The 115,343-nt window shown below is 67.9% G+C and carries 92 protein-coding genes, 1 tRNA gene and 1 pseudogene (2 of these 94 cut by a window edge); 53 read left to right on the top strand and 41 right to left on the bottom strand.

Annotation, left to right across the window (positions count from 1 at the left end; translation table 11 throughout):
- The 5 genes in view from A6A40_RS13780 to A6A40_RS13760 are tightly spaced (at most 43 nt apart) and all read right to left on the bottom strand, a layout consistent with a single transcriptional unit that may run on beyond the window.
- A protein-coding gene (locus A6A40_RS13780; RefSeq protein ID WP_063635879.1) for a LutC/YkgG family protein crosses the window boundary here: on the bottom strand, nt 1-365 show its 5' portion. The gene continues 301 nt to the left of window position 1, outside the view; the window shows 365 of its 666 coding nt (coding positions 1-365); it begins with the start codon at nt 363-365; its stop codon lies off the left edge, out of view.
- On the bottom strand, nt 358-1,782 hold the full coding sequence (locus A6A40_RS13775) for a LutB/LldF family L-lactate oxidation iron-sulfur protein (protein ID WP_063635878.1): 1,425 nt from the start codon (nt 1,780-1,782) through the stop codon (nt 358-360). Before A6A40_RS13775 ends, A6A40_RS13780 begins: the two co-directional genes overlap by 8 nt.
- Nucleotides 1,772-2,521 carry a (Fe-S)-binding protein gene (locus A6A40_RS13770; protein WP_063635877.1) on the bottom strand — a complete coding sequence of 250 codons (750 nt, stop codon included), beginning with the start codon at nt 2,519-2,521 and terminating at the stop codon, nt 1,772-1,774. The genes A6A40_RS13775 and A6A40_RS13770 overlap by 11 nt, the downstream gene beginning before the upstream one ends.
- Nucleotides 2,522-2,564: 43 nt before the next feature.
- On the bottom strand, nt 2,565-5,420 hold the full coding sequence (locus A6A40_RS13765) for an FAD-binding and (Fe-S)-binding domain-containing protein (protein ID WP_063635876.1): 2,856 nt from the start codon (nt 5,418-5,420) through the stop codon (nt 2,565-2,567).
- A gap of 35 nt (nt 5,421-5,455) precedes the next feature.
- Nucleotides 5,456-7,132, bottom strand: a complete 1,677-nt coding sequence (locus tag A6A40_RS13760; RefSeq protein WP_063635875.1) for an L-lactate permease — start codon at nt 7,130-7,132, stop codon at nt 5,456-5,458.
- A 477-nt stretch (nt 7,133-7,609) separates the two neighbouring features.
- On the opposite strand from A6A40_RS13760, the gene A6A40_RS13755 reads away from it, so the two are divergent.
- The 6 genes from A6A40_RS13755 to A6A40_RS13725 all read left to right on the top strand — a co-directional run bounded on the left by A6A40_RS13755 (nt 7,610) and on the right by A6A40_RS13725 (nt 17,412).
- Entirely contained in the window at nt 7,610-8,380 is a 771-nt protein-coding gene (locus A6A40_RS13755; RefSeq protein ID WP_082860829.1) for an FCD domain-containing protein, read from the top strand.
- Nucleotides 8,381-8,525: 145 nt separating this feature from the next.
- Nucleotides 8,526-9,947: a sigma-54-dependent transcriptional regulator gene (locus A6A40_RS13750; RefSeq protein ID WP_063635874.1), complete on the top strand. Its 1,422-nt coding sequence runs from the start codon at nt 8,526-8,528 to the stop codon at nt 9,945-9,947.
- Nucleotides 9,944-13,744: a response regulator gene (locus A6A40_RS13745; protein ID WP_063635873.1), complete on the top strand. Its 3,801-nt coding sequence runs from the start codon at nt 9,944-9,946 to the stop codon at nt 13,742-13,744. The genes A6A40_RS13750 and A6A40_RS13745 overlap by 4 nt, the downstream gene beginning before the upstream one ends.
- Before the next feature lie 496 nt (nt 13,745-14,240).
- On the top strand, nt 14,241-15,572 hold the full coding sequence (gltA, locus tag A6A40_RS13735; protein WP_063635872.1) for a citrate synthase: 1,332 nt from the start codon (nt 14,241-14,243) through the stop codon (nt 15,570-15,572).
- Nucleotides 15,573-15,621: 49 nt separating this feature from the next.
- Entirely contained in the window at nt 15,622-16,635 is a 1,014-nt protein-coding gene (locus A6A40_RS13730; protein WP_063635871.1) for an NUDIX hydrolase, read from the top strand.
- Between the two features lie 126 nt (nt 16,636-16,761).
- Nucleotides 16,762-17,412: a response regulator gene (locus A6A40_RS13725; protein WP_014250052.1), complete on the top strand. Its 651-nt coding sequence runs from the start codon at nt 16,762-16,764 to the stop codon at nt 17,410-17,412.
- 22 nt (nt 17,413-17,434) lie between these two features.
- Here A6A40_RS13725 and A6A40_RS13720 read toward each other — a convergent pair whose 3' ends face one another.
- The 3 genes from A6A40_RS13720 to A6A40_RS13710 all read right to left on the bottom strand — a co-directional run bounded on the left by A6A40_RS13720 (nt 17,435) and on the right by A6A40_RS13710 (nt 24,106).
- Entirely contained in the window at nt 17,435-20,929 is a 3,495-nt protein-coding gene (locus A6A40_RS13720; protein ID WP_063635870.1) for a hybrid sensor histidine kinase/response regulator, read from the bottom strand.
- Nucleotides 20,930-21,065: 136 nt separating this feature from the next.
- Complete coding sequence (locus A6A40_RS13715) at nt 21,066-22,781, bottom strand: MFS transporter (protein ID WP_063635869.1); 1,716 nt, start codon at nt 22,779-22,781, stop codon at nt 21,066-21,068.
- Nucleotides 22,782-23,041: 260 nt separating this feature from the next.
- On the bottom strand, nt 23,042-24,106 hold the full coding sequence (locus A6A40_RS13710; protein WP_063635868.1) for an amino acid ABC transporter substrate-binding protein: 1,065 nt from the start codon (nt 24,104-24,106) through the stop codon (nt 23,042-23,044).
- A 113-nt stretch (nt 24,107-24,219) separates the two neighbouring features.
- Between A6A40_RS13710 and A6A40_RS13705 the strand changes: the two genes are divergently transcribed.
- Entirely contained in the window at nt 24,220-27,738 is a 3,519-nt protein-coding gene (locus A6A40_RS13705; protein WP_063635867.1) for an ATP-binding protein, read from the top strand.
- Nucleotides 27,739-27,858: 120 nt separating this feature from the next.
- Here the strand turns inward: A6A40_RS13705 and A6A40_RS13700 are convergent, their stop codons facing one another.
- A complete protein-coding gene (locus tag A6A40_RS13700; protein WP_063635866.1) occupies nt 27,859-29,280 on the bottom strand; it encodes an aminotransferase-like domain-containing protein in 1,422 nt (473 codons plus the stop codon).
- Between the two features lie 206 nt (nt 29,281-29,486).
- Here A6A40_RS13700 and A6A40_RS13695 point away from each other — a divergent pair, with 206 nt between their 5' ends.
- Nucleotides 29,487-30,182, top strand: a complete 696-nt coding sequence (locus A6A40_RS13695; protein WP_063635865.1) for a response regulator — start codon at nt 29,487-29,489, stop codon at nt 30,180-30,182.
- Nucleotides 30,183-30,203: 21 nt separating this feature from the next.
- Here the strand turns inward: A6A40_RS13695 and A6A40_RS13690 are convergent, their stop codons facing one another.
- The 3 genes from A6A40_RS13690 to msrB form a co-directional block, all read right to left on the bottom strand.
- Nucleotides 30,204-30,836 (bottom strand): hypothetical protein, encoded by a 633-nt coding sequence (locus tag A6A40_RS13690; protein ID WP_063635864.1) that lies wholly within the window; start codon nt 30,834-30,836, stop codon nt 30,204-30,206.
- 28 nt (nt 30,837-30,864) lie between these two features.
- Nucleotides 30,865-31,428, bottom strand: a complete 564-nt coding sequence (locus A6A40_RS13685) for a hypothetical protein (protein WP_063635863.1) — start codon at nt 31,426-31,428, stop codon at nt 30,865-30,867.
- Nucleotides 31,429-31,668: 240 nt separating this feature from the next.
- Nucleotides 31,669-32,085: a peptide-methionine (R)-S-oxide reductase MsrB gene (gene msrB / locus A6A40_RS13680; protein ID WP_063635862.1), complete on the bottom strand. Its 417-nt coding sequence runs from the start codon at nt 32,083-32,085 to the stop codon at nt 31,669-31,671.
- Nucleotides 32,086-32,387: 302 nt separating this feature from the next.
- Between msrB and A6A40_RS13675 the strand changes: the two genes are divergently transcribed.
- Nucleotides 32,388-33,581 carry a pentapeptide repeat-containing protein gene (locus A6A40_RS13675; RefSeq protein WP_063635861.1) on the top strand — a complete coding sequence of 398 codons (1,194 nt, stop codon included), beginning with the start codon at nt 32,388-32,390 and terminating at the stop codon, nt 33,579-33,581.
- Nucleotides 33,582-33,611: 30 nt separating this feature from the next.
- On the opposite strand, the gene A6A40_RS13670 is transcribed toward A6A40_RS13675, so the two are convergent.
- Complete coding sequence (locus A6A40_RS13670) at nt 33,612-34,607, bottom strand: BMP family lipoprotein (protein WP_063635860.1); 996 nt, start codon at nt 34,605-34,607, stop codon at nt 33,612-33,614.
- A 249-nt stretch (nt 34,608-34,856) separates the two neighbouring features.
- Here A6A40_RS13670 and A6A40_RS13665 point away from each other — a divergent pair, with 249 nt between their 5' ends.
- The 3 genes from A6A40_RS13665 (at nt 34,857) to A6A40_RS13655 (ending at nt 37,587) form a co-directional block, all read left to right on the top strand.
- Nucleotides 34,857-36,089, top strand: a complete 1,233-nt coding sequence (locus A6A40_RS13665; protein ID WP_063635859.1) for a Bcr/CflA family multidrug efflux MFS transporter — start codon at nt 34,857-34,859, stop codon at nt 36,087-36,089.
- A gap of 101 nt (nt 36,090-36,190) precedes the next feature.
- A complete protein-coding gene (locus A6A40_RS13660) occupies nt 36,191-37,267 on the top strand; it encodes an ABC transporter substrate-binding protein (RefSeq protein ID WP_063635858.1) in 1,077 nt (358 codons plus the stop codon).
- 5 nt (nt 37,268-37,272) lie between these two features.
- Entirely contained in the window at nt 37,273-37,587 is a 315-nt protein-coding gene (locus A6A40_RS13655; RefSeq protein ID WP_063636302.1) for a DsrE family protein, read from the top strand.
- 16 nt (nt 37,588-37,603) lie between these two features.
- On the opposite strand, the gene A6A40_RS13650 is transcribed toward A6A40_RS13655, so the two are convergent.
- The gene (locus A6A40_RS13650) at nt 37,604-38,644 is read right to left on the bottom strand and encodes a 4-(cytidine 5'-diphospho)-2-C-methyl-D-erythritol kinase (protein WP_063635857.1); all 1,041 of its coding nucleotides are present in this window, start codon (nt 38,642-38,644) and stop codon (nt 37,604-37,606) included.
- A gap of 77 nt (nt 38,645-38,721) precedes the next feature.
- Nucleotides 38,722-39,270 (bottom strand): RBBP9/YdeN family alpha/beta hydrolase, encoded by a 549-nt coding sequence (locus tag A6A40_RS13645; RefSeq protein ID WP_063635856.1) that lies wholly within the window; start codon nt 39,268-39,270, stop codon nt 38,722-38,724.
- A 128-nt stretch (nt 39,271-39,398) separates the two neighbouring features.
- Here A6A40_RS13645 and A6A40_RS13640 point away from each other — a divergent pair, with 128 nt between their 5' ends.
- Entirely contained in the window at nt 39,399-40,625 is a 1,227-nt protein-coding gene (locus tag A6A40_RS13640; RefSeq protein WP_063635855.1) for a methyl-accepting chemotaxis protein, read from the top strand.
- On the opposite strand, the gene A6A40_RS13635 is transcribed toward A6A40_RS13640, so the two are convergent.
- Nucleotides 40,610-41,422: a methyltransferase domain-containing protein gene (locus A6A40_RS13635; RefSeq protein ID WP_063635854.1), complete on the bottom strand. Its 813-nt coding sequence runs from the start codon at nt 41,420-41,422 to the stop codon at nt 40,610-40,612. The two genes, A6A40_RS13640 and A6A40_RS13635, sit on opposite strands and share 16 nt — an antisense overlap.
- 54 nt (nt 41,423-41,476) lie before the next feature.
- Here A6A40_RS13635 and gloB point away from each other — a divergent pair, with 54 nt between their 5' ends.
- Nucleotides 41,477-42,244 (top strand): hydroxyacylglutathione hydrolase, encoded by a 768-nt coding sequence (gloB, locus tag A6A40_RS13630; protein WP_063635853.1) that lies wholly within the window; start codon nt 41,477-41,479, stop codon nt 42,242-42,244.
- Between the two features lie 27 nt (nt 42,245-42,271).
- Here the strand turns inward: gloB and A6A40_RS13625 are convergent, their stop codons facing one another.
- From A6A40_RS13625 to A6A40_RS13610, 4 genes are all read right to left on the bottom strand, one after another.
- Nucleotides 42,272-44,974, bottom strand: coding sequence for a TIGR02302 family protein (locus tag A6A40_RS13625; RefSeq protein WP_063635852.1), 2,703 nt, complete (start codon nt 44,972-44,974; stop codon nt 42,272-42,274).
- A gap of 166 nt (nt 44,975-45,140) precedes the next feature.
- Entirely contained in the window at nt 45,141-46,079 is a 939-nt protein-coding gene (locus tag A6A40_RS13620; protein WP_167562464.1) for a DMT family transporter, read from the bottom strand.
- Nucleotides 46,080-46,203: 124 nt separating this feature from the next.
- Nucleotides 46,204-46,749, bottom strand: a complete 546-nt coding sequence (locus A6A40_RS13615; RefSeq protein ID WP_063635850.1) for a DUF2934 domain-containing protein — start codon at nt 46,747-46,749, stop codon at nt 46,204-46,206.
- A gap of 135 nt (nt 46,750-46,884) precedes the next feature.
- Complete coding sequence (locus tag A6A40_RS13610; RefSeq protein ID WP_063635849.1) at nt 46,885-47,535, bottom strand: hypothetical protein; 651 nt, start codon at nt 47,533-47,535, stop codon at nt 46,885-46,887.
- 175 nt (nt 47,536-47,710) lie between these two features.
- Between A6A40_RS13610 and A6A40_RS13605 the strand changes: the two genes are divergently transcribed.
- The 5 genes from A6A40_RS13605 to A6A40_RS13585 all read left to right on the top strand — a co-directional run bounded on the left by A6A40_RS13605 (nt 47,711) and on the right by A6A40_RS13585 (nt 52,709).
- On the top strand, nt 47,711-49,276 hold the full coding sequence (locus A6A40_RS13605; RefSeq protein ID WP_063635848.1) for a bifunctional aminoglycoside phosphotransferase/ATP-binding protein: 1,566 nt from the start codon (nt 47,711-47,713) through the stop codon (nt 49,274-49,276).
- Between the two features lie 187 nt (nt 49,277-49,463).
- Nucleotides 49,464-50,330, top strand: a complete 867-nt coding sequence (locus A6A40_RS13600) for a universal stress protein (RefSeq protein WP_063636301.1) — start codon at nt 49,464-49,466, stop codon at nt 50,328-50,330.
- A gap of 149 nt (nt 50,331-50,479) precedes the next feature.
- Nucleotides 50,480-50,740 carry a hypothetical protein gene (locus tag A6A40_RS13595; protein WP_063635847.1) on the top strand — a complete coding sequence of 87 codons (261 nt, stop codon included), beginning with the start codon at nt 50,480-50,482 and terminating at the stop codon, nt 50,738-50,740.
- A gap of 112 nt (nt 50,741-50,852) precedes the next feature.
- A complete protein-coding gene (locus tag A6A40_RS13590) occupies nt 50,853-51,323 on the top strand; it encodes a hemerythrin domain-containing protein (RefSeq protein WP_063635846.1) in 471 nt (156 codons plus the stop codon).
- An 84-nt stretch (nt 51,324-51,407) separates the two neighbouring features.
- Nucleotides 51,408-52,709: a hypothetical protein gene (locus tag A6A40_RS13585; protein ID WP_063636300.1), complete on the top strand. Its 1,302-nt coding sequence runs from the start codon at nt 51,408-51,410 to the stop codon at nt 52,707-52,709.
- Between the two features lie 24 nt (nt 52,710-52,733).
- Here A6A40_RS13585 and A6A40_RS13580 read toward each other — a convergent pair whose 3' ends face one another.
- From A6A40_RS13580 to A6A40_RS13570, 3 genes are all read right to left on the bottom strand, one after another.
- Nucleotides 52,734-54,425 carry a methyl-accepting chemotaxis protein gene (locus A6A40_RS13580; RefSeq protein WP_063635845.1) on the bottom strand — a complete coding sequence of 564 codons (1,692 nt, stop codon included), beginning with the start codon at nt 54,423-54,425 and terminating at the stop codon, nt 52,734-52,736.
- 254 nt (nt 54,426-54,679) lie between these two features.
- Entirely contained in the window at nt 54,680-56,569 is a 1,890-nt protein-coding gene (gene uvrC, locus A6A40_RS13575; protein WP_063635844.1) for an excinuclease ABC subunit UvrC, read from the bottom strand.
- A gap of 125 nt (nt 56,570-56,694) precedes the next feature.
- Nucleotides 56,695-57,750, bottom strand: coding sequence for a GMP reductase (locus tag A6A40_RS13570; RefSeq protein ID WP_063635843.1), 1,056 nt, complete (start codon nt 57,748-57,750; stop codon nt 56,695-56,697).
- A gap of 190 nt (nt 57,751-57,940) precedes the next feature.
- On the opposite strand from A6A40_RS13570, the pseudogene A6A40_RS13565 reads away from it, so the two are divergent.
- The 4 genes and pseudogenes from A6A40_RS13565 to A6A40_RS13550 form a co-directional block, all read left to right on the top strand.
- A pseudogene (locus A6A40_RS13565) lies at nt 57,941-58,078 on the top strand (ISAs1 family transposase); the annotation flags it as partial.
- Nucleotides 58,079-58,383: 305 nt separating this feature from the next.
- Nucleotides 58,384-59,853: a betaine-aldehyde dehydrogenase gene (betB, locus tag A6A40_RS13560; protein WP_063635842.1), complete on the top strand. Its 1,470-nt coding sequence runs from the start codon at nt 58,384-58,386 to the stop codon at nt 59,851-59,853.
- Nucleotides 59,854-59,897: 44 nt separating this feature from the next.
- Nucleotides 59,898-61,673, top strand: a complete 1,776-nt coding sequence (gene betA / locus A6A40_RS13555; protein WP_472240325.1) for a choline dehydrogenase — start codon at nt 59,898-59,900, stop codon at nt 61,671-61,673.
- 45 nt (nt 61,674-61,718) lie between these two features.
- The gene (locus A6A40_RS13550) at nt 61,719-62,696 is read left to right on the top strand and encodes a choline ABC transporter substrate-binding protein (RefSeq protein ID WP_063635841.1); all 978 of its coding nucleotides are present in this window, start codon (nt 61,719-61,721) and stop codon (nt 62,694-62,696) included.
- A gap of 395 nt (nt 62,697-63,091) precedes the next feature.
- Here the strand turns inward: A6A40_RS13550 and A6A40_RS13545 are convergent, their stop codons facing one another.
- Nucleotides 63,092-63,907: a DeoR family transcriptional regulator gene (locus tag A6A40_RS13545; protein ID WP_063635840.1), complete on the bottom strand. Its 816-nt coding sequence runs from the start codon at nt 63,905-63,907 to the stop codon at nt 63,092-63,094.
- A 411-nt stretch (nt 63,908-64,318) separates the two neighbouring features.
- Here A6A40_RS13545 and A6A40_RS13540 point away from each other — a divergent pair, with 411 nt between their 5' ends.
- The 9 genes from A6A40_RS13540 (at nt 64,319) to glpK (ending at nt 76,025) form a co-directional block, all read left to right on the top strand.
- Entirely contained in the window at nt 64,319-66,445 is a 2,127-nt protein-coding gene (locus tag A6A40_RS13540) for a methyl-accepting chemotaxis protein (protein WP_236783673.1), read from the top strand.
- A 186-nt stretch (nt 66,446-66,631) separates the two neighbouring features.
- Nucleotides 66,632-68,242 (top strand): glycerol-3-phosphate dehydrogenase, encoded by a 1,611-nt coding sequence (gene glpD, locus A6A40_RS13535; RefSeq protein ID WP_063635838.1) that lies wholly within the window; start codon nt 66,632-66,634, stop codon nt 68,240-68,242.
- Complete coding sequence (locus tag A6A40_RS13530) at nt 68,239-69,342, top strand: ABC transporter ATP-binding protein (RefSeq protein WP_063635837.1); 1,104 nt, start codon at nt 68,239-68,241, stop codon at nt 69,340-69,342. Before glpD ends, A6A40_RS13530 begins: the two co-directional genes overlap by 4 nt.
- 13 nt (nt 69,343-69,355) lie before the next feature.
- Complete coding sequence (locus A6A40_RS13525; RefSeq protein ID WP_063635836.1) at nt 69,356-70,432, top strand: ABC transporter ATP-binding protein; 1,077 nt, start codon at nt 69,356-69,358, stop codon at nt 70,430-70,432.
- Nucleotides 70,433-70,447: 15 nt separating this feature from the next.
- Nucleotides 70,448-71,323 carry a carbohydrate ABC transporter permease gene (locus A6A40_RS13520; protein ID WP_063635835.1) on the top strand — a complete coding sequence of 292 codons (876 nt, stop codon included), beginning with the start codon at nt 70,448-70,450 and terminating at the stop codon, nt 71,321-71,323.
- The gene (locus A6A40_RS13515; protein WP_199275877.1) at nt 71,320-72,189 is read left to right on the top strand and encodes a carbohydrate ABC transporter permease; all 870 of its coding nucleotides are present in this window, start codon (nt 71,320-71,322) and stop codon (nt 72,187-72,189) included. Before A6A40_RS13520 ends, A6A40_RS13515 begins: the two co-directional genes overlap by 4 nt.
- Nucleotides 72,190-72,216: 27 nt before the next feature.
- Entirely contained in the window at nt 72,217-72,495 is a 279-nt protein-coding gene (locus tag A6A40_RS13510; protein WP_236783672.1) for a DUF2160 domain-containing protein, read from the top strand.
- Nucleotides 72,496-72,602: 107 nt separating this feature from the next.
- Nucleotides 72,603-74,366: an ABC transporter substrate-binding protein gene (locus A6A40_RS13505; protein ID WP_063635834.1), complete on the top strand. Its 1,764-nt coding sequence runs from the start codon at nt 72,603-72,605 to the stop codon at nt 74,364-74,366.
- Nucleotides 74,367-74,531: 165 nt separating this feature from the next.
- Complete coding sequence (gene glpK / locus A6A40_RS13500; RefSeq protein ID WP_063635833.1) at nt 74,532-76,025, top strand: glycerol kinase GlpK; 1,494 nt, start codon at nt 74,532-74,534, stop codon at nt 76,023-76,025.
- A gap of 174 nt (nt 76,026-76,199) precedes the next feature.
- Here glpK and A6A40_RS13495 read toward each other — a convergent pair whose 3' ends face one another.
- The 3 genes from A6A40_RS13495 to A6A40_RS13485 all read right to left on the bottom strand — a co-directional run bounded on the left by A6A40_RS13495 (nt 76,200) and on the right by A6A40_RS13485 (nt 80,050).
- Entirely contained in the window at nt 76,200-77,825 is a 1,626-nt protein-coding gene (locus A6A40_RS13495; protein WP_082860824.1) for a 3-(methylthio)propionyl-CoA ligase, read from the bottom strand.
- Nucleotides 77,810-78,271, bottom strand: a complete 462-nt coding sequence (locus tag A6A40_RS13490) for a MerR family transcriptional regulator (RefSeq protein ID WP_063635832.1) — start codon at nt 78,269-78,271, stop codon at nt 77,810-77,812. Before A6A40_RS13490 ends, A6A40_RS13495 begins: the two co-directional genes overlap by 16 nt.
- Nucleotides 78,272-78,361: 90 nt before the next feature.
- Complete coding sequence (locus A6A40_RS13485; protein WP_063635831.1) at nt 78,362-80,050, bottom strand: methyl-accepting chemotaxis protein; 1,689 nt, start codon at nt 80,048-80,050, stop codon at nt 78,362-78,364.
- A 352-nt stretch (nt 80,051-80,402) separates the two neighbouring features.
- On the opposite strand from A6A40_RS13485, the gene A6A40_RS13480 reads away from it, so the two are divergent.
- The 4 genes from A6A40_RS13480 (at nt 80,403) to A6A40_RS13460 (ending at nt 85,490) form a co-directional block, all read left to right on the top strand.
- Entirely contained in the window at nt 80,403-82,100 is a 1,698-nt protein-coding gene (locus A6A40_RS13480) for a glycosyltransferase family 39 protein (protein WP_146191561.1), read from the top strand.
- 477 nt (nt 82,101-82,577) lie between these two features.
- Nucleotides 82,578-83,198 carry a class I SAM-dependent methyltransferase gene (locus A6A40_RS13470; protein ID WP_063635828.1) on the top strand — a complete coding sequence of 207 codons (621 nt, stop codon included), beginning with the start codon at nt 82,578-82,580 and terminating at the stop codon, nt 83,196-83,198.
- Nucleotides 83,199-83,309: 111 nt separating this feature from the next.
- Nucleotides 83,310-84,146, top strand: a complete 837-nt coding sequence (locus A6A40_RS13465) for a uroporphyrinogen-III synthase (protein ID WP_063635827.1) — start codon at nt 83,310-83,312, stop codon at nt 84,144-84,146.
- 177 nt (nt 84,147-84,323) lie between these two features.
- Nucleotides 84,324-85,490, top strand: coding sequence for a cytochrome-c peroxidase (locus A6A40_RS13460; protein WP_063635826.1), 1,167 nt, complete (start codon nt 84,324-84,326; stop codon nt 85,488-85,490).
- A 43-nt stretch (nt 85,491-85,533) separates the two neighbouring features.
- On the opposite strand, the gene A6A40_RS30985 is transcribed toward A6A40_RS13460, so the two are convergent.
- The 4 genes from A6A40_RS30985 to A6A40_RS13445 form a co-directional block, all read right to left on the bottom strand.
- A complete protein-coding gene (locus A6A40_RS30985) occupies nt 85,534-85,704 on the bottom strand; it encodes a hypothetical protein (RefSeq protein ID WP_167562463.1) in 171 nt (56 codons plus the stop codon).
- A gap of 192 nt (nt 85,705-85,896) precedes the next feature.
- Nucleotides 85,897-86,454, bottom strand: coding sequence for a hypothetical protein (locus A6A40_RS13455; protein ID WP_063635825.1), 558 nt, complete (start codon nt 86,452-86,454; stop codon nt 85,897-85,899).
- 203 nt (nt 86,455-86,657) lie between these two features.
- Entirely contained in the window at nt 86,658-88,136 is a 1,479-nt protein-coding gene (gene ccoG / locus A6A40_RS13450) for a cytochrome c oxidase accessory protein CcoG (RefSeq protein WP_236783671.1), read from the bottom strand.
- A gap of 242 nt (nt 88,137-88,378) precedes the next feature.
- Nucleotides 88,379-88,804, bottom strand: coding sequence for a YqaA family protein (locus A6A40_RS13445; RefSeq protein ID WP_063635823.1), 426 nt, complete (start codon nt 88,802-88,804; stop codon nt 88,379-88,381).
- A gap of 265 nt (nt 88,805-89,069) precedes the next feature.
- Here A6A40_RS13445 and A6A40_RS13440 point away from each other — a divergent pair, with 265 nt between their 5' ends.
- Nucleotides 89,070-90,971 carry a PAS-domain containing protein gene (locus A6A40_RS13440; RefSeq protein ID WP_063635822.1) on the top strand — a complete coding sequence of 634 codons (1,902 nt, stop codon included), beginning with the start codon at nt 89,070-89,072 and terminating at the stop codon, nt 90,969-90,971.
- A 163-nt stretch (nt 90,972-91,134) separates the two neighbouring features.
- Here the strand turns inward: A6A40_RS13440 and A6A40_RS13435 are convergent.
- Both A6A40_RS13435 and A6A40_RS13430 read right to left on the bottom strand, forming a co-directional pair.
- Nucleotides 91,135-91,220 (bottom strand) — tRNA-Tyr (locus A6A40_RS13435).
- A gap of 166 nt (nt 91,221-91,386) precedes the next feature.
- Entirely contained in the window at nt 91,387-92,244 is an 858-nt protein-coding gene (locus tag A6A40_RS13430) for a hypothetical protein (RefSeq protein ID WP_063635821.1), read from the bottom strand.
- Between the two features lie 465 nt (nt 92,245-92,709).
- On the opposite strand from A6A40_RS13430, the gene A6A40_RS13425 reads away from it, so the two are divergent.
- From A6A40_RS13425 to A6A40_RS13405, 5 genes are all read left to right on the top strand, one after another.
- Nucleotides 92,710-94,332, top strand: coding sequence for a DegQ family serine endoprotease (locus tag A6A40_RS13425; RefSeq protein ID WP_063635820.1), 1,623 nt, complete (start codon nt 92,710-92,712; stop codon nt 94,330-94,332).
- Between the two features lie 114 nt (nt 94,333-94,446).
- Nucleotides 94,447-95,208: a glycosyltransferase family 2 protein gene (locus A6A40_RS13420; RefSeq protein ID WP_063635819.1), complete on the top strand. Its 762-nt coding sequence runs from the start codon at nt 94,447-94,449 to the stop codon at nt 95,206-95,208.
- A 47-nt stretch (nt 95,209-95,255) separates the two neighbouring features.
- Entirely contained in the window at nt 95,256-95,594 is a 339-nt protein-coding gene (locus A6A40_RS13415; protein WP_418208601.1) for a lipid-A-disaccharide synthase N-terminal domain-containing protein, read from the top strand.
- Entirely contained in the window at nt 95,591-97,282 is a 1,692-nt protein-coding gene (locus A6A40_RS13410) for an ArnT family glycosyltransferase (RefSeq protein WP_082860823.1), read from the top strand. The genes A6A40_RS13415 and A6A40_RS13410 overlap by 4 nt, the downstream gene beginning before the upstream one ends.
- Before the next feature lie 130 nt (nt 97,283-97,412).
- Complete coding sequence (locus tag A6A40_RS13405) at nt 97,413-97,808, top strand: hypothetical protein (RefSeq protein WP_063635818.1); 396 nt, start codon at nt 97,413-97,415, stop codon at nt 97,806-97,808.
- On the opposite strand, the gene A6A40_RS13400 is transcribed toward A6A40_RS13405, so the two are convergent.
- Nucleotides 97,802-98,773 (bottom strand): ROK family protein, encoded by a 972-nt coding sequence (locus A6A40_RS13400; protein ID WP_063635817.1) that lies wholly within the window; start codon nt 98,771-98,773, stop codon nt 97,802-97,804. The genes A6A40_RS13405 and A6A40_RS13400 overlap by 7 nt on opposite strands.
- A gap of 268 nt (nt 98,774-99,041) precedes the next feature.
- Between A6A40_RS13400 and A6A40_RS13395 the strand changes: the two genes are divergently transcribed.
- The 7 genes from A6A40_RS13395 (at nt 99,042) to A6A40_RS13365 (ending at nt 105,866) form a co-directional block, all read left to right on the top strand.
- Entirely contained in the window at nt 99,042-99,821 is a 780-nt protein-coding gene (locus tag A6A40_RS13395) for a hypothetical protein (RefSeq protein WP_236783670.1), read from the top strand.
- Nucleotides 99,822-100,220: 399 nt separating this feature from the next.
- Nucleotides 100,221-101,126 carry an ABC transporter permease subunit gene (locus A6A40_RS13390; RefSeq protein ID WP_063635815.1) on the top strand — a complete coding sequence of 302 codons (906 nt, stop codon included), beginning with the start codon at nt 100,221-100,223 and terminating at the stop codon, nt 101,124-101,126.
- A gap of 5 nt (nt 101,127-101,131) precedes the next feature.
- Nucleotides 101,132-102,622, top strand: a complete 1,491-nt coding sequence (gene livM / locus A6A40_RS13385; RefSeq protein ID WP_063635814.1) for a high-affinity branched-chain amino acid ABC transporter permease LivM — start codon at nt 101,132-101,134, stop codon at nt 102,620-102,622.
- 11 nt (nt 102,623-102,633) lie between these two features.
- Nucleotides 102,634-103,521, top strand: coding sequence for an ABC transporter ATP-binding protein (locus A6A40_RS13380; protein WP_108546672.1), 888 nt, complete (start codon nt 102,634-102,636; stop codon nt 103,519-103,521).
- A 3-nt stretch (nt 103,522-103,524) separates the two neighbouring features.
- On the top strand, nt 103,525-104,235 hold the full coding sequence (locus tag A6A40_RS13375; RefSeq protein ID WP_063635812.1) for an ABC transporter ATP-binding protein: 711 nt from the start codon (nt 103,525-103,527) through the stop codon (nt 104,233-104,235).
- Between the two features lies 1 nt (nt 104,236).
- Nucleotides 104,237-104,596 (top strand): DUF6867 family protein, encoded by a 360-nt coding sequence (locus tag A6A40_RS13370; protein WP_063635811.1) that lies wholly within the window; start codon nt 104,237-104,239, stop codon nt 104,594-104,596.
- 169 nt (nt 104,597-104,765) lie between these two features.
- Nucleotides 104,766-105,866 carry a branched-chain amino acid ABC transporter substrate-binding protein gene (locus A6A40_RS13365; RefSeq protein ID WP_063635810.1) on the top strand — a complete coding sequence of 367 codons (1,101 nt, stop codon included), beginning with the start codon at nt 104,766-104,768 and terminating at the stop codon, nt 105,864-105,866.
- Nucleotides 105,867-105,948: 82 nt separating this feature from the next.
- On the opposite strand, the gene A6A40_RS13360 is transcribed toward A6A40_RS13365, so the two are convergent.
- Nucleotides 105,949-106,227, bottom strand: a complete 279-nt coding sequence (locus A6A40_RS13360) for a hypothetical protein (protein WP_063635809.1) — start codon at nt 106,225-106,227, stop codon at nt 105,949-105,951.
- A gap of 228 nt (nt 106,228-106,455) precedes the next feature.
- Between A6A40_RS13360 and A6A40_RS13355 the strand changes: the two genes are divergently transcribed.
- Nucleotides 106,456-106,662 (top strand): hypothetical protein, encoded by a 207-nt coding sequence (locus tag A6A40_RS13355; protein WP_014249984.1) that lies wholly within the window; start codon nt 106,456-106,458, stop codon nt 106,660-106,662.
- A 35-nt stretch (nt 106,663-106,697) separates the two neighbouring features.
- On the opposite strand, the gene A6A40_RS13350 is transcribed toward A6A40_RS13355, so the two are convergent.
- Nucleotides 106,698-107,789: an MBL fold metallo-hydrolase gene (locus tag A6A40_RS13350; RefSeq protein WP_063635808.1), complete on the bottom strand. Its 1,092-nt coding sequence runs from the start codon at nt 107,787-107,789 to the stop codon at nt 106,698-106,700.
- 213 nt (nt 107,790-108,002) lie between these two features.
- On the opposite strand from A6A40_RS13350, the gene A6A40_RS13345 reads away from it, so the two are divergent.
- Together A6A40_RS13345 and A6A40_RS13340 are read left to right on the top strand one after the other, a co-directional pair.
- Nucleotides 108,003-109,031: an OmpA family protein gene (locus tag A6A40_RS13345; protein WP_063636293.1), complete on the top strand. Its 1,029-nt coding sequence runs from the start codon at nt 108,003-108,005 to the stop codon at nt 109,029-109,031.
- A 181-nt stretch (nt 109,032-109,212) separates the two neighbouring features.
- On the top strand, nt 109,213-109,881 hold the full coding sequence (locus A6A40_RS13340; protein WP_063635807.1) for a response regulator transcription factor: 669 nt from the start codon (nt 109,213-109,215) through the stop codon (nt 109,879-109,881).
- Nucleotides 109,882-109,896: 15 nt separating this feature from the next.
- Here A6A40_RS13340 and A6A40_RS13335 read toward each other — a convergent pair whose 3' ends face one another.
- From A6A40_RS13335 to A6A40_RS13320, 4 genes are all read right to left on the bottom strand, one after another.
- Nucleotides 109,897-110,616 carry a hypothetical protein gene (locus tag A6A40_RS13335; protein ID WP_063635806.1) on the bottom strand — a complete coding sequence of 240 codons (720 nt, stop codon included), beginning with the start codon at nt 110,614-110,616 and terminating at the stop codon, nt 109,897-109,899.
- A 175-nt stretch (nt 110,617-110,791) separates the two neighbouring features.
- Entirely contained in the window at nt 110,792-112,111 is a 1,320-nt protein-coding gene (locus tag A6A40_RS13330) for a TolC family outer membrane protein (RefSeq protein ID WP_063635805.1), read from the bottom strand.
- 157 nt (nt 112,112-112,268) lie between these two features.
- On the bottom strand, nt 112,269-112,922 hold the full coding sequence (locus tag A6A40_RS13325; protein ID WP_063635804.1) for a bifunctional 4-hydroxy-2-oxoglutarate aldolase/2-dehydro-3-deoxy-phosphogluconate aldolase: 654 nt from the start codon (nt 112,920-112,922) through the stop codon (nt 112,269-112,271).
- The gene (locus A6A40_RS13320; RefSeq protein ID WP_063635803.1) at nt 112,922-113,848 is read right to left on the bottom strand and encodes a MurR/RpiR family transcriptional regulator; all 927 of its coding nucleotides are present in this window, start codon (nt 113,846-113,848) and stop codon (nt 112,922-112,924) included. The genes A6A40_RS13325 and A6A40_RS13320 overlap by 1 nt, the downstream gene beginning before the upstream one ends.
- 192 nt (nt 113,849-114,040) lie before the next feature.
- Between A6A40_RS13320 and A6A40_RS13315 the strand changes: the two genes are divergently transcribed.
- On the top strand, nt 114,041-114,883 hold the full coding sequence (locus tag A6A40_RS13315) for a fumarylacetoacetate hydrolase family protein (protein WP_063635802.1): 843 nt from the start codon (nt 114,041-114,043) through the stop codon (nt 114,881-114,883).
- A gap of 46 nt (nt 114,884-114,929) precedes the next feature.
- Here the strand turns inward: A6A40_RS13315 and A6A40_RS13310 are convergent, their stop codons facing one another.
- Nucleotides 114,930-115,343, bottom strand: the 3' end of a protein-coding gene (locus A6A40_RS13310; RefSeq protein ID WP_236783669.1) for a methyl-accepting chemotaxis protein. It continues 1,719 nt past the right edge of the window; the window shows 414 of its 2,133 coding nt (coding positions 1,720-2,133); its start codon lies beyond the right edge, outside the window; its stop codon occupies nt 114,930-114,932.

The following is a 115,343-nucleotide window of genomic DNA, read 5'->3' as shown; positions in this document are numbered from 1 at the left end:
ATGGACTCGAACAGCTGGGGCTTGAGGTCTTCGAGCGGGCGGTCGTAGGGGATGAGGGTGGGGTTCGCTGCCGACTCCCATCCCTCGACCAGCCGCTTCCCCGCCTCAGTCGCCGGCGCGTAGAGCAGCGACTCCACCCCCTCCCGCGCGAGGAACTCCCGAAGCACGACCGGCCAATCGGCCTCGGTTGCGTCGATGAACTCCGTATGCACAGCCTCCATCAGGCGGCGGATGCGGGGCAGGCGCTCCTCCGGCGGCCAGCGCTTCGCCTCGATCGGCGCGAAGTCCGATGCGGGCGGGGGCAGCGGGTGGGCGTCGCGGGTGGCGCGCAGTTTCGTCAGGATGGAGCTGCGGGCGTCAGACATCGGGAACCCCCTTGGCGCGGGCGAGGTCGTGCAGGGTGCGGCCGGCGAAGCGCGGCTTGGTGCGGACGTTCGTCCACTCCTTCAGCAGGGGCAGCGACGAGGGCGCCGCATTGCCGAGTTTGCTCATCGCCAGCGTGGCGACGCGGTAGGCGGTGGGGGAGGCGTTCATCGCCGCCCAGCCGCTCCACACCATTGCTTCCGTCCGGCTGGCCTTGGCGCCGCCGTCCTTCACCGCACCGCCGGGCTTCACTGCCTCGACCCGCAGGCGTCCCATGATCTCGACGATTGGGATCTTCACCGGGCAGATCTCGACGCAGGCGTTGCACATGGTGCAGGCGTGGGGCATGGCGCCGCGCTTGGCCAACCCCTCGATCTGCGGCACCAGGATCTTGCCGATCGGGCCGGGATAGGGCGCCTCATAGGCATGGCCGCCGACCTTGGTGTAGACCGGGCAATGGTTCATGCAGGCGCCGCAGCGGATGCAGCGCAGCGTGTCGCGCAGTTCCGGGTCGGCGTAGATGCTGGAGCGGCCATTGTCGAGGATGACCAGATGCACCTCGCGCGGGCCGTCCTTCTCACCGTCCTTGCGAGGGCCGGAGATCATGTTGACGTAGGTGGTGATCGGCTGGCCGGTGGCGGAGCGCGGCAGCAGGCTGATCACCGGCGGCACGTCCTCCAGCTTTTCCACCACCTTCTCCAGCCCCATGAAGGCGATGTGGACCGGCGGCACCGTGGTGCACATGCGGCCGTTGCCCTCATTCTCGATCAGGCAGAGGGTGCCGGTTTCCGCCACCGCGGCGTTGACGCCGGACATGCCGACATCGGCGGCCTGGAACTTGGCGCGTAGCACCCGGCGGGCGAGGTCGGTCAGATAGGCCGCATCCTCGCGGCTCTCGGCGTCCTTGATCTTGCGCTTGAACAGATGGGCGATCTGTTTGGTGTTCAGGTGGATCGCCGGCATGATGATGTGCGACGGCATGGTGCCGTCCAGCTGCACGATGTATTCGCCGAGGTCGCTTTCCAGCACCTCGATGCCGTCCTTTTCCAGAACGGCGTTCAGGTGCATCTCCTCCGTCACCATCGACTTGCCCTTGACCACCAGCTTGGCATCGACCCGGTGCAGGATGTCGAGCGCGATGGCGTTGGCCTCGTCGGTGGTGGCGGCCCAATGGACGGTGATGCCGTTGCGGGTGCAGGTCTCCTCCAGCTTTTCCAGCAGCTCCGGCAGCTTCGACAGGGCGCGCAGCCGGACCGAGGCGGCGAGCGCCCGCACGCCAGTCCATTCGCCGGCATCGGCGAACTGGGCGGCGCGCTTGCTCATCAAGCCATCCATGGCGCGGCGGAAGTTGCCGCGCAGCTGGGGGTCGGCCAGCGCTGCGCGCGAGGCGGCGGCGAAATCCGGTGCGTTACCGTCCATGGATGCGCTCCTTCAGGAACTGGGCGATGTGCTGGCCCCGCGCGGCCTTGGCTCCGGCCTCCAGCGCGCCGGAGATGTTCAACAGGCAGCCGCAGTCGCCCGACACCACGCGGGCGGCACCGGTGCCCTCGATGTCCGCCACCTTGTCGCCGACCATCGCGGCGGAGATCTCCGGATGGCGCACGGCGAAGGTGCCGCCGAAACCGCAGCATTCCTTCTCCCGCTTCAGCTCCACCAGCTCGACATTGGCAAGCTGGCGCAGCAGCGCCTTCGGCTCCTCGACCACGCCCATCTCGCGCTGGGCATGGCAGGAAGCGTGCCAGGTGACGCGCACCGGCTCCCCCTTGTCGGTCAGTTGGACGTCGAGGACATGGACCAGGAACTGCGTCAGCTCCCAGACGCGGGCCGCGACCTGCACCGCCTTGGCCTCGTCCGGTTCGCCGCGGAACAGGTCGGGCCAGTGCTTCTTCATCATGCCGGCGCAGGAGCCCGACGGCACGACGATGGGGTCGTCGCCGGGGAACAGCTCCAACTGGGCGCGGGCGACTTTCAGGGCGTCGGCCCGATAGCCGGAATTGTAGGCCGGCTGGCCGCAGCAGCTCTGCCCCTGGGGGAAAACGACGGTCAGGCCCTGGGACTGCAGCAGCTCGATCCCCGCCATGCCGGCGTCGGGGAAGAACAGGTCGACGAGGCAGGTGCCGAAGTAATAGACGCGGGTGGGTTTGGGGATTGCGGACATCGGGCGTTTCCTCGCTGGGCGTCTTCTTATGGCGGAGCGTCGTTCAGAAGGCGGGTTCTGCCACCCGCAGCTTCTCCTCCACCTTCGCCGTCGTGCAGGTGTCGACCAGATAGACGATGGAGCGGTAGGGCACGCCCGCCTTGTCGGACAGGCCGATCTCGCAGGTGCGGCTGGTGGAGTAGCCCGATGCGCAGCCGTCCGGCACCGCGGCCGGCAGGTGGCGCAGCGCGTGGGCGTTCAGCTCCGGCGTGGTGAAGCCCTTGTCGCCGGCGAAGCCGCAGCAACCGACGTCGGGCGGCACCACCACCGTCTCGGCACAGGCCTTCGCCACCGCGGTCAAGGCCCCGTCCAGACCCATGCGGCGGGTGGAGCAGGTCAGGTGCAGCATCACCGGCTCCGCCGTCTTCGCGATGTCCAGGCGGGGCAGGGCGAACTCGCTGAGGAATTCCGCAACGTCGAGGATGCGCAAGCCCGCGTCGGTCAGCCGCTTCTTCAGGCGCAGGGCGCAAGGGCTGGTGTCCATCACCACCGGATACCGGCCGCCCCGGCTCGCCTTCGACAGCACGGCCAGCATGGCGTCCGCCTTGGCGTCGGCCGCCTCGGTCAACCCCTTGCTCTCCAGCGGCATACCGCAGCACTGGCCGTCCGCCGCCTCAGGATAGAGGATACGGAAGCCGGCCTTGCGCATCACCGATTCGACGACTTCGGGCAGGGGGCGCTGCTGCGGGTCCGCGGCGGCGGGACCCATGGTCCGGCTGACGCAGCTGGGGGCGTAGACCACCGTCGGCAGGTCGTCGCTGGGGATGTCCGAGTGTGCGGTAAAGGTCGCAGCGGTCGGCATGCTGCGGGGCAAAGCCGGCAGGTTGCCGCCGGTCAGGATGCGGGCCGCTGCCTGGGTGGCACCATGCCCGACCGTGCGGCGGGCGAGGTCGGCCAGCCGCAGGCCGGTGCGGGCGAGGCCCAGCGTGCCTTCCATATGGTCGGCGACCAGCGCCCCCGTCTTGCGGGCCACCGCGCCGCGGCGACCGCCGCGCATGGACTTGATCAGCAGCCCGGTCTCGATCCCGACCGGGCAGGCGGTGGCGCACAGGCCGCAGGCCGCGCAGGTGTCGATGCCCTGGTAATCGTAGGCGGTGGCGATCTCGGCCAGACGGGGGGCGTCGTCGCCGGCAGCCACCAGCCGCGCCATCTCGCGCCGGCCGACGATGCGCTGGCGCGGCGACAGGGTGAGGCGGTGGGAGGGGCAGGTCGGCTCGCAGAAGCCGCATTCGATGCAGGTGTCGACCAGCGGGTCGGCGGGGGGCAGCGGCTTCAGGTTCTTCAGGTGCGCCTCGGGATCCCCGTTCAGGATGACGCCGGGGTTCAGCAGCCCGTCGGGGTCGAAAAGCTGCTTGATCTCCTTCATCAGCCCGTAGGCCTGGGGCCCCCATTCCATCTCGACGAAGGGGGCCATGTTGCGGCCGGTGCCGTGTTCCGCCTTCAGCGAGCCGTCATAGCGGCTGACCACCAGAATAGCGACTTCGTCCATGAAGCGGCGGTAGCGGTCGATCTCCTCCTGCGTATCGAAGGCCTGGGTGAAGACAAAGTGCAGGTTTCCTTCCAGCGCGTGGCCGAAGACGATCGCCTCGTGATAGCCGTGGCGGAGGAACAGCGCCTGCAGCTCGCGCGTCGCTTCGGCCAGCCGGGGCAGGGGAAATGCCACGTCTTCGATGATGACGGTGGTGCCGGTCTGACGGATGGCGCCGACCGCCGGGAACAGGCCCTTGCGGATCTTCCAGAAGCCTTCGCAGGCCTTGGCGTCGGTGGTGAAGCGGGTGTCGCCGATGGTGATGCAGTCGGCCAGCACGGCGGCGATCTCCGCCACATTGGCCTCCAGGGCGGCGGCACTCTCGGCACGGGTCTCCACCAGCACCGCCGCCACCTCGGGGCTGAAGCCGCGGATCTGCGGCGGCATGCCCGGCTTGTCCTGGATGGAGCGGAGCGAGGCGCGGTCCATCAGCTCCGCCGCATCGACCGGGGCGGCCTTCAGCAAGGACACGGCGTGGCAGGCCTCGCCGATGTCGGGGAAGAACAGCAGGGCGCTGGCCTTGTGCGGATGCTCTGGCACGGTGCGCAGCGTGATGGCGGAGATGAAGCCAAGCGTCCCCTCCGACCCGATCATCAGGTGCTGGAGGATGTCGATGGGGTCTTCATAGTCGACCAGCGCGTTCAGGCTGTAGCCGGTGGTGTTCTTGATGCGGAACTTGTCGCGGATGCGGCCCGCCAGTGCCGCGTCGGCGCGGGTGCGGGCACCGAGTTCCGCCAGCCGGTCGAGCAGTGCGCTGTGGCTGTCGCGGAAACGGCTGCGGCTGTCCGGGTTGGCGGTGTCCAGAACCGTGCCGTCGGCCAGCACCAGCCGCATCGACTCCAGCGTGCGGTAGCTGTTCTGGGCGGTGCCGCAGCACATGCCGCTGGCGTTGTTGGCGGCGATGCCGCCGATCCTGGCGGTGGCGATGGAGGCCGGGTCGGGACCGATCTTGCGCCCGAGCGGGGCGAGGCGCCGGTTCGCCTCCGCCCCGATCACGCCGGGCTGCAGGGTGACGGTGGCCGCGGCGGCGCCGATGCTGCAGCCGCGCCAGCCGTCGCCCAGCACCACCAGGACGCTGTCGCTGACCGCCTGCCCCGACAGGCTGGTGCCGGCGGCGCGGAAGGTCACCGGCACCTTGTGGCCTCGGGTGATGCGCAGCAGCCGCACCACCTCCTCCTCCGTCTCCACCAGCGCCACGATCTTGGGGATCAGGCGGTAGAAGCTGGCGTCGGTGCCGTAGGCCAGCGTGCGCAGCGGATCGGTGATCAGCCGCGCATCAGGAATGACGGACTGAAGCTCGGCCAGCACATGGTCGTAAGGAGAAGGCAGCATCGGCGGCGGCTCCTGCTGGTGGGGGGAAGGCCGCGTCAGCGGCCGATGACCATCTCGGTGAAGGGCCACAGATAGGCCTGCGCCATCACCAGCAGGCCGACCAGCGTGGTCAGCGCCAGCGAGTGCCAGATGACGTAGCGCAGGATCTTGCCCTCATGACCGTGCCATTTGGTGGCGACGGCGGCGACGACGATGCTCTGGGCGTCGATCATCTTGCCCATCACGCCGCCCGAGCTGTTGGCGGCGGCCATCAGCGTCGGCGGCAGGCCGAGCTGCTCCGACGACACCTTCTGCAGGCTGCCGAACAGAACGTTGGACGCCGTGTCCGACCCGGTCAAAGCCACGCCCAGCCAGCCCAGGAAGGTGCCGAAGAACGGGTAGAGGAAGCCGGAGTTGGCGAAGGCGAGGCCCAGCGTGGTGTCCAGGCCCGAGAAGCGGGTGGTGTAGCCCAATGCCAGCATGGCGGAGATGGTCAACAGCGAGTTGCGGATGGCGTACAGCGTGTGGCCGTACGTCTTCAGCATCGCGGCCGGCGAGTAGCCCATCACGAAGCCGGAGATGACGGCGGCAATGAAGATGCCGGTGCCGGTGGCCGACAGCCAGTTCAGGGTGTAGACGGCGGCCTCCGGATGGGCCTTGGGCACCACCGGGGGAACGCGCAGGATCATGTTGTGCAGGCCCTCGATCGGGAACTTGAAGATCGAGATGCCGTCGAGGAAGGCCTTGACCTCCGGGATGCCCCACAGGAAGACGACGACGCTGAGGATCGCCCAGGGCGTCCAGGCGCGGCGGACCTCGGCGGCGCTGTAGCCGTGGCTGCGGCGCGCCTCGCCCTGGACCACCGCGGCGCCGACGGCCTGCGTCAGGGCGGATGCCCCGCCGGCGGTGTGCCAGATCGCCTTCGGGTGCCAGACCTTCAGGAACAGCGTGACGCAGACCAGCGAGACGATGGCAGCGGCGACGTCCACCAGCCAGGGGCCGTGGTAGTTGGATACCAGGAACTGCGGAACGGCGAAGGACACGCCGGCGACCAGGATGGCCGGCCAGATCTGGACCATGCCGCGCCAGCCGGCGAAGGCGACGATCAGCCAGAAGGGCACCAGCACCGAGAAGAAGGGAAGCTGCCGGCCGATCATCGCCGACAGGTCGAGCAGGGGCAGGCCGGTGACGGCGGCCAGCGCGATCACCGGCGTGCCGAGCGCGCCGTAGGCGACCGGGGCGGTGTTGGCGATCAGCGACAGGCCCGAGGCCGCCAGCGGGGTGAAGCCCAGGCCGATCAGCATGGCGCCGGTCACAGCCACCGGAGTGCCGAAGCCCGCCGCACCCTCGAAGAAGGCACCGAAGCAGAAGGCGATCAGCAGAAGCTGGAGCCGGCGGTCGTTGGTGATGCCGGTGATGCTTTCCTGCAGGATCTTGAACTGCCCGCGCTGCTCGGTCAGGTGATAGAGGAAGATGATGTTGACGACGATCCAGCCGATCGGCAACAGGCCGTAAGCCGCACCCAGCAACGCGGTCTTTCCCGCCATCGCCACCGGCATGCCGAACACGGCGACGGCCACCAGCAACGCCGCCGCCAGACCCAGCAGGGCGGCGCGGTGCGCCTTCATATGGAAGATGCCGAGACCGCCCAGCATCACCAGGACCGGCAGCGACGCGAAGAACGTCGACAGCCACATGTTGTTCATCGGGTCGTAGACTTGCGACCAGCTCATCGTCAGGGGTCTCCTTCTCGGGGAGTGATGTCGGTCCGAACGGCGTTCCGGGAGAAGGAGGTCCGCCTTTGCATGCATCCGGCCCGCCCGCGCCTGGATGGTGGCGCAGGAGGAAGGCCGGATGTTCGGCAAAACGGAGGCGTTCACCGCCGCCGGGGTCTTGCGGCCCCAAGCTCGCGGTGCGGATGCGCCCTTGCGGGTGCTGGTCCGTCCTGTCCCGGTACGTCTGGATGCACTTTCCGCTCCGCCGGCCATGGGGAAGAACCCTTGCCATCGGAGAAGCGGTGGACATCTCTTATCCATACGGTTGGCGTTGGATAAAATATTTTACCAGACTGTGCAACGGCTGAATCGTTTGCCAATCGACCAACTTTGGTAGGGGGGTGCGACGCTGCCGGTCTGCCACTGCTCTGGACGCCTGTTCCGTCCACCGGTATTGAAGAGCATCGAGACGTGAAGGGAGAGGCCGCCGATCCAATGCAGGGGACGATCAAACCGGCCAAGCTGGCCGACGCCATTGCCGAGCATCTGGAACGGCTGATCCTGGAAGGTGCGCTCCGTCCGGGGGAAAAGCTGCTGGCCGAACGCGAGCTGGCGGTGAAGCTGGACGTGTCGCGCCCGTCGCTGCGCGATGCCATCGCCAAGCTGGAGGAGCGCGGCCTGCTGGTCACCGGGCGCGGCGGCACCCATGTCGCCACCTTCCTGTCGCAGATTGCCGACCCGCTGATGACGCTGATGCGCAACAAGCCGGATGCGTCCTTCGACTATCTGGAGTTCCGCCGCTCCATCGAGGCGGCTGCTGCCGGGCTGGCGGCACAGCGGGCGACCGATCTCGACCGCGACGGCATCCGCGCCATCATCGCCCGCATGCGGGCCGCCCACGGCAAGGACGACAGCTCGGAGGAGGCGGAGGCCGACGCCGACCTGCATCTGGCGGTCTACGAGGCGGCGCACAACGTCGTCATGCTGCACATCATGCGGACCCTGTCCGACCTGCTGCGCAACGACGTGTTCTACAACCGCGCCGACCTCTATTCCCGGCCGGGGGTGCGCGAGCTTCTGCTGCAGCAGCATCTGGCCATCGCCGATGCGGTGCTGGCCGGCGACGCGGATGCGGCGAGTGCGGCGGCCGACGCCCATGTGGAGTTCACGCTGCAGACCCTGCGCGAGATCAGGGACCATAATGCCCGCGTCCAGGTCTCGCTGCGGCGGATCGGGCGCACCGACCTGATCGACAGCGGGGCGTAAGCGGAGACTCCGGAATCGTGGCAGGCGGAGGTTCTCCGTCGAAGGTCATATGCAAGTGGGCTCGCCCCGACTGGCGGCAGGGCTTTCGCCGGGTTACACTGCAGGCGAACAGTCCTTCTTCATCGATTGCCCGAGTGCTGCGCCCGTGTCCTCCGCCAAGAAGCACCGCATCCTGCTGATCGAGGATACGGTCCCGCTCGCCAAGCTGTATATCGAGTTCCTGCGTGCGGACGCCCAGGAGGTCGTGCATTGCACCCGCGGGCGCGAGGCGCTGGACGCGGCGGCGGCATCGCCGCCCGACGCGGTGATCCTGGACCTGAAGCTGCCGGACATGGACGGGCTGGAGGTGCTGAAGGCCCTGCATGCCCGCGACCCGAGCGTGTCGGTGGTCATCATCACCGCCCACGGCTCCATCGATCTGGCGGTGGAGGCGATGAAGCTGGGCGCCTTCGACTTCATCGTGAAACCCTTCAATGCCGACCGGCTGAACCTGACCCTGCGCAACGCGCTGGAGCGGCGGACGCTGGCGCGGATGGTGGAGGGATACCGCAAGGATCTCGACCGCGGGCGCTTCCACGGCTTCATCGGCAGCTCGCCCGAGATGCAGGCGGTCTACCGCACCATCGAAAGCGTGGCGGCCAGCCGGGCCAACGTGTTCATCACCGGAGAGAGCGGGACCGGCAAGGAGGTGGCGGCCCAGGCCATCCACCGTGCCAGCCCGCGCCGCGACCGCGCCTTCATCGCGCTGAACTGTGCCGCCATTCCGAAGGAGCTGCTGGAATCGGAGATTTTCGGCCATGTGAAGGGTGCCTTCACCGGAGCGGCGGGCGACCGGCCGGGGGCGGCGCTGCTGGCCGACGGCGGCACGCTGTTCCTGGACGAGATCTGCGAGATGCCGGTGGAGCTGCAGAGCAAGCTGCTGCGCTTCGTCCAGACCGGCACCGTCAATCCGGTGGGCAGCGGGCGGGAGGAGCGGGTGGATGTGCGCTTCGTCGCCGCCACCAACCGTGATCCGCTGGCCGAGGTGCAGGCCGGCCGGTTCCGCGAGGATCTCTACTACCGGCTGCACGTCATTCCGCTCGCCCTGCCGCCGCTGCGCGACCGCGGCGACGACGTGATCGAGATCGCCCGCTCCTTCCTGATCGATTACGCGCGGGAAGAGGGGAAGTCCCTGGCCGCCTTCGCTCCGGAGGTGGAGGCGCGGCTGCGCGCCCATGACTGGCCGGGCAACGTCCGGCAGCTTCAGAATGTCCTCCGCAACGTGGTCGTGTTGAACGACGGACCGCAGGTGGTGCCGGAGATGCTGCCGCCCCTGACCGGTGCCGCCGGGATCGCTGCCACCTCCTCCGATGCCGGGGCCCCGGCTGGTGGCGTCCGGGAGGAGGACGGCGCGGTCCTTCCGCTGTGGCAGGTGGAGAAGGAGATGATCCTGAAGGCCCTGCGGCTGAGCGGCGACGACGTGCCGCGCGCCGCCCTGATGCTGGAGATCAGCCCCTCCACCATCTACCGCAAGCTGCAGCAGTGGCGCGCCGCCGACGGGGTTGCCGCCCAGGGGAATGCCGCGTGAGCGGGCGTAGGGCTGGCGAGGTTCCGGCGGCGCTGCCGCGCGACGAGGAGCGGCGTCTGGCGGTTCTGGAATCGTACTGCGTCCTCGATACCCCGGCGGAGTCCGGCTTCGACAACATCACCCGGCTTGCCCAGCATTTCTTCGGCACGCGCATCGCGCTGGTCTCGCTGATCGACCGGAACCGGCAGTGGTTCAAGAGCCGCATCGGGCTGGACGTCGAGGAGACGCACCGCGACCTTGCCTTCTGCGCCCATGCCATCCTCGACGACGGTGTCCTGGTGGTGCCGGACGCAACGAAGGACCCGCGCTTCGCCGGCAATCCGCTGGTCACCGGTGATCCCCACATCCGCTTCTATGCCGGCGCGCCGCTGGTGGCGGACGGCTTCAAGCTGGGCACCCTGTGCGTGATCGACGATACTCCCCGCGGCGGGTTCGACGCGCGGGAGGCGGAAACCCTGACCCAGCTCGCCCGGCTGGTGGTGGACGAGCTGGAGCTCCGCCGCGAGGTGACCCGCCGCCAGCTGGCGGAAGCGGAATTGCGCGACCGCTCCCGTCTGTTGAATCTGGCCGAGGAGATCGGCCAGTTCGGGCACTGGTACATCGACTTCGTCACCGACACCCGCCGCTGGTCGGACGAGGTCTACCGCATCATGGGGCTGAGTCCGCAGGACGGTCCGCCGACGGTGGACATGTCGCGCGGCGCCTACCACCCCGACGACCTGCCGACTCTCGCCGCCCTGGTTCAGCGGGCGCGGACGACCGGCGAGGGCTTCTCGACCGAGGCACGGGTCATCCGGCCCGACGGCACGCTGCGCCACGTCTTCATCCGCGGCATGGCCGAATGGGGGGAGGCCGGCCGGCCGATCGGGCTGCTGGGCGTGGTGCAGGACATCACCGACGCCAAGCGGGAAGAGGCTGAACTGCGGTCGAACCGCGAACTGCTGGCCCTCACCGTCCAGGCGACGCGGGACGGCATCTGGGACTGGGCGCTCGACACCGGCGCCATCTGGTTCTCCCCGACCTGGAAGGAGCAGCTGGGCTACCGCGACGACGAGCTGGAGAACAGCCTGGACATGTGGGCGGGCCTGATCTTCGAGGAGGACCGGACCGCGGCCCTGGAGATGGTGCGGGCCTACAATGCCGGCCTGATCCCGAAATTCGAGGCGGTGCAGCGCTTCCGGCACAAGCAGGGACACACCGTCTACATCCTGAGCCGCGCCATCCACATCCGCGATGCCGAGGGGCGGGTGGTGCGCATGGTCGGCGCCCATACCGACATCTCGCGCGACAAGATGACGGAGGAGGAGCTCCGTCTCGCCAAGCAGACCCTGGACGACGCCATCGAGGCGGTACCGGAGGGGCTGGCCTATTTCGACGCCGACGACCGGCTGATCCTGTGCAACCAGCGCTACCGCGACGCGCATCCCCTGACCGCACCACTGCTGACCCCTGGCCGTTCCTTCGAGGAGATCCTGCGCACGGCGATCGCCAACGGCGAATTCGCGGCCAACCCGGACGGTCCGAGCGACGAGGCGTGGATCCGGGCGGAGCTGGCCCAGCACCGCAATCCCGGCCCGCCCTTCGAGCGGGAGCTGCCCGACGGCCGCTGGATCCTGGTGGCGGAGAACCGGACCAGCAGCGGGGCGCTGGTGTGCACCCGCACCGACATCACCGAACGCAAGCGCTTCGAGGCGGAGCTGCAGCGTCAGGCGGCCGACATGTGCGCGCTGGCCGAAGGGCTGGACGCCGCCCGCGAGGAGGCCGATGCCCTGCGCGCCCGGGCGGAGGCGGCGACCCAGGCGAAGTCGGAATTCCTGGCGGCGATGAGCCACGAGATCCGCACGCCGATGAACGGCATCATGGGCATGACCGAGCTGCTGTTCGACACCGCGCTGACGGCGGAGCAGCACCAGTTCGCCCAGGCCATCCGCAGCTCCTCCAACGCGCTGCTGACCATCATCAACGACATCCTCGACATCTCGAAGCTGGAAGCCGGCCGCGTCACCATCGAGACGCTGCCCTTCGATCCGGCCGATCTGGTGGAGGGGGTGGTGGAGCTGCTGACCCCCCGCGCCCACGAAAAAGGGATCGAGATCGGCTTCTACATCGACCCGCTCCTGCGCCGCACCCTGCTGGGCGATCCCACGCGCATCCGGCAGATCCTGGTCAATCTGGTCGGCAACGCGGTGAAGTTCACCGATCGGGGCTCGGTCGCCGTGGAGCTGGAGGCGCTGGACGCCACCGAGGCGCATCTGGTGCTTCGCATCACCGTGACCGACACCGGGATCGGCATCCCGGCAGAGGCGCTGCCCACCCTGTTCAACAAGTTCCAGCAGGTCGACGGGTCGATCACCCGCAAGTTCGGCGGAACCGGGCTGGGGCTGGCGATCTGCCGCCAGCTCTCGGAACTGATGGGAGGAAGCATCGCGGTGGAAAGCCGCCTGGGGGCCGGCAGCCGCTTCCAGGTCGATCTGCCGCTGGCACTGCTCGACGAGGCGCTCCCGCCGGCCGAACAGCCGCTGGCCGGGCGCCGCGCTTTGGTGGTGGACGATCTGGCGGTCAACCGCCGGGTGCTGGCGGCGATGCTCGACAGCCTGGGCGCCCGCCCGACGGCGGTGGACAACGGCCCCGATGCGCTGGAGGAACTGCGCCGTGCGGTGGCCGGTGGCAGGCCCTTCGACGTGGTGCTGGTGGACCACACCATGCCGGGCATGGGCGGCGACGCCCTGCTCGCGGCCATTGCCGGCAATCCGATGCTGGCCGGCACCAGACGCGTGCTGATCGCCGGATTGGGACCGGCGGCGCGGGGCGACTGCGGAACGGTCCCCGGACTGGTCGATGCCATCCTCAACCGTCCGCTGCGCCAGAGTGCATTGGCCTGTTGCCTGACCGGCCTGTTCCAGGCGGCGGCACCGCCGTCTTCGGCGGACAGGCTGGCCGCCGAGGGGCAGCCCGCCGACCGCAGCGAGGAGCCGGCGCGCAGCGGCCGCATCCTGCTGGCGGAGGACAACCGCACCAACCAGCTGTTCGCCACCACCCTGCTGCGCAAGCTGGGTTACACGGTCGAAGTGGCGGAGGATGGGGAGCAGGCGGTGGCGGCGGCCTGCCGCGGCGGCGTCGATCTGGTGCTGATGGACGTGCAGATGCCGGGCATGGACGGGCTGGAGGCCGCGCAGGCGATCCGTGCCCGCGGCGGGCGGTTCGCCGGCCTGCCGATCATCGCCCTGACCGCCGACGCCATGCCGGGCACGCGCGAACTCTGTCTGCGCGCGGGCATGAGCGACTATCTCACCAAGCCGATCAGCCGCGCCGGGCTTCTGGCGGCGTTGGACCGCTGGATGGCGGAGGCCGGGTCCGACAGTTTGCCCGCCGCGGCGGATGCCGATGGTGCCGGCGGCACTGGCGAAGAGGCTGGCGGCGATGACGGCGAGGTGCTGGACGAGGCGGTGCTGGCCGATCTGGTCGCGACGGTGGGTGCCGACAACCTCAGCCTGATCGTCGAGAGCTTCCTCGACGACGTGTCCCGCCGGCTGGAACGGCTGTCGGCGATGGCGCGCACGGCTCCGGCCGGCACCCTCGACATGCGGGCGCTGGCGGGGGAGGCGCACGATCTCTCCAGCCTTGCCGGCAGTTTCGGCGGGATGGCGGTCATGCATCTCGCCTGGCGGATGGAGGTGATCTGCCGCAACGGCGACACCGCGCAGGCCGGCCAGCTTCTGCCGGTGCTGCTGCGCGAGGCCGCGCGTCTGGAGCGTTCCTTGCGCGAGCGCACCGGCGTGCAGCAACCGGCGGCCTGATCCGTCCCCCGCGGTCTTCCGACGGGCCTGGGCGGCGTCAGCCGGTGCCGGGCTGGGTCGAGCCGTCGGTGTCCTCGGCCCGCTCCCGCAGTTCCTTCGACGACAGGCCGGCCGGGGTGGCGTCCTGCAGGGTGCCGTCGCCGGGAGTCTTGGTCATGTCCTCGCGCGGGGAGCGTTCACCCGCCGGCGTCCGGTCGTGGGTGTCGGAACCGGGTTTGCCCGATATGGGTTTGCCCGATACGGGATTGTTTGGACGGGGCATTCCTTCGGAGGGGATGCGCGTTTGGGGCGTGTCGGTCATGATGTCCTCTGCTATCTTCCGGAGGAGTCAACGACAGCGGGCGGGTGCGGGTTCCGATCCTGACCGATCCTTCGAAGACCGGGAGAAGACGGCGCGGCGCCGACAGGGCGCCAAAGCGCGCGAAGAACGGGCCAACCACCAAGGTCCGGCTGCGGAGACCGTGCCCGGCCGGACAGCAAGGAGTGCGATAAGGTCATGGAATCGAGCAAGCATACCCCGCACGGCGATGTGATCCAGGTCGGCACCGTCACGCTGACCGACGACGCCACCGGCAAGACGCTGAAGCTGCCGCTGCTGGGCGGGTCCACCGGCCCCAACGTGATCGACATCCGCAAGCTCTATGCCGAGACCGGCTATTTCACCTACGATCCCGGCTTCACCTCCACCGCCGCCTGCGATTCGGCCATCACCTACATCGACGGCGACGAGGGCGTCCTGCTGCACCGCGGCTATGCCATCGCCGATCTGGCCGAGAACTGCGATTTCCTGGAGGTCTGCCACCTGCTGCTGAACGGCGAACTGCCGAACCCGCAGCAGAAGTCCGATTTCGAGCGCACCATCACCTATCACACGATGGTGCATGAACAGCTGGCCAAGTTCTACAGCGGCTTCCGCCGTGACGCCCACCCGATGGCGATCATGTGCGGCGTCGTCGGCGCCCTGTCGGCCTTCTATCACGACTCGACCGACATCTTCGATCCGGTCCAGCGCAAGATCGCCGCGCACCGCCTGATCGCCAAGATGCCGACGATGGCCGCCATGGCCCACAAATACACGGTCGGCGAACCGTTCATGTATCCGCGCAACGACCTGACCTACGCGGAAAACTTCCTCTACATGACCTTCGGCACGCCGTGCGAGGAATGGACGGTCGATCCGGTCCTGTCGGAGGCGATGGACAAGATCTTCATCCTGCACGCCGACCACGAGCAGAACGCCTCGACCTCTACCGTCCGGCTCGCCGGCTCGTCCCACGCCAATCCGTTCGCCTGCATCGCGTCGGGAATCGCGGCGTTGTGGGGTCCGGCCCATGGCGGCGCCAACGAGGCCGTGCTGAAGATGCTGGAGGAGATCAGCTCGGTCGACCGCATCCCCGAATTCGTCCGCCGCGCCAAGGACAAGAACGACAGCTTCCGCCTGATGGGCTTCGGCCACCGCGTCTACAAGAACTACGACCCGCGCGCCAAGATCATGCGCGAGACCTGTTATCAGGTCCTCGACCGCCTGGGCATCCAGGACGAGCCGCATCTGGCCATCGCCATGGAGCTGGAGAGGATCGCCCTGTCGGACGAGTATTTCATCGAGAAGAAGCTCTATCCGAACGTGGACTTCTACTCGGGCATCATCCTGAAGGCGATGGGCTTCCCGACCAGCATGTTCACCGTGCTGTTCGCGCTTGCCCGTACCGTCGGCTGGATCAGCCAGTGGAAGGAGATGATCGAGGACCCGGCCCAGAAGATCGGCCGCCCCCGCCAGCTCTTCACCGGCAACCCTGCCCGCCCCTTCGTGCCGCTGGACAAGCGTTGACCCCAGATCATCGGACGTCCCCCCTCCAGTGCAAGGAGAGGGGCGTCCCGTGACCCAGCCCCTGCAACTCGGCCTGTCGGTCGCCATCGTGGCGGTGGCCGGCGGGACGCCGCGCGTCGTGACGGTGCGCAGCGGCTTCGCCGTGCCGGAAGACCACCGGCGCGGCGACGAGCCGTTGCCGCATCGCGACGCCCTGCCCGGCGCGCCCTTCGAGCCCGACCGTTTCCGCACCCTGCAGGAGGGCGTCCGCGCGGTGGCGGAAGGGCTGTCGGGACTAGCACTGCGCTATGTCGAGCAGCTCTACACCTTCGGCGACCGCCATCGCGATCCGCATGAGCTGTTCGGCGGCCCGCGTTCGGTCGTGGTCGGCTATCTCGCCCTGGTCCGCGACGGCCCGCTGGGCGGAGATGCCTCGGCCGAGTGGCGCGACCTCTACGACCATTTCCCGTGGGAGGACTGGCGCGACCGGCGCCCGCCGCTGCTGGACGGCGTGATCGCCCCGGCGCTCGGCAGTTGGATCGCGTCGGCACCCGACGGGGAGACCCGCCTGCGCCGGGCCGAACGCGCCCAGATGGCCTTCGGCCTCGACGGCGCGGACTGGGACATGGAACGGGTGCTGGAGCGCTTCGAACTGCTCTACGAAGCCGGGCTGGTGGTGGAGGCCTTCCGCGACCGCGACCTCGCCGCGCGGGTCGATTCGTCGGTCGGTGTCGGCGGGCCGATGCCGCGGGCGCTGGGCCGGCCGATGGCGCGCGACGGCCGGCGCATCCTGGCGACCGCGTTGGAACGGCTGCGCGGCAAGCTGCGCTACCGCCCCATCGTCTTCGAACTGCTGCCGCCGACCTTCACCCTGCACCAGCTGCAGCTGGTGGTGGAGGCGCTGTCTGGCGAGCGGGTGCACAAGCAGAATTTCCGGCGCCTGATGATCTCCGGCGGCTTCGTCGAGCCCACCGGGCAGTATGAAAGCCAGACCGGCGGCCGTCCGGCGGAGTTGTACCGCTTCCGTCGCCAGGCCATCCACGAACGCACCAGCGCTGGCGCCATCCCATCCGCGGACGGATAAGGGAAAATCCATCGGAAACTTCGACGCGCGGCATTGGGCGCAGTTGTCAACGGGCGGCTGCAAGCGGATACTGCCGGGACGGTTTCAAACCCGGAATGTCCATACCCGGAAAGTCCAAGAAGGCCGATGTCGCACCGCATCCTGATCGCCGACGACCATCCGCTGATGCGCACCGCCTTGACCCAGACCATCGGGCAGGCGATCCCCGGCGCCGTGATCCTGGAAGCGTCGCGGTTCGACCAGATCAAGCCCGTGCTGGACACCGGGGAGCCGCCGGACATCATCCTGCTCGACCTGCACATGCCCGGCATGAGCGGCCTGATCGGCCTGATGATGCTGCGCTCCGAACATCCCGCGATTCCGGTGATCGTGGTGTCGGCGTCCGAGGATCCGGTGACGATCCAACGCGCCATCGACTACGGTGCCTCCGGCTTCGTGCCGAAATCCGCCCCCAACACCCAGATCGTCGAGGCGATCCACGCCGTTCTCGACGGTGAGCTGTGGCTGCCCGAGATCAACGGCGGTCCCGAGACCGACGCCCCCGATCCCGCCCAGCGCGCCGCCACCCTGACCCCCCAGCAGCTCCGTGTCCTGGCCGGCATCGCCGAGGGCAAGCTGAACAAGCAGATCGCCTATGAGATGAACGTCGCCGAGACGACGGTGAAGGCCCATGTCACGACGATCCTGCGCAAGCTGGGCGTGCTGACCCGCACCCAGGCCGCGGTGTTGGCGAGCCAGTTGGCGCTGTCGTCCGCCCCGCCGCCGCCGGTGGAGTGAGGGATAGGGAAGGGGCAGACCCTTACCCCGCCAGCCGCTGCCCCTCCGCCAGCAACTGCCCCAGCAGCGCCCTGAGCGCGCCCGGACGCACCGGCTTGTAGAGCAGGCGGCATCCCGCCGCTTCGATGTCCTCGCGCACGGCGGCGTCGCGGTCGGCGGTGACGACGGCGGCGGGAAGGTCGCTGCCCAGCGCCGCGCGCAGGGTCGCCAAGGCCTCCACTCCCGTCAGGCTGCGGTCGAGGTGGTAGTCGGTCAGGATCACGTCGGGCGTGCGACCCTCCAGTTTCGCCAGGGCGAGGTCGGGGGCCGCCGCGGTGACGACGCGGCAGGACCAGCTGGACAGCAGATCCTCGGTGGCGCGGGCGATGGCCGGCTCGTTCTCCAGGCACAGCACCAGGACGCCGCTCAGGTCTCGGCCGCGCGGGCGGACCACCACGGCGCGGGCGGCGACCGGCTCGTCGGTCAGCGGCACCAGGACGGAAAAGGCGCTGCCGCGCCCGACCTTGGAGCGAACCTGAACCGTATGGCCGAGGATGCCGGCCAGACGCTCGACGATGGCGAGGCCGAGCCCCAGACCCTTGCCGCGGTCGTCGGCGTCGTTGTCGAGCTGGCGGAACTCCATGAAGATTTCCGGCACCTTGTGCTCGGGGATGCCGGGGCCGGTGTCCCACACCTCGATGGACAGGAAATTCCCGCGGCGGCGGCAGCCCAGCAGGATGCGGCCGGTCCGGGTATAACGCACGGCGTTGGCGAGGTAGTTCTGCAGGATGCGCCGCAGCAGCGTCGGGTCGCTGTGCACGATGGCCGAACACTCCACCACGCGCAGGGCCAGCCCGTGGCGGCTCGCCAGCACGGTGAACTCCTCGCCCAGCGGCTTCAGCAGCTCCTCGATGCGCATCGGTACGGGGTTCGGCTTCACCACGCCGCTGTCGATCTTGGAGACGTCCAGCAGGTCGCCCAGGATCTGCTCCACCGACCGCAGCGAGGTGTCGATCTGGCGGATGGCGCTGTCGCCGTTGCGCTCGGCCAGAGCGGACAGGAACAGGCGGGCGGCGTGCAGCGGCTGCAGCAGGTCGTGGCTGGCGGCGGCGAGGAAACGGGTCTTGCCGCGGTTGGCGCGCTCGGCCTCCGCCTTGGCTTCGGAGAGGGCGTGGGTGCGCTCGGCGATGCGGCGCTCCAGCGTCTCGTTGGCTTCGCGCAGGGCGGCGGCGGCGCGGTGGCGTTCGGTGACGTCGGTGTAGACGGCGACGAAGCCGCCGCCGCCGGGCTTCGGCCCCGGCATCGGGTTGGTGGCGATCTCCAGCACGGTTCCGTCGGGACGCACCCGTTCGTAGACGTCGGGCTTGTTGCGGCGGCGCGGGTCGGACCGGCGCTCCAGCAGGGTCTCGATCTCGCCGTTGCGGCCATACTCGCCGCGCCGCGCGATCAGCCCGACGATCTCCTGCAGCGAGGTTCCGACCTGGACGAAGCCGTCGGGCAGGTCCAGCAGGACCAGGAACTGGTTGTTCCAGGTGGCGACGCGCCAATCCTCGTCGAACACGGCGATGCCCTGCGGCACATTCTCCACGGTGGCGCGCAGCAGCTCATGCTGCTTCAGGATGGCGCGCGACGCCTCGTCGATGATCGACCGCGCGTCGGTGCGCGACAGCCGGCGGTCGGACAGGAGGCCGGCCACCACCACGCGGGCGGAGGCGGAGCCGACGGCGCCGGCGAGCAGCCGCTCGGTCAGCTGGATCGCCTCGCCGTCGGTGCGGGTCAGCAGCGCGGTCGGCAGGTCGCCGTCCTCCACCCCGGTGAAGCGGCAGAAGGCGGCATCGGCGCGGGCCTGCCCGACATAGCGCACGGCGAGGTCGTGCAGGTCGGCCAGCGTGGCGCCGCGCGGCCCGTGCGGCTCGCCGTCGGCGGAGCGGCGCAGGTTGATGAAGCGTGCGGCCTGCTGGCGCTCCAGCGTCGACGGCCGGGTCAGCAGAGAGACCAGCACGAACAGCAGGATGTTCGGCCCCAGGCTCCACAGCGCGGCGTTGGTCAGCGGGTCGATGCCGGCGATGCCGGCCAGCGCCACCGGGCTGAGGCCGGTCAGGCCGAACGGCCCCTCGCGCAGGGCGCTGGAGGCCAGCCATCCCGCATCGGCGAAGGACGGCAGCAGCATGGTGTAGGCCCAGCCGAGGAAGCCGGCGCAGATGCCGGCGAAGGCGCCGGCACGGCTGGCGCGGCTCCAGATCAGGCCGCCGAGCAGGGCGGGGGCGAACTGCGCCACCGCGGTGAAGCTCATCATGCCGATGGTCGCCAGCGGAAAGGCCGGGCCGATCAGCCGGTAGCAGCCGTAGGACAGCAGGACCAGCACGATCACCGCCGACCGGCGGATCAGCAGCAGGATGCCCGCCGGGTCGTCGCGCAGCCGCCGGTCGTCGGGGCGCAGCGCCATCAGCAGCGGCACGGCGACGTCGTTGCAGATCATGGTGCTGAGCGCCACCATCTCCACCAGGATCATGCTGGTCGCCGCCGACAGGCCGCCGATGAAGGCGGCCAGCGCCAGCCACGGCCAGCCCTGGCTCAAGGGGATGGAGACCATGAAGGTGTCGGCGTTGGTCGTGCCGTCCGGGAACAGCATCAGCCCGGCCAGCGCCACCGGCAGCACGAACAGGTTGATGGCGACCAGATAGGCGGGGAACAGCTTGGCCGACGACCGCACGTCGCCGCCATGGGTGTTCTCCACCACCGCGACGTGGAACTGGCGCGGCAGGCACAGGATCGCCAGCGCCGACAGCAGGCAGGCCACCCACCAGTCCGCGCCGATGCTGTCCAGCCGGATCAGGTCGAGGAAGCCGGGATGATTCGCCGCCGCTTCGAAGAAGGTGGCGGGGTCGCCGAAGACCGAATAGGCGATGGCGCCGCCCACCGCCAGCGCCGCCGCCAGCTTCACCACCGATTCCGCGGCGATGGCCATCATCAGGCCGCGATGGTGTTCGTTGGCCGACACGCTGCGCACGCCGAACAGGATGGCGAAGGCCGCCATCAGCAGGGCCGCCATCAGCGCGGTGCCGCCTGGCATCTGGTTGAGGTCGGTGCCCAGCGACGCCCCGGCCAGAATCTCGAAACTGACGCTGATCGCCTTCAATTGCAGGGCGATGTAGGGCAGCAGCCCGATCACCGCGGCGACGGTGACGAGGGCGGCGAGGCTGCGGCTCTTGCCGTAGCGGGCCGACAGGAAGTCGGAGATGGAGACGACGTTCTCCGACTTCGCGACCCGCACGATGCGGGCCAGAACCGGCCAGCCCAGCCCGATCATCAGGATCGGCCCGATATAGATCGGCAGGAAATAGAAGCCCCCGGTGGCCGCCCGTCCCACCGCGCCGTAGAAGGTCCAGGAGGTGCAGTAGACCCCGAAGCTCAGCGCATAGAGCCAGGGCGTACGCCGTTCGGCGCCCTGGTCGCCGGTCCGGTCGCCGTACCATGCGATGGCGAACAGCGACAGCAGATAGGCCATCGACACGGCCAGGATGAACCAGCTTTCCATGGGGCTTTTCGCATCCCGTTTTGGACTTCTTCTCCCTATGGCGGCAGAGGCTATCACGAAAATGCGCGGACGGGCGGAGGGAAACCCTCCGCCCGTCCGTTCCGCCGCCCGTCAGTCAGCCGGGTTGCGTCCTTGCTCAATCATGCTGGTAGATGTCCACGTCCTTGGTTTCGCGGACGAACAGCAGGCCGATCACCAGGGTCGCGGCGGCGATGATGATCGGATACCAGAGGCCGGAGTAGATGTCGCCGGTCGCCGCCACGATGGCGAAGGAGGTGGTCGGCAGGAAGCCGCCGAACCAGCCGTTGCCGATGTGGTAGGGCAGCGACATCGAGGTGTAGCGGATGCGGGTCGGGAACATCTCCACCAGCATCGCGGCGATCGGGCCGTACACCATCGTCACATAGATGACCAGGATGGTCAGCAGGGCGATGACCATCACCGTGTCGATGCGGGCCGGATCGGCCTTCGGCGGATAGTTGGCGGTCTTCAGCGCGTCGGTCAGGCCCTTGTCGAAGGCGGCGCCGGCGGCCTTGGTATCGGTCGGCGCATGCGAGGCGGTCGGGCCGTGGCTCAGCGACACGGTGGTGCTGGCCTGCGGGGCCGCGGTGTAGCTGGGGATGACCGTGCTGCCGACCTTGATCGAGGCCACGGTGCCGGTCGGAGCCGCTTCGTTGGTGTAGGGGATGCCGCGCCGGACAAGCGCGCTCTTGGCGATGTCGCAGGAGCTGGTGAACTGGCTGGTGCCGACCGGGTTGAACTGGAACGAGCATTCGTTCGGATCGGCGACCACGACCACCGGCGAGGTCGCGATGGCCTCCTCCAGCGCCGGGTTGGCGTAGTGGGTGATGGCCTTGAACAGCGGGAAGTAGGTCAGGCAGGCCAGAAGCAGGCCGGCCATGATGATCGGCTTGCGGCCGATCCTGTCGGCCAGCGTGCCGAAGATCACGAAGAAGGGTGTGCCGATCAGCAAGGCCGCGGCGATCATCAGGTTGGCCGCCTGGGCATCGACCTTCAGCGTCTGGGTCAGGAAGAACAGGGCGTAGAACTGGCCCGTGTACCACACCACCGCCTGGCCGGCGACGAGGCCGAACAGGGCGAGCAGCACGATCTTCAGGTTCTTCCATTCACCGAAGGACTCGGTCAGCGGCGCCTTGGAGTGCTTGCCCTCCTCCTTCATCTTCTTGAAGGCGGGCGATTCGTTCAGCATCAGACGGATCCACACCGAGATGCCGAGCAGCACGATGGAGATCAGGAACGGGATGCGCCAGCCCCAGGCGTTGAAATCCTCGGGCGACATCGACACGCGGCAGCCCAGGATGACCAGCAGCGACAGGAACAGGCCCAGCGTCGCGGTGGTCTGGATCCAGGAGGTGTAGTTGCCGCGGCGGCCATGCGGCGCATGTTCGGCCACATAGGTCGCGGCACCGCCATACTCGCCGCCCAGCGCCAGGCCCTGCAGCAGGCGCAGGATGATCAGGATGATCGGGGCGGCGATGCCGATGGAGGCATAGTTGGGCAGGATGCCGACGATGAAGGTCGACACGCCCATGATCAGGATGGTGACCAGGAAGGTGTATTTGCGGCCGATCATGTCGCCGAGACGGCCGAAGACCAGGGCGCCGAAGGGCCGGACGGCGAAGCCGGCGGCAAAGGCCATCAGCGCGAAGATGAAAGCGGCGGTCGGATTGACACCGGAAAAGAACTGCGCGGCGATGACCGCGCTGAGCGAACCGTACAGATAAAAGTCGTACCACTCGAAAACGGTCCCGAGCGAGGATGCGAAGATGACTTTCTTCTCCTCGCCCGTCATCGGTCGGACGGCATCGTCCGACGAAGCCGCATAGGCCATGGTCTTCACCCTCCCAAGTGAATAGTCATGCATATCGGTTGGTTTTGATCGCCCAGTGCATTCCGGTCATATGAACTGATGACCGAGCCTGAGCCTTGGTTTTCTGACCGATAGTGTGCCTAGCAAATCATCTGCGTCACCCCCGACCATGGTCGGGGGTATCGGCCGTTGCGGGACTGGGTCAGAATAATATTTTTGGACGGGAGCCATGCCTTTGCACGAGCGCAAGCTCGGCCTCGGGCTCCCCTATCGGAACACCATCACTGGAACACCGGCGCGTACAGCAGCCCACCCTGCGTCCAGGGCCGGTTCGGTCCGCGGTCAAGTTTGTACGGCGACCGGCTGCCCAGGTTGCGGTCGAAGATCTCGCCGTAATTCCCGACCTGCATCACGACCTGATAGGCCCAGTCCGGACGCAGCCCCGCCTTTGCCGCGATCTCCGGCAGGCCGGACAGCAGGCGCCGCATCTCGCTGCCGCCGGTGATCCGCTGGAAATTGGCATTGGCGCCTGTAACGCCTGCATCCTCGGCCAGGAACAGCGCATAGACGGTCCAGCGCACCGCCGCCATCCACATGCGGTCGGCGTTCGGCGTCAGCGGCGCCAGTGGCTCTCGTGACGGCAGAGGGGCGTCGGCGATCTCCGGCGCCTCTTTCGGCGACTCCAGCATATGGAGCGCTGTGGTCAGCAGGGCCCGATCGGCGCTGAGCGCCGCGCAATCGCGGCTGAGGAAGGCCTCCAGCGCATCGGGCCAGCCGGGGAAGCTCCGCAGCTTCCAGGGCCGCTTTCCGCCGGCGACGAGTGCCTCCAACTCGGCCTGCGTGGTGGTTCCGGCGGGAACGCAGACCGTCAGTTCGGATCCGTCCAGCGCCGACCGGCCGTCGGTCAGGCGCCACGCGGCTATTCCCTGCACATCGTGGAAGACCGGCGGACCGAAATCGACGGCGTAGGTCGCGTCGCGGCTCAGCGTCCAGGAGGTCTGGGCGAAGGACACGTCGACCTCGCCGGCGGCGACGGCGTCGAATTCCTGCGGCTTGGACAGGCGGCGGATCTCCACGGCGTCGGCCTTGCCCAGGACGGCGGCGGCCAGCGCCCGGCACAGATCGACCATGAAGCCGACAGGCCGTCCGTTGTCGTCGTTGGCGGCGAAGCCGGGATTGAAGGACACGCCGCAGCGGACCACCCCGCGCCGCTCGATCTCCGCCAGGACGGGGCGGTCGCCGTTCGGCACGGGCTGCCTGTCCGGCGGCGCCCCGGCGGTTGCGCCGACTGCCGGAATGAACGCCAGACACAGTCCCAGCGCGGCGGCAACAGGCTTCAGCCCCATCCTTCTCCCCTTATCCTACGGCAAGGCTATGATACGCTGCCCACGGCGCCGCGCAAACGATTGGGGTGTCGGTGTTCGGGTTGGGCGTCTGGATGGGGCGGGCAGGATTGGGAATGACAGGCGGCAGCAAGGCGGGGGCCGGAAGGTCCGAAGCCGCTAAGGCGGGCGTGGTGAGGATCGGCGTCGGCACGCGTCTGTTCGGCGCGCTCGCCTTCAACGGTCTGGTCGCCTTCCTGATCGGGCTTGGCGCCTACAGCGCCTTCGACGGCCTGCATGCCGGAATCACCAGGGTGACGTCGGAGCAGTTTCCCGCCGTCGTCGCCTCCGCCAAGCTGGAGCGCCAGCATCAGCGGATCATGCGGACCCTGGAACAGCTGGCGCTGTCGGACGACAATTTCGGCCGTGAAACGATCAAGCAGGGGTTGGCCGACCAGTTGGACGGCTATGATCGGCTGCTGGCGGAGATGGAATCGTCCGATGCTCCCCAGGCAAGGCGGATCGTCGGGCTGAAGCAGCAGCGCGACGAGATCCTGCGGCTGCGGGACGCCATCGACCGCGGCGTGACTGCCCGTGTCGCCGCCCGCCGCGCCCTGGCCGACCGAACCCGCGACGTGCGGCGGATCGCCGATGCCCTGGCGGAACCGGGGCTGCGCGGGGTCGAGGATGTCGGTGTGCAACGCTGGCTGGCGATGGCCGAACGGCTGCTGTTCCTGATCGCCTCGGTCCATCAGGCCGAGAACAGCTTCGCCCTGGCCCGGCTGGCCGATGGCGGGGCGGCGCAGCTGGAAAGCCTTGTCTCCTCCGTGCCGCAGGGCCTTGCGGATGGGGTATCGGACCGGCTGACCCGCCTTGCCGAGGGCATGCGCGCGGTGGTGGAGGGCGACCGTTCCGTCTTCCGCCAGCGGCAGGCCGAACTGCAGGCGTCGGAGGCCCTGAACGGGCTGGTCGACCGCGCCAATCAGGTGTCTCTGATCAACACCGGCCTGAACACCGGCATCTTCGTCGAGCAGACCAAGGCGGCGGAGGAAAGCCGCCAGCAGGTGATCGAGGTGTCCACCACCTACACCCGCCTGTTCTTCGCCTCCGTCGGGGTGGTGGTGCTGGGGATGGTGCTGTCGGTGCTGTATGTCCGGCGCAAGGTGCTGGCCCGGCTGTGGGCGGTCAGCGAGGCGATCCGCGACCGCACCGGGGGCGGCAGGGCGGAGGTGCCGGCGACCGGTGCCGACGAGATCGGCGAGTTGGCCCGCGCGCTCCGCTTCTACATCCAGGAGACCGAGGACAAGAGCGAGGCGTTGCGCCGCAACGAGCAATGGCTGCGCACGGTGCTGGAGGCGGCACCGGTCCCGCTGGTGATCTCAGGCCGCGCCGACGGCCAGATCCGTTTCGTCAACCGCCGCGCCGCCGACCTGTTCGAGGTGGCCGATGCCGCCGAGCTGCTGGGCCGGCCGGCCGCCTCCGTCTGGTATGCCCCGGCGGTGCGGGAGGAGTTCGTCCGCGACGTCTTCGCCAGCGGTCTGGCGCTCGACGTCGAGACGGAGCTGGTGACCCGCACCGGCCGCCGGCTGTGGGGCCTGTTGTCGGGCATCGCCTTCGAATTCCAGGGGGAGGAGGTGCTGCTGAGTTCGGTGGTCGACATCACCCGCCGCCGCGAGGCGGAGGAGCTGCTGCGCCGGACGCAGGCCTTCCTGGATGCGGTGATCGACAATGTGCCGAGCGTGCTCTACGTGCTGGAGGGCGATACCGGCCGCGTCGTGCTGTGGAACCGGGCGGCGGAGGATTGCTTCGGCACCCGCCGCGCCGACATCGAGGACCGCACCCTGACCGCGGTGCTGGGGCACGAGACCGGGCGGGCGCTGGCCGGCGGCGTTCCCGGCGCCATGCGCTCGCTGGGCGTGGAGGAGCTGGTGCTGGCCCGCAATGGCGAGAGTGCGGTCTTCGCCCTGCAGCGTCATCCTTTCGAATGGTCGGGCGACGGCCGCTGCCGCATCATTTGCGTCGCCAACGACATCACCGCGTCGCGCCGGGCGCGCGAGGAGCTGCGGCAGGCCAAGGAGCGGGCGGAGCGCGCCGACGCCGCCAAGACCGAATTCCTTGCCACCGTCAGCCATGAGATGCGCACCCCGCTGAACGGCATCCTCGGCCTCTGCCGGCTCCTGCTGACCGGGCAGCTGCATGCGGGCGAGCGGCGCTATGCCATGTCGATCATGCGCTGCGGCCATGGGCTGCTCGATCAGGTCAACGACATCCTCGACCTTCGCAAGATCGAGGATGGCAAGCTCGACCTCGACCCCGCTCCCTGCGCCCTGCTGCCGGTGCTGGAAGAGGTCGTTGCGACAGTGGAAGGACTGGCGAACGAGAAGGGGATCGACCTCGACCTCGACATCGCGCCGACCGTGCCGGAACTGGTGGTGGTGGATCGCCAGCGGCTGCGCCAGATCCTGGTGAACCTTGTCGGCAACGCGGTGAAGTTCACCGAGCGCGGTGGCGTGGACCTGCGTGTCGATATCGAACCGGCGCCGGAACGTTCCGGAAGCGGAGAGGCCGGCGAAATGCTGAAACTGGCCGTGCGCGACACCGGCATCGGCGTGCCGGCGGAACGCCGTGCCGCCATCTTCGAGAAGCTGGAACAGGCAGACCCCACCATCGCGCGGCGCTTCGGCGGCAGTGGGCTGGGGCTCGCCATCGTGCGGCACCTGCTGGACGCCATGCAGGGCAGCATCCGGGTCGACAGCGCGGTCGGGCTGGGCAGCGTCTTCACTGTCACCATTCCCCTGCAGCGGGTGGAAGAAACCGCCCTGCCGGCACTGCGGCCCGGCCGGCTTCTGCCGATCAGCCGGGTGCGGTCGCTGGCCCTGCTGCTGGTGGAGGACGACGCGATCAACCGCGAGGTGGCGCTCGGCCTGCTGTCCGACGCCGGGCACCGCATCACCGTCGCCGAAACGGGAGAGAAGGCGCTGGAACTGGCGGTGCGGCGGCGCTACGACGCCGTGCTTCTGGACATCCGCTTGCCCGACATCGACGGTCCCGAAGTGGCGCGCCGCATCCGCGCCTTCCCGGATGCCGACCGGGCGGCGGTGCCGATCGTCGCGGTGACCGCCAACGTCTTCGCCGCCGACCGTGCCCGCTACCTTGCCGCCGGCATCGATGCGGTGATCGAAAAGCCAATCTTCCCGGAACGGCTGATGCACCTCCTGTCCAATGCTGTCGCCGAACGCGGCGATGGTGAGGTTCTGGCGGGCGACGAAGCCGTCGTCGCGGTCCCCGCCCGCCCGCTGATGGTGGAGGAGGAGGATGTGAGCGACGAGATTCTGGAGCGTTACATCCGCTCCCTTGGACCGGCGCGCTTCGCCACCATCCGCGGGCTGCTGCTGGATTCAGCGCAGGAGGGGCTGCCCCGTCTGACCGCCGCCGATACGCCCGACGATGAGATCGAGGACATCGCCCACCGTCTGGCCGGGGCAGCCAGCCATTTCGGCCTGACCCGCTTCGTCGGGCTGATGCGCGCGGTGGAGGATGGCATGCGCGAAGGCCGCCGCGGCGAGGCGCAGGAATTGGCCGCGACCGCGGAATCGGTGTTCAGCCGCGGGCTTGCGGCGATGGACGCGGTACAGGGGATGCTGCAGGGGGCGTAGTACCGGAGGTCTTTGCCAATGACCGCCGGTATCCGCGCCGACCGGCGCGGCGGCGGCCCATGCCGCCGAAGCTCTCGATCCTGACAGGTCACGATCGAGAGGCGCTGGTGTGACGCGTCCCTACACGATCGACAGCATCGCCGCCGCCGGCGCGTCCAGCGCATCGGCCAGCGCGCGCAGGCCGCGGGCGGCCTCGTCGCGGCTGCGGGGCATGCACAGCCCCACGCGCACCGCATGGGGCGCGCTGGCGCGGCCGACGGCGAAGGCGTCGGCGCCGGTGACGATCACGCCGCGGCGCCTCGCCTCGCCGATGAAGTCCTCGCGCCGCCAGGGCTCCGGCAGGACCAGCCACAGATGCTGTGCCGCCGAACTGCCATAGACGGTGCCGGCCGGCAGGATGGAGCGGGCAAGCCGCTGGCGGGCCAGATCCTCTTCCCGCTGGGTGGCGACGATGCGGTCGGCGGTGCCGTCCTGGATCCAGCGCGCCACCACCTCCGCCGGCAGGGCTGGGGCGGAATATTGCAGCGCGCGGATGGCGGTCTCGACACGGGAGCGCAGCTCCGCCGGGGCGACGACGAAGCCCAGCCGCAGCCCGGCGGCGAGGCTCTTGGACACGCTCGACACATAGAGGGTGATGTCGGGGGCGATGGTCTGGATCGGACGGGCGTCCGGCACCATGAAGCCGAACACGTCGTCCTCGATCAGGATCACACCATAGCGGCGGGCGATCTCGGCGATCTCGCGGCGGCGGGTGGCGGGCATCACCACCGCGGTCGGATTCTGCAGGGTCGGCACCAGATAGACCGCCTTCGGTCCCAGCCGGCGGCAGGCGCTGTCGAAGGCGTCGGGCACCAGCCCATGCTCGTCGATGGCGACCCCTTCCAGGTGATAGCCCTGGGTGGCCGCCAGCGCCTTGGTGCCGATGTTGGTCAGCCGTTCCGCCAGGATGACGTCGCCGGGGCGGGCGACGGCGGCCAGCGCCACCGCCAGCGCATTCTGCGCCCCGGTGGTCAGCAGCACCGAGTCGGCCGTCGCCTGCACCCGGTGCTGGCGCTCCAGCCATGCGGCGGCGGCTGTGCGATGGTCGGGCAGACCGGCATGCGGGCCGTATCCGATCAGCGCCGCGGCGCGGCCGGAGGCTCCGATGGCGGCAAGCGTCTGGCCGAAGGCCTGCACCGCGACCGCATGTTCGGGGTGGACCGTCGTCATGTTGACGATGGCGGTTTCCGTGCCCGTCTCCCCGGCGGACATCTCTCCGGCCGGCGGCCAGCCGAGCGGCAGGGGCGTCGCCGGTGGGCGCTGACCCTGGACGAAGGTTCCGCGTCCAACCTCTCCACCGATCAGACCGCGCTTTTCCGCTTCCGTATAGGCGCGAGTCACCGTGCCCACCGTCACGCCGAGGCGGAAGGCGAGGTCGCGGTGGGTGGGCAGGCGGGTTCCGACCGCCAGCGCGCCGTCCGCGATGTCGTCGGCCAGCGCGTCGGCGATGACGCGGTAGAGCGGGCCAGCGCGGCCCTCCAGGTTCGGGGTCCAATTTGTCATGAGTACAAATGTGGCATTGTCCCCGCCTTCTGGCAAGTTCGGTGCGATTGTCATCATTTCCCCTTCTGTGCAGGCCGCACAATCAGCGGATGCCAGCAGTGAGGAGGCGGTGCGCTCCACCTTGTGTCCGGTTGGCGGAACCGATAGCTTTGGTATGAGGGGCCGGCAGACAATCCGCGGGCCATCGGACTCCGTCACGGGGGACAATGAACACCATCGCGGTGGTCGACGACGATCCCATCACCCGCGAGACCCTGAAGGCCTATCTGGAAGGCGAGGGGTATCGGGTGATGCTGGCGCGCGACGGCGATCAGCTCTCGGCGCTGCTGGCGCGCGGGCGGATCGACCTGCTGCTGCTGGACATCCGGCTTCCCGGCAAGGACGGTCTGGCGGTGACGCGCGAATTGCGGGCTACCTCCAACATCGGCATCATTCTGATCACAGGCCGTTCCGACCGGATGGACCGGCTGATCGGGCTGGAGCTGGGTGCCGACGACTACATCACCAAGCCGTTCGAGCCGCGCGAGATCCTGGCCCGCACCCGCAGCCTGCTGCGCCGCATCGCCAAGCCGACCCGGCCGGCCGGCGGACGGGTGAAGCGGTTCGACGGGTGGGAGCTGCATCTGGACAAGCGCCGCCTGCGCGATCCGGGCGGCGAAGATGCGCGGCTGACCTCCGCCGAATTCGAACTGCTGGCGGCCTTCGTCGAGAATCCGGGGCGGGTGCTGAGCCGCGACGATCTGCTGGACCTGACGCTGCGGGGCGATTCCGTGCCCTACGACCGGTCGATCGACCGGCTGGTCCGCCGTCTGCGCAGGGTGGTGGAGCCCGATCCGGCCGAACCGACCCGAATCGTCACCGTGCATGGCATGGGGTATATGTTCCAGGCCGCGGTGGACTGATCGGCCTCGTCTGCACCCGATTCAGGATTGGGCCGGCGAGGTGCGGCGTTGCGGACGGGCCGCCGCGGCCGCAGCCTCCTCCTCCGGCTTGCCGGGCTTGCGGAAGGTGCTGAGTTCGGAAATGCGGTTCACCGTCAGGCCGTTCAGGCGGCAGCCGGCGACCTCAACGATTTCGAAACCCGCCTTGCGGGGGTAACGGGCGGCCACCCGTTCGCGCGCGTCACGCTCGCCGTCGGCGACCAGCAGGACGCGGCGGATGCCGGTCCAGCCGCGATAGCCGCGCTGGTCGGCGAAACTGACCGCCATCGGCTGGAAGCGCACCGCGACCTCCCAGAAGCGACCGGGGCGCGGCTCGTTCCGGTCGAACACGAAGTAGCGCTGCATGGGGGCGCCCTTCTTCTGATCCAGTTCCAGGATGGCGGCCTGCATGTCGATTTCCGCCTTCTGGACGCGCTTTTCCATGTCCGCCTGATGCTGGGCCAGCTGGGCATAGTCGGTGGCGATGTCCGCCACCTCCCTGGTCACGTCGTCCACCCTCTCCTTCAGCTTGGACATGGCAATCCGCGTCAGGGTCAGCTGGCGGCGCCAGTATCGGTTGGACAGGACGGTCAGCACCATCAGGCCAAGCGCGAAATACAGCATCATGCCGGTCATCGGGCCATTCCCATCATGCCGCCGCCCATCATGCTGCGGTCGCCTCCGCCTCGGGATCGGGAGCGAGGGCCAGCGGCACCACCGGCGAACAGATCAGGCCGTTGCGCTGGGAAAAGCTGGCGCGAACCGTTGCATGCGCCTGTTCGGCCGAGGGGGCGGTGATGTGGGCGACGTTGCGGTACTCCCAGATCTGGCGGGAGAAGACGATGTCCTTGCGGTCCAGCTCGTTGAAATTGGGACCGACCGCCAGCTGTGCCCAATAGACGTCGCCGTCCGACTCCAGGTCGCCCAGCTCGTGCACCAGTTCGATCTTGGAGAACTCCAGAGCCCGCAACTCCGTCAGCGCCTTCTGGCGCCGGCCGTTGAATTCGGTCAGGCGGGCCTGCAGGGTGGTCAGGTCGACGCGCTTGCGCTCCGTCTTCTGGCGCCATTCGGCCAGCGCGGCGCGCTTCTTGTCGTACAATCTCTGGTTCATCGCCTCACGCGCCTTTTCGGCGCTGACGCGGCCGACATCGATCACGATCGACAGGCCGAGCGCGGCGGCGCTGGTGATCAGAAGCAGCATCCCCAGGAACTCGGCCGAAATGACCATTCGCCCTCCGCCAGCCGGACCGAATGCCTGCGCCGCTTCGACGACGCATGGTGCCACGGACGGCCGAGAGCCGCGACGCTCTCGCGACAACCCGCCGCACGAAAGGGATCATACCATTGCGCTTTGTTCCAAGGTTGTCATTTTTAGCTCAGTTAGGGGTAAACCCACCTTTTTGGGGAGGGTTTATGACCGGGCGCCGAACAGACGAAGGAACCCGGCACCCGGTCATTGTTCCGTGGGTCAGCCGGACTTTCCCGACGGCACGAACGTCATGGCGATACCGTTCATGCAGTAGCGCTTCCCTGTCGGTTGTGGCCCGTCATCGAAGACATGGCCGAGATGGCCTTTGCAGTTGGCGCAATGAACCTCGGTCCGCGGATAGGCCAGCTTGTGGTCGGTGGAGGTCTCCACCGCCCCAGCTATCGGCTCCCAGAAGCTGGGCCAGCCCGACCCGCTCTCGTATTTGGTGTCGCTGGCATAGAGCGGCTGTCCGCAGCCGGCGCAGCGGTAGACGCCCTGGCGCTTCTCGTCGTTCAGCGGGCTGGTGCCGGGATATTCGGTCGCGTGTTCTCGCAGGACCTTGAACTGGTTGGGGGACAGCTCCCGCTTCCAATCCTGCTCGCTCTTGGCCGTGTTGGTGTTGTCCGAGTCGGGCATTCCGCCGGTCTCCGCTTTCGGTTTTCGGTGTCTCAGACCCACTATATTGGTCGGTCCTGCCGCCGGCCCAAGCGTGGCGTGGTGTCGATCACGCGTCCGTGATGGCGGTCGTCCTATGTCGGGCAGGATCGGCGGAACCGGCTGGAACGGATCTGAGGCTGCGACAGGTGGAATCTTGCCGGTCCGGCACAGGTTCGAGGGGAGATGCCTTCCGGAATCGATTCGGTTTCGGTAACATCCCGGTTGCCAACAGTCCGGGACAGCGTGTCCGGGACGGCAATGCCGGGGCAACGACGCGCCGCATGATGGAAGAACGCTACCTTCGGGCGGTTCGCGACGCGCTGGTGCGGCACCAGCAATGGCTGCTGCGCGACCCGACCGGACGGGGGCGCCGCGCCAATCTCAGCTTTTACGATTTGGCCGGATTGGGCCTCAACCGCGTCAACCTGTCGGGTGCCAAGCTGACGGGCGCCAGCCTGGCGCGGGCGCGGATGATCGGCACCGTGCTGTCGAAGGCCGATCTCTATGGCGCCGACCTGTCCAGGGCCGACCTCACCGGCGCGCAGCTGCAAGGCGCCGATCTGCGCGGGGCCAGGGTCGACGGTGCGAAACTTCAGAACGCCAACCTGCAGGGCGCCGACCTGCGCCGCGGCATGGTGCTGGACGCCGGCGAGCTCCGCGCCGCTGGCAACAGTGACGGCACCACGACCTTCGTCGGCTGCAGCCTGACCCAGGCGGTCCTGACCGATTGCCGGATGGCGCAATGCGATTTCAGCGGCAGCGACCTGTCAGGCGCGGATCTCAGCGGCAGCGACCTCAGCGGCGCCATCCTGATCGGGGCTGACCTGACGGGAGCGACCATGCGCAAGGCGACGCTGGACGGCGTGCTGATGTGCGGCGCCCGGCTGAACGAGGAATTGCGGGTGGCGCTTGAGCGGCACGGCGTCGATGTGGACGGCACCGGGCTGACCACCACCGCGGCGCGGATGTCCGACTTGATCGCCGAGCATCAAATCTGGGTGGAGAAGCTGGGGAAGGGCGGGGAGCGCATCCAGTTCCAGCGCATCGACCTGCGCGGCTACAATTTCGCCAACCAGCTGCTGTGCGGGGCGGTGATGCGCTTCAGCGGGCTGCGCGGGGCGGATTTCTCCGGCGCCAAGCTGATGATGGCCGACCTGTCCTACAGCGACCTGCGCGATGCCGATTTCACCAGCGCCGATCTGTCCGGCTGCAACCTGGAAGGCGCCAATCTGGCCGGCGCCAAACTGTGGCGGGCGAAGTTCCGCAAGGTCGACCTCAGCGGCGACGGCAGCCGCCTGTGGCCGACCAGCTTCGCCAAGGCGCGGCTGACCGGTGCCGACCTGCGCGACGCGAGCCTTGCCGGGGTGGTGCTGCGCGGCACCGACCTGACCGCGATCAAGACCAGTTTCGCCACGCTGAAGGGGGCCGACCTGTCCGCCGCGCTGGGATGGCAGCCTTGCGAGGCGCCGGCCTGAGCCTGTCCTGATCGCAAACCAACCGCCGGTTCAACTGCCGTCCGCCACGGGAATGCGGCCCGCGACGATGGCTCGGCGTGCTGCTTCCGCCGCATCCAGCATGGCGGGGGTCAGAAGCTCCCGGTTGTTTTCATCCACTGCGTAATCGACCGCACCCTCAGCCAGCCCCAGTGCCACCGTGCCGGCGCTCCATCGTCCCTGGAGTGCGGCCTGGAAACTCGAGTCCACCGCCAGATCGACCCGCTTCAGCATCGAGGTGAGGATGGCGCCGGGATAGAGATAGTTCTGGTTGCTGTCGACGCCGATGGCCAGCCGGCGCGCCTCGCTCGCCGCGGCGAAGATGCCGAAGTTCGACACGCCCGCCCCGGCGAAGACCACGTCGGCCCCGCGCTGGAACTGGCTGCGCGCCACCTCCGCCCCGGCGGTGGGGTCGTTGAAGGCGGCGGGCGTGGTGCCGACGAAATTCACCACCACCCGGATATCGCCGCGGGCATGGCGCGCACCCTGTTCGAAGCCGGCGATGAATTTGCGGATCAGCGGGATGTCCAAGGCGCCGACGAAGCCGACGGTCCCGCTTTTCGACGCCAGCGCCGCCAGCACGCCGACCAGGAAGGCGCCCTCCTGCTCCTTGAAGGTGACGCAGCGGATGTTCGGCGCCTCCGCCACCGCATCGACCAGGGTGAAGCGCACCGCCGGATGCGCCGGGGCCAGCCGGGTCAGCGGCGTCGCATAATAGAAGCCGATGGCGACCAGATCGGTCACACCGCGCCGCAACAGCGATGCCACGCCCTGGTCGAATTGCGCCGGATTGGATGGCAGGTATTCGAGCACCGGAATGCCGCTGGCCGCCTTGAACCGCTCCGCCCCGGCGAAGGCGCCTTCGTTGAAGCTCTTGTCGAATTTCTGGCCCGCCGCATAAATCAGCCCCGGCCGCATATCCGCTGCCCGCGTGTGTTGCGGCAGCAGGACCAGGGTGGCCCCAGCGGCGACGCAGGACAGGACCGACCGGCGGTTGGGGTGCGGCATGACGCTGCCTCCGGCTGGGTGGAAAACCCGGTATCCAGACTCAATCTTAGACACGGGCCCGCCGCCGGAACCAGAAATTTGTGCTCCGCAAACCGGTGAAAGCCGGAATTGTCGGGGCTTCGGCCCATCGCGCGGCGGTCAAGGCAGCCATGACAAGACAGGACTTTGCGCAGAGCGGGTGACGGATCAGCTTATAGGCTGTGGACTCTGTCCGGCCGATTCCCCATCCCTTCTCATTCGGATTTGCCGATGCTCGCGCGCCTTGCCGCCGTCCGTTCCCGTTTGCCTGCGGAAAGCCCCTTCTTCATCGCGGCGCTCGGCGTGTTGATGTCGTTCGGTCCGATGGGCACCGACATGTATCTGCCCGGCATGCCGGAGATCGGGCGTGATCTGCATGCGCCGCAGGATCAGGTGCAATGGACGCTGTCGGCCTTCTTCCTGGGCTTCGGCGTCGGACAACTGCTGTGGGGGGCGTTGAGCGACCGGTTCGGCCGGCGGATCCCGGTGGCGACCGGCATCCTGCTCTATGCCGTGGGCTGTGTCGGCTGCTCGCTGACCACCGATGTCGGCCATCTGGCGGCCTGGCGCTTCGTGCAGGCGGTGGGGGCGTGCGCCGGTCCGGTGCTGGTCCGTGCCATGATCCGCGACGTGTTCGAGCGCGACCGCGCCGCCAGCGTGCTGTCGATGATGATACTGGTGATGGGTGCCGCCCCGATCATTGCGCCGCTGATCGGCGGGCAGATCCTGATCTGGGCGAACTGGCGCTGGATCTTCTGGGCCCAGGCGGCTTTCGGCGTCATCGCCATGCTGGCGCTCGCCACCCTGCCGGAAACCCACCCCGAGACGCGGCGCACCAGCCTGCGCCCGATGGTGCTGGCGGAGTCCTACCGCACACTGCTGACCAACCGCCGTTACCTCGGCTATGCGGTGGGATCGTCCTTCATCTATGCGGGGATGTTCGCCTTCATCTCCGGATCGCCCTTCGTCTACATCGAGCTGTTCGGGGTGCAGCCGGAGAATTACGGCTTCCTCTTCGGGCTGAACATTGTCGGCATGATCATCGTCAACACGCTGAACAGCCGCGCCGTCATGCGTTTCGGGTCCGACATGATGCTGCGGATCGGGGTCTGGCTGTCGGCTGCGAGCGGCATCCTGCTGGTCGCCACGGTGGCCGGCGGCTGGGGTGGGTTGTGGGGGCTGGTCGGCTGTCTGTTCCTGTTCATGTCGCTGACCGGCTTCTGCTTCGCCAACTCCATGGCCGGGGCGCTGCAGTCCTTCCCGCAGATGGCGGGAACCGCATCGGCGCTCGCGGGCATGCTGCAGTTCAGCATCGGCGCGGTGTCCGGCTGGGTGGTTGGGCTGATGGCCAACGGCACCGCCATGCCGATGGCGGCGGTGATCGGTGGCACGGCCCTGGTCAGCCTCGCGTTGAACCTGTGGCTGATCGGTCCGGTGCGCCGCCGGCAGCATTGCGAACAGTAAAACACAAATCATTTGTTAAATTCGGGAGCCTGCATCCGGAGTGATGTGAATTGAGTTTCCCGGCTGGGCGGGCTAGCTTTGCCCGGCAAAGGGAGACCGCAATGCCGACGAACAACCGTTCAAACACCGCCTTTCCCATCGCCCGCCGCCGGCTGCTGGCCGACGCCACCATATTGGGCGCCGCCGCATTGGGCGCCGTTGCCGCCGGGGGTGCCGCGTCGCTGCCGGCCTTCGCAGCGACCACCCTGCGCGTCGGCTATATCCCGATCATCCCGATGACCCAGCTCTATGTGCTGACCGGGGAGGGATGGGCGAAGGAAGCCGGGCTGGCCCTGCAGACCACCAGCTTCCAGTCGGGTCCGGCGATGATCCAGGCGCTGGCATCGGGGACGATGGACGTCGCATATGTCGGCATCGGCCCGGCGATGATCGCGCGGTCGAAGGGTGTGAAGCTGAAGGTCGTCGCCGCCAACGTCATCGACCAGGTGGCGCTGATCGGCCGCGGCCCGCTGGCCAAGGCGATGGCCGGCGCCGCCAGCCCGGCGGAGGGGATCAGGGCCTTCCGCGCCGCCAACGGCCGGCTGCCCAAGATCGGCTCGCTCCCGGCCGGTTCGGTGCCCGACACGGTTCTGCGCTATTGGATGGCGGAAGTCGCCCATATCGGCGCGGACGAGGTCGAGATCGTCGGCATGGGCGAACAGCCGCTGCAGCAGGCGCTGTTGACCGGGGCCATCGACGGCGCCTCGATCCTGGAACCGATCCTGACGCTGGTCCGGTCCCGTCTGCCGGATGCCGCCATCATCGCCAAGGCCGGCACCATGTTCCCCAAGCAGCCGGGCGCCGTCCTGGCGGTGACGGAGGATGCCATCGCCAACAACCGCGCCGCCGTCGCCGATCTGGTCAAGCTGCATATCCGCGCCACCGCCTTCGCCAAGTCCAACCCCGACCGCACGGCGGAGCTGGTGACGGACATCATCGGCAAGGGGCTGGTGGAGCGCGATGTGATGCGGGCGGCGCTGACCTCCGACGCGACGACCTTCGTCGACGACCCCAGGGCGATCCTGGACTCCACCAAGCGGATGCAGGCCTTCCAGCAGACGCTGGGCCAGATCACCGAGCCGGTCGACGTGGATGCGCTGTTCGACCTGTCCTTCCACGACGCGGCCATGGGGAAATGACCGCCATGACGTCGCAGCCCGAAGCGCCCCTGCGTCTGGTCATCCACGCCCCGACCCCGGCGGCGCTGGAGCGGGCTCGGAACAACGCCCGCAACCTGTTGAGGGCGCGGCCGGACGCCGAGGTCCGGATCGTGGTGAATGCCGGCGCCGTGGCGGCTGCGCTGGACGGGCCCGATGCGGAGACCGACCGGCTTCTGCGCGTCTGCGGCAACACGCTGGCGAAGACCGGCCGCACCGCCGAGGGGCTGACGGTGGTTCCCGCCGGCGTCCTCGACATCGCCGAGGCGCAGGCGGCGGGTTGGGGCTACATGCGGGCCTGAGCGGCGTCCCCCCTTGTCAGCCGATGCCCCATCCGCCGGTGTCCGGGAAGGGAACGGCCGGGGGTGGGACTGCGGCTGCGGGATCGGCGACGATGCCGCGCGGCAGGGCCGGGGCATCGGGCGGGGTGGGGCGCAGGCGGGTTGGCCTGACCCACCAGCCCGGCTCCGCCGTTGCGATGGCCTTGGCCGCGGCCTCCGCCTCCTGCGTCGTGGCATAGAGGCCGAAGCAGGTGGCGCCGCTGCCGGACAGGCGGGACAGCAGGCAACCGGCGCTGCGCTCCAGCGCCGCCAGCACGTCGGCAATCGCCGGGGCGACCGTCAGGGCCGGGGCAGTGAGGTCGTTGGTCCGTTCCAGCAGCAGCGCGGCCAGATCGCGGGCGTCCGCCGGCTTGCGGGCGAAGCGGGCGGGGGCGGAGAATGGGGCGGCGCTTTCCGCGCGTGCGGCGGCCAGTGCCCTGAACACCGCCGGCGTCGGCACCGGCAGGTTCGGGTTGACCAGAACCGCATGGGTTTCCGGCAGCTCCGGCGCTTCGTCCAGCACGTCACCGATGCCGCCGAAATAGCAGCTGCGCCCGGCGACGCAGACCGGCACATCGGCGCCCAGCCCGGCGGCCACCGCGAACAGAGCCGGATCGTCCGTCGGCATCCCCCACAGGCGGGCCAGTGCCCGCAGGCAGGCGGCGGCGTCGGCCGACCCGCCGCCGATGCCCGATGCGACCGGCAGCGCCTTGGTCAGTGCGATCATCACGTCTGCCTGCCGGCCCAGCCGGGCGGCCAGCGCATGGGCGGCGCGCATCACCAGATTGTCGGCCGGATTTCCACCCATCAGGTCCGGGCCGAAGGGGCCGGCGATGGCAAGACGCGGGCCGGCCGGCGGCAGATCGGCGCCGCGCAGGGCGAGCCTTGCGGCGGCCGGCGTCAGGGCGATGGCATCGCCAAGGTCGGCGAAGGCGACGAGGCTGTCCAACTCGTGATAGCCGTCTGCGCGCCGGCCGGTGACGTGGAGGTACAGGTTCAGCTTGGCCGGGGCGGCCTCGACGATGGGAATGCCGGTCATAAGCTCCAATCCGCTGGCGGGCGCGCGACGACATGCCCTGTGTCGCACCCTTGCCCCCGCAGCGGCAAGGGGTTGCTTCACAGCTGTGCCAGCAGGTCCTTCAGCAGAGTTTCGCCCATCGGCCAGGGACCGTGGCCGCTGTCGCCGTTGATGTGTCCGACCTCGCCCGCATCGATGAAGTCGGCGCCCCACAGGGCGGCGAAGCCGCAGGCGCGTGCGGCTGCGCAGTAGGGATCGTTGCGGCTGCCGACCGTCACGGCGGTGAAAGGCAGCGGATCGGTCGGCACCGGCGCGAAGCGGCGCACCACCGCCGGCACGCGGTCCGGCGACTCGACATCGGGCGGGGCGACGAGCAGCGCCGCCGCCACCTTCTCCGCGGCGTCGGAAACCGCCGCCCAGCGCGCGACCAGGATGCAGGCCAGGCTGTGCGCCACCAGCACCACCGGTCCGGGAGCCGTGCGGACCGCAGCATCGAGCCGCTCGACCCACCGGTCAGGCTCCGGTGCGTCCCAGTCGCCGAACTCGACGCGGGTCAGTGCCGGCAGCCGGCCTTCGAGCCAGCTCTGCCAATGCTCCGGTCCGGAGTTGCCCAGACCGGGAAGAACCAGAACGGTCGGCTGCGTCATTCTTTCAACTCTGCGTTTGTAAATGTTGCGTGTAGTGTCGGAAGATAATCAAAAATCCTGCAAATGCTCTCTGCCCGGTAGGCGGAGCAGGGCCGGGAAACACCAACCGGAGACAGGGGAGAAGCGCCTTGGACATCAGCGCCACCATCGCACAGGATCTCTGTGATGCAATCGGCCGTGAACTGGACACCGTCGTGTCCCTCATCGGCAAGGGCGGCACCGTCGCCGCCTCCACCGCGAGGGAGCGGATCGGCACCGGCCACCCGGTCGCGGCCGACATCGTCGCGCGGCGGCTGGACGAACGCGCCGTCAGCCGGGAGGAGGCGGCCAAGTCGGGCGGTACGATGCGCGAGGGTTACGCCATCGCCATCGATCTGGACGGCGACCGCGTGGGCGCGCTGGCCGTCGCGGGTCCGGCCGAACAGGCCCGCCGCTTTGCCCGCCTCGCCCGCCACTGGGCGGTGGCGACTCTGCGGGCCGAGACGGCGGAGACCCGCCGCGTCGCCCTGATGCGCGACCTGTCCGACCGGGTGGAGCGCGAGGTCGGCGGGCTGGCCGCCGATCTGGCCGATGCCGGCCGCCGGCTGGAGGCGGCGATCGCCTCCGTCCGCACCGCCGGGACCGAGGGGCTGCGCCAGACCGCCGACGCGGCCGGTGCCGCTCGTGCTGTCGACGGATCGGTCGGCGCCATCGCCGGCATGCTCGACCGTCTTGCCTCCACCTCCGACCAGATCTCCGGCGACACCAGCAAGGCGCGGGAGATCAGCCTCGCGGCGGCATCCGACAGCGACCGCGCCACCACCGTGATGAACTCCCTGCGGTCTGCGGCGGAGCAGATCGCCAGCGTGGTGAAGCTGATCAACGCCATCGCCAGCCAGACCAACCTGCTGGCGCTCAACGCCACCATCGAGGCGGCGCGGGCCGGAGAGGCCGGGCGCGGCTTCGCCGTCGTCGCCAACGAGGTGAAGGCCCTGTCGCGCCAGACCGCCGACGCCACCAAGCAGATCGCCGACCAGGTCGCCAACCTGCAGAAGGAGACGGCTGCGGTGGACGAGGCGCTTGGCCGCATCCATTCCACCATCGGCTCGATCCAGTCGATCAACGGCACCGTCGCCGCCGCCATCGACGAACAGGCGACGCTGACCGCCGAGGTGGCACGCTCGCTCGACCGCTCCCGCCAGGATGCGATGGCGGCGGAACAGCGGATCGGCGACGCCGAACAGACGCTGGGCGGGGTGACGCGCACGCTGGACGAGCTGGCGACTCTGAGCCAGACCATCGCGGCGCGGGCGGGAAGCCTGGGCAGCGGGCTGGGCAGCCGGTTGTCCGATGCGCTGCGTCAGGTCCGCGGATAGGGCTGCTGCCCGTCCACGGCATCGCCGCCGGGCCCGGTGATGATGCGGGCGCTGCCGCTTCTTGCGGCGGGGGCCGCACCGCCCGGCAGGGGCACGATCAGCCGGCGCTTGACCGGCTGGTGTGCTGCCCGGCGCGACACGCCGGCGAAGATCTGCTTCGACGCCTCGATCATCGTCACCCCGGCGAAGGCCTTGAACCAGCGCACGCCGACCTCTTCCCAGGCCGGTGCCGTCTTCTGCAGGAAATGCGAGCGCAGCGGCGGGATGAACAGGGCGTGGCGGGTGCGTTCCGGCACGAACATGGTGTCGCGCAGCACCTGCTTCAGCTGCGAGGAGGAATAGGGAAAGCCATGGCCGAACGGCGTCCAGTCGGCGCGCGCCCACAGGCCGCGGCGGTTCGGCACCACCGCCAGCACCCGTCCGCCGCCGGCCAGCACCCGCCAGATCTCGCGCATCATCGGCCGCAGCTGTTCCGTCCCCTCCAGCCCATGGACCAGCAGGACGCGGTCGATGGTGTTGTCGCCGAAGGGCAGATCGGCCTCGTCGCCGAGCGCCACCATGCCCGGTCCTTCCGCCGGCCAGAAGCTGACGCCCTGGCTGGCCGGCATCACGGCGACCACCCGGTCCGCCTCCCCCATGAAGGGACGCAGGTAGGGGGTGGTGTAGCCGATGCCCAGCACGATCTGGTCGCGCACGTCCGGCCAGATGGTGCGGATGCGGCGGCGGATCATCCGCTGGGCGGTCCTGCCCAATCCGGACTCGTAGAACTCCCTCAGATCGACGATATCTGTGTACATGGTATCCCAAGCGTAACACGGGTTTCGTATCGCAACAGCAGGGAGTCCGCTGCCGTGGAGGTCATTCTCGTTCCGGCTTTCGCCGACAATTACATCTATGTGCTGCGTGACGCGGCATCCGGCAAGGTCGGCGTCGTCGATCCCGGCGAGGCCGCCCCGGTGCAGGCCGAGTTGGAGCGGCGCGGCTGGACCCTGACGCACATCTTTCTGACTCACCACCACAACGACCATATCGGCGGCGTGGCCGAGCTGAAGGCCCGCCACCGCGTCACCGTGATCGGCGCCCGTGCCGACGCCCACCGCATCCCCGACCTGGACGTGGCGCTCGGCGACGGCGACCGCACGGTGTTCGGGGAGCAGACCGCCCGCGTCATCGCCGTTCCCGGCCACACCAGCGGCCATATCGCCTTCTGGTTCGAGGCGGCGGAGACGCTGTTCAGCGGCGACACCCTGTTCTCGCTCGGCTGCGGACGCCTGTTCGAGGGCACGCCGGCCCAGATGTGGGAGTCGCTGCAAGCCCTGCGGTCGCTGACCGACTCGACCAGAATCTATTGCGGGCACGAATACACCCAGTCCAACGGCCGCTTCGCCCTGACCGTCGACCCGGACAATTCCGTCCTGCGCCAGCGCATGGAGGAGGTCGGGGCCTTGCGCGAGCGGAACCAGCCGACGATCCCGACCACCGTCGGCCTGGAACGCCGGACCAACCCCTTCCTGCGCGCCGATGAGCCTGCCGTCCAGTCCGCCATCGGCCTGTCCGGCGCCCCGGCGGTGGAGGTCTTTGCCGAACTCCGCCACCGCAAGGACCATTTCCGCGGGTAGAGTCGGTCGCGTCGCCGCTGCTCCCGGTCAGAACTGCTTCAGCAGACGGTCGATGTAGTTGCGTTCCTCCTGCGGGCGGCCGTACTGGCCGGAACGGCGGCGGAGTTCGTCGAGGATTTCGCGGGCGCGCTGCAGTTCCGACTGTTCCGGGATCTTCACGTCGTTGGAATCCTGCATGCCGTAACCCGACGGTCGGCGGCCCAGCGGGTCGCGGCCGCGGCCGTTCTGGCCCGGCATCTGGCCCTGCTGGCCCATCATCGCCGGTCCCTGGCCCATCATCATCTGCTGGGCCATCTGCTCGGCCATGCCCTGCATCCCCTGCTGGAGCTGCTCCATCGCCTCGGTCTGCGACGGCACGGCGGCGCCGGGGGCGCCCCGCTGCAGGGCCTGGGCGGCATCGCGCATGGCGCGTTCGGCGCGGCCCAGCGGCTGGGGAATTTCGCCGCCCTGCTGTTCACCCATGCGGCGCATCAGCTCGCCCAGCTGGCGGCGCAGCGCCTCCTGCTGTTCGGCCTGCTTCTGCAGGGTCGGGCTGCCAGGGTTCTGTTGATTGTTCTGTTGGCCGTTCTGGTTGCGGCGCTGGTTGGGCTGGCGGTTGCGCGGCTGCTCGCCCTGCTGATCCGCCGATTCCTGCGACTGGCGGAAGCTCTGGTCCAGAAGCTGCTGCTGCTGTTGGGCCAGCTTCTGCAATTGCTGCATCATCTCCCAGGTCTGGTTCTGCTGCTGGCCGTTCTGCTGGTTCATCTGGGCCATGGCGCCCGACCGCATGGTCTCCAGCATCTGCTGCAGCTGGGACAGCATCTGGCGCGCGGCGTCGCGCGATCCCGTCTGCGCCATCTCGCGCATCCGGTCGAGCATCTGCTGCAGATCGTTGCGGTCCGTCATCCGGTCGGCCATCTCCGGCGGAACCATGGGCAGCTGCTCGCCGCGCTGCAGCGCTTCCATCATCCTCTGTTCCATGGCGTCGAGGAATTTGTCGAGCGCCGCCTGCAGCTCGTCCATCAGGCGGTTCAGGTCCTCGTCCGACGCATTCTTGTCCAGCGCCTCGGTCAGCCGCTTCTCGGCGTCGCGCAGATCCTTCTCGGCCAGCGACAGGCCGCCGTCCTCGATGCGCAGCGCGGTCTCCCACATCAGCTGCTGCAGGGGGGAAATCGACTCGGCGCTCTCGTCCAGCATCAGCCGGGCAATGGCGGTGCGCATCGACAGGAACGCGACGATGTCGTCGCCATAGGTGCCGGGCCGGGCGGAGATCTCGGCCAGCGCGCGGGCGACCTGCACCCGTGCCCCCTTCGGGTTCCGGGTCAGGATTTTGCGCTGGTTCACGATGGCGCGGGCGACCGGGTGGTTGAAGGCCCGTTCCGGCAGGGAGATGGCCGCATCCTCCGAGCGGCCGGTGTGGCCGGCGCCGTCGGTGGCGGTCAGGCGGACCGTCACCGGCATGCCGGCCCAGGGGTGGGCGGTCAGGTCCTGGAAGGCGGTGCTGTGCGCCTCCTTCGGACGGACGCCGGGCAGCGACAGCGCAAGTTCGAGCATCTCCGCGCTGTCCGCCTTCTCCTCCGCCGCCTTTTTCGCGCGGTCGGACTGCGCTGCCCCATCCTGTGCGGTGGCGGCTGGCGGCGGAACGGCGGGGGCGAGGCGGATTTGCGCCTTCACCTCGGTCAGGCCGTAATCGTCGCGGGCGGCATAGTCCAGCTTCAGGGCGCCGCGCTCGGCTGCCGAAGGCGGGCTGGCATGGGCGATGACGGGAGCACGGTCCGGAACCACCTGGATCGGCCAGGAGCCGAGCGTGCGGCCGCCCTGGGTGACGGAGATGCGGGTGCCGCCGGTCACCGGCCGCTGCACCTGGAAATTCGTGGAGTCCACCGCCTCGAACGGGCCGGAGTGATCGCCGGCCTCCAGGCTCGGCGTGCCGTTGCCGCCGGTGACGCGGGCCAGCACGAGGCTGCCCTGCGGGATCTGGACCGGCTGGTCGGCGGGCTGCTGGCCGGTCGTCTGCTTGTTGGCTCCCTGCTGGCTGGCCGCCGGGCTGGTGGGTGTCGCGGTTGAGCCGGATTTCAGGAAGACCGGCGGCAGGCCGGTGTAGTCGGGCGGGTTGATCCAGAGATCGAGCGTCGCCGTGGCGATGACGGTGCCGCCGTCGAACCGCGGGGTCAGGGCGGCTGCCACCCTAGGGCGCCAATCACCCCAGGCGGCGGCCCCGGCCACCACCAGCGTCAGGATCACCAGGGCGCGCAGGGCGTAACGGTCGTGCGACGGCACATCGGTTCCCGGCCAGGCGACGCGGAGGCTGCGCATGGCCGCGCGGGCGCGCTCCTGGTGCAGGCGCCACAAGGCCTGGGCCATCGGATCGTTGCCGGCCGGCCGGTCGCGCAGGGTGTGCAGCGGACGGTGGTCCAGCCCGCTGTCGCGTTCCAGCCGCCTGCGCGCCTCATCCTCCGCCGGTGCACGGAAGCGCCGGACGCCGATGACCAGCGACAGCAGGAAGGCCGCGGCGAGCGCCAGCAGCGCCAGCGCATGCAGCCAGCCCGGCAGCAGGATCAGCAGATTCAGCAGGGCCAGCGCCAGGAAGGCGCCCAGCACGGACAGCGGCGCCCACAGCGCCGGCCCCAGCCGTTCCCACAACAGCGCCGCGCGCGCCTGGGCCAGCCGGAAGCGCGGCTCCCTCACGCCGTCGCCCCCCTGAATGCCGTCGGCAGGCCGGCTCTCGCCGCGTCGCCCGTTCTGCGTCATGCCGCCCCCTCCGCGCCGAAATGCAGCCGGTCCGTCGCCGCCTGCCGATTCTGCTGCGCACGCCAATCATATAGGCGGCGCCGATGGATTTTGCCCACCGGCGCGATGGTACAGCCCATCATTGCGCAATGGCGAAACTATGGCGCGGAAACCGGCTGGTGGGTAGTCAATCGCCGTCGCCGGGCGGCAGCGGCTGCGACGGGGTGGCGCGGCGCCGGGTTTCGCGATGCAGGATGTAGAGGCCGCTCGCCATCACCACGGCGGCGCCGACCACCATGGTGCCGGTCGGCACCTCCCCCCACATCAGCCAGCCGAAGCCGACCGCCAGCAGAAGCGAGGTGTAGTTCAGCGGCGCCACCACCGCGGCCGGCGCCAGCGAGTAGGCCCGTGTCAGCGTCAGTTGTCCCAAGCCGCCCAGCAGGCCGGTCGCCACCAGCAGAAGCCAGCCCATCGGGTCCGGCGTGACCCAGGAGAAGGGCAGGGTCAGCCCAAGCAGGATTGTTGTCAGCAGGGTGAAATAGAAGACGATGGTGTCCGGCGGCTCCGTCCGGCTCAACTGGCGGATGGCGATCATCGCCAGCGCGTTGGTCAGCGCGCCGAACAGCGCGATGATGGCCCCCAGGTTCAGCACGTCGCCGCTTGGCCGCACGATGATCAGCACGCCGGCGAAGCCGACCAGCACCGCGCTCCAGCGATGGATGCCGACCTTTTCGCTCAGCAACGGAACCGAAAGGGCGGTGAGGAACAGCGGGGCTGCGAAGTTCAGCGCGATGGCGTCGCCCAGCGGCAGCAGGTGGAACGACCAGAACATGGCGACCATGGTGGTCAGCCCGATCAGCGACCGTCCCATATGGCCCAACGGATGGCGGGTGTACAATGTGGACGCGAAGCCCTTGCCCAGATGGATCGACAGGCAGACCGGGATCAGCGCGAACAGGCTGCGGAAGAACATCACCTCGGTCACCGGGAAGCGGTCCATCAGGAGCTTCGCCAGGACGTTCATCAACGAAAAGAACAGCACCGACGCCAGCATCGAACCGATGCCGAGCGGGGTATTGTCGATGCGCTTGTGCGGTTTGGAGAGGGTTTGCGGCGGGACTGTCACGGTGCCCCGAGCCTACCAAGCGCAACAGCCCGCGTCACGGTGTCGCGACGCGGGCGGTCATGTCCATGGGGTATGGCGGCGTTGCGAAAATCCGCCCGGCCCGCCGTCCAACCGACCGAGGAGCTTAAACTTTGAACAGACCGGAGATCTCGGCCTCGGCGCGCAGCCAGTGTTCCTGCTCGCGTCCTTCCGGACGGCCGTCCTCTTCCCAGATCTGATAGGCGCGTTCCTGGATCATCCGGTTGCGCTGGCCGCTCAGCAGGCCCTCGGCGATGTTCATGTTCAGGCGGGCCAGCGAGACAAGCTTGCTCGACTCGATCGCGCCTTGGGTCGCCAGCATGGTGGTGGAGACGACATACTGCGCCAGATTGCGCAGATTGGCCTTAACCTCCGGCTCGACGGGGCAGTCGTCGTTCAGCAGGACGGTCTTGATCGCGACCCACAGCTTCAGGTTCTGGTCCAGCGCGATGCTGACCTTATCCGGCGAATCCGATTCCAGAAGGCTGCCGGCCGCCTGCAGCAGGACGATGCTGTCCTGCTCCACCGACGCGAAGTTGGTCCGCAGGATGGTGTCGGCCCAGCTTTCCACCGGCGCTTCGAACACGGGTGCGGCAGCGGCAGGGGCGGTTGCGGGAGCAGCGGAGGCGGCGGTCTTGCGCTTGGTGGCCATGGTGGGTTCCCCAGGGAGCGTTCGGTCCGCGTCCACTTGATCCAACCATGTTTAAAATGCAGTTAAGACGCTACCGCCGCGCGCGTTTTCCCACCGGCAGACACCGCGACACGATGTCCTGTCGCGCCGGCGGGGTCAGGGGCCGCCGAAAGGCAACCGGTAATAAAAGCCGAACACGTTGTTGGTGCCAGCGGCCGGATCGCCTGCGGCGGCATCGTTGACGATGCGGCTGTAACCCAGGCTGAAGCGGGATTTGTTGTCGAACTGGTATCCCAGTTCCAACTGCGAGCGGAACTCGGTGGTGGGCGCGCCCTCCCGCCGCACGGTGGGCAGGGTGCCGGCGCCGACGCTGGGCGTGAAGACGAAGGATCCGAGCGGGACGTCGATCAGCACGCCGCCCATGATGCCGGCCAGACCGCCGGAGACACCGGCGCTCCCGGTGCCGGTCAGTCCGCCGGCCAGTCCGGTCACGGCGCCGCGCGGGGTCAGGCTGCTTCCTGTGCCCGGCCCGATCCAAGGCTGCACGCTGGCAAAGCCGTCGATCTGCGGGATCAGCGAGCCGCCGATCCGCATCTTGCTGTTGAGGATTGTGAGGCTGCTGTCCGGCGGAGGTTGCAGGCCGTAGGCGAGGCCACCCAGTGCCCAAGTGCCGAACCGTCCATCGGCGTCGATCGTCTGTGCCGCCGCTGCTCCCGCAAGGGTGCAGGCGAGCGCTCCGGCGACGAAGCCGGGCCACCGCGCCGCGGCGGGGATGCTGTGCATCAGGCGGCTGGACAGGTGGTTCACGGGCACCCTCCGGTGACGCGTCGGCTCTGGCAGGCATTCTCGGCCACTATAACGAAGGGGCGTGGCGTTCGTCGCATGGCGTATCTGTGCTACCCCTAGGATGTCGTGATTGGCATCGGTGTTTCAACCATGAAAGCAGGAGCGAAGCGGGGGCTGGCTCTGCTACCTTCACGTCATGACCGCGCACCCCATCGATCGGCAGCCAAGCCCACTCCGGGGGCATGACCGGCAGGAGGAGGCGATCGCCTTCCTGGACGACCCGCGCGCGCATGACGGGCAGGCGGTGGAGCGGATCGACACCCATGCCGCCCTGGTTTTCCTGGCCGGCGACCGCGCGCTGAAGCTGAAGCGCGCGGTGCGGTATCCTTATCTGGATTACTCGACGGTGGAGAAGCGCCACGCCGCCTGCTTGGCGGAACTGGCGATCAACCGCCGCACCGCGCCGGCGCTCTATCGGGAGGTGGTGGCGCTCCGCCGCGGCGCCGACGGACGGCTGTTCCTGGATGAAGGCGGCGGCGCGGAGGATGCCGTCGATTGGGTTGTGTCGATGATGCGCTTCCCCGACGACGGGCTGTTCGACCGCATGGCGGAGCGGCACCGGCTGACCCCGGAGCTGATGCGCCGGCTGGCCGAACGGATCGCCGCCTTTCATCGCGAGGCCGCTCCCAGGCCGGATGGCGGCGGCGCGGCGGCGATGCGGGCGGTCGCCGATGGCAATCTGGAGGATCTGCGCGCCGCTTCCGACCTGTTCCCCGAAGCCCTGGTGGCGCGGCTGGCGGTGCGCACCGCGGCGGCGCTGGACCGGCTGGCGCCGCTGCTGGAGGAGCGGCGGCGGAGCGGCTTCGTCCGGCACGGCCATGGCGACCTGCATCTGCGCAACATCGTCCTGCTGGACGGCGAGCCGACCCTGTTCGACGCCATCGAGTTCGACGAGGCGCTGGCGGTCGCCGACGTCTTCTACGACCTTGCCTTCCTGCTGATGGATCTCGATCACCGGGGGCTGCGGCCGCTCGGCACGGTCGTGCTGAACCGCTATCTGGAGGAGACGGGGGATTGCGGCGGGCTGGCGGCGCTGCCGCTGTTTCTGTCGCTGCGCGCCGCGGTCCGCGCCAAGGTGCTGGCCGCCACGCTGCGGCTGGGTGGCACGGCGTCCGGTCTGTCGGAGGAGGCGCGGCGGTATCTGGACCACGCGCTGGCGGCGCTCGACCCGGCACCCGCGCGGCTGGTCGCGGTCGGCGGCCTGTCCGGCACCGGCAAGACATGCCTTGCCGAAGGGCTGGCCCCAGGGCTGGGGCCGGCACCGGGCGCGGTGGTCCTGCGCACCGACGTCCTGCGCAAGCGGCTGTGCGGCGTGGCCGACACCGACCGGCTGCCGGAGGACGGCTATGCCCCCGCCGTCACGGAGCGGGTCTATGCCGAGCTGTACCGGCGGGCCGCGGCCGTGCTGGCGGCGGGGCATGCGGTGGTCGTCGATGCGGTCAGCGCCCGGCCGGCGGAGCGCCGCCGCCTCGCCTCGATAGCCGCCGATGCCGGCGTGCGATTCGACGGGATCTGGCTGGAGGCGCCGTTGACCGCGCGGGTGGAGCGTGTGGCCAATCGTCGCAACGACGCGTCCGACGCCACCGCCGACGTGGCGGAGCGGCAGGAAAACTACGATTTGGGTACAATCGATTGGACGCGCCTGGATGCTGGCAGGGTTGCAGCGGATGTGCTGGACGACGCCCGTGCAAGCTTGGCCTAATTGCAGGACGGACAACATGTTAAGGGCCGACCATCGAAGGTCGACGGCTCCGCCCCGGGCCGTGGACCGCGATGACCATACCGTTATGATGATGGGGCGAACGACGGCACGGTGAATGCCCCGCCGCACCGGCGGGCGGATCGGCGCCGTCCGGGAAGGGCCGCTCGAACCGGTCCGGGAGGAGTCCATGACCTACAAGACCATCCTTGTGCCGCTGTGCGGCAGTGACAACGATCCGGTGGCCCTGAAGGGCGCGGTCGCGGTTGCGAAGGATTTCGACGCGCATCTCGTCGCCCTGTTCGTCCGCCTCGACCCGCGCGATGCCGTGCCGATGCTGGGCGAGGGCATGTCCGGCGCCATGGTGGACGAGATCATGCGCGCGGCGGAGACGGAATCGAACAATCACCGCGCCGCCGCCCGCCGTCATTTCGACACGGTGATCGCCGAAGCCGGGATCGAACTGCGCGACGTCCCCGGCGGGATCGAGGCTCCGTCCGCCGCCTGGCGCGAAGTGATCGGGCGGCTGGAGGACGTGGTGCCGGCGGAAGGTCGCCTGTCCGACCTGATCGTCTGCGCCCACACCTCCATCGAGGCCGACACCCAGGGCTACACCACCATGGAAACCGCGCTGCTGGGCTCCGCCCGGCCGGTGCTGCTGGTGCCGAAGGACCTGCCGGCGGAGATCGGCCGCACCGTTGCCGTCGCCTGGAACGGCAAGGCGGAGGCGACCCGCGCCGTCGCCGCGGCGCTGCCCTTCCTGCGCAGCGCCGAGCGCGCTGTCGTGCTGACCGCCGAGACCTCGGTGACCGAGGCTGCGACAGGACGCCGCATCGCCGATTATCTCGCTTGGCAAGGTGTTAATCCTGAGTTAACTATATTGTATCCGGGATCGGAACCCGTTGGGGAGACGGTCACCAAGAAAGCCGTGGAGCTGGGCGCCGACCTGCTTGTGATGGGCGGCTATGGCCACAGCCGGATGCGGGAAATGATCCTGGGCGGTGTCACGCGCTACGTGCTGAACCACGCCGGGCTGCCGGTTCTGATGGCTCACTGAATTTTTGCCGGTCTTCGGCCGCGCGGTTTCCCCGCCGCTTGCATTGGCGGGGTACCGTGCGGCGCTGGCATTTGCAGGGCGCCGGTCAGCAGGACCGATTTTCGACCCTGACCACGGGGCAGTCCGGCCGTTCCTGGGAGGAACGCGCCATGTTGACGATCAAGGACTGCATCGCGCTGAGCGATCTCACCGAAGCCGAGATCGACGCGATCGCCGAACACGAACATGTTCCGGAAATGGTCGCCGTGGAGATGGGGCATTGCCTTGCCCACTGCCCCGGCGGAGCCGACCGCATCGCCCACATCATCGCCGACGACATCGCGGAGGCCTGTGCCCACGGGCAGGTCGCCCATGCGGTGGACCTGATGCGCACGCTGCGGGAATTCGTGGAAACGCATCCCGAAGGCTGAGCCGGCGGCAGCGGTCGCAGGGAACAGTCCGGCCGCGGCGGGGTTCTATTGGCAATCAATTCCGCGGCTGCCTTCCGGCGGCCGCCCCCGACAATTGCCAAGGACCCCGACGATGGCCAGCAAGACCACCGGTACCCAGGCCGACATCTTCGCCCGCATCAAGACCGACCACGACACCATCCGCCGCCTTCTCGATCAGACCGAGAAGGCCAACGGCAGCGGCCGCGCGGTCTTCGAGGAGCTGCAGCGCGAGCTGTGGGCCCATTCCAAGGTCGAGGAGGGCGTGTTCTACGCCTCGCTGAAGAAGGCCAAGGAGGCGAAGTCGGAGACCATCGAGGGGCTGAACGAGCATCATCTGATCAACGGCCTGCTGGACGAGCTGAACGCGATGAAGACCAGCGACAGCGGCTGGAAGGAAAAGCTCCAGGTGCTGGGCGAGCTGGTCCGCCACCATTTGGACGAAGAGGAGGAGGAACTGTTCGAGGAGGCCAAGGACGTCCTGGACGATTCCCGCGCCGCCGAACTTGGCAGCGCCTACGCCGACCGTAAGAAGCACATGATGGCGGGGCTGGCGCCGCTGTAAGGTGGCGCTCCCTTTCCGGTTCGGTTGCCGCCGGCCGGCAAAAGGGCCATATCTGGACCTTTGTGGAACTGGCCGGCGGTGTCGATGTCAAAGCGTATCTGCGTCAAGCGCGTGCTCCCCCGGCGTGCCGGATGGTTCCGCAGCGCCACGCTGGCGGCGGTCGTCTTCGGAATTTCCGCAGCGATGAGCGTTCACGTCTCCGCCGCTCCCGCGGCACCGGCGAAGGAACTGGCCCAGAAGACCTGTGCCGCGCTCGCGTCCCGCGTGGACGAGGTCTCGGGGCGTGGGCCGCTGTTCCTGCGCAGCTACGACAATTCCTACGCCCCCGGCCCCACCTCGGAGCCGGCGCTGTCCAACGCCGCCTTCACCTACGACAACGCGCTGGCGATCATGGCGCTGACCGCCTGCGGCCAGCGCGACAAGGCCCTGCGCATCGGCGAGGCGCTGCTTGACGCGGTGTCGCTCGACCGGGCCGGCTGGAAGGGGCGGCTGCGCAACACCTACCGGGCGGGCGCTCAGAAACAGCGGCCGATTCCGCCAAACGGCTGGTGGGATGCCGTCGGCAACCAGTGGGGCGAGGATCCCTATCAGGTCGGCACCGCGACCGGCAACGTCGCCTGGGCCGGACTGGCCCTGCTCACCCTGGCGGAATCGACCGGTGAAAAGCGCTTCCGTGATGGGGCCGCCGAACTGGCGCGTTGGGCCGTCGAGCACACCCGCGATCCGCGCGGTCCTGGCGGATTCAATGGCGGCCTGCAGGGGTTCGATGACGCGCCGCAGCCGCTGACCTGGAAATCGACCGAACACAACACCGATCTGGTCGCGCTGTTCGGCTGGCTGGCCAAGGATTCGGGTGACGATTTTACCGGGCCGGAGCGCGAGGCGCGCGCCTTCCTCGATAGGCTGTGGACGGCCGGCGGCGACCATTTCCCCATCGGGACCGGGCCGGACGGGGTGACGGTCAGCACCTCCACCTCTGGCCTCGATGCCCAGCTCTGGCCGTTGCTGTTGCCGAAGGCACCGGAGGCTTGGCGGGCCGCGCTCGCCTATGCGGAGCGTGCCCATGGCGCCGACGGCGGTTTCGATTTCAACGACGACCGTGACGGCATGTGGGTGGAGGGTACGGCGCAGGCGGCACTCGCCTATCGCGCCGTCGGCCGCCGCGGCGATGCCGACCGGCTGTTCGGCGAATTGCTGAAGGAGATCAGCCCAGGCGGCTACCTCTATGCCACCCGGCCGCAGGTGCTGACGACCGGGCTCGCCATCGGGCCGGACAGCAAGACCGACGACTTCCTCTATTACCGCCGGCCCCACCTTGGCGCCACCGCCTGGGCGGCGCTGGCGGCACTGGGTTGGAACCCCTTCACCGGAAAGACGGTGCCGTAACGGGCGCCATGTTTCCCTATGGGGTCAGCCGGCGCGGATCTGCGACAGGAAGCCCTCCACCTCGCGATGCATCGCTTCCGACTGTTGCGACAACTCGCGGGCGGCCGACAGAACCTGACCGCCGGCGGTTTCCGTCTGGGCGGCGACTTCCGTCAGTTCCGACAGGCTGGCCGACACGCTGGCGGTGGCGTGGGAGGCCTGCTGGATGGCGCGGCTGATTTCCTCGGTCGTCGCATTCTGTTCAGTGATGGCGCTGGAAATGGCGGTGGCGATCTCGTTCATGCGGGCGATGGTGATGCCGATGCCCTGGATCGCCGTCACCGCCGTGCCGGTCACCGTCTGCATCGCCTGGATCTGCGCGGAAATCTCGTCGGTGGCGCGGGCGGTCTGGCTGGCAAGGCTCTTCACCTCGCTCGCGACGACGGCGAAGCCCTTGCCCGCCTCGCCGGCACGCGCGGCCTCGATGGTGGCGTTCAGGGCCAGAAGGTTGGTTTGGGCGGCGATGTCGCTGATCAGCGACACCACCTCTCCGATGCGCTGAGCGGTCTGGGAGAGATCGCCGACCACGGCGTTGGTCTGCTCGGCCTCCCGCATGGCGGAGCCGGCCACTTCGGTGCTCTGGTTCACCTGACGGGCGATCTCGGCGATGGAGGCGTTCATCTCCTCCGTCGCGGCAGCAACCGCCTGCACGTTGGAAGAGGTCTGTTCCGACGCGGCGGCGGAGCTGGTGGCCTGCTGCATCGACTTCTGCGAGATGCCGCTCATGCTGCGGGCGGTGCTTTCAAGCTCCGTGGCCGCGGCCGCGACGCCGCGCAGGATGCCGGAAATGGCGCTGTCGAAGGCGCGCAGCAACCCTTCGCGCCGGTTGGCCAGGGCAAGCGCCTGTTCGCGCTGGCGGTCGACCTCGGCCTGGACCTCGCGGCCCTTGACCAGTTCCAGACGGAAGCCTTCGACCGAGCGGGCCAGCTCGCCGATCTCGTCCTTGCGGCCGATGCCCTCGACCGTCTTGTCGAGGGCGCCGCCCGTCATCCGCCGGACTTCCTGCATGAGTGCGCGGAGCGGCAGCACCAGACCGGCACGGGAGATCAGGAAGGAGACCAGAAGCCCGGCGCCGAGCGCCAGCGCCGCTGCGACCGCCAGCGTGATCTTCATCGCCTCCGCCAGCTTCGTCGCTTCCAGCACCGCGGCCTCGGTGCGCTTCGACACGTCGCTGTTGTAGGCCTTCACCGCGTCGGTCAGCGCCATCTGGCCGTCGCGGCTGGCCTTCAGTCCGCCGATCACCATCTGCCGCCCCTCGTCGCCACCCTTGGCAGCCGCCGCCTTGGCGGTGTCGAGCATCGAGCGGACCTTCGTCTCGTAAGCACCGAAGCCGGCGCGGATCGCATCGACCTTCGCCGTCCGCTCGCGGTCGGCAGGCGAACCCATCGCAGCCAGCCGCTCCTTCATCTCGGCGATGCGCTTGTCCGCCTGCGCCGTGTAGTTTCCGGCCTGGGCAGGGTCGTTGCCCAACTCATATTCCATCCGGCTCAATGCGATGATGTCGATGCGCATGTCGAAGGCGCTGAGCTGCTCCTTCTGCGTGCGGACCAGATCGCCGATGGCCTGTTCCGTGCGGTCCAGGGCGTAGAACCCGGCGGCGGCGGTCACCACGGAAAAGAGCCCGACCACCGCGGCCGCGGCCGCTGTCTTCGTTTGGATTTGCCAGTCAGCCAGCATGTCCTTCACCTCGAATGAGATCTGGGGAGGGAATGGAGATGGAAAAGGGCAGACTCATGCGCGGCCCGCCTTCAGGGCGCTTACCGGGACATCATGCAAACACAGCATAATTAAAATTTTATAAAAAATTGTATTGATGCTCTCCCTATGGCCGGGTGCAGCGATGTAGTATTTCTGTAACAGAAAACATCTCCAAGATGTTCGGGCAGCGTATTTGCCGGTAGCAAGATCTGATGCGGTTTTGGTGTTGGTGATTATCCGTGGAAATGCTCGTAGAGCTTTTGCGCGATGGCCGCGCTGATGCCGGGCGTGGCTTCCAGATCCTTCAGCCCGGCGGAGGCCACGGCAGTGGCGCTGCCGAAATGATGGAGCAGCGCCTTCTTGCGGGCCGGGCCGATACCGGGGATGCCGTCGATCCGGCTGTGCGAGATCGCCTTCATGCGGCGGGCGCGGTGACTGTCGATGGCGGTGCGGTGGGCCTCATCGCGCAGCCTTTGCAGGAAATGCAGCACCGGGTCGTTGGGCGCCAGGGTCAGCGGCGGTTGGCCGGGGCGGAAGAAGCGCTCGCGCCCGGCATTGCGGTCCGGCCCCTTGGCGATGGCGACCAGCGGAATGCCGGTGATCCGCAGCATCGCCAGCTCGTCCTTCACCGCGTTCAACTGTCCCAGTCCGCCGTCGATCAGGACGAGGTCGGGCCACTGGGCAGAATCGGGGCCGGACTCGCTGCTGCGGTGGAAGCGGCGGGTGAAAGTCTCGCGCAGCATGGCGTAATCGTCGCCGGCAGCCTCCGGATCGCGGATGTGGAAGCGGCGGTAGGCGTTGCGCTGGAACCCTTCGGGCCCGGCCACCACCATGGCGCCGACCGGGAAGGACCCCTGAATATGCGAGGTGTCGTAGATCTCGATGCGGCGCGGGGCGGCGGGCAGGCCGAAGACCCGTGCCACCCCTTCCAGCAGGGTTGTCTGGGTGGAGCGTTCGGCCAGTCGCCGGCCCAGCGCATCGCGGGCGTTGGTCTGCGCATGTTCGACTGCGCGGCGCTTCGGCCCGCGCCTGGGGCATTCGACGGTAACGCGGTGGCCTGACGACAGGCTCAGCGCTTCCTCCAGCAGATCCGGCGCCTCGACCGGTTCGCTCAGCAGCAGCAGGTCCGGCGGCGGGGTGTCGGCATAGAGTTGGGCGGCGAAGGCGGCCAGGATGTCGCCGGACTCCTCCTCGGCATCGATGTGCGGGAAGAAGGCACGGGTGCCCTGGTTGCGGCCGCCGCGGAAAAAGAAGGCCTGGACGCAGGCCGCACCGCCGTCGCGGTGCAAGGCCAGCACGTCGGCGTCGCCCAGCCTATCCTCCAGATTGATGTCCTGGCGGCTTTGCAGGGCGGTCAGCGCGCGGATGCGGTCGCGCCAGCGGGCGGCGTCCTCATAGTCAAGCCGGTCGGAACTGTCCAGCATGTGGCGGGCGAACGCCGCCTGCACCTCGGCACTGCGGCCGGACAGCACGTCGCGCACGCCCTGGACCTGGGCTGCGTAGTCCTCCACGCTGACGCGGCCGACGCAGGGGGCGGAACAGCGCTTGATCTGGTGTTGCAGGCAGGGCCGGGTGCGGGAGGCGAAGACGCCGTCGTCGCAGCTGCGCAGCAGGAAGGCGCGCTGCAGGGCGGCGATGGTCATGCCAACCAGATGCGGCGAGGCATAGGGGCCGAACAGGTCTGAGTCACGGCGGTTGCCCTTGCCCCGCATTCCCCGCCGCTCTGCGCTGCCGCGGTGCTGCATCAGGCGGGGGAAGTCGTGCCCACTCCCTTTATTGCTTGTGCCAATCACGATGTAGGAAAAGGAGCGGTCGTCCTTCACCAGGATGTTGAAGGGCGGCAGCAGGCTGCGGATCAGGTTCGCTTCCAGCAGCAGCGCCTCGGCCTCGGTGTGGGTGGTGACGAACTCCATGGAGCGGGTCAGCGCCACCATCCGCCGGGTGCGGTTGGCCAGCCCGTCGGTGCGGGTGTAGCTGGCCACCCGGCGTTTCAGGTTCTTCGCCTTGCCGACATAAAGGACCGACCCGTCGGCCGCCAGCATCCGATAGACGCCGGGCGTATCCGGCAGGGTCGGCAACTGCGCGCGGATGACATCCGCTCCGCTGCCGGGCACCCTGTCCATAAGTCTTCCCGTTCCCGCAAAGATCCGACTCGCCGTTCACCCAATCAGTAGAACGGAACAGGACCAAGAGACAAGAATCGGACGGGGGCGCCGACAGGGATCAGCCATGCGGCCGGTGCTGCCGATCAGCCTCCGAACACCGTGTTCAACTGGGCGCCGACGCGGACGAAGGTGGTGCGTTTCGGCACCTCCTTCAACCGGGTGGCGCCGATGTAGGTCATCATGCTGCGCACGCCGCCCATGATCTCCTGCATCGTGTTCTCCACCGGTCCACGGTAGGGGACCTCCACGGTCTTCCCCTCCGACGCGCGGTAGGAGGCGACGCCGCCGGAATATTTGTGCATCGCCGTGTCCGACGACATGCCGTAGAAGATCATGGCGACGGGCACGCGGTTGCCGTCGTTGTCCTCGTAGCGGATCTCGCCCTCGCACTCGTCATGGCCGGCCAGCATGCCGCCGAGCATCACGAAGTCGGCGCCGGCGCCATAGGCCTTGGAGATGTCGCCCGGCACCGTGCAGCCGCCGTCGCCGCAGACCTGCCCCTTCAGCCCGTGGGCGGCGTCGGCGCATTCGATGATGGCCGACAGCTGGGGATAACCGACGCCGGTCATCTTGCGGGTGGTGCAGACCGACCCCGGCCCGATGCCGACCTTGACGATGTCGGCGCCGGCCAGCAGCAGCGCCTCCGTCATGTCGCCGGTGACGACGTTGCCGGCCATGATGACGGTCTCCGGGTTCTCCTCGCGCAGGCGCGCGATCACCTCGACGAAACGCTCGGTATAGCCGTTGGCGACGTCCAGGCAGATCTTCCCCACCGGCGCCTTGGCCTTCACCGCCCGGAACTTGTCATGGTCGGCATCGGCGATGCCCATCGAATAGAAGACGTTCGACTGGACGGCGGATTCCGCCTCCGCCTGGAAGAATTCGACCAGCTCGTCCGCCTTGTAATGCTTGTGCAGGGCGGTCATGGCACCGAAGCGCGACAGGGCGCGGGCCATGCCCATGCTTCCGGTGACGTCCATGTTGGCGGCGATCAGCGGGAAGCCGGTCCAGTCGCGCTGGGTGTGCAGGAAGGTGAAGGTCCGGTTGACGTCCACGTCGTTGCGGCTTTGCAGCGTGCTGCGTTTCGGCCGGATCAGCACATCCTTGAAGTCGAGCTTGAGGTCGCTTTCGATGATCACCGCACACCTGCCGATATCTGTTTGCCGGGCCAACCGCTTTCACAAGGCCCAACGACACAGAGTGGAGGCGATGCCCCGCTTCGGCAAGCGGCATCGGGGTTGGTGCAGGGCTGCGAACTCGGGTCAACGACGGTTTCCGAATGGCGAGGTTTCTGATCCGGTGGAGGCCTTCGTCTGGGAAGACCATTCCATGAGTTCGATCGAAGCCGGATTTGGTGAGAAATCGCGCCTGAAAGCGCTGCTGGAGCAGTCTTCGCGGATCGACGACCCATGCGCTCCCCGATGGGTTGCCTGCCCCTTGTCGGAGATCCTGCTTCCGGCGGTCTGCGAGGCGTGGCCCGACCGGCCGGAGTTGGTCGCATCCGTTAAGCTGGATTCGGAAGCCCCGCCGGCGGATGGCACGACTTTGTCCCGCACGGTACGGCCAGATCGCCGGGCCTGTGGCTGACTGCCAGCCTTCCGGTTTGTTTGGACACGACCATTCCGGAGAACGGAATCGTCACCCGATCTTTTTTAATTGAACGTTCAATCAAAAAAAATCAGGCTGTGCTCCTGGAATGATGGTGCTGCGAACCAATGCACCCTTGGACCCTGGGATCGGAAATCCGGGCTCAGGAGGATGGGAGACAGGACATGACGCGATTCGGACGGCAGGCCCATTACATCCACGGTCTTCCTGTCGCGGGCGAGGGTGAGGAGCGCTTCGCCACCGTCGATCCGGCGACCGGCGAAACGCTGGCCGAGGTGGCGCAGGCGACGCCCGCCGATCTGGACCGCGCGGTGGACAGCGCGAGGGGCGGGCAGGCGGTGTGGGCGGCGATGACCGCGATGGAGCGGGCACGGGTGCTGCGCCGGGCGGTATCCCTGCTGCGCGAGCGCAACGACGCGCTGGCCGAGATCGAAACGCTGGACACCGGCAAACCGCTGAGCGAGACGCGTGCGGTCGACATCGCCACCGGCGCCGACGTGCTGGAATATTACGCCGGCCTTGCCCCGGCGCTGGAAGGGCGGCAGATTCCGCTGCGGCCAAGCTCCTTCGTCTATACCCGGCGCGAGCCGCTGGGGGTGGTGGCGGGGATCGGCGCCTGGAACTATCCGATCCAGATCGCGCTGTGGAAATCGGCCCCGGCGCTGGCCGCCGGCAACGCCATGATCTTCAAGCCGAGCGAGGTGACGCCGCTGACCGCCCTCCATCTGGCGGCAATCTACAGCGAGGCCGGGCTGCCCGACGGCGTGTTCAACGTCCTGCAGGGCGACGGCCGGGTCGGCGCCATGCTGGCCACCCATCCCGGCATCGAGAAGCTGTCCTTCACCGGCGGGGTGGAGACCGGCAAGCGGGTGATGGCCGCGGCGGGCGGATCGACCCTGAAGGAGGTGACGATGGAGCTGGGCGGCAAATCGCCGCTGATCGTCTTCGCCGACGCCGACCTCGACCGCGCCGCCGACATCGCCATGATGGCGAACTTCTACAGCTCCGGCCAGGTCTGCACCAACGGCACCCGCGTGTTCGTCCACCGCGGCATCGCGGCGGCGTTCGAAGAGCGGCTGCTGGCCCGCGTGCGCCGCATCCGCATGGGCGATCCCCTGGATCCCGACACCAATTTCGGCCCGCTCGCCAGCTTCCCCCACCGCGACAAGGTGCTGCGCTACATCGAGGCCGGCAAGGCGGAAGGCGCCCGGCTGCTGGCCGGTGGCGGTGTTCCGGAAGGGCCGGCCTTCGCGCGCGGCGCCTATGTGGCGCCCACAATCTTCACCGACTGCCATGACGGCATGACCATCGTGCGCGAGGAGATTTTCGGCCCGGTCCTGTCGATCCTGACCTTCGACGAGGAGGAGGAGGTCATCGCGCGGGCCAACGCCACCAGCTACGGCCTCGCCGCCGGGCTGGTCACCAGCGATCTGGCCCGTGCCCATCGGGTGATCCACCGGCTGGAAGCCGGCATCTGCTGGATCAACGGCTGGGGTGAATCGCCGCCCGAGATGCCGGTCGGCGGCTACAAGCAGTCGGGCATCGGCCGCGAGAACGGAGTCGAGACGCTCGACCATTACACCCGAGTCAAATCGGTTCAGGTCGAGTTGGGACCTTATTCCTCGGTGTTCTGAGCCCGCTTTTCAGGGAAGCCCGCTTTTTACAGAAGGGGTGTTCGATGTCGAATCAAGCGATCTCCGGAGCCGCTGCCCCGGAGAACGGCACCGCCATGCCCGACGCCATGCCCTCCATCGCCTCTGCGGTGCGCGAGTATGACTACATCATCGTCGGCGCCGGATCGGCGGGCAACGTGCTGGCCTGCCGCCTGACCGAGGATGCGGGCGTCAGCGTCCTGCTGCTGGAAGCCGGCGGACCCGATCACCGGCTGGATTACCGCACCCAGATGCCGGCGGCGCTGGCCTTTCCGCTGCAAGGGCGCCGCTACAACTGGGCCTACGAGACCGAGCCCGAACCGCACATGGACAACCGCCGGATGGAGTGCGGGCGTGGCAAGGGGCTGGGCGGCTCGTCGCTGATCAACGGCATGTGCTACATCCGCGGCAACGCGCTGGACTATGACGGCTGGGCCGAGCTGCCGGGTCTGGAGGACTGGAGCTATCTCGATTGCCTGCCCTATTTCCGCAAGGCGGAGACGCGCGACGCCGGTCCCAACGCCTATCACGGCGGCGACGGCCCACTGTTCGTCACCACCGCCAAGCCCGGAGTCAACCCGCTCTACGAAGCGATGGTCGAGGCGGGTGCGCAGGCCGGCTATGGCCGCACCGACGACCTGAACGGCTACCGCCAGGAGGGCTTCGGCCCGATGGACCGCACGGTGACCGCGCAGGGGCGGCGCTGCAGCACCGCCCGCGGCTATCTCGACCTTGCGCGGGGGCGGCCGGGGCTGACCATCGTGACCCACGCGCTGACCGACCGCATCCTGTTCGACGGGCGCCGCGCGGTCGGCGTCGCCTATCTGCGCAACGGCACACCGGTGACGGCGCGGGCGCGGCGGGAGGTGCTGCTGTGCGCCGGCGCCATCGCCTCGCCGGCGATCCTGCAACGGTCGGGGGTGGGGCCGTCGCCGCTGCTGCGCGAACTGGGGGTGCAGACGGTGATCGACCTGCCGGGTGTCGGCGGCGATCTCCAGGACCATCTGGAGATGTACATCCAGTATGAATGCCGACAGCCGGTGTCGCTCTATCCCGCGCTGAAATGGTGGAACCAGCCGGCCATCGGCGCCGAGTGGCTGTTCCTGGGCACCGGCATCGGCGCCAGCAACCAGTTCGAGGCCGGCGGCTTCATCCGCACCGGCGACGACGTGCCCTGGCCCAACATCCAGTATCACTTCCTTCCCGTGGCCATCAGCTACAACGGCACCAACGCGGTGGAGGCGCACGGCTTCCAGGCCCATGTCGGCTCGATGCGCTCGCCCAGCAAGGGGCGCGTCCATGCCCGGTCGCGCGATCCGGGGCAGGCGCCGAGCATTCTCTTCAACTATATGGCCGATCCGCAGGACTGGCAGGAGTTCCGCGCCGGCATCCGCATCACCCGCGACATCATGCGGCAGCGCGCCCTGGCCCCCTACCGCGGGGAGGAGATCAGCCCCGGCGCCGATTGCGTCACCGACGCCGACCTCGACGCTTTCGTTCGCCACCATGCCGAGACCGCCTATCACCCCTGCGGCACCTGCCGGATGGGAACCGACGACGGCGCGGTGGTGGACGGTCAGGGCCGGGTGAATGGGCTGGAGGGCCTGCGCGTCATCGACGCCTCGATCATGCCGCGAATCGTCACCGGCAATCTGAATGCGCCCACCATCATGATGGCGGAGAAGCTGGCCGACGCGCTGCGTGGCCGACCGCCGCTGCCGCGCGCCGATGTCCCCTATTACGTCGCCGAGGCCGCCGTCATCGGGAAGGAGAGCCGGAGAGACCAACGACTGCGGGCGTGAACCCGTACGCCGACAACGACAACCACAAGCAAGGAGAACAGGGATATGGGCAAGACACTCGGTAGGATTTCCAGTCTCGCCGTCGGCCTGATGCTGGCGGCCGGCACCGCCGCCATGCCGGCGGGGCCGGCGCTCGCCGCCGATCCGGCCTCCTGCCAGTCTGTGCGTTTCGGCGACGTCGGCTGGACCGACATCGCGGCGACGACGGCGCTCGCCTCCGTCACGCTGGAGGCGCTGGGCTACAAGCCGACCACCAGCATCTCGTCGGTGCCGGTCGTCTATCTCGGGCTGAAGACCAAGTCGCTGGACGTGTTCCTCGGCAACTGGATGCCCACCATGGAGACCTTCATCAAGCCGGTGCTGGAGGACGGTTCGGTCGAGGTGACGCGCGTCAACCTGGAAGGTGCCAAATACACGCTGGCCGTCCCCACCTATGCCGCCGAGGCCGGGCTGAAGAGCTTCAAGGATCTGGCGAAGTTCAAGGACAAGCTGGACGGCAAGATCTACGGCATCGAGGCCGGCAACGATGGCAATCTCATCATCGACAAAATGCTGAAGGCCGACGCCTTTGGGCTGAAGGATTTCAAGATGGTGGAATCCAGTGAAGCCGGGATGCTGGCCGAGGTGAAGCGCGCGGTCCGGTCCAAGAAGTGGATCGTCTTCCTGGGTTGGGCGCCGCATCCGATGAACAAGACGATGGACATCACCTATCTGGCTGACGGCGACGACTGGTTCGGCCCGAATTACGGCGGCGCCACCGTCAGCACCAACGTACGCAAGGGCTATGCCGCCGAATGCCCGAATGTCGGCAAGTTCCTGTCCAATCTGGTCTTTACCTTGGACATGGAGAATTCGGTGATGGACGGCATCATGAACGGCGGCCGCAAGCCGGAAGCGGTGGCGGCAGACTGGTTGAAGAAGAACCCTGCCATCCTGAAGACCTGGCTGTCCGGCGTCACCACGCTGGACGGCAAGGACGGTCTGGCCGCCGTGCAGGCCAGGCTGGCCGCGCTCAAATCCTGACCTGACGCCTCCTTTCCACTTTGCCTCCTCGACTCCGGCCGCGACGGGATGCCGTCGCGGCCATATTTTTTTGGGCGGCGGGCAAGGTCCGCCAACCAACAGGGCTCCGCATCCAGGTTAGCGGATTTGGGCGGCGAGAATGGCGTCGAGGTGGTCGGTGTCGCATCCTGCCAGCGTCCGGCGGAGCTTGATGCTGGTGGCTCTGGGGAAGGCGGCGGGCTTTTGGTGGTGCGTCGCAACCATCGAATTCAGTGAATGGCCTTCCCAGACGAAGGCCTCGATCGAATCAGAAACCTCGCCATTCGGAAACCCTGGTTAACCCGAGTTCGCAGCGCTTGGGGGGCGGCGGACGGTGTCACGTTTGAAGCTGTTTCGCAGAAACAGGAGCTGTTCCCCTACTCCTCGGTATCTTCACCGTCGCCGTTGGTCGGCTCGCTGCCGTCGGCGACATGGACCTGACAGTCGGCGTTGCCCAGCACCTCCATCAACTCCGGCGGCGGCAGGCGGTCGGTGAACAGGGCATCGAGCACGCTGACGTCGGCCATGCGGATCATGGCGTTGCGGCCGAACTTGGTGTGGTCGGTGACCAGGAAGACCCGGCGCGAGCTTTCGATGATGGCGCGGGCGACGCGGACCTCCTGCTCGTCGTAATCCAGCAGGTCGCCTTCGGAATCGATGCCGCTGATTCCGATGATGCCGATATCGACCTTGTAGCGGCGGATGAATTCAACCGTCGCCTCGCCGATGATGCCGCCGTCGCGTTCGCGGACGAGGCCGCCGGCGATCGACAGGGCGAAGCTGGTGTTCTTGTGCAGGATGGTGGCGACGTTCAGGTTGTTGGTCAGAACCCGCAGCCGCTTGTGGCCGAGCAGGGCCTGGGCCACCGCCTCCGTCGTCGTGCCGATGTTGAGGAACAGCGAGGCGTCCTCCGGCACATGGCGCGCCACCAGTTCGGCAATGCGGCGCTTTTCCTCCGCCATCAGGGTCTGGCGGGTGGAATAGGCGATGTTCTCCACGCTGGACGGCACGGTGACGCCGCCGCGGAAGCGCCGGACGGCGGACTGGCCGGCCAGATGCTCGATGTCGCGGCGGATGGTCTGCGGGGTGACGTCGAAATGCTCGGCCAGCCATTGGATCTGCACCATGCCCTTGGCATGGACCAGGGCAACGATCTCCTGCTGGCGGCGTTCGGCGTCCAGGCGCGCGTCCATCGGGGGGCTGTCTCCGGTCGTTGGGATGGCGTTTGGGAGCGTCAGTGGATCAGATGCGCGGAATGGGTCAAAGCGAAAACCGTCCGTCCCTGCCGTGCAAAGCGTGCAAGCCAGCCGATTTTCATCGCCCGGCGAACCTGCGGCACCGTACGCTGGATATTGTTGGCAACACAAGCATGTTTCTTTACGAAAATGAACGCGCATGATAGGAAAGGAGACCGTGGGATCGCCGCAGCCAACCGGCCAGCGGCAAGTCAGGGTTCCCCGCGAGTCACCACCGCCAAATCCATCCGATAAGATCGCCGGGCAGCAGAGTAACCGGCGTCTCGGCAAGAAGATAACGTAAGGGAGAGGAATATGACGCGATCGTCGGTGAATGGGGGCGGTCGTTCGGTAGGGGGAGACCGGTCATTGCTTGGCATTCAGGGGCGCCTTTTCCTGGCCTTCGGCGGGGTGGCGCTGTTGGCCGCCTTCGCCAGCCTGATGGCCTGGTGGTCGCTGACCGAAACCGGGCGGTCGATGGACCAGATCGGCCGCAGCAGCCTGCCGGCCATCGTGCGCTCGCTCAATCTGGCGAAAGACAGCACGGCCATCGCCGCCGATGCGCCTGCCGTGGCGGCGTCGGGTGACGCGGCCCAGCTGGAGGAGCGGATGGCTGGCCTGTCCCGGCGGCTGACCGGCCTGCGCGACCGCATCGCGGCGATGCGTGGCGATGCGGTCGGCGCCTCGGCCGATGCGGACGCGGTGGCCGGGCTGGTCGAGCGGATGGGGGCGGCGTTGGACACGCTGGGCAAGCGCACCGCCGAGCGGCTGGCGATCGAGGAGAAGCTCAACGCCCTGATGGCCGACGCGGTGATGGCGCATGAGGATTTCACCGATCTGGTGGCGCCGCTGCTGGAGGTGTCGACCCTGTCCGTCAGCAATGTGGTGGGGGATCTGGCGGCGGCGCAGACGGTCGACACCGCCACCGGCCTGGGCCGCCGGCTGGCGCAGGAGGAGCTGCCGGTCATCACCCAGCTGATGGGGGTGCAGGCCAACGGCAACCTTGCCTTCGGCATGATCGCCGCCGCCTCCAGCGTGCCGCAGGGGGCGACGCTCAGCAACATCCGGTCCAAATACAACTGGGCGCTCCTGCGCGTCGACAACGCCATCGCCGCGATGCCCAAGGACAGCCAGGACCGGCCGGCGCTGGTCAAGGCGCGCGACGGTCTGGCCGCCTTCGGCAGCGGGGCGGGCAGCGTCTTCCGCCTGCGTGACGAGCAGGCGCGCATCACCGCCGACATCGAAAGCGCGCTGGCCGAGACGGTGCGGCTGACCGCCGACCTGAACGGCACCATCGAGACGGTGGTCGCCCACCAGCAGGACCGCACCGGCGCCGACGTGGCTCGGACGGAAGCGGCGATTGCCGGGGCTGTCGCCGTCCAGGGAACCGCTGCGGCGGTGGTGGTGGTCTCCAGCCTGCTGATCGTCTGGTTCTATGTCCGCAACCGGCTCACCCGCCGCCTGATGCGGGTGATCGACGCCATGCGCGCCGTCGCCGGCGGAGACCTGACGGCCGATGCCAGGGTCGGCGGGCGCGACGAGATCGCAGAGATGGCGGGAATCGTCGGTCTCTTCCGTGACAAGAGCGCCGAGATCGCCCGCCTGCAGGAGGAACAGGATGCGATCAAGCAGGCCGCCGATGCCGAGCGGTCGCGCACCATCCAGACCATCACCGCCAGCATCGAGGCCAGCGTGAAGGAGGCCTCGCGCCACATCTCCGCCGCTTCGGCCGACATGCGCGCGGCGTCGGAGGGGATGTCCGCCACCGCCGAGCAGACCTGCCGCCGCATGACCGACGTGCGTGCCGCGGTCGCCGACACCGCAACCAACGTGCAGACCGTTGCCGCCACCGCCGGCCAGCTGTCGGCCTCCATCGGCGAGATCACCCGGCGGGTCGGCGATTCCAGCCAGATCGCCCGCAGCGCGGTGGAGGAGGCGCGCAGCACCAACGAACTGATGACGGCGCTCGCCACCGCCGCGCAGAAGATCGGCGACGTGGTCGGCATGATCAATGCCATCGCCGGCCAGACCAACCTGCTTGCCTTGAACGCCACCATCGAGGCGGCGCGCGCCGGCGATGCCGGCAAGGGCTTCGCCGTGGTGGCGGAGGAGGTGCGCAGCCTCGCCGGACAGACCGCCAAGGCGACGGAGGAGATCGCCCAGCAGGTCCAGGCGGTGCGGACCACCGCGCAGGGGGCCGTGTCGGCCATCGACGACATCGGCCGCACCATCGGCCGCATCGACGAGATCACCGCCATGGTCGCCGCCGCGGTCGAGGAGCAGTCCGCCGCCACCGGCGAGATCGCGCGCAGCATCAATCATGCCTCCGAAGCGGTGCAGAGCATTGCCGATACCGTGGCTTCGGTGGACGACGCGGTGAACCGCACCGGCAGTGCCGCCGCCGAGGTGGTGGGCGCCACCCGCGCGCTTTCGCAACGTTCCGAAAGCCTGAGCGACGATATCGACCGTCTGCTCGGCCATATTCGGGCGGCCTGATCCGCCGGGCGGGCGTAATGCCGGATCGGCCTTATTTCCGATAGGAAAACGGCACGATCCGGCGTAGCCTCCAAAACATGGTCAGCTGAACAAACATTTTCCTTTTCAAACGCGAACGAACATCATATGTTCCGAAACGAAAGCTGCCGGGTTCGCAAGGAACCGGCGCGGTACGGAGAGGAACCCATGGCAAACGCGAGCCCAGCAGGAACGGACGGCCGGCTCGGTGCGACCGATACGGCGGTGACCGATCTGCTGATCGTCGGCGGCGGCGTGAACGGGGCGGGCATCGCCCGCGATGCGGTCGGGCGCGGGATGTCCGTGGTGCTGTGCGAACAGGGCGACCTTGCGGGCGCCACCTCGTCGGCCAGCACCAAGCTGATCCACGGCGGCCTGCGCTATCTCGAATATTACGAATTCCGCCTCGTGCGCGAGGCGCTGCAGGAGCGCGAGGTTCTGCTGCGCGCCGCTCCGCACATCATCTGGCCTCTGCGCTTCGTGCTGCCGCACGACAGCAGCATGCGCCCGGCCTGGATGGTCCGCATCGGCCTGTTCCTTTACGATCATCTGGGAAAGCGCAAGCTGCTGCCGGGCTCGCACGGCGTCGACCTGACCAGCGCGCCGGCGGGCAAGCCGCTGGCGGGCGGCTTCACCAAGGCATTCGAATACTCGGACTGCTGGGTCGAAGACAGCCGGCTGGTCGTGCTGAACGCGATGGACGCCAAGGCCCGCGGGGCGGAGATCCTGACCCGCACCCGCTGCGAGAAGGCCGAACGGAAGGGCGGCCTGTGGGAAGCGACGCTGGTGGACACCGACACCGGCGCCACCCGCACCGTCCGCGCCCGCGCTCTGGTGAATGCCGCCGGCCCCTGGGTGCGCGAAATGATCGCCAAGCGCACGGGCGTCACCGTCGACAAGTCGGTGCGTCTGGTCAAGGGCAGCCACATCGTCGTGCCGAAGATGTATGAGGGCGACCATGCCTACATCTTCCAGAACGACGACCGCCGCATCGTCTTCGCCATCCCGTACGAGCGCGATTTCACCCTGATCGGCACCACCGACCTCGATTATTCGGGCGATCCCGGCGCGGTGGCGATCGCCCCTGAGGAAATCGCCTACATGTGCCGGGCGGTGTCGCGCTACTTCGCCAAGCCGGTGCGCGAGAGCGACGTGGTGTGGACCTACAGCGGCGTCCGGCCGCTGTTCGACGATGCCAGCGGCAACGCCTCAGCCGTCACCCGCGACTATGTGCTGGAGATGGACGAACCGGCCGGCGAGGCGCCGATGCTGTCGATCTTCGGCGGCAAGATCACCACCTTCCGCCGGCTGGCGGAGGAGGCGACGGAAAAGCTCGGCAAGGCGCTCGGCAAGGGCGGCGTCACCTGGACCGCCGACGTGGCGCTGCCCGGCGGCGACATCGCCGACGCCGATTTCGCCGGCTTCCTGGCCGGGCTGAAGCGCCGCCGCCCCTGGCTGCCCGATGCGCTGGCCACCCGGCTGGCGCGCGCCTATGGCACGCGGGTCGACCGGCTGCTGGGCGACGCCAAGGGGCTGGGCGACCTTGGCATCGAGTTCGGGGGCGGCGTCTTCGAAGCCGAACTCGATTACTCCGCGCGGGAGGAGTTCGCCATGACCGGCGACGACTTCCTGTGGCGGCGCTCCAAACTTGGGCTGCACCTGGACGCAAATGTCCGGGAAGCCATCGGCGGCTGGTTCGACCGGCGCCGCGAAGCAACGGCCAACAGGACACCGGGCGATGAAGCGACGGGCCTGCGGTCGATGGGAGGATTGCGGTGACACTCACACTGGATGGCGTGGCGAAGCGCGTCGGCGCCGAGCAGCATCTCCACCCCCTGTCGCTGGAACTGCAACCCGGCAGTTTCAACGTTCTGCTGGGACGGACGCTGGCCGGCAAGACGACGCTGATGCGGCTGATGGCCGGGCTGGACGCGCCCAATGCCGGCCGCGTGCTGGAAAACGGCAAGGACGTGACCGGCAAGTCGGTGCGCCATCGCGACGTGGCGATGGTCTATCAGCAGTTCATCAACTATCCGGCGATGACGGTGTACGAGAACATCGCCTCGCCGCTGCGCCGCCAGGGCAAGGACAATGCGGAGATCGACGCCAAGGTGCGCCGGACCGCCGCCATGCTGCGGATCGAGCCCTATCTGGCGCGGCTGCCGGCCGAACTGTCGGGCGGTCAGCAGCAGCGCTGCGCCATCGCCCGCGCGCTGGTGAAGGGCGCCGGCCTGCTTCTGCTCGACGAACCGCTGGTCAATCTGGACTACAAGCTGCGCGAGGAGCTGCGCGCCGAACTGCGCGACATCTTCGCCGACGGCAGGACCACCGTCGTCTACGCCACCACCGAGCCGCAGGAGGCGCTGATCCTCGGCGGCAACGTCACGGTCCTGCATGAGGGGCGGATGCTGCAGACCGGTCCGACCGGCGACGTGTTCCACGCTCCCGTCTCGCTCGACTGCGCCGAGGTCTTCAGCGACCCGCCGATGAATGTGGTGGATGCGATCCTGACCAACGACCGGGTGGCGCTGTCCGACGGCACCAGCCTGCCGCTGTCGGCCCATGACCGCAACCTGCCCGCCGGTCCCTGCAAGGTCGGCATCCGCGCCAACCATCTGACTGTGCTGCGCCGGAACGAGCGGCTGGTGCCGATCAAGGGCCGGGTGGAGCTGTCGGAGATCAGCGGGTCGGAGACCTTCATCCATCTGCGCCACGGCGGAACCACGCTGATCGCCCGCGAGGACGGGGTTCACAGCCATCCCATCGGCAGCGAGATCCAGGTCTATGCCGATCCCGACCGCATCTTCGTCTTCTCCACCGCCGGGCGGCTGGTGGCGGCACCCAACTGGCGGCGCGGTGCGCTGCGCAACATCGCTTAAGGGGGCGGGAGCGATGGCGACCATCCAATTCGACAATCTCGGCCACTCCTATCACCCGCATCCCAGCAAGCCCGAGGACTACGCGCTGCGCCGCCTGTCGCAGGAATGGGAGGACGGCAAGGCCTATGCGCTGCTGGGTCCGTCGGGCTGCGGCAAGTCCACGCTGCTGAACATCATCTCCGGCCTGCTGGTGCCCAGCGAGGGACGGGTGCTGTTCGACGGGCTGGACGTCACCCGCTGCACGCCGGAAGAACGCAACATCGCCCAGGTGTTCCAGTTCCCGGTGATCTACGACACCATGACGGTGTACGAGAATCTCGCCTTCCCGCTGCGCAACCGCAAGGTTCCTGAGGCGGATGTCGACCGCCGCGTGCGGCAGGTGGCCGAGGCGCTGGACCTGACCGCCGACCTCAAGAAGCGCGCCCAGCGGCTGACCCCGGACGCCAAGCAGAAGATCTCCATGGGCCGCGGTCTGGTGCGCTCGGACGTGGCGGCGATCCTGTTCGACGAGCCGCTGACCGTCATCGACCCGCACACCAAATGGATCCTGCGCCGCAAACTGCGCCAGATCCACGAGGAATACCGCCTGACCATGATCTATGTGACCCACGATCAGGTGGAGGCGCTGACCTTCGCCGACAAGGTCGCGGTGATGTATGAGGGCGCCATGGTCCAGCTCGGCACCCCGCAGGAGCTGTTCGAGAATCCGCTGCACACCTTCGTCGGCTATTTCATCGGCAGCCCCGGCATCAACCTGATGCCCTGCACGCTGGGCAGCGATCATGCGCTGGTCGACGGCATCGCCATCCCGCTGCACGACCGTGCCGTGCCGACGGTCGGGGGCAAGTTCGAACTGGGCATCCGTCCGGAATTCCTGGAGCTGACCCGCAGCGGCAGCGCCGGAGCCATCCCGGTGCAGGTCACCGGCGTGGACGATCTCGGCACGTCCAAGCTGGCGACGGTGCGGCTGGGGAACCAGACGCTGAAGGCCCGGCTGAGCGAGGAGCAGGAAATCCCGGCGCTCGACGCCGCCATCCGTTTCCCCACCCGGTGGACCAAGCTCTACCGCGACAGCCATCTGGTCGGTTGAAGGAGGCACGAAGCCATGGATAAGGTCCACGACAACCGGGCTTGGTTCCTCATCATCCCGGTCTTTCTGATTGTCGCCTTCAGCGCGGTGATCCCGCTGATGACGGTGGTCAATTATTCGGTGCAGGAGATCTTCGGCCCCGGCCAGACCTTCTTCGTCGGCACCGAATGGTTCTCCGCCGTACTCGCCGACGCGCGCCTGCACGACGCGCTGGTCCGCCAGATCATCTATTCGCTGGCGGTGCTGGCCATCGAGATTCCCTTGGGCATCCTGATCGCTCTCGGCATGCCCGGCGGTCGCAGCGCTAAGACGTCGCTGACGCTGGTGCTGCTGGCCCTGCCGCTGCTGATCCCGTTCAACGTGGTCGGCACGATCTGGCAGATCTTCGGCCGCGGCGACATCGGGCTTTTGGGCGCCACCTTCCGCGCCATCGGCATCGAGTACAACTACACCAACAATTCGCTGGACGCCTGGCTGACCGTTCTGGTCATGGATGTCTGGCACTGGACCAGCCTCGTGGCGCTGCTGTGCTATGCCGGACTGCAGTCGATCCCGCCGGCCTTCTATCAGGCGGCCAAGATCGACGGCGCGTCGAAATGGGCGGTGTTCCGCTACATCCAGCTGCCGAAGATGCGCGGCGTCCTGATCATCGCGGTCCTGCTGCGCTTCATGGACAGCTTCATGATCTACACCGAGCCCTTCGTGCTGACCGGCGGCGGTCCCGGCAACTCCACCACCTTCCTCAGCCAGTATCTGACGCAGATGGCGGTGGGTCAGTTCGACATCGGCAAGGCCGCGGCCTTCTCCATCGTCTACTTCCTGATCGTGCTGCTGTTCAGCTTCATCTTCTACACCATCATCACCCGCACCGGCGAGGGAGAGAAGAAATGAGCAAGGCCGCGGTTCTCGCTCCCGGTTCGCTGTCGGCGCCGGCCAACATCCGCCGATCCTCGGCGGGGGTATCGAAAAGAACGATTATTCTCGTCTGCTACATCGTCTTCCTCATGCTGCCCATCTACTGGATGGTCAACATGTCCTTCAAGACGAACGAGGAAATCCTGTCGGGCCTGACGCTGTACCCGCACAACCCGACGCTGCGCAATTACGCCGTCATCTTCACCGATCCCAGCTGGTACAGCGGCTACATCAATTCGATCTATTATGTGACGCTGAACACCATCATCTCGCTGTCGGTGGCCCTGCCGGCTGCCTACGCCTTCTCGCGCTACCGCTTCATCGGCGACAAGCACGTCTTCTTCTGGCTGCTGACCAACAAGATGGCGCCGCCGGCCGTGTTCCTGCTGCCCTTCTTCCAGCTCTACCAGACGGTCGGGCTGTTCGACACGCACATCGCGGTGGCGCTGGCCCACTGCCTGTTCAACGTGCCGCTGGCGGTCTGGATCCTGGAAGGCTTCATGTCCGGCGTGCCGCGCGAGATCGACGAGATGGCCTACATCGACGGCTACAGCTTCCCGCGCTTCTTCGGCACGGTCTTCCTGCCGATGATCCGGGCCGGCGTCGGCGTCACCGCCTTCTTCTGCTTCATGTTCAGCTGGGTCGAGCTGCTGCTGGCCCGCACGCTGACCTCGGTCGACGCCAAGCCGATCGCCGCCACCATGACCCGCACCGTCAGCGCGTCGGGCATGGACTGGGGATTGCTGGCCGCTGCCGGCGTGCTGACCATCCTGCCGGGCGCACTGGTGATCTGGTTCGTCCGCAATTACATCGCCAAGGGCTTCGCACTCGGTCGTGTTTGACCGGCCGCGTCTAAGGGAGACCTGATCATGGACATGGACTGGATGGCGTGGACCGCGCCGACCGCGATCTTCTTCCTCTGCATCGCCCTGATGCTGGCCGGCATGACGGTGTGGGAGGTGGTGTCGCCGACCGTGGAGGCGAAGGGCTTCCTGCCGATGCGCACGACCCGCGGCGACCGTCTGTTCATCGGCCTGCTCAGCAGCGCCTTCATCCATCTGGGCTGGCTCGCCGCGACCGATGTGTCGCTGTGGGGTGCCTTCGCGGTCTCGCTGGTGTGGATGGCGCTCGTCATCCGCTTCGGCTGAGAAGGACAGTTTTTCAAGGGATCCGCCGTCCCTGCGAAACCGGGGCGCGACGGTAAGAGCAATACGAAACGTCAACCCGACATCAAGTCGATCATGTGGGAGGAACCATGCTTCAGCACCAGACTCTGCGGCGCCGTCTGACCGGCGCGGTGATGGCCGGCGGCATCGGCGTTCTGCTGGCGATGGGGTCGGCGGCGCCGTCCGCCGCCATGACGCCGGAACAGGAAGCCGTCGCCAAGCGCATCATCGAGGAACTCCAGCCCTCCACGCTGTCCAAGGACGAGCAGATGAAGGAGCTGGAATGGTTCGTGAAGGCGGCCGAGCCCTACAAGGGCATGGAGATCAACGTCGTCTCCGAAACCATCACCACCCACGAATATGAATCGAAGACTCTGGCCAAACTGTTCAGCGAGCTGACCGGCATCAAGCTGAAGCACGACCTGATCCAGGAAGGCGACGTCATCGAGAAGCTGCAGACGCAGATGCAGTCGGGACGCAACGTCTACGACGCCTACGTCAACGACAGCGACCTGATCGGCACCCATGTCCGCTACGGCCAGGCGGTCGCCCTGTCCGACTTCATGGCGGGCGAGGGCAAGGACGTCACCCTGCCGACGCTGGATCTCAAGGATTTCATCGGCACCAGCTTCACCACCGGCCCGGACGGCAAGCTCTACCAGCTGCCCGACCAGCAGTTCGCCAACCTCTACTGGTTCCGTGCCGACTGGTTCGCCCGTCCCGACCTGAAGGAGAAGTTCAAGGCGAAGTACGGCTACGATCTGGGCGTCCCGCTCGACTGGTCGGCCTATGAGGACATCGCCGAGTTCTTCACCAACGACGTGAAGGAGATCGACGGCGTCCGCGTCTACGGCCACATGGATTACGGCAAGAAGGACCCGTCGCTCGGCTGGCGCTTCACCGACGCCTGGCTGTCGATGGCCGGCGCCGGCGACAAGGGCCTGCCCAACGGCAAGCCGGTGGACGAGTGGGGCATCCGCGTCGAGGGCTGCCGTCCGTCCGGCGCGTCGGTCGCGCGCGGTGGCGATACCAACGGTCCGGCCGCGGTCTATTCGCTGGTGAAGTACATCGACTGGCTGAAGAAGTACGCCCCGCCCGAAGCCTCTGGCATGACCTTCTCCGAAGCCGGTCCGGTGCCGGCGCAGGGTGCCGTCGCCCAGCAGATTTTCTGGTACACCGCCTTCACCGCCGACATGACCAAGGCGGGCCTGCCGGTGGTCAACGCCGACGGCACGCCGAAATGGCGCATGGCCCCCTCGCCGCGCGGGCCCTACTGGGAACAGGGCATGAAGCTCGGCTACCAGGACGTCGGGTCCTGGACGCTGCTGAAGTCCACCCCGGCCGAACGCCGCAAGGCCGCCTGGCTCTACGCCCAGTTCACCGTGTCGAAGACCGCGTCGCTGAAGAAGACGCTGGTCGGCCTGACGCCGATCCGCGACAGCGACATCAGGTCCGAGGCGATGACCCAGGTCGCTCCGAAGCTGGGCGGTCTGGTCGAGTTCTACCGCAGCCCGGCCCGTGTTTCCTGGACGCCGACCGGCACCAACGTGCCGGACTATCCGAAGCTGGCCCCGCTGTGGTGGCAGAACATCGCCGAAGCCGTGACGGGTGAGCGCACCCCGCAGCAGGCGATGGACAATCTGGCCGAGCAGATGGAGCAGGTGCTGGCCCGCATGGAGCGCGCCAACATTGGTGGCGAGTGCGCGCCCAAGCTGAACCCGAAGAAGGATCCGAAGGAGTGGTTCGCCGCCCCCGGCGCCCCGAAGGCCAAGCTCGACAACGAGAAGCCCAAAGGTCAGACCATCGCCTATGACGACCTGCTGAAGGCCTGGAAGGAAGGCCGCGCCCAGTAACGGCGGGTGCGGTCCATGGTTCTCCCTCCTGGCTGACGTCCTGGTTGCGCCAGGGGTGAACCTCGGGGCGGCGGCACGCCGCCGCCCCATTCTTGTTTTTCAGGGTTCCCCCTCCCGTCCCAGGAGAGGGGTACAAAGTTCAAAAATTCACGGGGAATGCGCACAATGAGCAAGGCCGGCCACATCCTCGCCATCGACCAGGGCACCACCTCGTCGCGGGCGATCCTGTTCGACGGCCGGGGGACGCCGCTGGCCGAGGCGCGGCGCGAGTTTCCGCAGCACTATCCCGGCGACGGCTGGGTCGAGCATGACCCGTCCGACATCCTGCGCGATGTCCGCGCCGTGGCGCGTGGGGCGGTGGAAAAGGGCGGGATCGATGTGGCATCCATCGCCGCCATCGGCATCACCAACCAGCGCGAGACCGCCGTGGTGTGGGACCGCGCCACCGGCGAGCCGATCCACCGCGCCATCGTCTGGCAGGACCGCCGCACCGCGCCGCTCTGCCACGATCTGGTCGCCGACGGCCATGCCGAGCTGGTGCGGTCCAAGACCGGCCTGTTGATCGACGCCTATTTCTCCGCCACCAAGATCGCCTGGATCCTCGATCATGTGCCGGGCGCCCGCGCACGGGCCGAGCGCGGCGAGCTGTGCTTCGGCACCATCGACAGTTTCCTGATTTTTCACCTGACCGGCCGCCGGGTGCATGCGACCGACGCGACCAACGCCTCGCGCACCATGCTGTTCGACATCCATGCCCAGGATTGGGACGACGAGCTGCTGAGGCTGTTCCGTGTGCCGCGCGCCATGCTGCCGCGGGTGCTCGACAGCTCCGACGATTTCGGCGAGACCGATCCGGAGCTGCTCGGCCGGCCGATCCCCATCGCCGGCGTGGCGGGCGACCAGCAGGCGGCGGCTTTCGGACAAGCCTGCCTGACGCCGGGCATGGCGAAATCGACCTACGGCACCGGCTGCTTCGCGTTGATCAACACCGGCGAGACTCCGGTGGTGTCGAAGAACCGGCTCCTGACCACCGTCGCCTACCGTCTGAACGGCAAGGCGGCCTATGCGCAGGAAGGCTCTATCTTCGTGGCGGGCGCCGCGATCAAGTGGCTGCGCGACGGCATCGGCATCATCACCCACGCCAGCCAGACCGACGACATGGCCACCCGCGTGCCCGACAGCCACGGCGTCTATTTCGTCCCGGCCTTCGTCGGGCTGGGCGCACCGCATTGGGATTCGGAAGCCCGCGCCGCGATCTTCGGCATGACGCTGGACGTCGGTCCGGCCCACATCGCCCGCGCGGCGCTGGAGGCGGTCGCCTACCAGACCCGCGACCTGATGGAGGCGATGGCGGGCGATTGGGGCGGCACCATCAATGCGCTGCGCGTCGACGGCGGCATGGCTGCCAACGACTGGCTCTGCCAGTTCCTGGCCGACCTGCTGAACATGCCGGTGGAGCGGCCGAAGGTGATCGAGACCACGGCGCTGGGCGCAGCCTGTCTCGCGGCGTTGCGGGTGGGCGTGTTCGACGGGCTGGAGTCGGTATCCGACGCTTGGGGCAGCGAGCGCCGCTTCGACCCGCGCATGGAACTGGGCAAGCGCGACCGCCTCTATGACGGCTGGCGCGACGCCGTGGCGCGGGTGCGGTCAGAGCGCTGAAAAGGCCTCGATGGCGTGAATTCGAGACAGTGTGACGCAGACGAACAAGTCGCCTCATTTGTCTGCCGGTAGATTGACCTTGGTTGCGCGCTCCTCCCTCGGGTGCGTCGTCCTCGCCACTCACGCGAGGACACTGGGCCGGACGGTTCATGCCGTCCGGCCCATTTTTCTGGATTACACCCCCTCGGGGCCGGTCACCATGTGGCGGATTTCGCTCTTCAGCAGCTTGCCGGTGGCGGTGTGGGGCAGGCTGTCGACGAAGCGGACGTCGTCGGGGATGCACCATTTCGCGACCTTGCCCTCGAAGACCGCCAGCAGCTCCTCGCGGGTGACGGTCGAATCGGGCTTGCGCACCACCACCAGCACCGGGCGTTCGCCCCATTTCTCGTCGGCGACGGCGACGGCGGCGGCTTCCTGCACACCGGGATGGCCGACGGCGATGTTCTCCAGGTCGATGGAGCTGATCCACTCGCCGCCGGACTTGATGACGTCCTTGGTGCGGTCGACGATCTGGACATAGCCGTCGGCGTCCATCGTCACCACGTCGCCGGTCTCGAACCAGCCCGGCACCATCTGGTGCGCCGGGCTTTCCGTCAGGCCGAAATAGCCGGAGCAGACGGTGGAGCCGCGCACCAGCAGCCGGCCGAAGCTGGTGCCGTCGCGCGCCACGTCATTGCCGGAGCCGTCGACGACGCGGAACTGCACGCCGCAGATCGGCCGCCCCTGCTTGGAGGCCAGCGCCAGCGCATCGTCGGCGCTCAGCCCCGCATGCTTGCCCTTGGGCATGTTGGCGAGACCCAGCGGACTGGTTTCCGTCATGCCCCAGGCATGCAGCACCTCCACCCCCATCTCGCGGAAGCGCTGGATCATCACCGGCGGGCAGGCGGAGCCGCCGATGGCGATCCGGCGCATGGTGGTGAGTTTCTTTTTGTTGGCGTCCAGCCAGTTCAGCAGGGCAAGCCACACCGTCGGCACGCCGGCCGTGTTGGTGACCTTCTCGGCCTCGAACAGCTCGTACAGGCTGGCGCCGTCCAGCTTGCCGCCGGGGAAGACCAGCTTGGCGCCGGCCATCGGCGCGGCATAGGGCACACCCCAGGCGTTGACGTGGAACATCGGCACCACCGGCAGCACCACATCCGCCGCCGACAGGCCGAACACGTCGGGCAGGCAGGCGGCCATCGCGTGCAGGTAGGCGGAGCGGTGGCTGTACAGCACGCCCTTCGGGTTGCCGGTGGTGCCGGAGGTGTAGCACATGCCGCAGGCGGTGTTCTCGTCCAACTCCGGCCAGTCGAAGCTGCCGGGCTGGTCGGCCAGCAGATCCTCGTAGCACAGCAGGCCGGGCAGGGAGGATTGCGGCATGTTGGCCCGGTCGGTCATCACGACGATGCCCTTCAGCCCGGTCAATTCATGGGCGATGCCCTCCAGAAGCGGAACGAAGGTCAGATCGGTGAACAGCAGCCGGTCTTCGGCGTGGTTGACGATGTAGGCGATCTGCTCCGGGAACAGGCGCGGGTTGATGGTGTGGCAGACCATGCCCGAGCCGCCGATGCCGTAATAGCATTCCAGATGGCGGTAGCCGTTCCAGGCCAGCGTGCCGATGCGGTCGCCCGGCTTCATCCCCAGCGCCGCCAGCGCATTGGCCAGCTTCTGGGCGCGGATCCAGGCATCGGCATAGCTGTAGCGGTGGATCGGACCCTCGGTCGTGCGCGACACGATCTCGGTGTCGGCGTGGTAGAGCGCCGCATGACGCAGGATCGACGTCACCAGCAGCGGCTCGTTCATCATCATTCCACGCAGCATCGTTTCACTCCCGGTTCATTTGTCTGCTGTTTGGTTGTCGGCTGCATCGGGTCTTCGTCAGGCATGCAGGTGGCGAGCCGCCGCTCGGCGTCGGCCTCCATCGCCTTCAACTCGACGAGCACCTCGGCGATTTCCGACTGCATCCGTTCAAGCTCGGCCAGCCGGGCGCGGATCTTCCGCAGCCCGTCACGGTACTGTCCGGCGCTCGGCCGGCCCGAGCGGTAGTGGGCGAGATAGTCGGCGATCTGCTCCAGCGAGAAGCCCACCCGGCGGAATTTCAGGATCAGGATCAGCCGCGCGCGGTCGCGGTAGGTGAACACCCGGCGTCCACCCGCCCGTTGCGGCGTCAGCAACCCCTTCTCCTCGTAAAAACGCAACGCCTGCGGCGTGAGATCGAACTCCGCCGCCAGTTCCGTCACGCCGTAAACCCGATCCCGTTCGGACATGGACAATCCCCTGCGCCAGCGGATTTCGCCATGGGCGCAGGGGGAAGTCAACGTCAATGAGCTAAAGTACGCTTTAGATTGGAGCAGCCGTCAGCCGGCGCGGACCTGGGTCAGGAAGCGGTCCACCTCGTGGCTCAGCGAGTCGGTGTGGCTGGACAGCTGGCGGACGGAGGACAGGACCTCGTAGGCCACCTTGCCGCTCTGGCTGGCGGCCTGGTTGACGCCGCCGATGCTGTCTGAAACGGTCTGCGTGCCTTGGGCGGCCTGCTGGATGTTGCGGCTGATCTCGCGGGTCGCGGCTCCCTGTTCCTCGACGGCCGACGCGATGGAGGTGGCGACCTCGTTGATGTGGCCGATGACCCTGACCACCTCCTGCAACTCTCCCACCGCCTCGCCGGTCATCGACTGGATGTCGGCGACCTGGACCGCGATGTCCTCTGTCGCCTTCGCCGTCTGGGTGGCGAGCGCCTTCACCTCGCTGGCGACCACGGCGAAGCCCTTGCCGGCATCCCCGGCGCGGGCGGCCTCGATGGTGGCGTTCAGCGCCAGCAGGTTGGTCTGGCTGGCGATCGAGTTGATCAGTTCGACCACCGCGCCGATCCGTTGCACAGCCTGGGCCAGCCCATCCACCTTGCCGTTGGCCCGCTCGGCGATGTCGACCGCCTCGCGGGCGATTTCCGAGGACTGGCCGACCTGCCGGCTGATCTCGCCGATGGAGCTGGTCAGCTCCTCCGTCGCGGCGGCGACGGTCTGGACATTGGCCGAGGTCTGTTCCGTGGTCACGGCGACGTCGCTGGCAAGCCGGCCGGTCTGGTCCGCCGCCTGGGTCACGGCGCTGGCGCGGCTTTCCATCCCCGCGGCCTCCTCGACCACCGCATGGATGACGCCGCCCACCGCCTGTTCGAAGCGGTCGGCCAGGGCGGCGATGGCCCGCTGCTTGTCCGCTTCGGCCTGACGGGCCTGATCGGCCTGTTCGGACTCGAGCCGCTGTTTGGCCAGCGCGTTCTCCTTGAACACCTGCGTGGCGCGGCTCATGTCGCCAAGCTCGTCGCCGCGGCGGGTTTCGGGGAAGGTGACGGTCAGGTCGCCGGCGGCCATGGCCCGCATGCGGTCGGCCAGCGAACGGATGGTGGCGCTGATGTTGTGCCCGACCAGGGCCAGCAGCACGATGGCCGGCAATGCCAGCGCTGCGATGACGGCGAGCAGGGTCCAGAGCTGCGACAGGAACTCGGTCCACAAATCGTCGATGAAGACACCGGTGCCGATGAAGATCCGCCAGGGCTCGAACCCCTTCACATAGGCCAGCTTCACCGCCGTTTCGCTGCCGCCGACCGTGCGCGGCCAGTCGTAGGCGTAGGTCCCTTCGCCCCTGGCCTTGATGATGGCGATCAGTGCGGGAATGACCGGTACGCCGGCCGCGTCCTTGATGCCCGACACGTCCTTGCCCATCAGCGCCTTGTTGACATGGGCGAAGCCGACATTGTCGTAGGTGTGGGAGAACAGATATTCGTCGCCGCTGTAGCGGATGGCGAGGAAGGCATCCTTGAAGCGCGCCTGCGCCTCGTCGCGGGACAGGTGGCCGGCCGCAACCTCGCTTTCGAATCGGGCCGCCATGCTGTGTCCGGCCTCGACCATGAAGCGGAGGGCCTCGACGCGGTCCTGATACATGCGGTTGTAGCTGAGATAGAGTCCGGCGCCGGCAATCGCCATGCAGGCGAGGCTGGCCGTCGCCACCAGCAACAGCAGCTTCGCGCGGATTGAAAGAGAAGATTTGACCATTGACCACCACCTTTCGGCGTATTGCAGGCGCCGTTTCGTGCAGGGTGTCCTTAGGAGAATTGTTGCCCGAATATTGAACGAAAATCCGTGTTCCAGACCGTGCCAAGGTGTCGCATGGCGACATGAGTGGATGCCGGCATTGCAATTTGAATATTTGAGATAATTTGCGAAAGAGTCGCACCTGCGCTTAGGCGTGTCGTTTTGTCGGCGAGCGCTGCGGGCGGTAGGGGATACCCCCGAGTCCATGGCAGAGATTTCACATGACAATCTGCGGCTACCGATGCTTTCTCACGCGTCGTGAGGCGGGCTGCCGTTCCGTCATGCGGCTTGGAAATCTTGGGGGGAGTGGCGCGTGACGGGAAAGACCTGCGCTTTCCGCCGGATGTTCGGCGATCCGTGGGACCTTGCGGCGGCATTCGGCCTGCTGGCGCTTCTGGGGCTGGTAGCCGCCACCTTCCGGCATTACGGCATCTCCAATGACGAGGAGGTGCAGCATGTCTATGGCGCCAAGCTGATCGACTGGTACCGCAGCGGCTTCACCGATACGTCGGCCTTCACCTACAAGAACCTCTATCTCTATGGCGGGCTGTTCGACATGGCGGCGGTGGCGCTCGCCCCGTTTCTGCCCTTCGACCCTTACGAGACACGGCACCTGTTGTGTGCCCTGATCGGGGTGGCGGGCGTGGCTGTGGTCTGGGCGGTCGGGCGCCGGCTGGCCGGTCCGCGGGCGGGCCTGCTCGCCGGGCTGCTGCTGGCGCTGTGCGGACCGTGGTACGGCGGGCTGTTCAACCACACCAAGGACGTACCCTTCGCCATGTTGATGATGGCGGCGGTGGCGCTGCTGATCCGGATCGTCGGGCAGATGCCGCGGCCGCGCTGGGGCACGGTGCTCGGGTTCGGTCTTGTCGTCGGGCTGGCGCTGGGGATCCGGGTCGGGGCGCTGATGCTGGCCGGCTATGTGGCGGCGGCGCTGGTGGGGTGGGTGGTTGCCGGCGGTCTCTCCGCGCCCCGGTTGCGCCAAGGCGTCTCCGGCGCGCTGCGTCTGTTGCCGGCCTTGCCGGTCGCCTATGGGGTGATGGCGGTCTTCTGGCCCTGGGCGGTGCTGGAGCCGCTGAACCCGTTGCGGGCATTGGCCGATTTCTCGCATTTCCATTACCCGATCCGCACCATGCTGGGCGGTACGGAATATTGGATGTACGAGGTGCCGCGCAGCTACCTGGCCTGGTATCTCGCCATCAAGCTGCCGCTGGTGATGTTGGCCGGCGCGGCGCTGGGGTTGCTGGCGCTGCCCGGCATGATGCGCTCCGACCTCGTGGATGAGGAGGGAAAGGCGCGCGCTGTCGCTTGCGGGCTGGTCGCACTGGCGGCACTGTTTCCGGTCGTCTGGTTCACCCTCACCCATTCCCCCGGCTATACCGCGATCCGCCATTTCCTGTTCGTGCTGCCGCCCTTGGCGGTGTTGGGCGGCATCGGACTCGACCGGCTTCTGGGGTGGGCCGGCGCCTGGAGGTTCGGCGTGTCGCAGCGCAGCGGGCGCGGGCTTTCCGCCGCAGCCCTGGCCGGGGGCTTTCTGGCGCTGGTGCTGGGTCGGGAGGCGGTGGTCCTGGAATCGCTGCATCCAAACGAATACGTCTATTTCAATGAGCTGGTCGGCGGCGTGGCCGGAGCGGTGCGCAAATACGATGTGGATTACTGGGCGAACAGCCTGCCCGAAGCGGTGGAGAATCTGGCGGAGGTGATCGCAGAGGAGGAGGCGCGCACCCACCGCCACCGCACCTACAGCGTCGCCGTCTGCGCCGAACCGCTGGCCTTCGAGAAACTGGCGCCGGCCAACATGCGCTGGGTGACCGACTGGACCCGCGCCGACTTCTTCATCGCTCCGACGCAGGAGGATTGCGACACGCTGATGACCGGCCCGACAGTGGCGGAGGTCGAGCGCGGCGGCGCAGTTCTGGCGGTGGTGAAGGACCTGCGCAGGCCGGCGGAGCCGTCCGAGACCGTCGAGATGGCCCGCCTGCGCAGCGGTCGCCAACAGCGCCACTGGTGGTGAGCGGCGGTCAGGTCCGCAGCAGATCGCGCATCCCGCGGATCCAGCAGCTGATTGTTGCGGACCGCCAGAAGGGGCAGGAGGTCGTGGCGGCCGACCGCCTTGCGGATGCCGCTGACATACCGCCCCAGCTGCCGATCGCCGTTCCGGATCGGGGCGGTACGCGCATCGGCCTCCGCAAGGCGGTACGCACCCCACAGGTCAACGCCGTGACCGCGGCCAGAGAGTGACGATGGCGGATAATTTCCTTGAGAAATCCAGCGATTTTCTTTGAATGAACGATCAAACAAAAACGGTAAAGACAATCGACCGAATGGATAGGCCAAATGAATGGGCCGTCACAGGGCGACATTGTGCCGATTCTGTTGTTTGCGTCACTTTCATGGATCTGCAAATCCGGCTATGGTGCGCCGCCGACGGCTTGGGCTTGACCTTTGGGCGGGACCCGGATTTGGGATCGAGAGAGGGGGAAACAGGATCATGGACGCCGACTCCATTCGCGCCGCCTACCGCCGCTATGCGGGTTTCTACGACAAGGTGTTCGGGGTGCTTCTGGCGTCCGGCCGCCATGCGGCGGTGGAGTGGCTGAACCGCCGCGGAAACCTGCGGATTCTGGAGGTCGGCGTCGGCACCGGCCTGTCGCTGTCCGATTACCGCAAGGACAACCGCGTCGTCGGCATCGACCTGTCGACCGACATGCTGAAGGTCGCGCAGGAGCGGGTGGAGCGCGAGAGGCTCGACCATGTCGAAGGGCTGCTGGAGATGGATGCCGGCAAGCTGGCCTTCGCCGATGGCAGCTTCGACGTGGTGGTCGCCATGTATGTCATGACCGTCGTTCCCGATCCCCAGGGCACGATGGCGGAGTTGGAGCGCGTCTGCAAACCGGGCGGCGACATCGTGATCGTCAACCACTTCGCCGCGCCGCGCCCCGGCGTCCGCCGCGCGGTGGAGGGCTGGCTGTCGCCGCTGTCGAAGAAGCTGGGCTGGCGGCCCGATTTCACTCTGGACGCGATGATGACCGGATCGCGGCTGGCGGTGGAGAGTATCCGCACCCTGCCGCCCTTCGGGCTGTTCAGCCTGCTGCATTGCCGGCGGGGGTAGGCGCGCCGCTGGCAGTGGTGGTGGCTGTGACGGTCCAACCCGCGTGACCGCCCGCGCCGCCTGCTGTTAGTCTGTCCGCCACCACACACGGACGAACACGGGGACGGGACCATGGCCGAACAGGGCGGAGATCTGGCGGGAAAGCGGATTCTGGTGCCGGAAAGCCGGGATCTCGACCTGTTCGCCGGCATGATGGAACAGCATGGGGCCGAGACCATCCGCTGCCCGATGGTCAAGATCCTCGATCTCGACGACCCGGCCCCGGCCAGGGAATGGCTGGAGCGGTTGCTGAGCGAGGGCTTCGACGACATCGTGCTGCTGACCGGCGAAGGGCTGCGGCGGCTGATGACGGTCGCCCGCGCCATGGAGCGCGAGGCCGACGTGGTCGCCGCCATCGGCCGGGCGCGCGTCTTCGTCCGCGGACCGAAGCCGGTCAAGGCTCTGCGGGAGATCGGCTGCAGCCCGTTCAAATCCGCCCCCGCTCCGACCTCCGACGGCGTCATCGCCATGCTGTCGGAACAGGAGTTGGACGGTCACCGCGTCGGCATCCAGCTCTACCCCGACAACCCGAACGAGCCCCTGCTGGATGCGGTGCGGGCCCGCGGCGGCACGCCGGTTGCGGTCACACCCTACCGCTACGCCAACGATTCCGAGACGGGAGCGGTTCAGACCGCCATCCGAGACATGGCGGCGGGGCGGATCGACTTCGTCGCCTTCACCGCCTCGCCCCAGGTGCGGCGGTTGCATGAGGTGGCGGAGGCCTGCGGTCTTGCCGACGCCTTCCGCCAGGGTTTCATCAGGACCCGGATCGCCGCCGTCGGCCCGGTGGTGGCCGAAGCGGTAGAGGCGGCAGGCGGGACCGTCGCGGTGTCCCCGGAATCGACCTTCCACATGAAGCCATTGGTCAATGCCATCCGCCGTCTGCTGACGGACGGTGCTGGGGGCTGAGGGGGCCGGCGGGAGCGGGGGTAGCCAACGGCGGGTGGACCAGCGACCATTCGCCCCACCCGTCCCTTGCACGGCTTCATTGATAACAATTCTCACTCTCGCTTAACCTTTGACGCGCAGTGTTGGCGCCGGCCGCCGAGGCATTCCCCGCGTCCGCCCGTTGCCTGGAGCGTCGTCATGTCCGCACCCCTCCTTCCCATGCCTCGCCGCGCGCTCGCGCTGCTGCTTCTGACGGTCGGACTCGCCGGTGGCGGGACTGCGCGCGCGGCGGACCTGTCGACGAAGGAAATGCTGGGGGAGGCGCTGTTTTCCGATCACAATCTGTCGGCGAACCGCACCCAGGCCTGCGCCGACTGCCACAATCCCGACTTCGGCTTCGCCGATCCGCGCACCGGCGGTGCGGGTGGGGCGGCATCGGTCGGCGACAACGGAAAGTCGGTCGGCGACCGCAACGCCCCGACAGCAAGCTATGCGGCATTCACGCCCGCCTTCCACATCACTGCAGACGGCAAGGCCATCGGCGGACAATTCTGGGACGGCCGCGCCGCGACCCTGAAGGAGCAGGCCGGCGGCCCGCCGCTGAACCCGGCGGAGATGGGGCTGACCTCCAAGGAGCAGGCGCGCGAAAGGCTGGCCGAGAATCCCGAGTATGCCCGCGCCTTCGTGGCGCTCTATGGCGCCGGCGTGCTGGACGATGCGGAGCGCGCCTATGATGCGATGAGCGACAGCCTCGCCGCCTTCGAGAGGACCGACCGCTTTGCGCCCTTCGATTCGAAATACGACCGCCATCTGCGCGGCGAATACAAGATGACGCCGGAGGAGGATCTGGGCATGACCCTGTTCTTCTCCACCCAGTTCACCAACTGCAACCAATGCCACAAGCTGAAGCCGATGCCGGCGGCCGCCGGAGAGATGTTCACCAATTACGAACACCACAACATCGGCGTGCCGTCGAATCCGGTTCTACGCGAGGCGTCGGGCAAGCCGGCGACCTTCGCCGACCGTGGCCTGCGCGACAATCCCGCGGCGGCCAAGACGGCCTTCGAGGGCAAGTTCAAGACCCCGAGCCTGCGCAACGTCGCCGTGACCGGCCCCTATATGCACAACGGCGTCTTCAAGGATTTGGAGACCGTGGTCCGCTTCTACGACCACTACAACAACCGAACGGACAAGGCGGCGCTCAATCCGGAAACCGGCAAGCCCTGGGGCAAACCCGAAGTCGCGGCGAACCTGTCGACGAAGGAACTGGAATCGGCCCCGGCACTGGATACCCGCCGCGTCAAGGCGCTGGTCGCCTTCATGAAGACGCTGACCGACGCGCGGTATGAACATCTGCTGAAGTGAACTGCCGGGGAGAAGCTGGGGTGGGCCTCTCCCAAGCGCCCTTTCAGCCGCCGATATCGATTCGGTAAAGCTCCAGGTCCAGCAGTTCCATCGTGATCCGGCGTCGACCGGCCGTCTTGCGGGCACTCAGCTTGCGGGCCAGCGGCTGGTTGAGCCAGGCAGCGCGGGCGCGGTCGATCAGGGCGGTGCAGCGATGGGACAGGCTGGCGTTCATGGCTGTTCAGCTTTCTCGCACGGGATGTCGGGATCGGCGGTTCTATGGGGTAGCGGCAGGCTCCTGTGAGCGGTTGCAGTAAGAATGTCGCGGCACTGTGACAGTTTCTATCACCCGAAGGTTTAGTTCATAGGCCATAGGGCATGGTTTCCACCCAATTCACCTCCCGTCTTCGACCAAAGAAGGAGAGCATCACATCGCCGCGCCGACCAGTCGCCGCAGGGCGTCGCGGGCATCGCCGTCCAGGACCGGCAGCCCGCCGCGGGCGGCCAGCATGTAGGCACCGGGATCGGACAGTGTGCGCATGGCGAATCCGATCACGGCCGGCGGTTCGGTGCCGAGCGGCTGCGACTCGTAGATCGGGGAGAAGCTGCATCCGGCAAGAAGCCCGCGGATCGTCAGCGCCTCGTCGGACGACGCGCCGGCCGCCGGGGTGTTGATCCCGAACAGCAGCCGTTCCGCTTCCGCCTCCGAGACAAGTCCGCGTTCCAGCAGGATGTCGACCATGGCGGAACTGGTCATCACCGGTGCGGCTCGTCCCTTCCAGCAGAAGCGGCCGTCATCCCAGCCGACGTCGAGGCTGCGGAAGATCATGTGCGGTTCGCCGCCGCCGGGCGCTCCGGCGACGATGTAATTGACCCGCAGCAGGCCGTTCCAACCGCCCGCCGGGGCGACGATGCTGGACACGCCGCAGCGCGTCAGGCGCAGGTATGTGTCGTTGATCCCCGACGGTTCGAAATCGAAAAACATGGCCTGTTCACCTCGCTGCCGGCCGGCGGGCCCGGTTTCCCGATTGCCCAGCCTTCGTTCGACGAGTCAGGTGAGTGGCGGCTTGGCCTGCGCAAACTGGCCATCCGTGTGCCCTCCCTTTGCGCAGAACCGCGAAAGGCGGTAGGCCGTTCCGCCGGCCACCGCCTTTCGATCCGCAGCGCTGGAGGATGCCCCGTGACGGGCTACTGGTTTGCCGGCCCCATGAACACGCTGTCGCGGCTGTTCCGTTCCGCGGTCACGGTGTCGGACAATTGGAAGGTCAGCGGCAGCGAGCTGGCGGTCACCTCCCCGCGGGGGGCCGTCACATAGACACGGTAGGTGGCGACGCTGTCCGGCTCCGCCGAGATGGTGGCGGTGTGTGCGGCGGTCTCCGGCTCAGCCTCGCCGATCACCTTGATGTCGGCAGCGGACAGGCCGGCGACGCTGAGGGTGTAGGACCGGTTCTGGCGGGTCTTGTTGGCCACCTTGAAGGTGTAGGCATTGCGGATCGACCCGTCCGACAGCGTCACGAACAGCGGGGCGCGGTCACGCAGGACGGTGATGTTCAGGCTGGGGCGCAGCGCGAAGCTCCAGGCCATGGCGCCGCCGATGACCAGCATCAGCAGCGCGTAGACGATCACGCGCGGACGGATCAGCCGCCACTGGTAGCTCTTGCCGGACGCACGGGTGTCCTGGGCCGCCAGCGAATCGAAGGCGATCAGGCGGGTGGGCAGCCCCTGCTGGATCATGATGGTGTCGCAGGCGTCGACGCACAGGCCGCAATTGATGCAGTCGGCCTGTTCACCGGTGCGCACGTCGATTCCCATCGGGCAGACCTGGACGCACTGGCCGCAGTCGATGCAGTCGCCGAAGCCCTGGGCGCGCCGCTCGTCCCAGCTCTGCGACTTGCGCTTGGGACCGCGGTTGTCGCCGCGGTCGGCCTGATAGGTGACGACCAGCGAATGTTCGTCCAGCATCGCGGTCTGGATGCGCGGCCATGGGCACATGTACATGCACATCTGCTCGCGCGTCCAGCCGGCCATGACATAGGTCATGCCGACGAAGATGGCGAAGAAGGACGTCGCCTCGTAGCTGGCCTGGAAGGTCGCCAAATCGTGCAGCAGGGCCGGGGCGTCGGTGAAGTAGGCGAGGAAGCCGAAACCGGTGACGAGGCTGAGTGCCATCCAGCCCGCATGCTTGCCCGTCTTGCGCAGAACCTTGCGCATGGTCCAGGGCTGCTTTTCCATGCGGATGCGTTCCGCCCGGTCGCCTTCGAAGACGCGCTCGATCCAGACGAACAGATCGGTCCACACCGTATGCGGACAGGCAAAGCCGCACCAGACCCGCCCCGCCAGCGCCGTCGTCAGGAACAGGCCCAGCGCCGCCACGATCAGGATGCCGGTGAGGTAATAGATCTCCTGCGGCCAGATCTCGATCCAGAACAGGAAGAAGCGCGGTGCCGTCAGATCGAACAGGACCGCCTGCGCCGGGGCTTCGGGCCCGCGCTCCCACCGGATCCAGGGGGCGATGAAGAACAGTGCCAGAAGAACGGAGAAAGTCGCGGTTTTCAGGCGGCGATAGAGGCCCTTGACCGATTTCGGGTGAATCGTCTTTTGGCTTTCGTACAGCGGAACCTTGGCTGGTTGGGCTGATCCCTGCTGAACGATGCTTCCGTCTGGCATGTCGATGCGCCTGATTTGCGATTCCACGTTGGCGCGGAGCATAGTCGACCACCAGTGCAGCGCGTTTGACCTCTGTCAAACTGCACCGATATTTTGAAAAGCCCCTGCTATCCCGAGGCTTTCCGCCGGTTCGAGGGATCCGCGGTCCGGGTTCCGTTAATACTGTGCGACCGCCGCCGCCGACAAGCCCATTATTGCGTCCGATTTGGGGGAATAACATGCAATGTTAGAACTATACTGCTTTAAAGGGCAACAATCAGCACAACGTACCGCCCCAGCTTGCCCAGCGTGACCAGCAGCAGGAACAGGCGCATGTCGACGCGCAGGATGCCGGCGACCAGCGTCAGCGGATCGCCGATGACGGGAACCCAGGCCAACAGAAGCGACCACACGCCGAAGCGCTGGTACCATCCGGTGGCCCGCCCGACCAGACGGCGCGACACCGGAAACCAGCGGCGGTCCTGGAAGTGCATCAGATAGCGGCCGAGAGCCCAATTGACCGTCGATCCCGCCACGTTCCCCGTGGTCGCCGCCAGAATCAGGAGTCCGTCGTGATAGTTGCCCGAAGAGTGCAGCCCGGCCAGCAGAAGCTCGGACTGTGCAGGAAAAATCGTCGCGGCCGCCAGTGCCACAAGGAACAGGCTGCCATAGGCCGCGAAATCCGACATCGTGCAAATTCCTTTCCGGCCAAACATTTGCCTGTTAGGTTCCGCGTCCAGGCGCAGGATTAGGCGTCGGTCAGACGTAGAATCAAGGCGTTTACCGGCGGCGTCCGGCGGGTGCGGCTGCGTGATGCCCCTTGCCCGTCAACCGTCAAGAGACAAGAATGGGGCACGCGAACCGTGCCGCGTGTCCGGATGGCAGATTTTGCCCGCCGGCCAGTGAGACGGTCATCGCAAACAGTCCCGATCGGCGGTGGGAGATAGCACGCGCATGGGAGATACCGGGTTCGCCCGCTTCGATGCCGACGAACGTCTGGTCTGGGCCAATGCCGCCTTTGCGGCACGTTTTGCCGTTCCTATCGCCGGAACGTCCGATTCGCTGTTCCATGCGAGGCTCGAAGACCTTCTCGCCGGGCTTCTCGGCTTGTCCGGGGTCGACGACCTGCGCCGTGGCCATGCCGTAACGCGGGCGTTCCCCGACGGAGCCATGGTTACGCTGGCGCTGGGTGCGGGCGGGGCGGGGGAAACGCTGCTGACGGCCGTCGAAACCGGCGGGCAGGCGGATATCAGGTCGGAGCGGGAACCTTGGGCGAAGACCAGCCTGGTCCTCGATTGTCTCAGCCAGGGTGTGATGGCCTTCGACCGCGATCTGCGGCTGGTCGCGTGGAACCGGCGCGTTCTGGAACTGCTTTTCATCGATCCGGATTTCCCGCGTTATGCCCAGCCCTACGAGACCGTGGTGCGCCACATCGCGGAGCAGGGCGGCTATGGCCGCGGCGACGTGGACGAGCTGGTGGCGCAGCGGCTGGACTACATCCGCAACGCGTCCTGGCCCTTCTACAATGAGCGGGTGCGGCCCGACGGCGTGGTCATCGAAACGGTGACGCTGCCGCTGCCGGATGGCGGCTTCGTCACCACCTACTCCGACATCACCCAGCGCAAGCATTCCGAACGGGAACTGGCTGCAAGCCGCGAACTGTTCGAGCTGGCGATCCGCGCCGCGCGGGAAGGCATCTCGCAATGGGACCTGCACACGGGCGAGGTGTGGTTCTCGCCGCAATGGTGGGGCCTGCTGGGTTATGGCGAGGCGGAGATGGAGAACAGCCGCCGCCGCTGGGAAGAGCTGATCCACGCCGACGACCGCGCCGACGCCCTGGAGATGGTGGAGGAACTGGCGTCGGGCCGGCGGTCCGAAAGCCGGCTGCTGCAGCGGTTCCGCCACCGGTCGGGCGCGACCGTCTTCCTGGAGACCCGTGCACTGGCCGTGTCGGGCGGCGACGGCCGGACTTTCCGCATCGTCGGCTCCCATACCGACGTGACCGAGAGCGTCCGCGCGGCGGAAGCGGTCCGCGCCGCCAAGGAGGAGGCCGAACAGGCCCTTCACGATTTGAAGGAGGCGCAGGTCCAACTGATCCAGGCCGAGAAGATGGCCGCACTCGGCTCCCTGGTGGCAGGCGTGACGCATGAGATCAACACGCCGGTCGGAATCGCCCTGACCGGGGCTTCGCTGCTGGCGGAAAAGACGCGGGGCCTGCGCCGCCTGTTCGAAGCCGGGTCGCTTCGGCGCGGCGACTTCGCGGAGTTCATCGACATCGCCGACGAAGCGACGCAGCTGATGCTGCTGAATGTCGAACGCGCCACCCGCCTGATCCAGAGCTTCAAACAGATCGCCGTCGACCAGGCCAGCGAGGAGCGCCGGGTCTTCGAACTGAACCATTACATTCATGAGGTTCTGCGCAGCCTTGGAATGCGCATCCGCCGCAGCGGACATACCGTCGCCATCCATTGTCCGGAAGACCTGATGCTGGACAGCTATCCCGGCGTCGTCAGTCAGATCCTGACCAATTTTGTCATCAATTCCATCCTGCACGGCTACGATCCGGGCGTGCGCGGCCGGCTGACGGTCACGGTCACACTGTCGGACGGAGAGGTCGAGCTGGTTTATGCCGACGACGGCCGGGGAATTCCGGCGGACCTGCATGGCCGGGTGTTCGAGCCCTTCTTCACCACCAGCCGCGACCGTGGCGGCAGCGGACTGGGTCTGAACATCGTTTATACGCTCGTGACACGAACCTTGCGCGGCCGGCTGCGGCTGGAAAGCGCGCCGGGTGCCGGAACCGCCTTCACGCTGCGTTTCCCGCGAGTCACGCCGGCGGATCCTCTGCCGCTATAGCGGCACGGGGCGGGGCGGGCTTTTCAAAGGCTGGGAGGTTAAAATCTGGACGCCCATCATCGCACCGCCATTGACGGCAACGCATTGACACAGCAGACCGCTGTGGGTCGTTCGCTTAGGAATTCCTGTTCGGAGGCCTGCTCCGGCGCACGCCTTGGTGCGATGGTGGAAGGGGCTGGATTCGAACCAGCGTACGCGTACGCGGGCAGATTTACAGTCTGCTGCCTTTAACCACTCGGCCACCCTTCCATCGGGGCGCAGAGGATTAGCCTTTCGATTGGGTGGTCGTCAAGCCCCTTTTCATGGATTCTTCTCCAACAAAAAACCTCCGGCCCAAGGACGGAGGTCTTTTGAAAAACGGCGTTCGAAAGGGGCTCGGCAGGGAGTGCCTGGCGACCCGCCTTTCAAAATCCGTTCAGTTCGGACGGCGCGAGGCCCGGTGCGCGGGGATCGGAATCGGGCGGATCGCCTGTTCCTCGCGCCTGCTGGCCGACATGTCGATTTCCACGCGGGCCAGGGCCTTGCGCAGTTCGTGCACGCTGTCGGACAACGACTGGATCGTCGCTTCGCTCGGCTGCTGGCGCCAGCCGCGGTAGGCGGAGATGCAAGCCTTTGCGGTGTCGCGCAGGCGGCCTTCGATCGCATCGACCGGTGGCGTCGGCTGCCCGGCAGGCCGCGGAGCATCCGTGGCCGCCGGGGCTGCGATGGCCGGAGCGGCCGGAACCGGGGCCGCTGCGGGGGCTTGAGCCGCTGCAGGTTCCTGACGGTTCAGGCGCAGCGTTTCCGTCTGAGCCGGCGCCGCCGGGGCCGGAGGAGCGGCGGGCGTCTCGACCGGGGTTTGCTCGGCCGCCGGTTCTGTCCGCGGGGCACGGGTCAACGTGCCGCGGACCGTGCGGCCGGCGCGGCGCGGTTCTGCGGGAGCTTCGGCTTCCACCGGAACGGCGGGAGCGGGATCGGCCGCCGGCGCGGCCGGAGCCGCGGTCATCGGCGCGGACGCCTCCTCGGCCGGTGCAGCCGGTGCGGAAGACTGGGTGTCGTCCGCCTGTGCATCGCTCTGGACATCATCACCGTCGGCGGCATCGCCCTGGCCGCTTGCCGCCTCCGCCTTCTTGATGATGTAGGAGATGGCGCTGGGCGTGCATTCGAATTCGCGCGCAATGGCCGAAAGCGTTGCACCGCTGCGGTAACGTTCAAGAATTTGGGGCCACGCCGACTGCGGAATGCGCCCACGCTTCTTGGGAGACTCCGGTTCGCTCCCGGTTCCTGCGTTCATTATATCGCTCGGTTGCCAAAGTGAATTTTCAGTCATTCGTCAGCATGTCCACCCGAACCGCACGCTTCCGACGCGGGACCACGCGGGCGCGTGCGTCGGCAGCATCGTGGCTTCACGCTGGCGGGCGATGTTTTCGGTATGGATGACTATCGGAAACTCTTCTCAAAAATGCCAGCATAACTTTGCACGGAATCGTGATTTTGTGTCCGGCGCCACAACGGGGCGCGACGATTGGTGGATGGCGGCGCTTTTAAAATCCGCTGACGGATGAAAAGCGCGGATCGGAAACCGCCGGTGGTGGGGTCTTTTGAAAAGTGCGATGGACCCCGGACGGGGGGTGCCGTGTTTTGACTTCAGGAACCTCCCTGAGCGGGACGTTCCGACCGTCACCGGGACTTGTCGGCTCGGCGGGCGGTGGTCGTCGGCTCGAATTGCTTTGCCTCACCGATTTTGCGGAGACCGTCCATGCCGCATGCGTCCGTTCCGCCACCATCCCACACCGTCCCCCACCTTCCGGTTGCGGCGCTGTGCGCGCTGCTGGCCGTCCTGTTGCCGGCCCTTCCCGCGGGTCCCGCCGCCGCGCAGGAGGCGCCCGGTGCGAACGGCGTCACTGCTGGGCCCAATGCCAGCCGGACCTACGCGCCGCCGTCCTTCCGCGACCTCGCCCGCACACAGGTCGACACCGTGGTCAACATCTCCAGCACCCAGGTGCCGCAGGCCTCCGGTGGCGGCCGCCTGCCGGAGGGGATGGATGTGCCGCCCGGCTCACCGCTCGAAGAGTTCTTCCGCGAGTTCCGCAACCGCCAGCGCGGCGGCCAGCCGGAGGGCGGTCCCAATGGCGGGCCGGAGAACGGGCAGGGCGGCGGCCCCGGCAGCGGACCCGGCGGCTTGCCCAGCATGGCGCTCGGTTCCGGCTTCATCATCGATCCTGCCGGCCTGATCATCACCAACAGCCATGTCGTCGCCGATGCGGCGGAGATTTCCGTCACCCTGCATGACGGCACCCGGCTGCCGGCCAAGCTGATCGGATCCGATGCGCCGACCGATCTGGCGCTTTTGAAGGTCGAAAGCGACAAGCCGCTGGCCGCCGCCCATTGGGGCGACAGCGAAGCGGTCGAGGTCGGCGACTGGGTGGTCGCCATCGGCAACCCGTTCGGGCTCGGCGGGTCGGTGACCGCCGGCATCCTGTCGGCCCGCGCCCGCGACATCCAGCAGGGCCCCTATGACGAGTATCTGCAGACCGACGCCGCCATCAACCGCGGCAATTCCGGCGGTCCGCTTTACGATGTCAGCGGCGCGGTGATCGGCATCAACACCGCGATCTATTCGCCCACCGGCGGGTCGGTTGGCATCGGCTTCGCCATCCCGTCCTCGCTGGCCAAGCCGATCATCGACCAGTTGAAGGACGGCGGCAAGGTGCGGCGCGGCTGGCTGGGCGTCCAGGTCCAGCGGGTGACGCCGGACATCGCCGAAAGCCTGGGCATGGACGGCACCCGCGGCGCACTGGTCACCAGCGTCTCGCCCGACAGCCCGGCGGCCTCTGCCGGTCTGCGGCAGGGCGACGTCATCACCGCCTTCAACGGCAAGCCGCTGGAGCAGATGCGCGAGTTGCCGCGGCTCGTCGCCTCGACCGGGATCGGCAGCGATGTGCCGCTGACCGTGCTGCGCGGCGGCAAGCAGGAATCGGTGCAGGTGACGCTCGGCGAACTGCGCAACGAGCCGCAGCAGTTGGCGATGTCCGGTTCGAGCGGCGCGCCCCGCTCCGCCCAGCCGGAGGAGAGCAGGTCTGCGCTCGGGCTCAAGCTCGCCCCGCTCACCCCCGGCCTGCGCGAGACCTTCTCCATCGGCGAGGACGTCGCCGGTGTGGTGGTGACGGAGGTGGATGGCGGCAGCGTCGCCTCGCAACGCGGGCTCGATCTGGGCGACGTCATCGTCGAGGCGGGTCAGGAGCCGGTGGCGACCCCCGCCGATCTGGAAAGCCGCATCGCCAAGGCCAAGGAACAGGGGCGCAAGACCCTGCTGATGCTGGTCAGCCGCGGCGGCGACCTGCGTTATGTCCCGCTTCCGCTGGACGGCAACAAGGGGTAGCCCGTCCAGATGCCCGGCCGATGAGACCGGAGCGGGGATCTGCCCCGCTCCCGCCTCATCCTTTTCCGCTACCGTTCGCCGCGCCGCGAGAGTAATTTGCGGCCCGTTTGGCGAATGGGATGGCAAACCGTGAGCATTTATCCGGAGAACGGCCAGCCGGTGCGGCTGTCGGTCGTTGTCCCCGTCTTCAACGAGGCCGACAACGTGCTTCCGCTGCTCGATGAAATCGAGCGGGCGCTGGGGCAGATCGGCGGCTTCGAGGTCATCTTCGTCGACGACCAGTCCGACGACGACACCCAGGCGCGGCTGGCTCCGGCGGTGGAGGCCGGCCGGCTGCGGGTGCTGCGCCATGTCCGCCGGTCCGGCCAGAGCGCCGCCGTGCGCAGTGGCGTCAAGGCGGCGCGGGGCGAATTCGTCGTCACCCTCGACGGCGATGGGCAGAACGATCCGGCCGACATCCCGGCGCTCTACGCCCTGGTGTCGACGGGGGAGGCCGGTGCGCCGGTTCTGGTGGGCGGTCTGCGCCAGAAGCGGCAGGACACCCTGTCCAAGCGCTGGGCCTCCAAATTCGCCAACGCCATCCGTCAGTCCTTCCTGCAGGACGGCTGTACCGACAGCGGTTGCGGGTTGAAGCTGTTCCGACGCGACGCCTTCCTCGATCTGCCCTTCTTCGGGGCGATGCACCGATTCCTGCCGGCCCTGTTCCGCGCCCATGGCCATCCCGTGGCTTATGTGCCGGTGAACCATCGCCCGCGCGAACGCGGCGTGTCAAAATACAACAACTGGCGGCGCGGGCTGATCGGCGTGGTCGATCTGCTGGGCGTCTATTGGCTGAAGCGGCGGACGAAGCTGTCGCCCGTCTCCGAACGCCTCTGACCGACGTTACGCTTGCGACCACGAGACCCTTTCGGGACAGGATTTCCATGATGCTTGAACGCGCTGCGGCCTGGTTCCACGAACAGAGCACGACCGACCTGATCTGGGTCGGCATCGGCTTCTTCGCCCAGCTGATGTTCACCATGCGCTTCATCGTGCAGTGGATCGCCAGCGAGAAGGCGCGGCGCAGCGTTGTGCCGGAACTGTTCTGGTACTTCTCGCTGGGCGGCGGCGTGATGCTGTTCGCCTATGCCTTCTACCGTTTCGACCCGGTCTTCATGCTGGGTCAGGGGATGGGGCTGGTGATCTACGCCCGCAACGTCTATTTCGTCTGGACCCACAAGAAGTCGCTGGCTGCCGGCGATGCGGTGCCAAGCAAATCGTGACCGCATCCACCTTGCCGCGCGCCGCCCTGCCGATCTGGACCTATGCGCTTCTGGCGCTGATCGCCGCCGCGCTGTTCCTGCCGGGCTTCACCGTGCTGCCGCCCTTCGACCGGGACGAGGCGCGCTTCGCCCAGGCGTCCTCCCAGATGCTGGACAGCGGCAATTTCGTCGACATCCGTTTCCAGGACGAGACGCGCTACAAGAAGCCGGTCGGCATCTATTGGCTGCAGTCCGCCGCGACCACCCTGGCCGAGGCTGCACGCGGCGTTGCGGCGGGCAGCGAGAAGCTGATCTGGACCTACCGCATCCCGTCCTTCCTGGGTGCCATTCTGGCGGTGCTCGTCAGCGCCTGGACGGCGGCGCGGCTGTTCGGTGCTCCGGCCGGCTTCATCGCCGGGCTGATGATGGCGTCCTGCGTCGTGCTGGGGGTCGAGGCGCGGATGGCCAAGACCGACGCCGTGCTGCTGGCCACCGTGGTGATCGGGCAGGCGGTGCTGGCGCAACTGTACCTCACCCGCCGCGATCCGGCGCCCGCCGGCCGGGCCGCATGGACTGCGCCGCTGCTGTTCTGGATCGCCGCCGGTATCGGCGTCCTGGTCAAGGGACCGATGGTCCTGCTGGTGTCCGGCAGCACGGCGCTGGTGCTGGCCCTGTGGGACCGCGAGGCCGGCTGGCTGAAACGGCTGAAGCCGCTGGCCGGGCTCGGCATCGTCGCCGCCATCGCCGCCCCCTGGCTGATCGCCATCGCCATCAAGAGCAAGGGCGCCTTCTTCGCCGAATCCGTCGGCCACGACATGTTGGGCAAGGTGTCCGGCGGGCAGGAGGGCAAGGGCTTGCCGCCGGGCTACTACCTCGGCACCCTCTGGGTCACCTTCGCCCCCTGGTCGCTGTTGGCCCTGCTGGCGGTTCCCTGGACCTGGGCGCGCCGCCGGCTGGACGCCGTGCGATTCTGCATCGCCTGGATCGTCCCGAGCTGGCTGGTGTTCGAGGCGGTGCCGACCAAGCTGCTGCATTACACGCTGCCGGTCTTCCCGGCGATCGCCGCCCTGGCCGCGGCGGCCCTGCTCGACAATTTCGACCGCAGCCGCGAACGGCCGCGCCGCTGGCTGACGGCCGCCGCCGTGGCGCTCGGCGTCATCGGCTTCGGCGCCCTGACCCTGGCGGTCGCGGTGATTCCCTGGCTGGTCGGCCAGCGGATCGATCCGATCGCCGTGTCGCTGGTGCCGGCGGTGGGCGGTCTTTTTGCGCTCGCCCTGCATCTGCTGCTGCGCGGGGAACGGCGGACCGGCCTTGCCGCCGGGGTGGGGGCCGCGGCCCTGCTTTATGTGGGAACCTACGCCGCGGTGCTGCCGAACATCGACGGTATCTGGGTCAGCCGGCAGGCCACCCGTGCGGTCGCCCAGGTCCGGCCCTGCGCCGACAGCGTCGTCGCCTCCGCCGGCTATTCCGAGCCGAGCCTCGTCTTCCTGCTGGGGACGCCGACCAAGCTGGTCCATGGCGCCGGTGCGGCAACGCATCTGCTGTCGGACCGTGCCTGCGCTCTGGCCCTGGTGGAGGACCGCGAGGCTGCCGCCTTCCTCGACAGCCTGGGCACGGTCACGCCCCTGCCGCTGGCGGAACTGGCCGGGTTCAACTACAACACGGGCAAGCGCCTGCACCTCACCCTCTACCGCCTGCCCGCGTCGTAAGGGCGGGGGATTCCCCGCTTGGGGATGGAGGCGCGGGATGGGTAACGCGCCTCCGCATTGGACTGAGCGGGCGCTTTCCGCTCGACTGCATCTTCGGATCCGTTTTTTCCGGACGAAAGGTGCCTGTTCGATGACCCGCGTCGCCCCCGCTGCCAGAACCGCTGCCGCCGCCGCCATGTCCCTCCTTGGGATGGCGGCGTTGTCGCTGCCGGCCAACGCCCAGAAGCAGGACTATGCGCCCTGGGTGTACGACCAGATGGTGCCGACCGGCCCCTTCATGCGCAACATGGATCAGGCACAGCCGCTTCCCGGACCGGCGCCGTCCCATTGGGGCGCCGCCAAGGCGGGCGAGCACCGGGCCGGCATGACGCGCTACGGCACCGATGTGAAGCGGACGAACCGCCATTATTCCAACACTCATTCGCTGACGCCGCCGCCGGTCGATCCTGCTGCCGCCCGGCGGGTGATGGCGCCGCCACGCAGCGCCGACGCCCCGCCGACGCCGCGGACGGCCCAGCCTCAGTAATCCGCATCCGGCATCTCGCCGGGGCGCCACAGCCACGCCGCGCCGCGCACGCCACTGGAATCGCCATGGCGGGCGCGGCGCACCGGCGTGTCCAGCCGGTCGGTGAAGGCCCAGGGCTCCATCGCCGCCGGCAGCCGGTCATAGAGCAGATCCGCGTTCGACAGGCCACCGCCCAGCACGATCACGTCCGGGTCCAGCAGGTTGGTCACCGCAGCCAGCCCGCGAGCCAGCCGCCCGACCAGCCGCTCTGCCGTCGCGGCGCATCCGGGATCGTTGTCGGCGCGTGAGAGGATGGTTGCGGCGTCCAGCGCCTCGCCGGTGGCCGCCAGATGGTCCGCCGCCACCGCCGGCCCGGAAACGAAGGTCTCCAGGCAGCCATGCTTGCCGCAGTAGCAGGCCGGGCCCGGCCGCTCCGCGTCCGTCGGCCAGGGCAGCGGATTGTGCCCCCACTCCCCGGCGATGGCGTTGCGCCCGCCCAGCGGCCGGCCATGCACGACGATGCCGGCGCCGCAGCCGGTGCCCAGGATCGCCGCGAACACCACGCCGCAGCCGGCCCCGGCGCCGTCGGTCGCTTCCGACACCGCAAGGCAGTTGGCGTCATTCTCGATCCGCACCGGCCGGCCGAGCGCCTGGATGAGGTCGCCGGTGAAGTCCCTTCCGATCAGCCAGGTGGAGTTGGCGTTCTTGACCAGCCCCGTGGCCGGGGAGATGGCGCCGGGAATGCCCAACCCGACCGTCGCCTTTCCGCCGGCGGGGATTACGCCCTCCAATCCGGCCACCAGTGCGCGGATCGTCGCGACCGTCCCGTCGTAATCGCCCTTGGGCGTGGGAACCCGGCGGCGGGCCAGTTCGCTTCCCTGACGGTCGAGCAGGATGCCCTCCGTCTTCGTGCCGCCCAGATCGATGCCGATGCGGTACCCGCCCGCAAAATCCGATCCGGCTGCTTCTGATCCGGTGGCTGCCATGCCGCTTGACCTGTCTGACGATGGAATACCCATCCATAGCGTCGCCGCCATCGCGGCGTCCAGCGATGGCGAGCGCCAATCGGGACAGGTGCCAAAGGAGCAGGTCGCGACTCGGCGTGTCGACTCCACCGCGATCGTGGGACAAAACGCAAGCGGGCGGCAAATTCCATTGACCGGCCCCGGCGTTCGGGTAGAAGGTCGCCGACTGTCGGGCGGTCGCCTGTTCCGCCCCAACCCGTCCTACCGTACCGCGCCACCGGAGCCCCTGATGAGTCGCCAGCGCGCTGCCCTTCGCCTGTCCCTGAAAGCCCTGACCGGCGCCGCCGTCCTCGGCGCGCTGCTCGCCTTGCCTGCGCCCGCCAGCGCGGCCGCCGCCAAGGAGGCTGCGAAGCCGCCGGCGAAGACGGCCGCCGCCAAGGCGCGCCCGGCCAAGGCCAGCACCCCGGCCGCGCCGGCCTGCTACAACCGCGCCGAACATGCGGCCGAGCAGATGATGCGCCTGCACACCGAGATGATGGTGGTCGGCCTGACCTGCCGCACCGTGGTGCCGGACAAAAAGCCGTTCGACCTCTATCAGGACTTCTCGGTCAAGAACCGCGCGCTGTTGTCCAATTCCGAAGCGTCGCTGATCAGCTATTACAAGCGTGCCGGCAGCGGCGGCAACGCCACCCGCCAGTTCGACATGTTCCGCACGGAGCTGGCGAACGAGATCAGCCGCCGCGCCTCCACCATCGGCATCGCGCAATATTGCGCCAACTTCGTCGACCGGTCGGTGGCCGCCAAGGACCTGACGGCCGACGATCTGCGCACCCTGACTTCGGACGAGAAGAACGCAGGCCTGATGCATCTGGCCAGCCGTCCGCTCTGCGACGTCAAGGTGGTCAGCGGTCCGGATCCCGTCTTCGCCGTCGCCCAGGCCGCCCCAGCCCCGGCCGCGCCGAAGGCGGCCGTCGCCAAGGCGAAGGCTCCGGCCAAGGCCGCCGCTCCGGCCAAGCCGAAGCAGAAGGTCGCCGCTGTTCCGGCCAAGCAGTCCGTCGCCGTCCGCTGACACTGCGACGCCCGGTATAGGACACGCATTCGCAACGCCCCGTCCGGCATCCGCCGGCGGGGCGTTTTGCGTTTTTCCACCCCTGCCTGATTGAAGCCCATGGCGGACGACGCATGCGGGCAGCACAAATCTGTCTTGCAAAAATCCGTCAGGCTGGTACTACCGAAAAGTCAGGGGGAGCGCTCGCCGAACGGCCCGGCCAAGTCGGAATCGCATCCTCCGAACAGGAAAAATCATGGTCCGTCAGACCGATAGGCGGAACTCCGGATGATACGGCATTCCGTTTGGTGACTGGACGGGCTGCACCAGACAGGGGGCTGCTGTTGCGTGACCGGTGTGCCGAGTGTGCCCGTGCCGCCGCACCCTGCCTTTGCGCCGTGCTGAAGGTGGGGTGAGGACATGGACTATTTTCTCCAGCAATTGATCAACGGCTTGTCGCTTGGGGCGATTTACGGCCTGATCGCGATTGGCTACACGATGGTGTACGGCATCATCGGTATGATCAACTTCGCCCATGGCGAGATTTACATGATCGGCTCCTTCGTGGCGCTGATCACCTTCCTTGCCATCGGCGCGCTCGGGATCACCTGGGTGCCCCTGGCGCTTCTGGTCATGCTGCTCGCCTCCATGCTGTTCACCAGCGTCTATGGCTGGACGGTGGAGCGCATCGCCTACCGGCCCTTGCGTTCCTCGCCGCGGCTGGCGCCGCTGATCTCCGCCATCGGCATGTCGATCTTCCTGCAGAACTACATCCAGCTCCTCCAGGGCGCCCGCTCCAAGCCGCTGCAGCCGATCCTGCCCGGCAACCTCACCCTGATGGACGGCGCCGTCTCGGTCAGCTACGTGCGGCTGGCCACCATCGTCATCACCCTGGTCCTGATGGTCGGCTTCACCATGCTGATCAACCGCACCTCGCTGGGCCGCGCCCAGCGCGCCTGCGAGCAGGACAAGAAGATGGCCGGGCTGCTCGGCGTCAATGTTGACCGCGTCATCTCGCTGACCTTCGTCATGGGTGCCGCGCTCGCCGCCGTCGCCGGCATGATGGTGCTGCTGATCTATGGCGTCATCGACTTCTACATCGGCTTCCTGGCAGGCGTTAAGAGCTTCACCGCCGCCGTGCTCGGCGGGGTGGGGTCGCTGCCCGGCGCGATGCTCGGCGGCGTGGTCATCGGCCTGATCGAGGCCTTCTGGTCCGGCTATGTCGGCTCCGAATGGAAGGACGTCGCAACCTTCTCCATCCTCGTCCTCGTCCTGATCTTCCGGCCCACCGGCCTGCTCGGCCGGCCCGAGATCGAGAAGGTGTAAGCGCCATGACCACCCATTCCAACACCGTCCCGACCGCCGCGGGCGGCGCTGCCCGCGGCGTCGACTGGGCCGCCACGATCAAGGACGCCGGGCTGGCCGCCTTCGTGGCCCTGCTGCTGACCGTGCCGCTGGTGGGCCTGCGCACCGTCGACCGCCCGACCGGGCTCGGCATCGAGGCCCGGCCGGAGGAGGTCGTCGCCTCGCTGGTCCTGGTCTTCCTCGGCCGGCTCGGGCTCGGGCTGATCCGCCAGGGCCTGGCGCTGCCGGTGCTGATCCTGGCGCTGGTCTGCGCCGGCGCCGGGCTGCTGCTGCCGATGCCGACCCAGGTGCTGCGCCTGGTGCTGGTGCTGGGCGGCGGCGTCATCGCCATCCGCGCCGCCATGACGGTCGCCACCGGCCGCTCCAAGCTGTCCCAGGCCGACCGCGACAAGCGCATGGACCGCGTCGCCGCCAAGGTCCAGCACGCCAGCCGCTACATCGGCCCGGTCGCGGTGGCCTTCGCCGCCGTCCTGCCGCTGACCCCGCTGGCCGACCGCATGATCCTGGACATCGGCATCCTGCTGCTGACCTACATCATGCTGGGCTGGGGCCTGAACATCGTCGTCGGGCTGGCCGGCCTGCTCGACCTCGGCTATGTCGCCTTCTATGCGGTCGGCGCCTATTCCTACGCGCTGCTGGCCCATTATTTCGGCCTCAGCTTCTGGGTCTGCCTGCCGCTGGCGGGCGTGCTGGCCGCCATCTCCGGCGTGCTGCTGGGCTTCCCGGTGCTGCGTCTGCGCGGCGACTATTTCGCCATCGTGACCTTGGGCTTCGGCGAGATCATCCGCATCATCCTGGTCAACTGGTACCAGTTCACCGGCGGCCCCAACGGCATCTCCGGCATTCCGCGGCCGAGCTTCTTCGGCATCGCCGACTTCTCGCGCAGCCCGGCCGAGGGCATGGCCGCCTTCCATGAGATGTTCGGGCTGGAATTCTCGCCGCTGCACCGCATCATCTTCCTCTATTACCTCATCCTGGCGCTCGCGCTGGTGGTGAACCTGTTCACGCTCAGGGTGCGCAAGCTGCCGCTGGGCCGGGCGTGGGAAGCCCTGCGCGAGGACGACATCGCCTGCGCCTCGCTGGGCATCAACCGCACCAACATGAAGCTGGCGGCCTTCGCCATCGCGGCGATGTTCGGCGGCTTCGCCGGCTCCTTCTTCGCCACGCGCCAGGGCTTCATCAGCCCGGAGAGCTTCACCTTCATCGAGTCGGCGATCATCCTGGCCATCGTGGTGCTGGGCGGCATGGGCAGCCAGATCGGCGTGGTGGTGGCCACGCTGCTGGTGATCGGCCTGCCGGAAGCGTTCCGCGAGCTGGCCGACTACCGCATGCTGGCGTTTGGCGCCGGCATGGTGGTGATCATGCTGTGGCGTCCGCGCGGCCTGCTGGCCCACCGCGACCCGACCATCCTCCTGCATGGCGGCCGCAACCCCGCCGCGACGGGAGCCGCGAAATGAGCGCCGCACCGATGAGCACTGACAAGCCCCTGCTGACGGTCGAACACCTGACCATGCGCTTCGGCGGTCTGGTGGCGAACAACGACGTGTCGTTCGAGGCACGGGCCGGCGAGATCACCGCGCTGATCGGCCCGAACGGCGCCGGCAAGACGACGCTGTTCAACTGCGTCACCGGCTTCTACACCCCGACGGTGGGGCGGCTGACGCTGCGCCACCCCGCGGGCAAGGAGTTCCTGCTGGAGCGGATGCCGGGCTACCGCATCGCCCAGCTGGCGGGGGTGGCGCGCACCTTCCAGAACATCCGGCTGTTCGGCGGCATGAGCGTTCTGGAGAACCTGATCGTCGCCCAGCACAACAAGCTGATGCGGGCCTCGACCTTCGCCATCGGCGGGCTGCTGGGCTTCCCCAGCTACCGCAAGGCCGAGCATGAGGCGGTGGAGCTGGCGAAATACTGGCTGGAGCGGGTGCGCCTGACCGAGTTCGCCGACTGGGAGGCGGGCAACCTGCCCTACGGCGCCCAGCGCCGGCTGGAGATCGCGCGGGCGATGTGCACCGAGCCGGTGCTGCTGTGCCTGGACGAGCCGGCGGCCGGCCTGAACCCGCGCGAGTCGGCGGAGCTGGCCGAGATCCTGACCTTCATCCGCGACACGCCGAGCCCGCGGGGCCACCGCACCGGCGTGCTGCTGATCGAGCATGACATGAGCGTGGTGATGCGCATTTCCGACCATGTGGTGGTGCTGGACTATGGCCGGAAGATTTCCGACGGCGATCCGGAGCATGTGAAGAACGACCCGGCGGTGATCCGCGCCTATCTGGGCGAGGACGAGGACGAGGATCTTCCGCCGGAGGTCGCCGCCGACCTGCATATGCCGCCCACCGCCGGCCAGAAGGGGGCCTGAGCCATGCTGAAGGTATCGGGCGTCCACACCTTCTACGGCGCCATCGAGGCGCTGAAGGGGATCGACATCGAGATCGGCGCCGGCGAGATCGTCTCGCTGATCGGCGCCAACGGGGCGGGCAAATCGACGCTGCTGATGACGATCTGCGGCAGTCCGCGGGCGCGCCAGGGCCGGGTGTTCTTCGAGGGCGAGGACATCACCGACCTGCCGACCCACGAGATCGTGCGGCGCGGCATCGCGCAGTCTCCCGAAGGCCGGCGCATCTTCCCGCGGATGACGGTGCTGGAGAATCTGCAGATGGGCTCGATCGTCGCCCAGCCCGGCAGCTTCGACCGCGAGCTTGAGCGGGTGCTGACGCTGTTCCCGCGGCTGAAGGAACGCATCAACCAGCGCGCCGGCACGATGTCGGGCGGCGAGCAGCAGATGCTGGCGATCGGGCGGGCCTTGATGAGCCAGCCGCGCCTGCTGCTGCTGGACGAGCCGTCGCTGGGCTTGGCGCCGCTGATCGTGAAGCAGATCTTCCAGGTGATCCAGGAGATCAACCGGGAGCAGAAGATGACGGTGTTCATGGTGGAGCAGAACGCGTTCCACGCGCTGAAGCTGGCGCACCGGGCCTATGTGATGGTGACGGGCAAGATCACGATGACGGGGACCGGGGCGCAGCTTCTGGCCGATCCGGAGGTTCGCGCCGCTTATCTGGAAGGGGGCCACTGAGATGGAAACGATCCTTGGCTCTTCGGTTCCGGTCTTCGTGTTCCTGACGGTCCTGGTATTCGGCGGCTGCGGCGTGCTGACCGGCCAGACACTGGCGGAGGGCTGGAAGCCGGTGTCGAACGTGCTGGCCTATTCGCTTCTGCTGGGGCTGGGCGACCGCTTCCTGGCCTGGGGCCTGTTCGGCGAACAGCTGCTGTCCTTGTGGGGATTCGTCGTCCACACGGTGGTGATCGGGCTGATCACCCTGACGGCGCATCGCATCGCCATCGCCCGCCGCATGGTCAACCAGTATCCGTGGCTCTATGAGACCGCCGGGCCGTTCGGATGGCGCGAAAGGACCGGTGTGTCCACCAACGGATAAGTCATTGGGAATAGACCGTACGGCTGATTGGTGCCGGTGAAACTGTCGCACACCGCACCACTTGGGGTATGGTAATCTGGACACCGCCGGAGGGGACCCGGCGGCAAGGCCCGCAAGGGCCGGGGGTATGTTGCAACAGGGACCATTCACAGAACAGGGAAGCACACCCATGAAATTCAAGCTGTCCCTTCTCGCCGCGATCGCGGCGACCGCGCTCTCCGCCACGGCCGCCCAGGCCGATATCGCGGTGGCCACCGCCGGTCCGATCACCGGCCAGTACGCCACCTTCGGCGAGCAGATGAAGAAGGGCATGGAACAGGCGGTCGCGGACATCAACGCCGCCGGCGGTGTCCTGGGCCAGAAGCTGAAGCTGGAAGTCGGCGACGACGCCTGCGATCCCAAGCAGGCCGTCGCCGTCGCCAACCAGCTGGCCAAGGCCGGTGTGAAGTTCGTGGCCGGCCACTTCTGCTCGGGCTCCTCGATCCCGGCCAGCCAGGTCTATGCCGAGGAAGGGATGCTGCAGATCTCCCCGGCTTCGACCAACCCGAAGCTGACCGAGCAGGGCCTGAAGAACGTCTTCCGCGTCTGCGGCCGTGACGACCAGCAGGGCCTGATCGCCGGCAAGTATCTGCTGGACAAGTACAAGGGCAAGAACGTCGCCATCCTTCACGACAAGTCGGCCTACGGCAAGGGTCTGGCCGACGAGACGCAGAAGGCGCTGAACGCCGGCGGCCAGAAGGAAACCATCTACGAAGCCTACACGGCCGGTGAGAAGGACTACTCCGCTCTGGTGTCGAAGCTGAAGCAGGCGAATGTCGACGCCGTCTACATCGGTGGCTACCACACCGAAGCCGGCCTGATCGCCCGTCAGATGAAGGACCAGGGCATGAAGGCCATCATCGTGTCGGGTGACGCGCTGGTGACCAACGAGTACTGGGCCATCACCGGCGACGCCGGCGAGAACACCATGATGACCTTCGGTCCGGATCCGCGTGAGAAGCCGGACGCCAAGGCCGTCGTGGAGAAGTTCCGCAAGGCGGGTTACGAGCCGGAAGGCTATACCCTGTACACCTACGCTGCGCTCCAGATCTGGGCCGACGCGGTGAAGCAGGCGAACTCGACCGACGCTGCCAAGGTTGCCGACGTCATGCGCAAGGGCAACTACAACACCGTCATCGGCAAGATCTCGTTCGACGCCAAGGGCGACGTCACCAGCCCGGCCTATGTCTGGTACAAGTGGCAGAACGGCCAGTATGCCGAAGTGAAGTAAGCGAAACGCATCGGCGCTCCGCTGAAAGGGGCCGGCACATCCGTGCCGGCCCTTTTTCTATTGGGCCCGCCCTGGCGCAGGGTCAGGGAATGGGGCGGGGGACATAAGCGACGGTTGGGGACACGGACGGTTGCGCCGCGGCAATCGCAGGCGAGGAGAGGCCGGATGCGACCCGGCGACCCGACCGCTCGTTCAGCAGCCGTTCGGAGGTCCGCATCACCTCCCGCCAGAAGGCGGCGGCACGGGTGTGGTTGGCAGCCGTGAGTTCGACAAGACGAACGCGGCTCATTCGAATCGCGGTGTCGCCCAGCTCATCAACCAGGCGGGTCGCGAAGACAAGCACGTCGAGATCGGTGTTCATGACCGCTATGAACCCACAACCGGGACTTTTGTTCCAGCCTGAAACCGCACTGCGGCAAAGGGTCATCGGTGGTGCTCCCGACGTGCTGCGCTGCAGCGGCGCATTTGCAGCATCGGGAAACGGTCACCGAACGGACACTCGCCACGACGGGGGTGTTTTGTGGTTCAATGGCGCCCTTCGCGGTGGCCGTGACGGCAGCCGGTATGGGATGGGTTTTGGAGAACGACAATGCGCAGAAAGCGCGAGGTGATCGAAGGTCAGATTTATCGCAAGCTGTCCCCCAGCGGCGGCTATTGGGAAGTGGTCGCCATCCGCAAGGACGGCATGGGCACCCAGCATGCCCAGATGAAGCGAACCGACGATCCGAAGACACTGAAGACCCTGTCGGTGTCGACCCTGCTCGACCCGCAGCAGTTCGAGATCGTCACGGAGTAACGGTCTGTCCGACAAGCGGCTCGGAAGGATCGGGGTCAGCCGCTGGCACGCCGCCGGTAAAGGTCGATGTCGGGTCCGCCCTTCCCGCCGCCGGACACACGGTCCAACCGCCCCTTGCGGATCAGATGGTTGAGATGCGCCACGGCTTCGCCCACGGCGAAGACGGTCTGGTGCGGGTCGAGCGGACGTGGGAACAGAGCCTGCGTCACCTCCGCCGCCGTCCGGGGCGTCTCGCAGAGCGATTCGATCTCCGCCAGCCGTTCGGCATGATGGAGTGCCAGTTCGTCGGCGCGCCGGTGCAGGCCGCGGAAAGGGCGGCCGTGCGACGGCAGAACCAGCGTGTCGGCCGGCAGGGCGGCCCAGTCCTTCAGGCTGACGAGATAGTCGGTGAGAGGATCGGCGTCCGGTTCGGTCGGCCAGACGCTGATGTTGGGGCTGATCCGCGGCAGGATCTGGTCGCCGGAAATCAGCAGGGCCAGGCCGTCCCCGTTGCCATCGCCTTCCCCGCCGGCCGGCCGGTACAGGCTGACCGGTTCAGCCGTATGGCCGCTGCCGCCGATCACGGTCCAAAGACGGTTGCCCACAGCCAGACTGTCGCCGGCACGCAGGCGGGTCAGCGTCGCCGGTACGCCTGGGACGCCGCGGCTGTAGGCACCCTTGCGGGCCAGCAGCGCATCCAGCGTCTGCGATGCCAAACCGCAGCGGCGATAGAAGCGCTCCACGGCGGCATCGGTGGCGGCATCGGTGCCGGCCGAGAGCATCCGGGCGAACAGCCATTCCGTCAGCGAGCTGGTGAAGACAGCACCGGTCCGCTCCACCAGCCAATTGGCGGCGCCGATATGGTCGGGATGGAAATGGGTGGCGACGATCCGCTCCACCGGACGGCCACCGAGCGCGTCGCGCAGCAACTCGTCCCACACCGCGAACGTGCGCCGGTCGCCCAATCCGCAATCGACCAGTGTCCAGCCGGCAGCCCCGCCGTCCAGCGCCCAGGCATTGATGTGGTCGAGTTGGAAGGGCAGGGACAGCCGGATCCACAGCACGCCCGGCGCCACCTCCTGCCAACCGCCCGGAACCGGGGTGGAGCAGACGGGGTAATCGATCGCATCGTCCGGGGTAGCGGGCATCGGTGAGAGTGTCCAAGTCATTGTTATCGAAACGGAACATGGCAAGCGAGAGGTTGCGGCAAATCTGCAACAGGACAGGCGGCCGTGCTTGGGTGGGATTGGAAGCCGCGAGTCCCGAGTCCATTGTCGGGGCCGGAGCCCGTTCTGTCACGCGTTTCGCCGCAGACCGGGATGTCCCGATCCGCCAACGCCGTCAACGATGGGAACAAGAACATGACGATGCGTGGGATTTTGCTTGGCACGGCCCTGGCCGTCGCCGTTCCGACCGCCGCCGTGGCCGCACCGGAAGGCTTCTATGTCGGCGCGGGGGCCGGCGTGAACTGGACCGAGGATGCCGACCTCGGCAGCTATCCCGCCCCAGGCCTGGGTCTGAAGGAAGAGTTCAAGATCGGCGGCATCGGCGATATCTCGGTTGGCTACGCCACCGCGATGGGCTTGCGCGCCGAACTGGAGGCCGCCTGGCGTTGGCGCAACAGCGTCGACGGCACCAGCAGCGCCACACCCGGCCTGAACGGCCTGGGCGGCAGGATGAGCTCGGTCGCCTTCATGGGCAACCTGCTGTACGACTTCGACATCGGCCTGCCGATCACGCCCTATGTCGGCGCCGGTGCCGGCATCGCCGGGGTGAAGCAGTCGCTGAACGGTGTCAGCGACCGTGACTGGGTCTTCGCCTACCAGGGCATCGTCGGCGCGTCCTATGCCATCAACGACAGCGTGGCTGTGACGCTGGATTATCGCTACTTCGCCACCGTCGATCCGGAATTCGAGCTGGGTCCGGTGACCTCGAAGGGCGAGTACCGCAACCACACCATCCTGGCCGGTCTGCGTTACACTTTCGGTGGGCCGTCGCGCGCCACCCCGGTCGCCGTCCCGGCTCCGGCCGCCCCGCCGATGGCGGCTCAACCGCAGAGCGAGTATCAGGTGTTCTTCGATTGGGACAAGGCGACGGTCACGCCGAATTCCGCAAGCATCATCGCCGATGCCGCCGAGGCGGCCAACCGCGCCCGTGCCGTGCGCATCCAGGTGATCGGCCATACCGACACGTCGGGCTCACCCACCTACAACCAGCGGCTTTCGATCCGCCGGGCAGAGGCGGTGCGCCAGGCGCTGATCGCGCGCGGCACTCCGGCCACCATGATCTCCATCGAAGGCGTGGGCGAAAACCAGCTGATGGTCCCCACCGGCCCGAACGTGCGCGAGCCGTCGAATCGCCGCGCCCAGATTCTCATCAAGATCTCCTGACCAAGAGCATCCGATCGCTGCAAACCTGCACGCGGAGGAGGAGGCGGATGACCTCCTCCGCATTTTTCTTTACGGTTCCTCCCGGCATTGCCGTGCCTGGACGTGCGAAGGAGGTAGCGTCGGCCGCTGCGTCAGCGTATGACGGTGCTGCACGCGCAGCATCTTCGGTCCGAGACGTTACATGCAGGTTCTGATCGCCGACGATCATTCCATCGTCCGCAGCGGCTTGACCCATCTGGTGGGTGAACTGGACGAACAGGCCACCGTGGTGGCCGCGACCAGCTTCAGCCAGTTGAATGCCATCCTCGACTCGTCGATGCTCGAAGGTGGCAGCGCGTTCGATCTGATCGTGATGGATCTTCGCATGCCCGGACTGGGCGGGCTGGACGATGTCGAGGCCCTGGTGAAGCGCGTGGCGCCGGTCCCCGTCGCCGTCTTCTCGATGATCGAGTCGCCGGATGAAATGCGCGCGGTGCTGTCGCGCGGAGTGCGCGCCTTCATCCCGAAATCGACCGACGACGTGCTGGTGGTCAACATCCTGCGGCTGGTGATGGCGGGCGGTTCCTATGTGCCGCCGGTCCTCGGCATGCCGGGGGCTCCTGCCGCCGGCGGTGGGTCGCCGGCGCGCGGCGGCACGCCCAGCGTGTTCGACGGGCTGACCCGCCGCCAGCTGGAGGTTTTGGACCTGCTTGCACAGGGTTTGTCGAACCAGGAGATCGGCGAAAGGCTGGGGCTGAACCTGTCCACGGTGAAAACCCACGTCACCGGAGTGCTGAAGGCGCTTGGCGTCGGGAGCCGCACCCAGGCGGTGCTGCTGGTCAAGGAATCGGGCCACGACCGGCTGGTTTAAGACCGGGTCTCCTCCCTACAACAGCGCGTTCAGCAGCGATCCGCGCCCGCCATAGCTGCCGCCGGATCCGCCCAGCATCATTGTGGCGGAGTTGGTGGAGGCGCTGCCGGCTCCGAGGATCGCGGCAAGCCCCTGCAGCCTGGTGTTGCCGCCGAAGGGGTTGTCACCTTTGGCCGGCTGCTTGGCGATGGTGTCATAGTCCTTGCTGTAGTTGCCCATGCGCAGCTGGACGCCATAGTTCTTTTCATCCTTGACCGGAACGTCCTTGTCGCGGGCGATCCGCATCGTGTAGTCGCCTTTGTCCAACGTGAGCTGACCGGATTTCAGCTTCTGGAAGGCATCATAGGTGGCGCCTGCATCCTTGTTGCTGTCGGCGATGATCTTGCCGCCGCGGTCCATCAACTGCAGCCGCACCCCGGCGTCGCCGACCGTCCCCAGCGTCACGGCGCCGGAGGTGGTGACGTTGAACTTGTAGAAGTCAGCGGGATCGTTGGACGCCAGCGAGCTGAAGACGTTCAGCCTGCTGGTATCCTTCGTCAGCGTGCCGATGCCGGTCGCGAAAGGCGCGGCGTTCATCGCCGACTTGTTGACGGTCTTCTCATACTCCTGGACCTTGCCGGTCGCGCCGCCGTTGCCGGTCGCCTGCTGCTGCACCCGCTTGACCGCGGCATCGATCGACTGCTGCAGGCTCTGGGCCATGCTGCCGACATCGGCGTAGCTGGACAGGCTGACCATGGCGTTCTCTCCCTCGTTCCGCATCCCCTGTAGAGATGTCGGACAGGGCATTGCAGAATGCAGGCCAGCCGCAGGCTATTGATAGATAAGGAACTTCGAACGCCACGATCCTTCCGGCCGGCAGATTTTCCCCTGCCGGCCGGAAGGATTTTCCCAGCGGCGCAACAGGCGACGTTTACCGTGCCCGCGTCTCCAGCCCCAGCCGCTCGGCCGACAGCTGCCCACAGGCGGCCAACAGCTGGAAGGCGGCGACCGTTTCGTCGCGTTGGGCGGTGATCAGGTTGACGCGGCTGTTCAGCAATTCCTGCTCCTGGTTCAGAACATCGAGCAAGGTGCGGCTGCCGACCTTGGCCTCTTCACGGATGCCGTCCAGCGCGGTCTGGGCCGCCTTGATCTGGTCGCGATAGGAGCGGATGTTGGCCCTTGCGGTTTCCAGCGAGGTCCAGGCTGTGATCGCACTCTCCACGCTCTGGTCGCCCTGGTCCCGCGCCTGCAGGCGGTACTGCCGGGCGGTGTGCTTCGCCTCCCGCACCTGCGCCTCCGGCAAGCCGGCCTGATAGAGCGGCGCCACCACCTGCACCTTCGCGGTCAGGCTGTCGGTTCGGGTATAATCGATGCCATCGTCACGGCCCGGATCCCAGGTCCGCGATCCGCTGGCAGACAGGCTGGCGGAGGGCAGAAGCTGGCCGAATTGCTGATCGATCCGGTGGCGCTGGGCGTCTTCGGCATAAGCGGCGCTGAGTACCGATGGGTTGTTGGCGCGGGCGAGCGCCGTCGCCTCTTCCGCCGTCCGGGGCAGGCGGAAGGCTGGCTTGGGCGCGGCCAGCACGCCGGGCGCCGAACCGACGACCTGCACGAAGGTGGCGCGGGAGGTTTCCAGCGTGCCCTCGGCCGCCAGACGCGACGCGATGGCCTGGGCCAGGCGCGATTCCGCCTGGGCGACATCGGTCCGGGTGTATTCCCCGACCCGCGCCTGATCCTGGGCCGCCTTCAACTGCCGTTGCAGCAGCTTTTCATTGGCGACGTTCAATGCCACCAGTTCCTGATTCTTGACCACGTCCATATAGGCGGTCGCGGCGTTCAGAAGCACGGTCTGCCCGGTCGCCAGCAGAGTGGCGCGTTCCGCCTCCACCAGCCGTTCGGCCCGGCGCACGGCGGGAGCGACGGTGGCGTCGTACAGCGGCTGGCTGGCCGTGATCGACACGCTTTTCGCGTTCGTCTCCGTCCGTTCGTCTCCGCCGGCCTGATAACGGGTGTTGGACAGGTCGCGACTGATACCCAGCGTGGCCGTCACCGTCGGCCGATAGCCCGACATCGCCTGCGGGATCTGCTCGTCGACCGCGCGCAGGCGGGCTTCTTCGGCGGCCAGCGTCGGGTTGGTCGCCTGAGCGCGCGAAAGCGCCTCCTGCAGGGTCATCGCCCGGACCGGTGCCACGCTCAGGATCAGTCCCGCCGCCAGCACGAGACAGGAGACCCGCAAAGACTCCGCATTCATGATACAGCACACCCTTCCGCAACGGCGTTCCGCTGCCGGGCAAGCCCGATAGGGCCGGGGCCCGGCAGCGACGCTTGTTACGGATGGGTCGCCGGCCACCCTGTGGCTGGGCAGCCATGCAGAAGAGACGGAAGACCTGCAGACGTGCCGATCGGCCTCAGGCGCCCTTGGCGGCCCGGTAGGCGTCCATCAGCTGGCGGCCGGCGGCCAGGATGGCCTCGCGGTCGCCCTTCTTGACCAGACCCTCGTCCACCAGCTTGCCGCCGGCTCCGACACAGGCCACGCCGGCCGCGACGTAGGAGGCCACGGTGGTGGCGTCGATGCCGCCGGTGGGGACGAAGCGGACACCGGGGAAGACAGACTTCAGCGCCTTGATGTGCGCCGGGCCGACGGTGGAGGCGGGGAAGATCTTGATGGCGTCTGCACCGGCGGAAATGGCGGCATGCACCTCGGTCGGGGTCAGGGCGCCCATCAGGCAGGCCACGCCATGGTCGCGGCAGGCGGCGGCCACCTTCGGCACCACGCAGGGCGACACGACATATTTGGCGCCGGCCTTCACCACGTCGGCGACGGCCGCCGGGGTCAGGACGGTGCCGGCACCGATCAGGGCGCCGCCCTCCGCCGACAGCTCCTCGATCAGGCCGACGGCGCCGGGGGTGGTCATGGTGATCTCGAAGGTGCCGTAGCCGGCCTCGCGCAGCCAGCTGACGGCGGTGCGCGCCAGATCGGCGGAGCTGTTGCGGATGACCGGAACGACGCCGTAGGCGACGAGCTGATCCAGGATCTCGGAAGCGGTCGGGGTGGTGGACATCAGGATTCCTCGGGACTCTTCTGGGGGAATTGGGAAAGCGACGGAGCGCCGGAGGCCGGACGGTCCGGTACGCGGTGGTGGCCGGCCAGGACGGCCTTGATGCGGGCAAGGCGGCGGTCGAGACCGGGGGGAGCCTGCAGCCCGACGGCGACGGTCAGTGCGTCGATGAGGGCCAGCTGGGCAAGGCGGGAGGCCATCGGGGTATGGACCGCGGTGTCCTCGTCGACGTCGACGGTCAGGCGGATGTCGGCGCGTTCGGCGAGCGGCGTTGCCGATGCGGTGATGGCGATCACCGTTGCCCCGCCGTCGCGCGCGATGGCCGCAACGTCGAAGATCTCGTCGCTGGTGCCGGTCTTGGAGATCGCCAGCAGCGCATCGCCAGGGCCCAGCGTCGCCGCGGCCATCGCCTGAAGATGGGCGTCGGTGCTGGCGGCCACCTGCGGCAACAGGCGGAACAGCTTGTGGTGGGCGTCGAGCGCCACGGTGCCGGACGCGCCGACGCCGACGATCTGCACCCGCTGGGCTCGTGCCAGCACACCGGCCGCCCGCTCCAGCGCCGTGGTATCCAGACGCCCGCGCAGGCGGACCAGCGCGTCGATGGAGCGGTTCAGCACCTTTTCCGTCGCACTGGCGACGCTGTCACCGGGAGTGAGGTCGCGCACCAGCGGGGTCGGGCGGTCGCCGGCCTCCTCCCGCGCGGCGGATGCCGCCAGATGCTGGGCCAGCGCGATCTTGAATTCATGGAAGCCGCCGAAGCCGGCGGTGCGGCAGAAGCGCAGGACGGACGGTTCGCTGACCCCGGCCTTGCCCGCAAGCTGGGCCAGACTGGCGCGCACGGCGGCATGGGGAGCCGCCAGCACGGTACGCGCCACCGCGGCTTCCGCCCGGCGGAGCCTGTCGAGTGAGGATGCGATCATGTCCAGCATGCGGGTGTCCACCGGGGTAGGCGCGGCGGCCGTTCCGGCTGCCTGCGACCCTGATGTAGTTTTACTACAGATATACGGCCCTGTCGACCGTTCTGTGGAGTAACGCTACATTTCGTTCGCTTCCCCCCTTTACTTTCGGCGCCGACCGGTCAGGATCGGCGGGCGCCAATCTCCTATCAGGGAAGAGTTTTCATGAAACTGCTGCGCTACGGCCCGCCGGGCCAGGAAAAGCCGGGTCTGCTGGACGCCGATGGCCGCATCCGCGATCTGTCCGCCCATGTGGACGACATTGCCGGAGCGGTGCTGCTGCCGGACGGGCTGGACCGCCTGCGGACCATCGACCCGGCGTCGCTGCCGCTGGTGGAGGGCAATCCGCGCCTCGGCCCCTGTGTCGGCCGCGTCGGCAAGATGGTCTGCATCGGCCTGAATTTCTCCGACCATGCGGCGGAGACGGGCATGGCGGTGCCTCCGGAGCCGATCATCTTCATGAAGGCGACCAGCGCCATCGTCGGTCCGAATGATCCGATCGAGCTGCCGCGCGGATCGGAGAAGACCGATTGGGAGGTCGAACTGGCCTTCGTGATCGGCAAGACCGCCAAATACGTCTCGGAAGACGAGGCGATGGACCATGTCGCCGGCTATTGCATCGTCAACGACGTGTCCGAGCGCGCTTTCCAGATCGAGCGGCAGGGCCAATGGACCAAGGGCAAGAGCTGCGACAGCTTCGGCCCGACCGGCCCCTGGCTGGTGACGCGCGACGAGGTCGAGGATCCGCAGACGCTGAAGATGTGGCTGGAGGTCAACGGCCACCGCTATCAGGACGGCAGCAGCGCCACCATGGTCTATGGCGTGCGCTATCTGGTGTCCTATCTGTCGCGCTTCATGAGCCTGCAGCCGGGCGACATCATCTCCACCGGCACCCCGCCGGGCGTCGGCATGGGACAGAAGCCGCAGGTCTTCCTGAAGGCCGGCGACGTGGTGGAACTGGGCATCGAGGGGCTGGGCAGCCAGCGCCAGACTGTGGTCCAGGGCTGATCGGAAGGCGCCCCTCTCCCACAGCGAGAGGGGCGCCTTCCCATCGTTACGCCGACCGCACCTGACGCAGGAAGCGGTCGATCTGCTGCTGCAGGCGGGTGGTCTGGGTCGAGACCTCCTGGGCGACCGACAGCACCTCCTGCGCGGACTGGCCGGTCTGGCCGACGGCGGTGCGGACCTCGCCGATGTTCTGCGAGGCCTGGGCGGTGCCGCCCGCCGCCTGCTGAACATTGCGGGCGATCTCGGAGGTGGCCGCACCCTGCTGCTCCACCGCCGCGGCGATGCTGGCGGCGATGTCGTTCAGCCGGCCGATGGTCATGCCGATGCTGCGGATGGCATTCACCGCTTCGCCGGTCGCCTGCTGCATGGCGCCGATCTGACCGGCGATCTGGTCGGTGGCCTTGGCGGTCTGGCTGGCAAGCTGCTTGACCTCCTGCGCGACGACGGCGAAGCCCTTGCC

This window comes from Azospirillum humicireducens, from assembly GCF_001639105.2.
GTDB classification, from domain to species: domain Bacteria; phylum Pseudomonadota; class Alphaproteobacteria; order Azospirillales; family Azospirillaceae; genus Azospirillum; species Azospirillum humicireducens.
The sequence above is the reverse complement of the archived record's forward strand: the minus strand, read 5'-3'. Positions and strand labels throughout refer to the sequence as shown.

Bases quoted from the DNA above. Each gene is read 5' to 3' on its own strand.
- A6A40_RS13775 (WP_063635878.1), bottom strand. From the start codon at position 1,782: ATGGACGGTAACGCACCGGATTTCGCCGCCGCCTCGCGCGCAGCGCTG.
- A6A40_RS13770 (WP_063635877.1), bottom strand. From the start codon at position 2,521: ATGTCCGCAATCCCCAAACCCACCCGCGTCTATTACTTCGGCACCTGC.
- A6A40_RS13765 (WP_063635876.1), bottom strand. From the start codon at position 5,420: ATGCTGCCTTCTCCTTACGACCATGTGCTGGCCGAGCTTCAGTCCGTC.
- A6A40_RS13760 (WP_063635875.1), bottom strand. From the start codon at position 7,132: ATGAGCTGGTCGCAAGTCTACGACCCGATGAACAACATGTGGCTGTCG.
- A6A40_RS13755 (WP_082860829.1), top strand. From the start codon at position 7,610: ATGCAGGGGACGATCAAACCGGCCAAGCTGGCCGACGCCATTGCCGAG.
- gltA (WP_063635872.1), top strand. From the start codon at position 14,241: ATGGAATCGAGCAAGCATACCCCGCACGGCGATGTGATCCAGGTCGGC.
- A6A40_RS13725 (WP_014250052.1), top strand. From the start codon at position 16,762: ATGTCGCACCGCATCCTGATCGCCGACGACCATCCGCTGATGCGCACC.
- A6A40_RS13720 (WP_063635870.1), bottom strand. From the start codon at position 20,929: ATGGAAAGCTGGTTCATCCTGGCCGTGTCGATGGCCTATCTGCTGTCG.
- A6A40_RS13715 (WP_063635869.1), bottom strand. From the start codon at position 22,781: ATGGCCTATGCGGCTTCGTCGGACGATGCCGTCCGACCGATGACGGGC.
- A6A40_RS13710 (WP_063635868.1), bottom strand. From the start codon at position 24,106: ATGGGGCTGAAGCCTGTTGCCGCCGCGCTGGGACTGTGTCTGGCGTTC.
- A6A40_RS13705 (WP_063635867.1), top strand. From the start codon at position 24,220: ATGACAGGCGGCAGCAAGGCGGGGGCCGGAAGGTCCGAAGCCGCTAAG.
- A6A40_RS13700 (WP_063635866.1), bottom strand. From the start codon at position 29,280: ATGACAAATTGGACCCCGAACCTGGAGGGCCGCGCTGGCCCGCTCTAC.
- A6A40_RS13695 (WP_063635865.1), top strand. From the start codon at position 29,487: ATGAACACCATCGCGGTGGTCGACGACGATCCCATCACCCGCGAGACC.
- A6A40_RS13690 (WP_063635864.1), bottom strand. From the start codon at position 30,836: ATGACCGGCATGATGCTGTATTTCGCGCTTGGCCTGATGGTGCTGACC.
- A6A40_RS13685 (WP_063635863.1), bottom strand. From the start codon at position 31,428: ATGGTCATTTCGGCCGAGTTCCTGGGGATGCTGCTTCTGATCACCAGC.
- msrB (WP_063635862.1), bottom strand. From the start codon at position 32,085: ATGCCCGACTCGGACAACACCAACACGGCCAAGAGCGAGCAGGATTGG.
- A6A40_RS13675 (WP_063635861.1), top strand. From the start codon at position 32,388: ATGATGGAAGAACGCTACCTTCGGGCGGTTCGCGACGCGCTGGTGCGG.
- A6A40_RS13670 (WP_063635860.1), bottom strand. From the start codon at position 34,607: ATGCCGCACCCCAACCGCCGGTCGGTCCTGTCCTGCGTCGCCGCTGGG.
- A6A40_RS13665 (WP_063635859.1), top strand. From the start codon at position 34,857: ATGCTCGCGCGCCTTGCCGCCGTCCGTTCCCGTTTGCCTGCGGAAAGC.
- A6A40_RS13660 (WP_063635858.1), top strand. From the start codon at position 36,191: ATGCCGACGAACAACCGTTCAAACACCGCCTTTCCCATCGCCCGCCGC.
- A6A40_RS13655 (WP_063636302.1), top strand. From the start codon at position 37,273: ATGACGTCGCAGCCCGAAGCGCCCCTGCGTCTGGTCATCCACGCCCCG.
- A6A40_RS13650 (WP_063635857.1), bottom strand. From the start codon at position 38,644: ATGACCGGCATTCCCATCGTCGAGGCCGCCCCGGCCAAGCTGAACCTG.
- A6A40_RS13645 (WP_063635856.1), bottom strand. From the start codon at position 39,270: ATGACGCAGCCGACCGTTCTGGTTCTTCCCGGTCTGGGCAACTCCGGA.
- A6A40_RS13635 (WP_063635854.1), bottom strand. From the start codon at position 41,422: ATGTACACAGATATCGTCGATCTGAGGGAGTTCTACGAGTCCGGATTG.
- A6A40_RS13625 (WP_063635852.1), bottom strand. From the start codon at position 44,974: ATGACGCAGAACGGGCGACGCGGCGAGAGCCGGCCTGCCGACGGCATT.
- A6A40_RS13615 (WP_063635850.1), bottom strand. From the start codon at position 46,749: ATGGCCACCAAGCGCAAGACCGCCGCCTCCGCTGCTCCCGCAACCGCC.
- A6A40_RS13605 (WP_063635848.1), top strand. From the start codon at position 47,711: ATGACCGCGCACCCCATCGATCGGCAGCCAAGCCCACTCCGGGGGCAT.
- A6A40_RS13600 (WP_063636301.1), top strand. From the start codon at position 49,464: ATGACCTACAAGACCATCCTTGTGCCGCTGTGCGGCAGTGACAACGAT.
- A6A40_RS13595 (WP_063635847.1), top strand. From the start codon at position 50,480: ATGTTGACGATCAAGGACTGCATCGCGCTGAGCGATCTCACCGAAGCC.
- A6A40_RS13590 (WP_063635846.1), top strand. From the start codon at position 50,853: ATGGCCAGCAAGACCACCGGTACCCAGGCCGACATCTTCGCCCGCATC.
- A6A40_RS13585 (WP_063636300.1), top strand. From the start codon at position 51,408: ATGTCAAAGCGTATCTGCGTCAAGCGCGTGCTCCCCCGGCGTGCCGGA.
- A6A40_RS13580 (WP_063635845.1), bottom strand. From the start codon at position 54,425: ATGCTGGCTGACTGGCAAATCCAAACGAAGACAGCGGCCGCGGCCGCG.
- uvrC (WP_063635844.1), bottom strand. From the start codon at position 56,569: ATGGACAGGGTGCCCGGCAGCGGAGCGGATGTCATCCGCGCGCAGTTG.
- betB (WP_063635842.1), top strand. From the start codon at position 58,384: ATGACGCGATTCGGACGGCAGGCCCATTACATCCACGGTCTTCCTGTC.
- betA (WP_472240325.1), top strand. From the start codon at position 59,898: ATGTCGAATCAAGCGATCTCCGGAGCCGCTGCCCCGGAGAACGGCACC.
- A6A40_RS13550 (WP_063635841.1), top strand. From the start codon at position 61,719: ATGGGCAAGACACTCGGTAGGATTTCCAGTCTCGCCGTCGGCCTGATG.
- A6A40_RS13545 (WP_063635840.1), bottom strand. From the start codon at position 63,907: ATGGACGCGCGCCTGGACGCCGAACGCCGCCAGCAGGAGATCGTTGCC.
- glpD (WP_063635838.1), top strand. From the start codon at position 66,632: ATGGCAAACGCGAGCCCAGCAGGAACGGACGGCCGGCTCGGTGCGACC.
- A6A40_RS13525 (WP_063635836.1), top strand. From the start codon at position 69,356: ATGGCGACCATCCAATTCGACAATCTCGGCCACTCCTATCACCCGCAT.
- A6A40_RS13520 (WP_063635835.1), top strand. From the start codon at position 70,448: ATGGATAAGGTCCACGACAACCGGGCTTGGTTCCTCATCATCCCGGTC.
- A6A40_RS13515 (WP_199275877.1), top strand. From the start codon at position 71,320: ATGAGCAAGGCCGCGGTTCTCGCTCCCGGTTCGCTGTCGGCGCCGGCC.
- A6A40_RS13510 (WP_236783672.1), top strand. From the start codon at position 72,217: ATGGACATGGACTGGATGGCGTGGACCGCGCCGACCGCGATCTTCTTC.
- A6A40_RS13505 (WP_063635834.1), top strand. From the start codon at position 72,603: ATGCTTCAGCACCAGACTCTGCGGCGCCGTCTGACCGGCGCGGTGATG.
- glpK (WP_063635833.1), top strand. From the start codon at position 74,532: ATGAGCAAGGCCGGCCACATCCTCGCCATCGACCAGGGCACCACCTCG.
- A6A40_RS13495 (WP_082860824.1), bottom strand. From the start codon at position 77,825: ATGCTGCGTGGAATGATGATGAACGAGCCGCTGCTGGTGACGTCGATC.
- A6A40_RS13490 (WP_063635832.1), bottom strand. From the start codon at position 78,271: ATGTCCGAACGGGATCGGGTTTACGGCGTGACGGAACTGGCGGCGGAG.
- A6A40_RS13485 (WP_063635831.1), bottom strand. From the start codon at position 80,050: ATGGTCAAATCTTCTCTTTCAATCCGCGCGAAGCTGCTGTTGCTGGTG.
- A6A40_RS13470 (WP_063635828.1), top strand. From the start codon at position 82,578: ATGGACGCCGACTCCATTCGCGCCGCCTACCGCCGCTATGCGGGTTTC.
- A6A40_RS13465 (WP_063635827.1), top strand. From the start codon at position 83,310: ATGGCCGAACAGGGCGGAGATCTGGCGGGAAAGCGGATTCTGGTGCCG.
- A6A40_RS13460 (WP_063635826.1), top strand. From the start codon at position 84,324: ATGTCCGCACCCCTCCTTCCCATGCCTCGCCGCGCGCTCGCGCTGCTG.
- A6A40_RS30985 (WP_167562463.1), bottom strand. From the start codon at position 85,704: ATGAACGCCAGCCTGTCCCATCGCTGCACCGCCCTGATCGACCGCGCC.
- A6A40_RS13455 (WP_063635825.1), bottom strand. From the start codon at position 86,454: ATGTTTTTCGATTTCGAACCGTCGGGGATCAACGACACATACCTGCGC.
- ccoG (WP_236783671.1), bottom strand. From the start codon at position 88,136: ATGCCAGACGGAAGCATCGTTCAGCAGGGATCAGCCCAACCAGCCAAG.
- A6A40_RS13445 (WP_063635823.1), bottom strand. From the start codon at position 88,804: ATGTCGGATTTCGCGGCCTATGGCAGCCTGTTCCTTGTGGCACTGGCG.
- A6A40_RS13440 (WP_063635822.1), top strand. From the start codon at position 89,070: ATGGGAGATACCGGGTTCGCCCGCTTCGATGCCGACGAACGTCTGGTC.
- A6A40_RS13430 (WP_063635821.1), bottom strand. From the start codon at position 92,244: ATGAACGCAGGAACCGGGAGCGAACCGGAGTCTCCCAAGAAGCGTGGG.
- A6A40_RS13425 (WP_063635820.1), top strand. From the start codon at position 92,710: ATGCCGCATGCGTCCGTTCCGCCACCATCCCACACCGTCCCCCACCTT.
- A6A40_RS13420 (WP_063635819.1), top strand. From the start codon at position 94,447: ATGGGATGGCAAACCGTGAGCATTTATCCGGAGAACGGCCAGCCGGTG.
- A6A40_RS13415 (WP_418208601.1), top strand. From the start codon at position 95,256: ATGATGCTTGAACGCGCTGCGGCCTGGTTCCACGAACAGAGCACGACC.
- A6A40_RS13405 (WP_063635818.1), top strand. From the start codon at position 97,413: ATGACCCGCGTCGCCCCCGCTGCCAGAACCGCTGCCGCCGCCGCCATG.
- A6A40_RS13400 (WP_063635817.1), bottom strand. From the start codon at position 98,773: ATGGCAGCCACCGGATCAGAAGCAGCCGGATCGGATTTTGCGGGCGGG.
- A6A40_RS13395 (WP_236783670.1), top strand. From the start codon at position 99,042: ATGAGTCGCCAGCGCGCTGCCCTTCGCCTGTCCCTGAAAGCCCTGACC.
- A6A40_RS13390 (WP_063635815.1), top strand. From the start codon at position 100,221: ATGGACTATTTTCTCCAGCAATTGATCAACGGCTTGTCGCTTGGGGCG.
- livM (WP_063635814.1), top strand. From the start codon at position 101,132: ATGACCACCCATTCCAACACCGTCCCGACCGCCGCGGGCGGCGCTGCC.
- A6A40_RS13380 (WP_108546672.1), top strand. From the start codon at position 102,634: ATGAGCACTGACAAGCCCCTGCTGACGGTCGAACACCTGACCATGCGC.
- A6A40_RS13375 (WP_063635812.1), top strand. From the start codon at position 103,525: ATGCTGAAGGTATCGGGCGTCCACACCTTCTACGGCGCCATCGAGGCG.
- A6A40_RS13370 (WP_063635811.1), top strand. From the start codon at position 104,237: ATGGAAACGATCCTTGGCTCTTCGGTTCCGGTCTTCGTGTTCCTGACG.
- A6A40_RS13365 (WP_063635810.1), top strand. From the start codon at position 104,766: ATGAAATTCAAGCTGTCCCTTCTCGCCGCGATCGCGGCGACCGCGCTC.
- A6A40_RS13360 (WP_063635809.1), bottom strand. From the start codon at position 106,227: ATGAACACCGATCTCGACGTGCTTGTCTTCGCGACCCGCCTGGTTGAT.
- A6A40_RS13355 (WP_014249984.1), top strand. From the start codon at position 106,456: ATGCGCAGAAAGCGCGAGGTGATCGAAGGTCAGATTTATCGCAAGCTG.
- A6A40_RS13350 (WP_063635808.1), bottom strand. From the start codon at position 107,789: ATGCCCGCTACCCCGGACGATGCGATCGATTACCCCGTCTGCTCCACC.
- A6A40_RS13345 (WP_063636293.1), top strand. From the start codon at position 108,003: ATGACGATGCGTGGGATTTTGCTTGGCACGGCCCTGGCCGTCGCCGTT.
- A6A40_RS13340 (WP_063635807.1), top strand. From the start codon at position 109,213: ATGCAGGTTCTGATCGCCGACGATCATTCCATCGTCCGCAGCGGCTTG.
- A6A40_RS13335 (WP_063635806.1), bottom strand. From the start codon at position 110,616: ATGGTCAGCCTGTCCAGCTACGCCGATGTCGGCAGCATGGCCCAGAGC.
- A6A40_RS13330 (WP_063635805.1), bottom strand. From the start codon at position 112,111: ATGAATGCGGAGTCTTTGCGGGTCTCCTGTCTCGTGCTGGCGGCGGGA.
- A6A40_RS13325 (WP_063635804.1), bottom strand. From the start codon at position 112,922: ATGTCCACCACCCCGACCGCTTCCGAGATCCTGGATCAGCTCGTCGCC.
- A6A40_RS13320 (WP_063635803.1), bottom strand. From the start codon at position 113,848: ATGCTGGACATGATCGCATCCTCACTCGACAGGCTCCGCCGGGCGGAA.
- A6A40_RS13315 (WP_063635802.1), top strand. From the start codon at position 114,041: ATGAAACTGCTGCGCTACGGCCCGCCGGGCCAGGAAAAGCCGGGTCTG.